Raw genomic sequence first — 115,343 nt, forward strand, 5'->3', positions numbered from 1 at the left:
GCGGGCCAGCTGGGCGGTCAGCGCGGCGGCCAGCCGCTCGCCGTCGCCCTCCGCGAGCCGGACCAGCAGCCGGGTCAGCGTCGGGGCGCCGGGACGGGCCTGCGGGGCGAGCCGGTCCAGCGCGGACTGCAGGTCGGCGGCCCGGGCGCGCCAGCCGGCGTCCACCACGTCGGCCGGGTAGTCGGCCCACTCCAGCTCGCGCCAGGCACCGGAGGCGGGCCGGCCGAAGAACAGCTCGGCGGCGAGCCGGGAGACCGCCGCGTCCACCGTGCCCGGCTCCTCCAGCAGGTCGCAGGCGGGCCGGTCGCCGAGCCTGCTGCCGTAGCCGTCGGCCAGCCGGTCGCGCCGGGACAGCTCGGTGAGTGCGGCGACCACGCCCGCGTTGAGGTGGGCGGGGTGCCGGCCGAGCCGCCAGGCGGGCAGGGCGACCCGGGTGAGCAGCCGGTCCCAGCCCGCGTAGGCGAGGCCGACCTGCTCCTGGGCGGCGATCCGCAGGCCGTAGTCGACGCCGCGGGCCTGCTCGGAGGCCCAGCCGGCGACGGCCCGCTCCAGCTCGGCGGCGTGGCCGCGGCAGGCGCCGAGCAGTCGGCGGGTGATCCGGTCGGTGAGCGCGGCCGGGCCGCGGCGGGCCGGGCGGGGGCCGTCCGGCACCGGGGCGCAGGCCGGGCCGGAGGCCGGAGCGGTGTCCAGGCTGGCGTCCAGGGCGCGCAGGAAGCGGCGGGCGGCGGCGATCTCGGGGTCGGCGGCGGGCGAGGTGCCGGCCACCACCGGGGCCAGCAGGGCGCGCAGCTCGCCGGCCCGCATCCACCAGAGGAACGGCGAGCCGATCACCAGGACCGGCGCGGGCTGCTCGTGGCCGGCCCGGCGGGACCGGCGGCCGCCCGGGCGGGGCGTCCGGACGTCCTCCAGCCAGCTGTCGCAGTCCGGGGTGAGCGCGATGGCGGAGGGCGCGGGGACCTCCAGCCGGTCGGCCAGCTCGTCGATCAGCCGGTACAGCTCGGGCGCCTGCCTCCGGTCGAGCGGGACGGCAGGGATCTGCGGCGGCACGGCCCTGCGGTAGGTCCGGGCGGCCAGCCCGGCCACCAGCAGGGTGAGCGCGGCGACCGCGCAGAGCACCCAGCGGGCGGCGTCCCAGCCGGCGGCGTCCGGGGACCCGGGGGCGCCTAGCCGGCCGGTGAACCGGCCCGCGAGCAGCACCGCCGCGACGGCGGCGGGCAGCGCGGCGGCCGCCAGGGCGAGACCTCGGATCCGCAGGACGGCCTGGGCGTGAGCGCGCGCGGTGTCGACAACGGCCATACGGTGCGGCACCCCCTTCGGAGTCCTCGGGTGCCCCGTGAACGGGAGCCCGAGCCGACTCGAAACGATCAGTTCCGACCGGGGCACGGTGACGTCCGATCCCCGGTAGTGCATGCTGCGTGGCGCTTCTGACATTCTCGACGCCCGTGTCCGGGTGGGTGTTCCGGATCCTCCCGGTTTCCACTCGTCCCGGTGACGCAGTCCGGATTCCGGACGGCGTCACCCGGGCGTCGTGCGAAGCGCCCCGGGCCTCGACCCGGCCGGACGCCGTCCAGCATCTCCCCGCGCGACCACCGCTACCCGGCGGCGACCAGGAGCGGTGCGGCCCGGGCGCTGCGATCCAGCGCACCATAAGGCCGGGCGCCCGGTTGCGTCAGCCGGATGCGGCCGCTGTCACTCGATGGGCTGGATTCCGGCCGCCGAACGGTGCGCCGGCCACCGGAACCACTCCGGCCCCTCCCACCCCCGAAACGCCGGTCGGTGCTGCGGCCATGGGGGTTGTCCGGCGGCCCTTCCCCCGGCCTTCCGGCCTCCCCCGGAGGCGCACCTCCCCCTGTCCCCCGCCGTCCCGCCGGGACCCGCCGGGACCGGGGAACGCCTGGGCCCCCGGCGGTCGCTCGCCGGGGGCCCAGGGGGGTGCGGAGGGGGGAAGGCGTCAGCCCGCGGCCTTCAGCGCGATGTCGGTCCGGTGCTGACCGCCCTTGAGCGAGATCCGGTCGAGCGCCCGGTACGCCCGGTCCCGCGCCTCGGCGAGGCCGGTACCGGTGGCGGTGACGGACAGGACCCGGCCGCCCGCGCTGAGCACGCGGCCGTCCTCGTCCAGCCTGGTCCCCGCGTGCAGCACGTACGCGGTGCCGTCGGCGGCCTCCGCCTCGGCCAGGCCCTCGATCGGGTCGCCGGTGCGCGGCGCCTCCGGGTAGCCCTCGGAGGCGATCACCACGGTGACCGCGGCGCCCTCGTCCCAGCGCAGCGGCTCCAGCTGGTCCAGCGTGCCGGTGGCCGAGGCGTGCAGGACGTCCGCCAGCGGGGTGCGGAGCCGGGCCAGCACGACCTGGGTCTCCGGGTCGCCGAAGCGGGCGTTGAACTCGATCACCCGGGTGCCGCGCGAGGTCAGCGCCAGGCCGGCGTAGAGCAGGCCGGAGAACGGGGTGCCCCGGCGGCGCAGCTCGTCCACGGTCGGCTGCAGGACGGTCTCCAGGACCTCCTCGACCAGGCCCTCGGGGGCCCACGGCAGCGGCGAGTAGGCACCCATGCCGCCGGTGTTGGGACCCTCGTCACCGTCCAGCGCGCGCTTGAAGTCCTGCGCCGGCTGGAGCGGCACGACGGTGGTGCCGTCGGTGATCGCGAAGAGCGAGACCTCGGGGCCGTCCAGGTACTCCTCGATGACCACCCGCTCGCAGGCGGCGGCGTGGACCAGCGCGGCCTCGCGGTCGGAGGTGACCACGACGCCCTTGCCGGCGGCCAGGCCGTCGTCCTTCACCACGTAGGGCGCGCCGAAGGCGTCCAGCGCCTCGGCCGCCTCCTCCGCGGTGGTGCAGACGTAGGAGCGGGCGGTGGGCACGCCGGCGCCGGCCATCACGTCCTTGGCGAAGGCCTTGGAGCCCTCCAGTCGGGCGGCCTCCGCGGACGGGCCGAAGACCGGGATGCCGGCCGCGCGCACGGCGTCGGAGACGCCCGCGACGAGCGGGGCCTCCGGGCCGACCACGACCAGGTCGGAGCCGAGCCGCCGGGCGAGCGCCGCGACCTGCGCGCCGTCCAGCTGGTCGACCGGGTGGACCGTCGCCACCTGCGCGATCCCGGCGTTGCCCGGGGCACAGTGCAGCTCGGTCACGGCGGGATCTTGGGACAGAGAGCGGCACAGGGCGTGTTCGCGGGCGCCGCCGCCGATGACGAGGACCTTCACGCTGCGCAAGGGTAGCCGGTGGCCGGTTCGGGCCGCTCTCCGGTCCCGTCCGAAGGCACGACCGGAGGGTGCCGGTACACGCACGGCCTCGGAGGATCCTCCAGGATCCGGCCCCGGTCATGAGCCCGGGGTGTCCGGGTCAGGACAGCGGGTCACCGGCGCCTCGCTCGGACGGGTGAAATCTCGCCGCCCGCCGCAACCCTCCCACCTCGGTATCAGGTGGCCGAATCCGGTAACGATCATTGGCGAAGCGCCCACACGGTCAGCCATTTGGCGGTAAGAAGTGCTGTTGGACCACCACCGGCAGCCGGCCGGTACCGCCGCTCCGGGGCACCCGATCCCGCCCCGGACCGACCCGTGTCCGACGCGTCGCCCGGTGTTCCACCGGCCGTCAGGCCGATGACACGTCAGGCGGCACACAGTCAGACCCAGCAGTCCGCCCGCCACAGGGAGCCCCACAGGTGAGCCAGCCGGAAATGCAGCCCGAGGAGAGTGCCTGGGGCAAGGAGATCGGCGAGGAGGACCCGCCGACCGCGACCGTCGCGCGCCACGCCTCCACGCGCCGCCGGTCCGATCTGAGCACCCGCCAGTTCCCCCTCGGGGACTGGGGCGAGCCCGCCGAGCGGCTGGAGGAGCTCTACCGCTGGTCCGAGGAGCGGGCGGTCGAGGCGATCGAGTGGTACCGCAAGGACCGCGTCTGGAAGCGCCGTTGGGCCCGGGTGCTGCGGTTCGGCACGGCCGGGTTCGCGATCGGCGGGGTGACCGCCCCGCTGGTCGACCTGACCGGGTCGGTCGCGCACGCCACCAGCTGGGGGTACGTCGGGCTGTCGCTGGCCGCCGCCTGCTACGGGGCCGACCGGGTGTTCGGCCTGACCTCCGGCTGGATGCGGGACGTGTCCACCGCCCAGGCGCTGCAGCGCCGCCTGGAGGCCTTCCAGTTCGACTGGGCGTCGGAGTGCGTGCGGGAGGTGCTCGGTCCGACCGAGGGCACCGCGGGCGAGGCCGCCGAGCGCTGCCTCGGCGTGCTGCGGCGGTTCTGCGAGGACATCTCGGACATGGTCCGCACCGAGACCTCGGAGTGGATGCTGGAGTTCCGGGCCGGGATGACCCAGCTCCCCACCCAGGCCGCCGGCAGCTGGGGCGGGCGCACCGAGCCGGGCATCGGCGCCCAGGTACGGGTGCTGCCGCCGCCGGGCACCCGGCCGACCATGCCGCGCCAGCGCCCGCCGGAGGGCCCGCTGCGGTGACGGACCCGTGGGCCGGTCGGCCGCGGGTCCGGCGGGCGGGACCGGACGGGACCTGACCGACGGGACCTGACGGGCTCCGGGGGGCAGTTCCCCGGGCTCCGGCGGCTCCACGGACCGGCGGGCCGGGCGGGCTCCGCCGAAGGGCGCCACGGGTCCGCCGCGGGCCACGGCCGCGCGCCGCGACCGGGAGGCCGGCGGGCGCCCCCGCAGCGTCCCGTCAGGCGAAGACGATCATCGAGCCCTGGTGCAGGCTGCGGGCCGCCGCCGCGTACAGGCCCGCCCAGGCGTGCCGTTCCCGGGCGAACGGGTGCAGGTCGTCCAGCGGCGGGCCGAACGGCTGCTCCAGGCCGGTCGGGCCGAGCGGCCGGGTCGGGGCCGGCGGGTCGAGCGGGTCGATGCCCAGCGCCGGGGCGACGGCCTGGAGCTCCCGCAGCAGCCCGTGGCTGGAGCCGAGCGGGCCCCCGGAGGCGAGCAGCGCCTCGTCCACCAGCGGGACGGCGAACTCGATCGGCACGTACGCGCCTGCGTGGTCGAAGTGCCAGACCAGGTGCGACTGCTCGGCGCTGCTCTCGAACATCTCCAGCAGCTGCTCGTAGTCGCCGCCGAGCTCGTCGACCGGCGTGATGTCCAGACCGGTCAGGCCCAGCAGGTAGGCCCGGCGCAGGAAGTGCAGCGAGTCGTAGTCGAAGGCGGCTATCGGCTCGACCGCTCCGCTGAGACCGGGCACGTACTGGTACACCGGCACCTCGGGCAGGCCGTACGAGGCCAGCACGTGGTTGTAGAGCGCGAGGTCGTCCCGGAAGGGGTTGTCGGGACTGTGGCTCAGCACGTCCACCAGCGGGACGAGCCAGAGGTCGCAGGCCATGGGCCGGCTCTTCCTCTCCGGGCGTCGGGAGCCGACCGCGCGGGGCGGCGGACGGCGGAAGGGCGGGTCGCCACCCGGGCGGTCGGTACGGGGACCGGCCGGGGCGAACGACCGCCCACCCTACCGGCCCGGCGCGCGATGCGGACCTGGCCGCCCCTCCGGCAGCTGGCCGGGCGGCGGTTCGGGCAGCCGGCGGCCGAAGCGGACGTACGGAACGGAGCGGGGCTGCGGCACCAGGCCGAGGCCCAGGCCGAGTTCGCGGCCCAGCTCCCGGCCCAGCTCGTGCTCCCGGCTCCGGGCGCCGCCGGCCGGCCGGGACGGGCCGGCGCCGCGGACCGCCTCGCCCGGACGGGCCGCGGCGCCGTCGTGCGCCACCCCGTCCGGCCCCGCCCCGCCGCCGGGCGGGAGCTCCGCCGGTACGGCGCCCCCGGGCCCGTCCGGGGCCCCCGGGAGGCCCGCGCCGACGCCGACGGGCGGGTCCCCGCCGGGACCGGCGGCACCGGGCGCGCGGCCGTCCGGCGGGCCGTCCCCGACCTCCCTCGGCCGCCCGGCCAGCAGGGCCAGCACGCCCACCGACTCGACCGGCTGCCCGGTCAGCCCGGCCAGCAGCCGGACGGTGAAGAGGTTGTACTCGCAGACGATCCGGTGCGCGCCCGCCAGGTCCCGGGCCTCGATCGCGTCCACCAGCTCGACGTGGCTGTCCCAGCAGACCCCGGCCAGCTCGGACGTCGCCCGCAGGTGCGGCGCGGCGAACATCCAGGACTGCACCCGCAGCCAGTCCAGGTAGTCGGCGATCCGGCGGTTGCCGAGCAGCCCGGAGACCTCCTGCCAGAACCGGCGGTCGCACCCCACCATCACGTCCAGGTTCCCGGCCCTGGCCGCCCGCACCGCCGCGTCCGCCCGGCGGCGCAGCGAGGGCAGCCGGCTCTCGTCCACCGGGCCGGGGCGCGCGGCCAGCTGGCGGAAGTAGCTGTCGGTGATCAGCACCCGGGACTCGAAGATCTCCAGGAAGTCGGCCCAGCCGAACTCGGGCACCGTGAAGCCGCGGTGGTGCTCGGCCCGGAGCAGCCCCTGCGCGGACAGGTCGACCAGCGCCTCCCTGGCCGGGGTGGCGGAGACCCCGTACAGCTCGGCGATCTCCTTGACGGTGAAGTTGCGCCCGGCCTCCAGCCGACCGGCCATCATCTCCTCGCGGAGCGCACCGGCGATCTGCTCGCGCAGGCTGTTCCGCTGGATCACGGTGCGGGCGTCGCCTGGGCCGGTGCCGAACACGCGCGCGACCTCCTCGGCGGGCTGGACGGCCTGACGGGGACAGACCGGCGGTGGAACAGCTGGTAACACGACGAAGGCTCATCTTCTCAAAAAGGACACCGACGTGTACAAGCCCCCCATACGCCGGGCGCGCCCCGTACGCGCCCCCGGCCCCCGGAAAGGGGCCGGGAGGCCGGTCCTACCGCTGGACGGGCGCCGGGATCCCGAGCAGCCGGTCCCGGTGCACCGGGAACTCGGCGCGCGCCTCGGCGACCTCCGCCGGGTCGAACTCCACGGTCAGCACCTCCTCCCCCGCCCCCGCCTCGGCCAGCACCCGGCCCCACGGGTCCACCACGATGCTGTGGCCCGCCTGCTCGACCCCGCCGTGCGTCCCCGCCGTGTTGCAGGCCAGCACGAACGTCTGCTCCTCCACCGCACGGGCCCGGTTCAGCAGCGTCCAGTGCTCCCGCCGCCGGGCCGGCCACGCCGCCGGGATCACCAGCAGCTGCGCACCCGCGTCCAGCAGCGCCCGGAACAGCTCCGGGAAGCGCAGGTCGTAGCAGGTCGCCAGGCCCAGCGTGCCGACGTCCGTCGCCGCGGTGACGATCTCCTGACCGGCCCCCATCACCACCGCCTCGCCGCTGTCGAAGCCGAAGCGGTGGATCTTGCGGTAGGTGTGCACCAGCTCGCCGTCCGGGGCGAACAGCAGCGAGGTGTTGTAGATCGGCCCGTCCGGATCGCGCTCGACGATCGAACCGGCGTGCAGCCAGACACCGGCCGCCTTCGCGGCCGCCGCCATCGCGTCCGAGGTCGGCCCGTCCAGGGCCTCCGCGCCGTCCGACCAGAGGTCGTAGGCGAAGCCGCCGAGCGGCCACAGCTCCGGCAGGACGACCAGGTCGGCCCCCTGCTGGGCCCGGACCAGCGCGGCCGCGCGGGCCCGCCGCTCGGCGGGCGGCTCGGCGTCGGTCACCGCGAGTTGGATCAATGAAGCGCGCACAGTACCACCGTCCACGGCAAGAGTCCTACGATCGTCACCCGAAAGCGCTGCCCTGCTCTCACCGGGCAGCGTAACGTGCGGTTAGCGTGTGCGCCCGGAAGCCGGACCTTCCCGGCCACCCGAACCCTGGGCGCGCGTGGCAAGGCAGCTGACGGAGGGCCGGAGATTCCCGTGACGGACAACCAGACCGTGCAGGCGTACACCGACGCGTGGACGCAGTCCATCGAGGCGATATCCGAGCTGGTGAGCCCGCTGCCGGAGGGATCCTGGAACCGGGCCACCGAATGCCCCGGCTGGTCCGTCCGCGACATCGTCTCGCACGTCATCGCCGTCGAGTCCGAGCTGCTCGGCGACCCCCGTCCGATCCACTCGCTCCCCCGTGACCTCCGCCACGTCACCACCGAGTACGCCCGCTACATCGAACTGCCGGTCGACAAGCGCCGCTGCCACACCGCGCTGGAGATGACCAGCGAGCTGGAGTACACGATCATCCGCCGCTCCCGCGCGCTGCGGAACGCCAGGCAGACCCCCACCGAGCGGGTCCGCCGGCCGGGCGGCCCGCACCGCGGCGAGGTGCCGTACCACGAGCTGCTCCGCCTGCGGGCCTTCGACGTCTGGGTGCACGAGCAGGACCTCCGGCGCGCCCTCGGCCTGCCCGGCGACCTGGACTCCCCCGCCGCGCTGATCGCCCGCGACGTCCTGCTGGAGGCCCTGCCGACGGCGGTCGCCCACCAGGCGGGCGCCCCGGCCGGCACCGCCCTGGTCGTCGACGTCACCGGCCGCGTCGAGTTCCTCCGCACCGTGCGGGTCGACTCCGCCGGCCGCGGCAGCGTCGACGAGTCCATCAGCCTGGCCCCGGACGTGCAGCTCACCCTCGACTGGGAGACCTACGTCCGCCTCGCCTGCGGCCGCGGCCGCCCCGGCCCGGTCGCCGTCGAGGGCGACAAGGAGCTCGCCGACCGCGTCCTCGCCAACTTCGCCGTCACCCCGTAGTCCCGCCGTCACCCGCCCGGCGTACACGCACCGTGTGCGCCGGGCCCGCGCGCCTCGTGCTCCCGTCCGTCACCTTGGCACCAGTACCGCGTGCGTTCGGCCTCGTTGTTCCGGTCAACCGACAACCGGAAGAAGGAGGGCGTCCGGATGGACGACGAACAGGCGGGGACCGGGATGGTGCTGGTGCGGTCGAGCTTCCCGGTCACGGGACAGCCGGTCAGGGTCGTGATGATCGACGGAGAGCCGTGGTTCGTCACGGCGGACGTGTGCCGGATCCTCGGACGGGGCAATCCGAGCGATGCCGTGAAGGTGCTGGAACCGCACCAGCACCGAACCATCGACCTGCGGACGGTAACCCTTGTTCGGAACAAGGGTTACCGCATTTCCGCAGGTCAGAAACCCTACAGGCAAGGAAATCCGCTCATCGGAGTCGTCAGTGAGGCCGGGCTCTACGGGCTTCTCATGAGGTCCGACAAGAGTTCGGCCCGTTCGTTCCGAGCCTGGGTCGCCGAAGACCTGCTCCCCTCCGTCCGCCGGGGGGACACCGACGTCCCCGCGCAGCAGCGGCGGATGGCGGAGACCCTGGGCGAGGCGATCGGGCGGCAGGTGTACGTGGTCGCCGAGATCGAGCACGAGGACTGGCCGGGACTGGTCGTCCGCTCGGACGGTACGGTCCACTGCCGGCACGGGGAGATGCTCCTCCGCCTGCCCGGCGCCGAGGACGACAGCGGGCCGCCCTTCGGCGCGCACTTCGCCTGCCCCGGAGGGGAGCGGGTCGGTATCCGGGGCAGCCGGGTGGTCCCGGGCTGTCCGAGGCTGGGGCTGGCGGACCTGATCCGCCTGCGGGGCCCGGTCCGGACGGAGCCCGTCATCGCACCGCAGCCTGATCAGGGACTCATGTACGCGGAGGTCGACCGCGGCCGGATCAACCGCGTCCACGGCTCACCCTCGCAGATAGCCGAGCTGATGCGCGAACACGGGCAGTGACCCGACCGGCATTCGGGTGCTGCCCCGGCCCAGTCGGGAGTAGCGCCCGAATACCCTTGCCCATGGCTGGGCCAATCGCGTTTCCGCAGGTCGGAAACCCTACGCCGCCGCTGTCGCCAGCTTCCGGCGGAGGCGCAGGATCATCAGCGTGCCGACCGCGAGGGGCACGTACTGCCAGCAGAACGCCCAGCGGAAGGCCGTCGCGGAGTAGGTGTCGGCGCCGGCGGGGCTGAGGGTGTCCAGCAGGACGCCGATGCCGAGGAGCGTGATCATCGTGCCGATGAAACCGCCCATGTTGACGATGCCGGAGGCGGTGCCGAGGCGTTCGACGGGGTTGCGGGCGCGGGCGTAGTCGAGACCGACCAGGGAGGCCGGTCCGTTGGTGCCCATCACCAGGATGACCGCGACCAGCAGCCAGAGCGGCGGGTGGCCGCCGGGCCAGGCGAGGACGGCGGCCCAGAGGACGGCGGTGGCACCGATGGCGGTGAAGACGATCGGCAGCCGGGCCCGGGCGGTGCGGGAGAGCAGCCGGCCGAAGAGGAAGGCGAAGCTCATGTTGGCGAGCACCAGCACGGTGAGCAGGCCGCCGGCCTCGGCGCGGGACATGCCCTGCGCCTCGACCAGGTAGGGCAGGCCCCAGAGCAGGCCGAAGGCGTTGCCGGGGAACTGGGTGGTGAAGTGGATCCAGAGCCCGAGCCGGGTGCCCGGCTCCTGCCAGGCCTCCCGGACCTGCCGCCGGACGCCTGGCCGGATCCCGGCGGACCCGGCCGGCGCAGCGGGAACAGCCGTCGGCCCGGCGGTGCCCGGCGCCTCCCGGAGGAAGAGCGCGACCAGCGCGAAGACCGCGATGCCGAGCAGGGCGATGGCGGTGAAGGTGGGCGTCCAGCCCCGGCTGTGCAGGGCCTGGGCGAGGACCACGGTGGTGACGAGGTTGCCGCCCATCCCGGCGAGGCCGGTCAGCTGGGCGACGAACGGGTTCTTGGCGGCCGGGAACCAGCGGGCGGCGATCCGCAGCACGCTGATGAAGGTCATCGCGTCGCCGCAGCCCAGCACCGCGCGGGAGGCGAGTGCGGGGGCGAAGGCGTCGGAGAAGGCGAAGGCGAGCTGTCCGGTGCTGAGCAGCAGGACGCCGAGCAGCAGCACCCGGCGCGGTCCGAACCGGTCGACCAGCAGGCCGACGGGTATCTGCATGGCCGCGTAGACCAGCACCTGGAGGATCGAGAAGGTGGAGAGCGCGGAGGCGCCGATGCCGAAGCGGTCGGCGGCGTCCAGTCCGGCCACGCCGAGGCTGGTGCGGTGGATGACGGCGAGGACGTAGACGCTGACGCCGATGGACCAGGCCAGCCAGGCGGCCCGGCCGCCCGGCGGGTGGGCGGCGGAGGCGGCCGGGAGCGCGGTCGCGGGTACGGCCGGGGCCGCTGCTGCGACCGGGGGCGCGGACGCGGCGGCGGTGGCGCGGGGAGCGGCGGTTGGCAGGGGGCGGGCTGAACTGGCGGGCTCCACGGTCATAGTGGGCCCAGCGTAGTCATCCCATCATTGGACGCCCAGACCGGGGTGATCGAGGACGGGCACGAACCATCCTGATCCGGCCACTCCCGTCCGGCCCTCCCGCCCGCCGCCCGCCCGGCACCGCGCCACCCTGCGGCGGCGGCCGTCACACCCGCCCGGCCGCCCTCACCCGACCACCGTCCAGGAGACCGACCGGGTCATGTACCGGTCCCGGAAGGCCTCGTCGCGGACCCAGTCGGTGGTGTCCCGGACGGTGGCGGTGACGGTGGCGCTGTGCCCGGGTTCCAGCGCGAGCGGCGCCGTGTCGAACCAGCTGCGGTCGGGCGACTGCGGCTCCACCGCCACGCCGTCCACCGTCCAGTCGACCCGCAGCTGCCTGGTCCCGGTCAGCGGCAGCGGCCTGACGTCCAGCCGGGGCCGGCCGGTGACGTCGCCGGGAGGCGGCACCGGGGCGTCCGTCGGCCGGATCCGGCGGTAGATCTCCTCGATGATCGCCTCCCGCGAGGGCAGGTTGTACGCGCCGCCGAGGGTCCGCATCACCGAGTCCGGCGTGGGCCGGTAGACGCCGTTGGCGCTGCGGTACGCCCCGATCGTGCCGGCGCCGTCCGGGGACTCGGCGCCGAGCCAGCGCCACCACTTGACCTGCTTGCGGCGCATCTCGTCGGCGTTCTCGGCGGAGAGGTTGGGGTAGTCGGCGTCGTCCGGCGCGCTGTCGTACTCGTCGCCGAGGTCGCCGACGGTGTGCCCTATCTCGTGCTGGATGATCCGGCCCGCGTCCGGGCTGCCGCCGGCCAGCGTGGTCACCCCGGTGCCGCCGGCGCCGCCGTACTCGCCGGAGTTGGCGAGCGCGATCAGGTACTGCGGGCCGTCGCCCCGGCCGGCGAGGCGGGCGGTGGCGTCCTCGTCGGCGCAGAGCAGCCGGGCGGTGCCCTCGCACCAGAAGTGCATGCCGAGCGGGGTCTCGGCCCGGCGGCCCCGGTTCTCGGTCTCGGCGATGCCGGAGACCGGGGAGACGACCTCGACCCGCCTTATGTTGAAGTACCCCTGGTAGCTGCGGAACGGCTCGATCTCCATCAGCGCGTGCCAGGCCCGGTCGGCCTGTTCGCGGAACAGCTCCTGTTCCTCCGTGGTGTAGCCGTCGCCGAGCAGGACGAGGGTGATCCGGTTGGCGGGGTCGCCGGTCCGCCGTATGTCGACGGTCGGCGCGGTGCCGGCGGCGCGCGCGTCGGCCCGGAGCGCGGTGTGCGGCGGTACCGCCCGGTCTGCGGGGGCGCCGGGCCCGATCACCCCGAACGGTGAGGGGCCGACGAGTTCCAGCGCGGCCGGGAGCACCGCGGTGGACACCAGCACGAGCGCGGCCAGACTCCGGACGATCCTGCCAGGGTTGCCAGGCGGCATACGGGTGCGTCCTCGACGTTCCGGTCACCCGGCGTCGCCCGGGTGGTGGACGCGAAGACGTACCCGGACCGGCGTGTCGGCCTCACCGATCGGCGAAAATGTCACCGAGCTGGCCGAACGACAAGGACCTCACCAGTCATACCTATGAGTCCTGTCAGGTGGATGATCACCACTGGCCGTGACCTCAGCGGCCCCGGCCCGGCCGCAGCTCCAGCACCAGGTGGGTGGCGAGGCCGAACAGCAGCCCCCAGAACGCCGAGCCGATGCCGTACAGGCTCATCCCGGAGGCGGTGGCCAGGAAGGTCACCACCGCCGCGTCCCGGCCCCGCTCCTCGGCGACCGCCGCGGCCAGGCTGCCCTGCAGCGAGGCCAGCAGCGCGACCCCGGCGATCACCGCGACCAGCTCCGTCGGCAGCCCGGTGAACAGACTCACCAGGACGCCGCCGAAGCTTCCCACCAACAGGTAGAGCACGCCCGCCGACATCCCGGCCACATAACGACGGCGGGGGTCGGGATGGCTCTCCGGGCCCGCGCAGACGGCGGCGGTGATCGCCGCCAGGTTGATGCCGGGTGAGCCGAACGGCGCCAGCAGGACGGAGACCCCACCGGTGGACCCGATCAGCAGCCGGTCGTCCGGCCGGTAGCCGAAGGCCCGCATCACCCCGAGGCCGGGCGCGTTCTGCGAGGCCAGCGCGACGATGGTGAGCGGCAGCGCCAGGCCCACCATCGCCGGGCCGGCGAACGCGGGCACGGTGAGGACCGGCCTGGTCGGCCCGCCCGGGCCGAGCTCCGGCGACAGCCCGACGGTGAGGGCCGCCAGCACCCCGCCGACCAGCAGCGCGGCCGGCACGGCGTACCGCGGGGCCAGCCGCTTGGCGAGCAGGAAGGCCGCGAAGCTGCCGAGCACCAGGGCGGGCGCGCCCTTCACCGCGCCGAAGATCCCGGCGCCGAAGGAGAAGAGGATGCCCGCCAGCATCGCGTTGACGATCCCGGCCGGGACGGCGGCGATCAGCCGGCCGAACAGCCCGGTGACCCCGAAGAGCGCCACCGCCACCCCGCTCACCAGGAACGCGCCGACCGCCTCCCGGTACGGGTAGTCGCCCAGGCTGGTCACCAGCAGGGCGGCGCCGGGGGTCGACCAGGCGGTGATCACCGGCGTCCTGGTCCACCAGCTGAGCAGCAGGCAGGTCAGACCGCTGCCGACGGCCACCGCCCAGATCCAGGAGGCGGTCTGCTCCTGGTCCAGCCGTCCGGCCGCGGCCGCCGCCAGCACCACGACCAGCGGCCCGGAGAACGACACCACGATGCACACCAGTCCGGCCAGCAGCGCGGGACCGGAGGCGTCCCGGCGCAGCGACCGGCGCTCCCCCGGAGGGTCGGTACGACCGTCGGCCGAACGGGCTATCAGCTCCTCTGCCATCCCGGCAGTATCCCGCCCGGGACCGCCCGGCGGGCAGGCCCGGGCGTCCCGGAGAAAACTTCCGCCCCGCCCGCAACCGTTCGCCGGAAGAAGCGTCCATACCTCGCCGCCACCGGCGCGGGCGTCCTGGTCGCCGTGCGCCGGCTGCGTCCCGGCCGGCGCTGACCGGCCGTGCCCGGTGCGCCGGGCACGGAAAGGGCCCTGCCCCCGCACCACGGTGCGGGGGCAGGGCCCTTCCACGTCGGTACCCGGGGCTCAGCCCCAGGTGATCAGGCGCTTCGGGTACTCCAGGATGCCCGCCACGTCGGCCAACACCTTGGAGCCCAGTTCCCCGTCCACCAGGCGGTGGTCGAAGGAGAGCGCCAGCGTGGTCACCTGCCGGGGGACCACCTTGCCCTTGTGCACCCAGGGCAGTTCCCGGACCGCGCCGAACGCGAGGATCGCCGCCTCCCCCGGGTTGAGGATCGGGGTGCCGGTGTCGACGCCGAAGACGCCGACGTTGGTGATCGTGACCGTGCCGCCCTGCATGTCGTTCGGCGAGGTCTTGCCCTGGCGGGCGGTGTCGACCAGCTCGCCGAGCGACACCGCCAGGCCCGCGAGCGTCTTGCCGCCCGCGTCCTTGATGTTGGGGACGATCAGGCCGCGCGGGGTGGCCGCGGCGATGCCGAGGTTCACCTGGCCCTTGATCACGATCTCCTGGGCCGCCTCGTCCCACTGGGCGTTGATCTCGGGATGGCGCTTGATCGCGGTGAGCAGCGCCCGGGCGACCAGCAGCAGCGGGCTGACCCGGACGTCCCGGCCCAGCTCGCCGCTCTCCTTGAGCCGGCGGACGAACTTCATCGTGCGGGTGACGTCGACCTGGACGAACTCGGTGACGTGCGGGGCGGTGAAGGCCGAGGCCACCATCGCCTGCGCGGTCGCCTTGCGGACGCCCTTGATCGGCACCCGGACGTCGCCCGCGGCCGCGGCGACCGGCTGTGCGGGGACGGCCGGCTCGGTGACCGCCGCCTCCACCGGGACCTCGGCCGGGGCCGCCGCCGGAGCGGTGGCGGCCGCCGCGTGGGCGTGCAGGTCCTCGCGGGTGATGACGCCGTCGGGGCCGGTCGGGGTGACGGCCCGCAGGTCGATCCCGAGGTCCTTGGCGAGCTTGCGCACCGGCGGCTTGGCCAGCGGGCGGTCGCCGGTGACGGCGGCGGACGGCTCGGGCACCGCCGCGGGCGCGGGGACCGCGACGGGCGCCGGTACCGCGACCGGTGCCGCGACGAGCGCCGGGACCGCGACGGCGGTCGCCACCACGGTGGTGCGACGGGCCCGCCGCTGGGCGACGCCGGTCCGCGGACCGTAGCCGACCAGCACCTCGCGGCGCTCGGGCTCGGCGTCGGAGGCCGGGGCCGGGGCCGCGGCGGCCGGGGCGGCGGCGGCCGGGGCGGCGGCGACGGGCGCGGGTGCCCCCACCTCCCCGGCCACCGCGACCGAGATGATCACGGTGCCGACGTCGACCGTCGCGCCCTCCGGGAAGAACAGCTGCTCGACGACCCCGTTGAACGGGATCGGCAGCTCCACGGCGGCCTTCGCGGTCTCCACCTCGCAGACGACCTGGCCGTCCGTCACGGTGTCACCGGGCTTGACGTACCAGCTGAGGATCTCGGCCTCGGTGAGGCCCTCGCCGACGTCGGGCATCTTGAACTCGCGGAGCGAGCGAACTTCGGTGGTCATCTTCGCTCCCCGCTCAGTAGGCGAACGCGCGGTCGACGGCGTCGAGCACGCGGTCCAGGTCGGGCAGGAACGCCTCCTCGACCCGGGACGGCGGATACGGCGCGTGGTAGCCGCCGACCCGCAGGATCGGCGCCTCCAGGTGGTAGAAGCAGCGCTCCGTGAGGCGGGCGGCCAGCTCGGCGCCCATGCCCAGGAAGACCGGCGCCTCGTGGACCACGATGCCGCGCCCGGTGCGCTTGACCGACTCCTCCAGGGCGGTGAAGTCCACCGGGGAGAGCGAGCGCAGGTCGATGACCTCCAGCCGGCGGCCGTCCTCCTCGGCGGCCGCGGCGGCCTCCAGGCAGACCTTGACCATCGGGCCGTAGGCGATCAGCGTGGCGTCGCTGCCGGGGCGGACGATCCGGGCGTCGTACAGCCCGAGGTCGGCGCTCACGCCGACCTCGCCCTTGTCCCAGTAGCGGCGCTTGGGCTCCAGGAAGATCACCGGGTCGTCCGACTCGATGGCCTGGCGCAGCATCCAGTGCGCGTCGTGCGCGTTGGAGGGGGAGACCACGCGCAGACCGGCGGTGTGCGCGAAGTAGGCCTCGTGCGACTCGCTGTGGTGCTCGACCGCGCCGATGCCGCCCGCGTACGGGATGCGGACGGTGACCGGCATCTTCACGTGTCCGAGCGCACGGGCGTGCATCTTGGCCAGCTGGGAGACGATCTGGTCGAAGGCCGGGTAGACGAAGCCGTCGAACTGGATCTCGACCACCGGGCGGTAGCCGCGCAGGGCCAGGCCGATCGCGGTGCCGACGATGCCGGACTCGGCGAGCGGGGTGTCGATCACCCGGTCCTCGCCGAAGTCCTTCTGCAGGCCGTCGGTGATCCGGAAGACGCCGCCGAGCTTGCCGATGTCCTCGCCCATCAGGACGGTCTTCGGGTCGCTCTCCAGCGACTTCCGCAGGGCGTCGTTGAGCGCCTTGGCGATGCTGAGCTGACCGGCCATCAGAGGTTCTCCCCCGCCTCGAAGGAGGCCGCGTACTCGACGTACCCGGCCCGTTCCTCATCGACCAGCGTGTGCGGCTCGGCGTAGACGTGGTCGAAGATCAGGGTGGGGTCCGGGTCCGGCATGCTGCGCACGCCCTCGCGCACCCGCAGCCCGAGCTGCTCGCTCTCGGCGTCGACCGAGGCGAAGAACTCCTCGTCGGCCAGGCCCTCCCGCTCCAGGTGGGCCTTGAGCCGGCTGATCGGGTCCTTGGCCTTCCAGGCCTCGGTCTCCTCGGTGGGCCGGTAGCGGGTCGGGTCGTCGGAGGTGGTGTGCGCGCCCATCCGGTAGGTGAACGCCTCGATCAGGACCGGGCCGTTGCCGCTGCGCGCGTGCTCCAGTGCCCAGCGGGTGACGGCCAGGCAGGCCAGCACGTCGTTGCCGTCGACCCGGACGCCCGGGAAGCCGAAGCCGGAGGCGCGGCGGTACAGCGGGATCTTGGTCTGGGTGGTGGTGGGCTCGGAGATCGCCCACTGGTTGTTCTGGCAGAAGAACACCACCGGCGAGTTGTAGACCGAGGCGAAGGTGAAGGCCTCGTTGACGTCGCCCTGGCTGGAGGCACCGTCGCCGAAGTACGCGATGACCGCGTCGTCGGAGCCGTCCTTGGTGATCCCCATCGCGTAGCCGGTGGCGTGCAGGGTCTGCGCGCCGATCACGATGGTGTAGAGGTGGAAGTTCTTCTCGTTCGGGTCCCAGCCGCCGTGGTTCACGCCGCGGAACATCCCGAGCAGGTTCAGCGGGTCGACGTCGCGGCACCAGGCGACGCCGTGCTCGCGGTAGGTCGGGAAGGCGTAGTCGCCCGGGCGCAGCGCGCGCCCGGAGCCGACCTGCGCGGCCTCCTGGCCGAGCAGCGAGGCCCACAGGCCGAGCTCGCCCTGGCGCTGCAGGGAGGTCGCCTCGGCGTCGAACCGGCGCACCAGCACCAGGTCGCGGTAGAGGGCGCGAAGCTCCTCCGGCTCCACGGTGAGCGGGTAGTCCGGGTGCTCGACCCGCTCGCCTTCCGGGGTGAGCAGCTGCACGAGCTCCGGCTGGGCGTCCGTACCCGTGGCGCGGAGGGTCTCAGGGACGCCGGGGGCCGCCTTCTTGCGGGCCCTCGCCGTGCTTTTGACGGTCACGTTCACTCCTCGGTCTGTCCGGCCGCCCGGGGTCGCCGGTGACCGGTCCGGTCACCGCTCCGCGGGGCGCGCGTGGGTGTGCGCACCTACTGCGGGGCAGGTGGTGTTCCTCTTCCGACGGCGCCCTCACGAGAACGTTACCCAGCGTCCGCCCCCGGCGCGTCTGCGCTAGGACGTCCTAGTTGTTGGGTGCCGACAACTGCGGGTGTGGCGCAGCTCTCAATTCGGTCGCCTTCAGGACACCTGCGCACGTTATCCGGGCAGGAGCTCCCGCGTAAGGGGGTTACCGGCATCGCTTTCTCCCGCTCTGGCCGGATCACGCCCCTGCCGTGGTGGGGGCGATAGGTCTTCCGTACGGTGATATGGGAGGCTTTGCGCGTGACTGATAACGGACAAATCAGGGTATTCCTGCTCGACGACCATGAGGTGGTCCGGCGGGGCGTCCACGAACTCCTCTCGGTCGAGGACGACATCGAGGTGGTCGGCGAGGCCGGCACCGCCGCCGAGGCGCTCACCCGGATCCCGGCCGTCCACCCCGACGTCGCGGTCCTCGACGTCCGCCTCCCGGACGGCAACGGCGTCGAGGTGTGCCGGGAGATCCGCTCCCGGATGCCGGAGATCAAGTGCCTGATGCTGACCTCCTTCTCCGACGACGAGGCGCTGTTCGACTCGATCATGGCCGGGGCCTCCGGCTACGTGCTGAAGGCGATCCGCGGCACCGACCTGATCACCGCCGTGCGGGACGTCGCGGCCGGGAAGTCGCTGCTCGACCCGGTGGCCACGAGCAGGGTGCTGGCCCGGCTCCGGGACGGCGGCGAGAAGGAGGACGAACGACTGGCCCAGCTCACCAAGCAGGAGCGCCGCATTCTGGACCTGATCGGCGAAGGGATGACCAATCGTCAGATCGGGAACGAGTTGCACCTCGCGGAAAAGACGGTCAAGAACTACGTCTCCAGTCTGCTCGCCAAGATGGGGATGGAGCGGCGGACCCAGGCGGCCGCCTTCGTCGCACGGCACCAGGCGGACCACCAGCACTGATCCGCCGAGTGCACATATCTGACGACTTGTCAAGGACCCCCGCCGGGGGGCCCTAACCTCTGGCTGTGACTTTCAGCCAGACCCTTGCCTGTGCACCAGCCCGCCCCGACCTCTCGGCCCCGCCGATAGGAACCCTCAGCCCGCCCGTACCGCACGCCGCCCTCGCCGAGGTCCTCCGCCGGTACCGGGTGGGCCGCCTGCTCACCGCCGAACCCGTCGCCGAAGGCCTGCTGAACCGGGGCTACCGCGTCACCACCGAAGCCGGCACCTACTTCCTGAAGTGCTACGTCGACGCCGCGACCGCCGGCCGCGAGGCGGTCACCGGCCACCACCGCGCCATGGCCGCGCTCGCCGCCCTGGGACTGCCCGTCATGCCCCCGCTGGCCCTCGCCGAACGGGCCTGCACGGTCGCCGCGTTCGGCGGCCGGCTGTTCGCGCTCTTCCCCTGGGTGGATGGCCGACACCGGCACGGTACGGAGCTCTCCGTACCGCAGTGCGACGACCTCGGCACGCTGCTCGGCCGACTGCACGGCGCCCTCGACGACGTCTGCGCCCCCACCGAGCAGCCCCTCGGCTACCGAAGCGCCGACCCCCTCGACAGCTCGACACTGGCCCGTGAACTCCGTTCGCACGCCGGCGACCACCGCCCCTACGACGAGCTGGACGCCCTGGTCGTACGCCGGCTCACCGAACGGCTGGAGCTGCTCGCCGAGCACGCGCACCGCCGGCCCGCCCCGCGGACCGCCCCGCCCACCGGCTGGACGCACGGCGACTTCCACGGGCTCAACCTGCTGCACGACGGCGACCGGATCTCAGCGGTCCTCGACTGGGACAAGCTCGGGCCTCAACCGCGCGCCGAGGAGGCCGTCCGCGCGGCCACCCTGGTCTTCAACGACCGGGCCACCGGGGTACTCGACCTCGTCCGCGTCCGGCACTACTCGCAGTCGTACCGGGCCACCGGGGCCGCCACCGCCGAGCACCTGGCCGCAGCCGTGCACCGGGTCTGGTGGGAGCGGCTGAACGACTTCTGGATGCTCCAGTGGCGCTACCAGCGGGGCGACCACCGGGCCGACCCGCTCTACCCCGCCTCCGCGGGTCAGTTGGCGTGGTGGTGCCAGGAGTACGAGCAGGTCCTGGACGCCTTCGCCAACTGACCCCGCGGGGCGGCGGCCGCCCTCACGGATCGGCCGCCGCCCCGGCGGATCAGCCGCCCGCCGGCGGGGTGGGGGGCTGAACCGGCGGCTTCGGCGTGGTGCCGCCCGCCGGCTGGGTGGCCGGCTGCGACGTCGGCACCGGCTGCTGGGTCGCCGGCGGGGCCGACGTCGGAGCGGTCGTCCCGCTGCCGCCCGTCCCGGTGGTCGGGGCGGTGGGCGGCGGGGTGGTCTCCGGCCCCGTCGGCGTCGTGGACGGCGTCGGCGGCTTGCTGCCGGGGACGCTCGGCGTCGGCGACATCGGGTGCTTGCCGCCCGAGGTCGCCGGCGGCTGGCTCTGGTTGCCGCTGTTGTTGCCGTTGCCGCCGCCGTTGCCGTTGTCGGTCGGCTGCTGCGGCCGCCTGCTGTTCGGGGTGGTCGGAGCCTGGGTCAGGCTGCCCCCCGTGGTGGGCGCGGTGGCCTCCGGCGCGGTCGACACCACGCTGGACGACGGGGTGGTCTCGCCGGGCTTGCCGCCCTCGCCGTCGTCCGAGCCGCTGAGCGCCAGTGCGATGCCGACGCCTGAGGCGACGATCACCGCCACGATGCCGGCGACCCAGCGCCACGGCCCGCGCCGGCCGGAGCCGCCGCGCCCGTGCCCGTGCCCGTCGCCGCCACCACCGCCACCGGACCCGTCGCCACCGCCGCCGTACGGTCCGCCGACCGCCGGGTAGGGCGAGGACGGGGTCTGCGGCCCGCCCGGCACCTGGTACGGCAGCACCGTCGTCGGGTCGCCGGGGATCCCGGCGCCGAGCACCGCGGTCTCGTCCGTGCCGGGCATCGGCACGCCGTGGCCCTGCCCGGCCGCGGCCAGCCCGGCGGCACCGGACCCGGCCGCCCAGGCACCCGTGCCGCCGTGCAGCTCGCGCAGCGCGTGCTCCAGGTGGGCGCGGAACTCGTCGGCGTCCTGGAAGCGGTCGTCCGGGTTCTTGGCCAGCGAGCGCAGCACCAGCGGGTCGAGCGCCGCCGGAACCCGCGGGTTCGCCTGCGAGGGCGGCACCGGCATGTCCTGGACGTGCTGGTAGACCACCGAGAGCGGGGTGTCGCCGGTGAACGGCGGGCGCAGCGTCAGCAGCTCGTAGAGCATGCAGCCGGCCGCGTACAGGTCGGAGCGGTGGTCGACGGGCTTGCCGAGCGCCTGCTCGGGCGAGAGGTACTGCGGGGTGCCCATGACCATGCCGGTCTGGGTCATGGTGGAGGCGGTGCCGGTGAGCGCGCGGGCGATGCCGAAGTCCATCACCTTGACCGCGCCGGTGGTCGTGATGATCACGTTGGCCGGCTTGATGTCACGGTGCACGATGCCGTGCCGGTGGCTGTAGGCGAGCGCCTCCAGCACCCCGGCGATGATGAGCAGCGCCTGGTCGATCGGCGGCTCCGCCTCGTCCACCAGGAGTTCGCGGACGGTCCGGCCCTCGACCAGCTCCATCACGATGTACGGCGTCGACTCCTCGCCGACGTACTCCTCGCCGGTGTCGTACACCGAGACGATCGCGTGGTGGTTGAGCGCGGCGACGGCGTGCGCCTCGCGGGTGAAGCGGAGCCTGGCGATCTCGTCCTGGGCCAGCTCGCCGCGGAGCAGCTTGACCGCCACGGTCCGGCCGAGCCTGACGTCCTGGGCGGCGAGCACCTCGGCCATGCCGCCGCGGCCGAGCCGGTGGGTCAGCCGGTAGCGGCCGTCGCCGACCGTCCCCAGCGGGGCGGCGGTGCCCCGGCCCGGCGTCTGCGGGCCGCCGAACGGCGGGAGGGCGGAGGTGGCGGCGTCGCTACCCGTGCCGGGCGTCATCGGAGCTCCGCCGGCCGCACCGGGCGCCCAGGCTCCCCCGTCGTCGTCCGGATGCTGCGTCTGTGCCATCGCTCCTCGCCCCGGGCCTTCGCTCGGATCGCGGTGCCCTGTCGCCTCGTGTCCCCGAACGCTACCGCTTCCGGCCTGCCCCCGTAGCACGCCCGATTCGGATGGAACGCGTCAGAGCAGGCCATTCCGGTCGGCCGGACCGTCCAGGTGGAGCACGGTCGCGGTCCGCCCGGCGCTGCGCGAGGTCGTCCCCGAGTCGGTCTCGTTGTTGGCCCGGTTGACCACGATGGCGATGATGATGACCGCCAGCACGATCACGCCGACGATGATGCCGACGATCACCAGGGCCGTCGAGCAGCCGCCGCTGTTCGACGCGGGGGCCGGCTGGAACGGCGGCGCCGGCATCGGCTGCGGCGGCGGGGTGTGCGCCTGCGGGAACGGCTGCGGGGTCTGGAACGCCGGCGGCGGGGTCTGGTAGGCCTGCGGCGGCGGGGTGTGCGCCTGCTGCGGGAACGGCGGCGGCGCGGTCTGGAAGGCCGGCGGCGGCGTCTGGTAGGCCTGCGGCTGGTGGAACGGCGGCGGCGTCTGCGGGGCCTGCGGAGCGTGCGGGGCCGGCGGGGCGGCGTGCACCGAACGCGGGCCGTCGGTGATCACCAGCGGCGAACTGGCCGCCAGCGGGCTGCCGCCGCCCTTGACCGCCGCGATCAGCCGCTCGGCCTCGTCCCGCATCGCGGCCGCGCTCGGGAACCGGTGCGCCGGGTCCTTCCGCAGCGCCGTGGCGACGAACTCGTCGACCGCCGGGTTGAGCGCCCGGTTGAGCGCGGACGGCGCCGGCGGCTCCTCCTGGACGTGCTTGTAGGCGATCGAGAAGGCCGAGTCGCCGTCGAAGACCAGCTGACCGGTGATCATCTCGAAGAGCATCACGCCGACCGAGTAGAGGTCGGAACGGGCGTCCACCGGCTTGCCGAGCGCCTGCTCGGGCGAGAGGTACTGCGGGGTGCCGACCACCATGCCGGTCTGCGTCATCGACGTGACGCCGCTCTCCAGCGCGCGGGCGATGCCGAAGTCCATGACCTTGACGACGCCCTTGCGGTCGAACATGACGTTGCCGGGCTTGATGTCACGGTGCACCAGGCCCTGGTCGTGCGAGGCCTCCAGCGCGTTCAGCACGCCGACGGTGACCCGCAGCGCCTCCTCGACCGGCATCGCACCGTGCTGGGCGACCGCCTCGTTGATCGCGTCGCGCAGGCCCTTGCCGTCGACCAGCTGCATCACGATGAACGGAGTGGTGGAGCCGTCGGGGGCGACGTCCTCACCCGTGTCGTAGACCCGGACGATGTTCTCGTGCTCCAGCCGGGCCACGGCCTGCGCCTCACGGCGGAACCGCTCCTTGAACGACTCGTCCCGACCGAGCTCGGCGTGCATGCTCTTCAGCGCCACCGACCGCTTCAGCACGTTGTCGTAGGCGAGGTGCACGGAGGCCATGCCGCCCTCGCCCAGCACCCGCTGCAGCACGTACCGGCCGTTGCCCAGGGAGTAGCCCTCGACCGCCGCGTTGCCGTGCTCGCTCATGGTCCTCTGCTCCCCCTCGGCGCGGCGGTGCCGCCGCGACCGTGACGTTCGGTCTCGTCCGTACGTGTCCGGGCCCGGCCCGCTGGCCTGCCCTGCCCCTGTCGCCGCGCTCGCCCGGCCTGCGACAGGGGCCCAGGGTATCGGCTCGCGGTGACGGTGATCGGCCCAGGGCCGACACTGTGTCCGGTCCGCGACCCGGTACCGGTCGGTAGTGCGTTCGGCACCGGGTCGTCGTGGTACGCCCGATGCCGTGGCGGCCGGGGCGGTGCCCCGGCCCGCCGGTCCCGCGGTGGTCCTGCGGTGCCCCGCCGCGGGTCGACGGGGCCTCCGGGCCTACAGGTACGGGCCGGAGCGGATGCCGCGGCCCTCGCCCGGCTCGTCACCCTCCGGATCGCCGCCGTGCAGACCGGGCGGCAGTGCCCGCCGCATCTGCTCCAGCTGCGCCCGCGCCGCCATCTGCTGTGCGAACAGGGCCGTCTGGATGCCGTGGAACAGGCCCTCCAGCCAGCCCACCAGCTGCGCCTGCGCGATCCGCAGCTCGGCCTCGGTCGGGATCGAGTCCTCGGTGAACGGCAGTGAGAGCCGTTCCAGCTCGGCGACCAGCTCGGGGGCCAGACCGAGCTCCAGCTCCTTGATCGAGCTGGCGTGGATGTCCTTCAGCCGGGCGCGGCTGGCCTCGTCGAGGGGAGCCGCCCGGACCTCCTCCAGCAGCTGCTTGATCATGCTGCCGATCCGCATGACCTTGGCCGGCTGCTCGACCATCTCGGTCACCGGCAGTTCACGCGGGCCGTCACCGTCGTCGTTCCCCGGCACGCCGGCCATCCCCTGGCCCACCGGCAGCCCGTCCGGTCCGACGATCAGCACCTTCTGGCCGTCCTGCGACTGCCCGCCCATGCCCTGGTAGAGCTCCTGCGACGAGCGCTCGTTCATCGGATTCGTCATGAACCACATTCTCCCTCACTGGGGTTGGTCGGGTGGAGGCCCCCGACCGCATCGCCCCCGGTCCGGCACCGGCCGCCGCGTCGGCGCCGCTGCCTTCCCGGACACGACGCTACGCCCCGCGGCCGGGGTGGCGGTATCCGTACGGATACTCAGTTCTCGGGGATCCGGGCCGCACCCCCGGGCCGCGCTGCCGGGCGGGCCGGGAGGGCACCGGGCCGTCCCGGTGCCCCCGGCGGTCGCCGCTCAGCCCCTGCGCAGCCGGAGGCCGATCAGGCCCAGCCCGCACCCGATCAGGCCGAGACCGGCCCCGAGCGGCAGCTGGAGCGTGGAGGCGTCGCGCCAGTGCGCGGGCAGCACGGCCGTCACCGCCGCGGCCTGCGGGTCGGGCCGGCCGAACGCCAGGGCCGAGCTCCCCGTGGTGTCGGCCGAGTCGGCGGGGCCCCCGGTCGCGTCGGGGGCCGCCGCGGGCCCGGTCGCCCCGGCCTCGACCGGCTGCTCCGGGACCGGCTCGACGGGCTGCTCCCGGCCGCGCTCCGGAGCCGACCGCACGCGTTCGGGCGCCGGGCCCGGACGGTGCCGGTACCAGCCCTGGTCGCGGTCGGCCCGGGGCCCGCCGGGGCCGGGCCGGGGGTGGACGCCCTGGGCCCGCGGCGGTGCGGCGGGGGCGAGGCCGGTGGCGACGGCGGAGGTGACGGCGGTGGTGACGGCGGTCGCGGACGCCGCAGGAGCGGGCGAGGTGCCCGGCACCGGCTTCGGTTCCGGTTGCACTTCGGGGAGCGCCGACGGTGCGGGCTCCGGGACGGCCGACCCGGGCTCCACCGCGGGCTCGGGCTCCGCCTCCACCGCGGGCTCGGGCTCGGCGGAGGCGCCGCCGGTGGCCGCAGGGGCGTCCGACGGGGTGGCGGCGGCGGTGGGTTCCGCGGCGGGTTCCGCGGCGGGTTCGGCGGACGGATCCGCCGGGGCCGGGGAGGGCGGTCCGGAGCGCACCACCCCACCCGCGTCCGGCCCGTCCGGCTCCGCGGGCCCGTCCGGCCCGGCCGGTGCGCCCGCCCCGTCCGGTGCCACGGCCGCGGGAGGCGTCACGGAGACGGCCGGGGCGAGGGGGACGGCGCGCACGGCGGAGGAGCCGGGCCCGGCGGGAACGGCGACCGCCACCGGGGCCGCCAGCGGCACGGCGAGGCCGAGTACCGCCAGCACCAGCAGCCGCCGCGAGCACCGCTCGGCGCGCCGGGCGCGGACACGCCCGGCGCGGCCGGATCGGCTGGAACGGCGGTGCGACAAGGCTGCGGGCAGCGGCCCGAGGAACGCGTACGAAGGTGCGGCCACGGTCGAGGTCCTTCCGCGACGGCCGACCGCGCAGGGCGGGATCGGCGGCGGGACAGCTCCCGACCAGACTCACACAATCCGACATTCAGGGCATTTCGAACGGCTGCCCACCAGGCGCGCCCGACTCCCGCCCCGACCGGCGCCCTGGCCGGCGTCCCGCCTCAGACCCGCAGCACCACCTTGCCGACCTGCTCGCCGGCCTCCACCACCCGGTGCGCGTCGGCCGCGTCGGCCAGCGGCAGCACCCGGTCGACCACCGGCTTCACCACCCCCGACTCCACCAGCGGCCAGACGTGCTCGCGCACCGCCGCCACGATCGCCGCCTTCTCGGCGAGCGGCCGGCCCCGCAGATTGGTCGCGATCACCGCGCCGCGCTTGCGCAGCAGCGTGTTGAGGTTGAGATCCCCCTGCACCCCGCCCTGCAGCCCGATGACCACCAGGCGCCCGTTGACCGCCAGGGCGTCCACGTTCCGCTGCAGGTACTTGGCGCCCATGATGTCCAGGATCACGTCCGCCCCGGCCCCGCCGGTGGCCTCCCGGAGCACCTCGACGAAGTCCTGCTCCCGGTAGTCGATCAGGATGTCGGCGCCCAGTTCCGCGCACCGGGCCAGCTTGGCGGCACTGCCCGCCGTCACCGCCACCCGCGCGCCGACCGCCTTGGCCAGCTGGATCGCCATCGTGCCGATGCCGCTGGCGCCGCCGTGCAGCAGCACCGTCTCGCCCGGCCGCAGATGGGCGGTGAGGAACACGTTGGACCAGACCGTGCAGACGACCTCCGGCAGCGCGGCGGCCTGTTCCGGGGTCAGGCCCTTCGGCACCGGCAGCAGCTGGCCGACCGGGACCGCCACCTTCTCCGCGTACCCGCCGCCGACCAGCAGCGCGCAGACCTCGTCGCCGACCGCCCAGCCGGCCACCCCGGGGCCCAGTGCGGTGATCCGTCCCGCGCACTCCAGGCCGGGGTGGGGCGAGCTGCCGGGCGGCGGACTGTAGAGGCCCTGCCGCTGGAGCAGGTCGGCGCGGTTGACGGCGGTCGCCGCCACCTCGACCAGGACCTCGCCCTCGCCGGGCACCGGATCCGGCACCTCGGCCCAGACCAGCGCGTCGGGCCCGCCGGGTTCAGGAATCGTCATCGCATGCATGATCCCGACGCTACTCCGCGCCACCCCGCCCCGACCGGCCCGGGACACGCCCCTATCCGGCCAGTTCCGGCAGCACCACGGCGCCCGGCAGCCCGGCCAGCACCCGGCCCGGCAGGATCAGCTTGCCCCGCCGGCGCCCGCTGCCCACCAGGACGTACGGCGTCGCGGCCACCGCCGCGTCGACCAGCAGCGGCCAGTCCGCGGGCAGGCCGACCGGGGTGATGCCGCCGTACTCCATGCCGCTCCCCGCGACGGCGGCGTCCATCGGCGCGAACGACGCCTTGCGGGCCTCCAGGTGCCTGCGGACGGCCCGGTTGACGTCGACCCGGGTGGTCGCCAGGGCCAGGCAGGCCGCCAGGGTGGTGTCGCCGCCGCGCTTGGCGGCGACCACCACGCAGTTCGCCGAGACCTCCAGCGGTACGCCGTAGGTCTCGCAGAAGACGGCGGTGTCGGCCTTCTCCGGGTCGGTGTCCACGTACAGCACGGACCGGGCGGCCTCCCGGTCGTCCCAGTTCTTCAGGGCGTCCGCCACCGGGCCGGCCAGCGACTCACCGGCCTCCAGCGCCGGCGTGCAGGACTCGAAGGTTCCGAAGGGGAGTTGCGGTCGATCGCTCATGCTGCCCGACCCTACGTGCCGGCCGGACCCTTGATGACGATCACCCGGTCGGTGAGCTGCAGCGTCCGCGCCTCCGGCTCGTTGTAGTTGATCACCCGGCGGCCGCGGACCACCGCCACCACCAGGTCCTCGCACTCGCGCGGGCTGTGCCCGGCCTCGGCCCGGGTGACCGGGCGCTCGTACACGTCCAGGCCGTTGCCGTAGGTCAGCAGGTCCTCCATGACCTCGCCGGCGTGCGGGCTGAGCATCGACATCCCGAGCAGCCGCCCGGCCGAACTGGAGCTGGTGACCACGACGTTCGCGCCGCTCTGGCGGAGCAGCGGCGCGTTCTCGTCCTCCCGGACGGCGGCGACGATGGTGGCCGACCTGGTGAGCTGGCGGGCCGTCAGGGTGACCAGGGCGGCGGTGTCGTCCCGCTCCGGCGCGACCACCACCCGGGCGGCCGTGGGCAGTCCGGCCCGGATCAGGGTGTCGGCCCGGGTGGCGTCCCCGACCACGCCGACCAGGCCGTGCTGGGCGGCCTGGTCGATCACCTTGCGCTGCGGGTCGACCACCACGATCTCGTCCTTGCGCACCCCCTGGCCGAGCAGCGTGTCGACCGCGCTGCGACCCTTGGTGCCGTAGCCGATCACGACGGTGTGCTCGCGCACGGTGGACCTCCAGCGGTTCAACCGCCACTGCTGACGGGTGCGTTCGGTGAGCACTTCGAGGGTGGTGCCGACCAGGATGATCAGGAAGACCACCCGGAGCGGCGTGATCACGAGGATGTTGGTGAGCCGGGCGCCCTCGCTGTACGGGGTGATGTCGCCGTACCCGGTGGTGGAGAGCGTCACGGTGGCGTAGTACGCCGCGTCGAGGAAGCTCAGCCCGCCGCCGGCGTTGTCGTTGTACCCGGCGCGGTCCAGCCAGACGATCACCGTGGTGGCCACCAGCACGGCGAGCGCGATCAGCAGCCGGAAGCCGACCTGCCGGACGGCGGGCGCCGTCCGGCGGGCCGGCAGCACGATCCCGGCGTCCGCCCAGGGCTCCGTCCCGGGGGTGAGCGGTCCGGGGTACCGCTCGCGCCTGCGTCGGGTGTTCACGGTGCCTCCAGCAGCTCGACCGGGTCGCCGGCCGCGGTGCCGCCGGGCGGCACCACCGCCAGCGCGTCGGCCCGCGCCAGGCCGCGGAGCATCGCCGGTCCGTCGTAGGGGAGTTGGACGACACCGTGCTCGGTTCGGCGGACCGGCAGCAGCCGGGTGTCCACCGGGTGCCCGGGCAGGGCGTCGACAGCGGCCGCCAGCACCGGGCGGGCGGTGGAACGCCCGGCCAGCCCGTGCAGCAGCGGCAGGGCGAGCGTGACCGTCCCCGCCACCGCGGCCAGCGGATTGCCGGGCAGGCCCACCAGGTGGCGGCCGCCGGGCAGTTCGGCGAGCAGCATCGGGTGGCCGGGCCGGACGGCGACCCCGTCCACCAGCAGCCGGGCGCCGACCTCGGCGAGCGCCCGGTGCAGGAAGTCCACCGGGCCGGCGGCCGTCCCGCCGGTGGTGACCACCACGTCGGCGGTGGAGTGCCGCAGGGCGTCCCGCAGCAGGCCGAAGTCGTCCCGGACGGCGCGCGGCGCACCGGTCTCGGCGCCGGCCGCGCGCAGCCACGGCGGCAGCAGCGGGCCGAGCGCGTCGCGGACCAGGCCGGGCCGGGGCAGGCCGGAGTCGAGCAGTTCGTCGCCGAGCACCAGCAGCTCGACCACCGGACGGCGACGGACGGCCAGCAGGTCGTGGCCGCAGGCGGCGGCCAGGCCCAGCGTGGCCGGGCCGACCGGGGTGCCGGCCGGGAGCAGCGGCTCGCCCAGCCGGCACTCCTGGCCGCGCGGGCGGACGTCCTGGCCGGTGGTCAGCGAGCCGGGGGTGCGGTCGTACAGCAGCGTTCCCGTCGGCTCGCCGTGCTCACGGCGGAGGACGGCGGTGGCACCGGGCGGCAGCTGGGCCCCGGTGGCGATCTCCACGGCGGCGCCGTCGGCCAGCGGGCCGGTGGCGGGCCGTCCGGCCAGCTGCCGGCCCGCCACCCGCCAGGGGCCGGGGCCGGCGACCGCCCAGCCGTCCATCGCCGAGGTGTCGAAGGCGGGCAGGTCGGTGAGCGCGGCGAGCGGCTCGGCGAGGGTGTGGCCGAGCGTCTCGGCGAGCGGCAGCCGGAGCGGCGCGAGCGCGGTCCGGCCGGCCCGCCGGGCGGTCTCCCGGGCCCGCGACCAGCCGGTCGGACGGGCGGGGGTCGGCGGCTGGTCGAGCACGGCGAGGTCCTCCACCGCGCTCACGGCTGCCCCGGCGCGGGGTCCTGCGCCGCCCAGCGCTCGGCGAGGGCGGCGGTCCGCCGCGACGCCTCGGCGACGGCCTCCCGGCCGCCGCCCCGCTGGGCCGCCGCGTAGCCGATCAGAAAGGCGGTCAGCGGCGCGGCGGGCCGGGCCACCCCGTGGGCGACCACCCGGGCCAGGTCGAGCAGTCCGTGGACGTCGACGTCCAGGTCGATGTCCAGCTCGGTCCGGACCTCGGCGATCCAGTCATCCAGCGTGCGCTCCATGCGCCCCATGCTGCCTGATCGGTGGTTTCCCCGGCATGTTTGCCCGGTGAGCGGCGCGCGTCGTTTGGCTCACGCCGAGGTGCGGGCGGCCGTGAGCGACGGCCGGGCCTGCCCGGCGGATCGGGCCGAACCCGGCCGGATCCGGCCGTACCGGGCCGGAACGGGGCCGCGGCGCCCGGGCGGGCGCGGCACGCGGCGACGGCCGGGGGCGCCTCCCGGCCGACGGCCGGGGAAGGGCCACGCACCCGGGCCGGTCCGCAGGACACGCCGCCGGGGCCTCTCCCCGGGACCTCGTCGGATCGGCGCGCGGCGTCGGGGTGCGTGCACCGGCGGTGCGGAGAGGGGCCCTGGATCCCGTCCGGCCCAAGATCCTCATCCGCGTTCTAGCGGGTGTCCCGCTCGCGGGCCCGGGCGAGGTCCTCCCAGGTGTCGCAGTCGTAGGTGACGTCGTCGGTGTCGGCCAGCCGGAGGGTCGCCAGTCCTCCGGTCAGGCGGCGCAGCGGCAGCCCGGCCGGGTCACCGGCGGCGGCCAGCGCGGCCTTCAGGGCGGCGGAGCGGTAGGCGGCGGCGAGCGGCTGGTCGCGGCCCCCGGCGTCGACCAGCACGACCGCCTCGGTGTCCGGTCCGGCGCCGTCGAGGGCGGCGGCCAGCCGGCGGACGGTCCGCTCGTCGAGGAAGGGCAGGTCGGCGGCGAACAGCAGCACCAGTTCGGCCGTCGTCTCGGCCAGGCCCGCGGCGACGGCGGCCACCGGCCCGCCGCCGGGCGGCCGCTCGCGGGTCCAGCGGACACCGGGGCGGGCGGTGGGCCGGGCCGGGCCGACCACCACGGTGGTGCGGGCCCCGGCACAGGCGGCGAGCACCCGGTCCAGCAGGGTGGTCTCCCCCACGGTCAGGCCGGGTTTGTCCGCCCCGCCGAGCCTGCGGGCGGCGCCGCCGGCCGGGACGATCACGTCGTACGGCGTCATGCCGCCAGTATCCGCCGGACGGGTCAGGCCTCGTCCACTCCGGTGCCCGGCTCCGTCCCGGGACGGTCCGGGCCGCCGTCGGGGTCACCGTCGGAGTCGCGGTCGGGGCCGCCCTCCGGAGGCGCGGCGGGGCCGCCCGGCTCCACCGGCACCGCGCGCTCCGCCGACCGCGCCGTGTTGGCGGCGGCGCTCAGCTCCAGCACGGCCGGCAGGGTCAGCTCCCCGTACCGCTCGTTCACCGCGGCGGCCAACGCCTCCGGGTCCTCCGGGTGCTCGGCCAGCAGCCGGTCGAAGTCCTGGAGGTACTCACCGGTGAAGGCGAGCACCCGGGCCGCGTCGTCGCCCTGCCCGGGCGCCCGGTGGCCGGCGATCACCCGCTCGGCACCGAGCTCGGCGATCCGGCCGAGGTTGCGCGTCCACTCGGTGCGCTGCTCCGGCGTGGTGTCGGCGGTCCAGACGTGGGTGCCGTTGTAGACGAAGTCCCCGCCGACCACGGTCCCGGCGCTCGGCACGTGGACCACCGTGGAGCCGTCGCAGTCGCCCTGGCCGAGCAGCAGCACCCGGATCACCTGCCGGTCGACCATCAGCGGCTGGGGCAGCAGCGGGGCCGGTACCAGCGGGTGGTCCGGGATGTCGTCCCCGAACACCGGCTTCCACTGGGCGACCTTGGCCGCGGCGGTGCGCAGGATGCCGGCCACCACCGGGGGCGCGGCCAGCAGCTGGGCCTCGGGGAAGAGCCGGAGCACCTCCTCGGCACCGAAGTAGTGGTCGGGGTGGTGGTGGGTGACCACGATGGCGAGCAGCCGGCGGCCCTTGCCGGCCACCCACTCGGCCAGCTCGCGGCCTGCGCTCCGGGTGAGCTGGGCGTCGACCAGGATCGCGGTGCGCTCGCCGAGGATCAGCGTGGAGGTGGCGAAGAAGGCCGACTCGGGGCCGGTGAAGACGGCGGTCTCCAGCGGCCGCACCGGCGGCTCGGCGGCGGCCCCGTCGGCCGCGCCCGCCGGGGCGGCGTTCTCCTCGGGCGGGGACGACGTCACTGGCTGCTCCCTCTGGTCGGCGGTCCTGCAGGCGGGTGGTGCGGTCGGTCGTGCGGGCGGGCGGTCCTGCGTCTGCGGCCCCGTCCGGTGGCCGGCGGGGGTCCCTGCGGGCGGTCCCGGCCCGGGACCGGTCCGCGGTCCCGGCCGACGGGTGGCGGCCACCCGGCCGACGGCCGCTCCCCGCGCCCTACAGCATGGGAGCACGGCGCGCCGAAAGCGCGGAAGGCGCGCCCGGCGGGGCGCGCCTTCCCGATCGCGTGTCCGGGCCGGGCCCGGCCCCTCGGCCCTCGCCCCCGGCTCAGGCCTTTCCGCCGGTCAGCCGGGACAGCCGGTCGGCGATGCCCCAGGAGGTGACCCGCCAGAGCGCCTCGACCACGATGTGCCGGCTCATCTTGGACGCGCCGAGCTCCCGCTCGACGAAGGTGATCGGCACCTCGGCCACCTTGTACCCGGCCTTCACCGTGCGCCATGCCAGGTCGACCTGGAAGCAGTACCCGGCGGAGGCGACCTCGTCCATGCCCAGGCCCAGCAGGGTCTCCCGGCGGAACGCCCGGTAGCCGCCGGTGACGTCCCGGATCGGCACGCCGAGCATCAGCCGCGAGTAGGTCGAGCCGCCGCGCGAGAGCAGCAGCCGGGACTTCGGCCAGTTCACCACCCGGCCGCCCGGGACCCAGCGCGAGCCCAGCACCAGGTCGGCCCCGCGCAGCGCGGTGAGCAGCCGGTCCAGCTCCTCGGGCCGGTGCGAGCCGTCGGCGTCCATCTCGACCAGCACGTCGTAGCCCTGGTCGATGCCCCAGCGGAAGCCGGCCAGGTAGGCGGCGCCGAGGCCCTCCTTGCCCTTGCGGTGCATGACGTGCACGTGCTGGTCCTCGGCGGCCAGCTTGTCGGCCAGCTCTCCGGTGCCGTCCGGACTGTTGTCGTCGGCGACCAGGACGTGGACCTCGGGAACGGCGGCACGGACCCTGCCGACGATCCGCTCGACGTTCTCCGCCTCGTTGAACGTCGGAATGATCACCAGCACCCTGCCGAGATCAGCAAAACGCTGCTGGTTGACGGTCACGTACTAACCTCTCGGCCGGTGGCGGGAAGTGCCAGTCACCGTTGCCCGCACTCATCAGAAGACGTGGCCCCCGGCGGCGTCCCGCCGACCTGGAGACCACTGTGGAAAACACTGGGTCCTGGCATCCTACTACCGGACCCCCGGACCACCCCTCCGTCCGCGGCACTCCCGGCTCCCACCCGCCGTTTCCCCTGGGGAGCTGCCGGTCGGCTAGGGTCGATGCCCGGCCTTTGCCCGGACCACCCGCCCGCCCGGTGACCGCCGCCCGGCGACTCGGCCACCAGCCACCGCAGCAAAGGAGCAGGACCGCGCCCATGGACAAGCTCGTCAACACCGTCCGCCCGTACGCCTGGGGATCGGTCAGCGCCCTGCCCGAGCTGCTCGGGCAGGAGCCGACCGGCGAACCGCAGGCCGAGCTCTGGATGGGTGCCCACCCCGGCGACCCCTCCCGGGCCGACCGTGGCGACGGGCCGCGCCGGCTGGACGAGCTGATCGCCGCCGACCCGGAGCGCGAGCTGGGCGCCGCCTCGGTGGCCCGGTTCGGGCCCACCCTGCCGTTCCTGCTCAAGGTCCTCGCGCCCGGCATCCCGATCTCCATCCAGGCCCACCCCTCGCTCGACCAGGCCCGGGCCGGGTACGCCGCCGAGAACGCCCTGAGCATTCCGTTGGACGCCCCGCACCGCAACTACCGGGACTCCAACCACAAGCCCGAACTGATCTGCGCGCTGGGCGAGTTCGACGGCCTCTGCGGCTTCCGCAGGCCGGCCGAGGCGGCTGCCCTGCTGGCCGGCCTCAAGGTGCCCGCGCTGGCGCCGCTGATCGACCTGCTGGGTGCCGGGGACGAGTCCGAGGCGCTCAGCGGCGCCCTGGCCGCCGCCCTCGGCCTGGACGGCCCGACCGCCGGGGCCACGGTCCGGGACACCGCCGAGGCGGTCGACAAGGCCGCCGCCGGGGACCCGCACGGCCCGTACGCGCCGTACACCCGGATCACCCGCGACTTCCCCGGGGACCGCGGGCTGATCGCCGGCCTGCTGCTCAACCACGTCCGGCTCCGGGCCGGCCAGGCGCTCTACCTCGGCGCCGGTGTGCCGCACGCCTATCTGCACGGCGTCTGCGTGGAGCTGCAGGCCAACTCGGACAACGTGCTGCGCGCGGGGCTCACGCCCAAGCACATCGACGTGCCGGAGCTACTCAGGGTGGTGGAGTTCGCCGCCTGCTCGCCGGAGCCGCTGCTGCCCGTCCCGGTCGACGGGACGCCCGGGGAGGAGCTCTACCCCGTCCCGATCGACGAGTTCCGGCTCTCCCGGTTCACCCTGGACGGCCGCGAGCGGGAGGTGGACGGCCGCGCCCCGCAGATCCTGCTCTGCACCGCCGGCACCGCCCGGCTGACCGCGGCCGACGGCGACGTCCTGGACCTCGCCCGCGGCGAGTCCGTCTTCCTCCCGGCCGACGGCGCCCCGACCCGGCTCAGCGGCACCGGCGCCACCGTCTTCCGCGCCACCGTCACGCTCTGAACCCGGGGCCCCGGCGGCCCCGGGCGGGGACGTCGCCGAGCGCGGCCGTCAGTCCCGGGTCATGTCGACGAAGCGGGAGTAGTGGCCCTGGAAGGCCACCGTGATGGTGGCGGTGGGGCCGTTTCGGTGCTTGGCGACGATCAGGTCGGCCTCGCCGGCGCGCGGGGACTCCTTCTCGTAGGCGTCCTCGCGGTGGAGCAGGATGACCATGTCGGCGTCCTGCTCGATGGAGCCGGACTCACGCAGGTCGGAGACCATCGGCCGCTTGTCGGTGCGCTGTTCGGGACCACGGTTCAGCTGGGAGAGCGCGATCACCGGGACCTCCAGCTCCTTGGCCAGCAGCTTCAGGTTTCGCGACATGTCGGAGACCTCCTGCTGGCGGTTCTCGGCCCGGCGGGAGCCTCCGGACTGCATCAGCTGGAGGTAGTCGATGACGACCAGCTTGATGTCGTTGCGCTGCTTGAGCCGGCGGCACTTGGCGCGGATCTCCATCATCGACAGATTCGGCGAGTCGTCGATGAACAGCGGCGCCTCGCTGACGTCGGGCATCCGGCGGGCGACCCGGGTCCAGTCGTCGTCCGTCATGGAGCCGGAGCGCATGTGGTGCAGCGCCACCCGGGCCTCGGCGGAGAGCAGGCGCATGGCGATCTCGTTGCGGCCCATTTCGAGCGAGAAGATCACGCTCGGCAGCTTGTGGTGGATCGAGCAGGCCCGGGCGAAGTCCAGCGCCAGGGTGGACTTTCCCATCGCGGGACGGGCCGCGATGACGATCATCTGGCCGGGGTGCAGGCCGTTGGTCAGGGCGTCGAAGTCGGCGAAGCCGGTCGGCACTCCGGACATCTGGCCGTTGCGGGAGCCGATCGACTCGATCTCGTCGAGGGCGCCCTCCATGATGTCGGCGAGCGGCGCGTAGTCCTCGTTGGTGCGCTGCTCGGTGACGGCGTAGATCTCCGCCTGGGCGGCGTTGACGATCTCGTCGACGTCGCCCTCGGCGGCGTACCCCATGCCGGCGATCCGGGTACCGGCCTCGACCAGCCGGCGCAGCACCGCGCGCTCGTGGACGATCTCGGCGTAGTACTCGGCGTTGGCGGCGGTCGGGACGGAGTTGACCAGGGTGTGCAGGTAGCCGGGGCCGCCGACCCGCTGGAGCTCGCCGCGCTTGGTGAGCTCCCCGGCCACGGTGATCGGGTCGGCCGGCTCGCCGCGGGCGTAGAGGTCGAGGATCGCGCCGTGGATCAGCTCGTGCGCGGGCCGGTAGTAGTCGGCCGGCTTGAGCACCTCGACCACGTCGGCGATGGCGTCCTTGGAGAGCAGCATGCCGCCGAGGACGGACTGCTCGGCGGCGAGGTCCTGCGGGGGGACCCGCTCGAAGCCGTCGAGGCCGCCCTCGGCACGCTCGTCCTCGCCGTTCTGCCGCCGCTTGCCGCCGTCGCGCTGGAAGCCGCCGGAACCCCCGGACCCGCCGCCCTTGCCGCCCTTCTGGAAGCCGCCGGAGCCGCCCTGGCCCTGTCCGTCGCCGCGCGCGCGGGAGACCGGCAGCCGGTCCCCGGGGCCGTCCGGGAACGGGGCGTCGGCGAAGGCGCCGACGGGGAAGGGATCGTCGGCGGTCTGCCAGTCGTCCTCCGGCGGCGGGGCGTCGTGGTCGTCGTACTGGGGGCCGGTCACGCGTGTTCCCCGATCAGCGAGTGGTGCGAGTTGGAGCGGTCCTTGCCGGTGGCCGGCTGCGGCGGAGCCCGGTTTCCGCGCCACCGCATTTCTACGCCACCGCACCGACAAATCGGACGCCGGAGCGGGTGGGAGTGTCGGGCGGAGGGCCCACGCTAAGGCGCCGGGAGCCCTTCAGCCAAGGCGGTTATCCACAGGGGGTGTGGACGAGCGGCCCACGACTGTGGAGAAGTGCCGCAAACCTGTGGACGCCCCTGTGGAAAGCCCTGTGGATAACCAGACCATCGATCCACCGTCAACCCGCTGACCTGCGATTCCCCCGTCCCGGGGCTGTGCATGAGAAATTCTTCACACACAGCCGGGTGGCGGTGGACACAGACGCGGACGCCCCGGTCGCTCACACTTCCGAGTAAGTGATGAATACCCCTGGCACCTCTTACCTGTGGATGAGTAGCCTTGACCCCATGACCCTCACCACCGACCGCCGCCGGCACGACCGGGAGATCCTCGCCCTGGCCGTCCCGGCCTTCGGCGCCCTGGTCGCCGAGCCGCTCTTCCTGATGGCCGACTCGGCCGTCGTGGGCCACCTCGGCACCGCGCAGCTGGCCGGTGTCGGCGTCGCCTCGGCCGCGCTCACCACCGCCACCGGGGTCTTCGTCTTCCTCGCCTACGCCACCACCGCCGCGGTCGCCCGCCGGATCGGCGCCGGGGACCGCCGGGCCGCGGTCCAGCAGGGCATCGACGGCATCTGGCTCGCGCTGCTGCTCTCCGCCGGGGTGGTCGTGCTGACCCTGCTGCTCGCCCCCTGGACGGCGGAGCTGCTGGGCGCCTCCCCGACGGCCGCCCCGTACGCGGTGACCTACCTGCGGATCAGTGCGCTGGGCATCCCGGCGGTCCTGATGGTGATGGCCGCCACCGGCGTGCTGCGCGGCCTCCAGGACACCCGGACGCCGCTGCTGGTGGCCGTCGTCGGGTTCACCGCCAACCTCGGCCTGAACGTCGGCCTGGTGTACGGCGCCGGGCTGGGGGTGGCCGGTTCCGCCTGGGGTACCGTCCTGGCGCAGACCGGGATGGCCGCCGCCTACCTGTACGTGGTGGTGCGCGGCGCCCGTCGCGAGCGGGCCTCGCTGCGGCCGGACGCGGCCGGGATCCGGGCGTGCGCGAAGGCCGGCGGGCCGCTGATGGTCCGCACCCTGAGCCTGCGCGCCATCCTGATGATCGCCACCGCGGTCGCCGCCGGGCTCGGCGACGACCAGATGGCGGCGCACCAGATCGCCATGACGGTCTTCCTCTTCATCGCCTTCGCGCTGGACGCGATCGCGATCGCCGGCCAGGCCATCATCGGCCGCTACCTGGGCGCCGGGGACGTCCCCGGCGCCAGGGCGGCCACCCGGCGGATGATCGAGTGGGGCGTCGGCGCCGGCGTGCTGCTCGGACTGCTGGTCGTGGTCGCCCGGCCGCTGTACGTCCCGCTGTTCACCCCGGACCCGCAGGTGCAGGCCCAGCTGGACACCGCACTGCTGCTGCTCGCGCTCTGCCAGCCCGTGGCCGGCCTGGTCTTCGTCCTGGACGGGGTGCTGATGGGCGCCGGCGACGGCCCCTACCTGGCCTGGGCGATGCTCGGCACGCTGGCGGTCTTCGCGCCGGCCGCCCTCGCGGTGCCGGCCTCCGGCACCGGCCTGGCCGGGCTCTGGTGGGCGATGAACCTGTTCATGCTGGTCCGCGGCGGCTTCCTCACCTGGCGGGCGCGGAGCGGCCGGTGGCTGGTCACCGGAGCGGTCCGGAGCTGAGGCCGGGCCGCCCCGCCACCGGGACCGCAACCGCCCACGACCGCAGCCGCAACCGCCCACGACCGGGACCGGGAGCACCCAGGGAAACGACCGAGGGCCGGTCCCCCGCACGGGGGGACCGGCCCTCAGGGCACTGCTACGGAGCTGTCGCTACCGGGTTCAGGCGGCGACGACGGCGACGTCGAGGTTGGCCTGGACGTCGGAGTGCAGCTTGACCGAGACCTTGTGGGTGCCCACGGTCTTGATCGGCGAGGCGATCGCGACGGCGCGCTTGTCCACCACCGGGCCGCCGGCGGCCTTGATGGCCTCGACGACGTCGGCCTGGGTCACCGAGCCGAACAGACGGCCGGCCTCGCCCGAGCGAACGGCCAGCTTGACCTGGACGCCCTCAAGCTTGCCCTTGACCTCGTTGGCGGCCTCAAGGGTCTGGATCTCGTGGATCTTGCGGGCGCGACGGATGGCGTCGACGTCCTTCTGGCCGCCCTTGGTCCAGCGGATGGCGTAGCCACGCGGGACCAGGTAGTTGCGGGCGTAGCCGTCCTTGACCTCGACGACCTCGCCGGCGGAGCCGAGACCCGGCACCTCGTGCGTGAGGATGATCTTCATTACTTGGTCACCCTCTCTTAGCGCGCGGTGCTGGTGTAGGGCAGCAGCGCCATCTCACGGCTGTTCTTCACGGCCGTGGCGACGTCACGCTGGTGCTGGGTGCAGTTGCCGGTGACCCGGCGGGCACGGATCTTGCCACGGTCGGAGATGAACTTCCGCAGCAGGTTCGTGTCCTTGTAGTCAACGTAGTTGACCTTGTCCTTGCAGAAGACGCAAACCTTCTTCTTCGGCTTGCGAGCAGGCGGCTTCGCCATTGTGTGCTCCATTTGGGGTTCACGGCCGGGCGGGCGTCCGAGGACGCCGGCGGCCCGGCCGCACGAAATCTGTCAGCTCTTAGAACGGGGGCTCTTCCGAGAAACCGCCACCGGCCGGGGCACCCCAGCCGCCGCCGCCACCCTGGTTGTTGCCACCAGAGGAGGGGGCGCTGGACGCCCACGGGTCGTCGGAGGGACCGGACTGACCGCCGCCGGAGTTTCCACCCCAGCCGCCGCCGCCCTGCTGGCCGCCACCGCCGCCCCAGTTGCCACCGCCCTGGCCGCCGCCCTGCGGGCCGCCGCCGAAGCCGCCGCCGCCGGGAGCACCGGACCGGTTGGCCCGGGTGACCTTCGCGGTCGCCGAGCGCAGGCTCGGACCGACCTCGTCGACCTCGACCTCGAAGACCGTCCGCTTCTCGCCTTCCTTGGTCTCGTAAGACCGCTGGCGCAGTCGGCCCTGCACGATGACGCGCATGCCGCGCTGCAGCGACTCGGCCACGTTCTCCGCCGGCTGCCGCCAGACGTTGCACGTGAGGAAGAGGCTCTCGCCGTCCTTCCACTCGTTCGTCTGACGGTCGAAGGTGCGGGGGGTGGACGCGATACGGAACTTCGCGACCGCCGCACCCGACGGGGTGAAGCGCAGCTCGGGGTCGTCGACGAGATTGCCGACGAGGGTGATGACGGTCTCGCCTGCCATGGTGGTGATGACCTCTCGGGAAGATGTCCGTTCACCGTTGTTTCACGTGAAACAACGGTCGCGAGCTACCCGAGACCCGAAGGCCTCAGAGGTGGCTCAGTGGGTGTCCGGGCGCAGGACCTTGGTCCGCAGAACCGACTCGCTCAGGCCAAGCTGGCGGTCGAGCTCCTTGACGACCGCAGGGGTGGCCTGCAGGTCGATGACCGAGTAGATGCCCTCGGACTGCTTGTTGATCTCGTAAGCCAGACGGCGGCGACCCCAGGTGTCGACCTTCTCGACCTTGCCACCGCCGTTGCGGACGACGGCGAGGAAGCTCTCGATCAGGGGGGAGACAGCGCGCTCCTCGACCGACGGGTCGAGGATGACCATCAGCTCGTAGTGACGCATGAGTAACCCACCTCCTTTGGACTCAGCGGCCACGGTCTCTCCGTGGCAGGAGGGTTGTGCAGCGTCGGCACCGGAGCAGTGACGACACCGGCTCACCGTAGCGGCCGGGTCCGACAGTGCCGCCCCGCTCACCCGCTGGAGGGCAGAGGAAGGCACAACTACACCAGTGCAGACGGCACAGCCTACCTGCACCCGGACGGCCGAACAAAATGCATAGGGGTTGTGAGACCCGCCCAACCGCCGCAATCTGGACGGAACGGGTTCCCTGCCCGTTCGTCCCCTCGCCAGGAGGTGGGACTCATGGCCCAGACCATCCACCGGATGCCCGCCCTCACCCTGAACACCGACGGCCACCCGCACCCGAGGGAGAACGCCCTGGTGGGCGTCACCGCCGTCCTCGGCGTCATCTCCTTCGTCACCTCGTTCTTCCACAACCTGCACCTGCTGACCTCGTGGACCGGCCTGTTCGGGATCGCCGCGGGCCTGCTGGGGGTGTTCATCTCCGTCACCACGGCGGAGCGGTTCATCCTCATGGTCGCGCTCGGCGCCTCGGCCGTCGGCTTCTACCTCGGAATGGCGCGCGGAGGCCTCTGGGGTTGACCGCCCCGCGCGAGGAACCCTCAGCGCCCCCGTCGCGTACCTACCTAAGGCGGACCGGTACGAGACGGGGGCGCCGCCGCGCCCGCAGCCCCGGGGGCCCCGGACGATAAGGTCACCCCGAGAAACCAGGGCCCACCGCAGCCCGACGACGAGGAGCACCGAGCATGAGCCTGCGCCTGAGGACGATCACCCGCGAGGAGCACCTCGCCTTCATCAGGAGCCGCGCCTCGGCCAGCCACATGCAGGTGCCGTCCTGGGGCGATGTGAAGGCCGAGTGGCGCTCCGAGTCGATCGGCTGGTTCGACCAGTCCAACCAGCTCGTCGGCGCCGGCCTGGTGCTCTACCGGCAGCTGCCCAAGGTCAAGCGCTACCTGGCCTACCTGCCCGAGGGCCCGGTGATCGACTGGTTCGACCGCGACCTCGACCGCTGGCTGCAGCCGATGCTGGCCCACCTGAAGTCGCAGGGCGCCTTCTCCGTGAAGATGGGCCCGCCGGTGGTCATCCGCCGCTGGAACGCGCCGACCATCAAGGAGGCCATCGCCGTCAAGGAGGCCAAGCGCCTGCGCGACGTCGAGGCCGACTGGTACGAACCGCGCGCCTTCGAGGTGGCCGACCGGCTGCGCAAGGCCGGCTGGCTCCAGGGCGAGGACGGCGGCGCCGGCTTCGGCGACGTCCAGCCGCGCTACGTCTTCCAGGTGCCGCTGGCCAACCGCTCGCTGGACGACATCCAGAAGGGCTTCAACCAGCTCTGGCGCCGCAACATCAAGAAGGCCGAGAAGAGCGGCGTCGAGGTGATCCAGGGCGGCTACGACGAGCTGCCGATCTTCCACCAGCTGTACCTGGTGACCGCCGAGCGCGACCGGTTCACCCCGCGCCCGCTGTCCTACTTCCAGCGGATGTGGAAGGCCCTCACCGCCGAGGACCCGAACCGCATGCGGCTCTACATCGCCTACCACGAGGGCGAGCCGCTGGCCGCCACCACGATGCTCGTGGTCGGCGAGCACGTCTGGTACTCCTACGGCGCCTCCGCCAACCACAAGCGCGAGGTCAAGCCGTCCAACGCCATCCAGTGGCGGATGATGCGCGACTCGTACGCGCTCGGCGGCGGGGTGTACGACCTGCGCGGCATCTCCGACACCCTGGACGAGAACGACCACCTGTTCGGCCTGATCCAGTTCAAGGTCGGCACCGGCGGCCAGGCCGCCGAGTACCTCGGCGAGTGGGACTACCCGCTCAACAAGCTGCTGCACAAGGCGCTCGACCTCTACATGTCGCGCCGCTGAGCGGCAGCGCCCCCGCCGCCGAGCCGCCCGTGCCCAACACCCTCTGGGAGATGACCCGATGACGCTGTCGCTCTACCTCGACACCGAACGCTGGCGCACCCACCAGCGCTCCGTCCTGGCCGAGTTCCCCGGCCTGGTGCCGGTGGCGAAGGGCAACGGCTACGGACTGGGCAACCACCGCCTCGCCGAGGAGGCGACCCTCCTCGGCACCGGCATGCTGGCGGTCGGCACCGCCTACGAGGCGGCGGACGCGGCCGACTGGTACGGCGGCGAGCTCCTGGTGCTCACCCCGTACCGGATCGGCGAGGAGGCGCTGCCGCTGCCGCACGCCCGGGTGATCCGGACGGTGGCCAGCGTCGACGGGGTGCGCGCGCTGCACGGCGCCCGGGTGGTCGTGGAGTGCATGACCACCATGCGCCGGCACGGCGTCTCGGCGGCCGACCTCCCGCTGGTCGCCGCCGAGCTGGACGGCGTCTCCTTCGAGGGCCTCGCCCTGCACCTGCCGATGGACCGGCCGGACGGCTCCAGCCCGGTCGAGGAGGTCGCGTACTGGGTGGACACCGCCCGGGCCGCCGGGGTGCCGGTGCACACCGTCTACGTCAGCCACCTCGGCGCGGCCGGCATGGAGCAGCTGGCCCAGCGCTACCCGGGCACCGTGTTCCGGGCCCGGATCGGCACCCGGCTCTGGCTGGGCGACCACGGTGCGCTGGAGGTCAGGGCGACGGTGCTGGACGTCACCCCGATCGGCAAGGGCGAGCGCTACGGCTACCGCCAGCACCCGGCGCCCGCCGACGGCCACCTCCTGGTGGTCGCCGGCGGCACCGCGCACGGCATCGGCCTGGAGGCGCCCAAGTACGTGCAGGGCATGTCCTCGCGGGCCAAGGGCATCGCCCGGGCCGGCCTGGCGACCGTCAACAAGACCAAGTCGCCCTACAACTGGGCGGGCAAGCAGCTCTGGTTCGCCGAGCCGCCGCACATGCAGGTCTCCCTGCTGCTCCTGGACGGCGAGACCAAGCCGCCGGCGGTCGGTGACGAGCTCGGCCTCCAGGTGCGGCACACCACCACGCACTTCGACCGCGTGGTGGACCGCTGAACGACACCGGCCCCCGGCGCCCGGACGGGCACCGGGGGCCGGGGGCCGGAAGCCGTGGCGGCTCCGCCGGTCAGACCTTCTCGGCCGGCTCCGGGGCGGGCGGCTCCTCGACGAGCCACCCCTCGGCGCCGGCCGGCGCGTACCCGGCGTAGGTCGCCTCCTCGCGCAGCTGCCGGGCGGCGCCGAGCACGAAGACGTCGGGGGCGTGGTCGAGCACCCCGCCGGAGGGGTCGTCGCTGCCGTCCCAGCGCACCGGGTCGCGGTCCGGCAGGAGGATGTCCCGGACCACCACGCCGACCAGGTACAGCGTGCCGAGCAGGTGCAGCACGATCGCGAAGTGGTACCAGGACTCGCCGATCCCGTGCTGCTTGGGCCCGGTGACGAAGCCCAGGTGGGACCAGATGCCCAGGGTGTAGAGCACCTCGCAGGCCTGCCAGATCAGGAAGTCCCGCCAGCGCGGGCGGGCCAGCACCGCGAGCGGCAGCAGCCAGAGCACGTACTGCGGCGAGTACACCTTGTTGAACACCACGAACGCGGCCACCACCAGGAAGGCCAGCTGCGCGACCCGCGGTCGGCGGGGCGCCGAGAGGCCCAGCCACGCTATCCCCGCGCAGCTCAGCACCATCAGGATCGCGATGAAGGTGTCGAGGTTCTCCAGCCCGACGCCGCGGCTCTGCATCACGATCAGCCAGAGCGAGCCGTAGTCCTCGGTGCGGTGCTTGCTGAAGACGTAGAAGGTCGACCAGCCCTGCCAGCTGGCCATCATGATCGGCAGGTTGACCAGGACCCAGGCCCCGACCGCGCCGCCGAGCAGGCCGCGGAGCTCACGCCAGCGACCGGCCCGCCAGCAGAGCACCACCAGCGGGCCGAGCAGCAGCAGCGGGTACAGCTTGGCGGCGGTGGCCAGACCGATGAACACCCCGGCCAGGACCGGCCGCGCACCGGCCCACCAGGCCAGCGCGACGGCGGCCAGCGCGACCGCCAGCAGGTCCCAGTTGACGGTGGCGTTGAGCAGCAGGACGGGGGCGAGCGCGAACATCAGGGCGTCCCAGGGGCGGCGCCGGTGGGTGCGCGAGAGCGCCACCACGGCGACCACCGCGCAGGCCATCAGCAGGCCCGCGTTGATCAGCCAGAACCACCGCTCCTGGTCCGGCAGCGCGCCGCCGCCGGGCGTCAGCCAGGCCGCGACCTGCATGAACAGACCGGTCAGCACCGGGTATTCGAGGAACTGCAGGTCCCCGGTGGTGCCCGGGATCCGGTCCACGTACGGGTGCAGGCCGGCCGCGAAGCCCCGCCCGGAGAACAGGTGCGGGATGTCGCTGTAGCAGGCGTGCACGTACTGCGGCGAACCCGGCTGGAACCAGGCGGCGTTGTAGCAGGGCAGCTTCTGCGCCATGCCGAGCACCGAGACCACGATGACCACCAGCGCCAGGAAGCGCGCCGGGATCCACCAGGAGACGCCGAGCAGCGCGCGCTTCCCGGGCGGGCCGCCGATCACCTCGCTGCCAGCCGCCGCCACCGGGTCCTCGTCCGCCGGCACGACCACGGTGTTGGCCACCACCCGGCCGGCCCCGGCCTCCGGTTCGGTGTCGGTCACGGCGTCGGTCACGGCCCCGGCGTCGGTCTCCGGCCCTGCGGCGGTGTCGGCCGCGGTGCCGGCCGCCGTCGCGGTCGGGGACCCGGCCCCGTTCTCCGGTGCCCCGGAGGCCGACCCGGCGGCCTCGATGGGCCCGGTCTGGCCGACGGATTCGTCACGAGCGCTGGACGTCATGGCGGACATCCTGCCGCACCTGCCCCGCCCGGACGAGGAGGCCCCCGCCGCGGCCCCGCCGCCGGGCCTCCGGGGCGTGACGAATCGCTCCGAATACGGCGAAACGGCGGCGGCGGCCCTCCGGGGAGGGCCGCCACCGCCGTTTCCGGTGCGGACGCGCTACGGCGCGACCGCGTTGCCGCTCGGCGGCGCCGACGGCGAGGTCGGCGGCCTGGTCGTCGGCGGCTTGGGACTGCTGCCGCCGGCGCCACCGCCCGCACCGCCGCCCGGGTCGGTGGTCGGGCTCGGCGGCGCCGTCGACGGCGTGGTGCAGCCGATGTTGCCGATGATGCAGGTCGGCGAGACGCCGCCGGCCCCGCCGGTGTTGCCGCCGCCACCGGTTCCGGCGCCTCCGCCGGTGTTGCCGCCACCGCCCGTACCGGCGCCTCCAGCGGTGTTGCCGCCACCGCCGCCGGTGGTCGCCGGGTTGGTCTTGGTCGGGGCCGGGGGCACCGGCACCGTGCCCGGGCAGTCCACGCCGGGGACGCAGGCGGGCTCCTGGGTGACCGGCGGCTGGGTCGGCTGCTGGGCGTTGGGGTCCGGCGGGACGGTCGGCATGGTCTCGGTCGGCGTCGGTGTGGCGGTCGCCGTGCTCGGCGCGCCCGAGGAGTCGACCTGCGAACCGACCGGCTGCGGGGTCGGGAAGTCCAGCTTCTTCTCGTTGGCCAGGGCCGCCTTCATGTACCGGGTGAAGACGTCGGTCGGGGTGTCACCACCGTGCACCGAGTCCTTGCCGCCGGTGCCGTTCAGCGAGAGCCGCTCGTGCTGGGTCGGGTCCTCGCGCCACATCGCCACGCTGGTGGACAGCTGCGGGGTGTAGCCGACCCACCAGGCCGACTTGTTCTGGTCGGTGGTACCGGTCTTGCCGGCCACCGGGCGGCCGAGCGCGTTGGAGTTCTTGCCGGTACCGTTCTTCGCCACGTTCACCAGCACGTCGGTGACGTTGTCGGCGACGGCCGGCTCCAGCCCCTGCTTGACCTCGTGCTTGCCGAAGCCCGGCCGCTCCTTGCCGTCCAGCAGGACCTTGGTCACCGAGTACGGGTCCGCCTGCTTGCCGCTGGCGGCGAGGGTCGCGTAGGCGTCGGCCATCCGGATCGGGCTGATCGTGGAGACGCCGAGCGGGAAGGTCGTGGTGTTGGCCTCGGCGGCCAGGTTCTCCTTGCGGACGCCCATCGCCTCGGCCACGGCGGCCACGTTCGGACCGCCGACGTCCTGGTTCAGCTGGACGAAGGGCACGTTCCACGACCACTGCATGGCGAGCCGCAGGGAGACGTAGCCGCGCTTGCCCTTCTCCTCGTTCTTCTGCCGGTAGGGCTTGCCCTTGTCGTCGAGCACCAGCGAGCCGTCCGGCCTGCGGATCTCGGACAGGTCGTCGGAGAGGTAGCGGCTGTCGGCGTTGATCCGCTTCGGCTTGCCCTTGTCGTCGGTCTGGGTCTGCACACCGGACTGCATGGCGGCGGCCAGCACGAAGGGCTTGAAGGTCGAGCCGACCTGGACGCCCTGGGCGTCGGCGTTGTTGTCGTGGTGCCCGTTCTCCACGCCGTCGCCGCCGTAGATGGCGACGAGCGCGCCGTCACCGGGCCGGACGCTGGCCGCACCGAACTGGACGAAGTTGTCGTTGTCGGGGCGCTTCTGCGGGTTCAGGGTCTCGGACTTGACGTCGTCCACGGCCTTCTTGAGGGCCTCGACCTTGTCCTTCTCGAAGGTCGTGTAGATCTTGAAGCCGCCCTTCTCGATCGCCCGCTGGTCGATCGTCGGGTCCTTGACCGTGACGAACTTGTTGGCGGTCTCGACCAGGTAGCTGATCTGCCCGTTCATGTTGGCCGGGGGCACCGGCTTGATCGGGTCCGGGAAGGCCGTGCACTTGGCCCGCTCCTCGGCGGTGGCGTTCTTGGTCTCCACCATCCGGTCGAGGATCCACTTCCAGCGCTCCTCGGCGCGGGCGCGGTTGTCCTTGATCGTCGGGTCGTAGTACGCGGCACCCTTGAGCAGACCGGCCAGCATCGCGCTCTGGCAGAGGTTCAGTTCCTTGGCGTTGACGCCGTAGTACGCCTGTGCCGCGGCCTGCGCGCCGGTCGCGCCGCGACCGAACCAGCTGGTGTTGAGATACCCCTTGAGGATCTCCTCCTTGGACTGGTCCTGGTTGATCTTCAGGGTGATGAAGAACTCCTTCACCTTCCGGGAGAGAGTCTGCTCCTGGGTCAGGTAGGCGTTCTTGACGTACTGCTGGGTGATCGTGGAGGCGCCCTGCGTCTGGCCGCCCTTGGCCATGTTGATCACCGCGCGCATCATGCCCTTGGGGTCGATGCCGCTGTCGGTGCGGAAGGTCTCGTTCTCCGCCGCGATGACCGCGTTCTGCAGGTTGGGCGAGATGTCGGTGAGCTCGACGATCTGCCGGTTGGTCTCGCCCCGGCGGACCATCTCGGTGCCGTCGGCCCAGTAGTAGATGTTGTTCTGATCGTTCACCAGGGCGTTGAGCGGCGGGATCTTCGTGGACTGGTAGATGACGAAGATGCCGCCCACGCAGGCCGCGAACGCGATCAGGAAGGCGCTGAGCCACAGCCGCCAGGAGGGCAGCCAGCGGCGGAAGCCCTGCTTGCCGAAGCGGGGGTAGTCGATGAACCGCTTCTTGCCCGGTGTGCCGCCGGGACCGCCCGCGGCCGGTCCGGGACCGCCCGCACCGCCGCGCCGGCCGCCCTTCTGGGAGGCCTTGCGCATCTCGGCCCGGGTCATCCGGGGCTGCTGGGCGGTCTCCCGCACACCGGGAGGGCGCCGGCGGCCGAGGCCTTCCGAGACGACCTCGTCGGGTCCGGCTCCGTCCGGGCGTCCGTTGCCGCCGCCCGGAGGCCGGTCGTCGCCACCGGACGACCTCCGCCGTCGTTCGCTCATGTTCCAGGTACTCCTCGCCAGGCCGGTCGAGCCTGAAGGCAGGGTTCACGTCCGATGCCCGCAACCGCCCTAACCCCGGAGGTGGTCCTCGTGCACACGCGACAGCGTACGCAGCACTGAATCCGAACTAATCGGGCATCAGTCGCCAATGCCTGCAAAACGACTGCAGATCATTACACGCCCGTTGCCAAGCACACCCGCGCGTCGCCTTGTGATCACATTCACGCGCGCCCCCCTTGCCCGTTCGGGGACCCAGGCTTACTGTTCTCGATATATCGAGCCGATACATCGGAGCGGCATACCGCCGGAGACGGCGGGTCGCGGACCAGCCGGGGAAGGGAGGACGACAGCTGTGGGCAGGCGCTCAGGAGTGCTGGAGTTCGCCGTCCTCGGCCTGCTCCACGACGCCCCGATGCACGGGTACGAGCTGCGCAAGCGGCTCAACGTCCTGCTCGGCTCGTTCCGCGCGTTCTCCTACGGGACGCTCTACCCCTGCCTGAAGAGCCTGGTGGCCCAGGGCTTCCTCGTCGAGGACAACCCGGACGTCGAGTACGTCCCGGCCACCGCACTCAACGGCAAGCGGTCCAAGATCGTCTACCGGCTCTCCCCCGAGGGCAAGGAGCGGTTCGAGGAACTGCTCGCCGAGTCCGGCCCGGACGCCTGGGAGGACGAGCACTTCGGCGTGCACTTCGCCTTCTTCGGCCAGACCGACCGGGCCGTGCGGATGCGCGTCCTGGAGGGCCGCCGCAGCCGGCTGGAGGAGCGCCTGGAGCGGATGCGCAACTCGCTGGCCCGCGCCCGCGAGCGGTTCGACGACTACACCGTCGAGCTGCAGCGGCACGGACTGGAGTCGGTGGAGCGAGAGGTCCGCTGGCTCAACGAGCTGATCGAGACCGAGCGGGCCAACCGCACCGGCCGGACCGGACCGTCCACCGACGGGACCGGCCCCGCAGTACCCAAGACTTCGGACGGCCGTGGCCACGACGACGGGTCCTCGGACCCGCCCGGGCCACCGTACGACCGCCCGGGGCGCTCCGAGCAGGAGCGCTGACACCGCGTCAGCCCTGTGCCGTGCGCGGCAGGAGTGGGCGCCTCGCGCCCGTCAACAGTCATCGAAGAAGCAGGACGAGCACCGCCGGTCTCCGGCGGCGCTCATGAGATCACAGGGAGCAACCGGAAATGGGTTCGGTTCGCGTAGCCATCGTGGGCGTCGGCAACTGCGCCGCGTCGCTGGTGCAGGGTGTCGAGTACTACAAGGACGCCGACCCGGCCGGCAAGGTCCCCGGGCTGATGCACGTCCAGTTCGGCGAGTACCACGTCCGTGACGTGGAGTTCGTCGCCGCCTTCGACGTCGACGCCAAGAAGGTCGGCTTCGACCTTGCCGACGCCATCGGCAGCAGTGAGAACAACACCATCAAGATCTGCGACGTGCCGCCGACCGGTGTCACCGTCCAGCGCGGCCACACCCACGACGGCCTGGGCAAGTACTACCGGGAGACCATCGAGGAGTCCGACGAGGCCCCGGTCGACGTCGTCCAGATCCTCAAGGACCGCCAGGTCGACGTCCTGGTCTGCTACCTGCCCGTCGGTTCCGAGGTCGCGGCGAAGTTCTACGCGCAGTGCGCCATCGACGCCAAGGTCGCCTTCGTGAACGCCCTCCCGGTGTTCATCGCGGGCACCAAGGAGTGGGCGGACAAGTTCACCGAGGCCGGCGTGCCGATCGTCGGTGACGACATCAAGTCCCAGGTCGGCGCGACCATCACGCACCGCGTGATGGCCAAGCTGTTCGAGGACCGCGGTGTCATCCTCGAACGCACCATGCAGCTGAACGTCGGCGGCAACATGGACTTCAAGAACATGCTGGAGCGCGAGCGCCTGGAGTCCAAGAAGATCTCCAAGACCCAGGCCGTCACCTCGCAGATCCGCGACCGCGAGCTGGGTGCCAAGAACGTCCACATCGGCCCGTCGGACTACGTGGCCTGGCTGGACGACCGCAAGTGGGCCTACGTCCGCCTTGAGGGCCGTGCGTTCGGCGACGTCCCGCTGAACCTGGAGTACAAGCTGGAGGTCTGGGACTCCCCGAACTCCGCCGGTGTCATCATCGACGCCGTCCGCGCCGCGAAGATCGCCAAGGACCGCGGCATCGGCGGCCCGATCCTCTCGGCCTCCTCGTACTTCATGAAGTCCCCGCCGGTCCAGTACTTCGACGACGAGGCCAAGGACAACGTCGAGAAGTTCATCCGCGGCGAGGTCGAGCGCTGAGCGGTGCGGGCTCCGCGGTGATCGGACGCTGAACCGATCGCCCGCCCGCACCGGAACGGGCCCACGGTCAACTACCGTGGGCCCGTTCACCTTTTCCCGGCCAATGTTTCACGTGAAACACAGACCGGTTCCATGGCACCCTGGGCAGGTGGCGATCACGGAGAACGGCAGCACCCACCAGACCGCGCACCGCGCCACGCTCCTCGACCTGCTCCGCGGCCGCGACTTCCGCCGGCTGCTGACCGCCCGTGTCCTCTCCCAGCTCTCCGACGGCGTCTTCCAGGTCTCGCTCGCCGCCTACGTGGTGTTCTCCCCGGAGAAGCAGTCCTCCCCCGCCGACATCGCCTCGGTACTGGCCGTGATGCTGCTGCCGTTCTCCGTGATCGGCCCGTTCGCCGGCGTGCTGCTGGACCGGTGGCGCCGCCGCCAGGTCCTGTACGTCGGCAACCTGGCCAGGTTCGGGCTCGGCCTGGTCACCGGCGCGCTGCTGCTGGTCCAGGCGCCGACCTGGCTCTTCTTCGCCTCCGCCCTGATGGTCACCGCGCTCAACCGGTTCATCCTGGCCGGCCTCTCCGCCGCGCTCCCCCGGGTGGTGGGCCCCGAGCAGCTGGTCACCGCCAACGCCCTCTCCCCCACCCTCGGCACGGTCGCCGCGGCCTGCGGCGGCGGGGTGGGCTTCCTGCTCCACCAGGTGCTGCCGCCCGGCCCCCGGGCCGACGCCGCCCTGGTCTGCGTCGCCGCCCTGCTCTACCTCTCGGCGGCGGTGGCGGCGCTCCGGATGGACAAGGACCTGCTCGGCCCCGAGCGCCACGCCGGCCGACCGGCGCTCGGCCGCGCGCTGGCCGAGGCCGCCCGTGAGCTGCGCGCGGCCGTCACCCACCTGGTGCGGGACTGCCGTCCGGCGGCGCACGCGCTGGCCGCGGTCACCGCGGCCCGGTTCTGCTACGGCGTGCTGATCGTCGTCGTGGTGATGCTCGCCCGGTACACCTTCAACGACCCCGCGGACAGCGCGGCCGGACTGGTCACCCTGGGCCAGGCGGTCGGCCTCTCGGCCGCCGGGTTCTTCATCGCGGCGGTGATCAGCCCCTGGTGCACCCGCCGACTCGGGCTGGCCGGCTGGATGACGCTCTGCCTGGTGGCCCCGGTGGTCTTCGTCCCGGCGCTGGGACTCAACTTCACCCTGGTGCCCTGCCTGATCGCCGCGCTGCTGCTCGGCGTGGTCACCCAGGGCACCAAGATCTGCGCCGACACCGTGGTCCAGGAGTCGGTGGAGGACGAGTACCGCGGCCGGGTCTTCGCCATCTACGACGTGCTCTTCAACGTCGCCTTCGTGGCCGCCGCGATGGTCACCGCCCTGGTGCTGCCGCTCTCCGGCCGCTCGGTCACGGTCGTCCTGGGGGTGTCCGCGGTGTACGCCCTGGCCGCCGTCCTCTACCTCCGCACGGCCCGGCGGACCGGCCCCGTCCCCGGTGACCAGGTGTCCTGAGCACCGCGGCCCCCTGCGGCCCGGGCCCGTCGGCGCGAGTCGCTAAGGTACGTCAGATCTGTCGGAGCGACAGCACTCTGCCTCGGGGGACAATCTGATGAGCACACCACAGGGCCCGTACGGGCCACCGCAGCAGTACGGCCATCCACCGGCGCCGCAGCCCTACGGGGCACCGGCTCCCCAGCCGTACGGACCGCCCCAGCCGGTGCCCGCCGGCTACGGCGCACCGCAGCCCGGCTACGGCTACCCGGCCGCCCCGCCGCCGGCCCAGCCCGCGCCCGGGTACCCGCAGGGCGGCTACCCGCCCGGTCCGCACGCCCAGCCGCCGTACCAGCAGCCCCCGCAGGCACAGGCTCCGTACCCGCAGGCGCAGGCTCCGTACCCGCAGGCCCCGTACCCGCAGGCGCAGCCGCCGTACCAGCAGGCCCCCTACGGCCAGGCGCCGCAGCACGGCTACCCGCCGGTCACGCCGCAGCCCGGCGAACCGGCCGGCAGGGGCCGCGGCAAGGCCCGGCTGAAGGCGGTCGGCGTCGTCCTGGGTGTGATCGCCCTGATCATCGGCTACTTCGTCACCGGCCCGAGCGTCAGCAGCGCCAAGGCCGGCGACTGCGTCAAGGCCAGCGGCTCCCGCGACGTCTCCGTGGTCAAGTGCACCGACGGCAAGGCGAACTACAAGGTGCTGGCCAAGTTCGACTCCACCACCGACACCGCACGGTGCCGGGAGACCGCCGGCACCACCAGCACCGTCTCGGGCAAGAGCGGCCGCCGCTGGAACAAGAAGCGGTACGTGCTCTGCCTCGGTCCGCTCACCGGCGTCCCGCCGGTCAAGAAGTCCTGACCGCTCGCCACCTCGACCTCCCGGGGGATCCCGTTGTCCGTTCCGCCCCAGATGCCGTACGGCGCGCCGCCGCCCGCCGACGGTTCCAACCCGTACGCCGGCAACCCGTACGCGGGCCAGCCGGCCCCCCAGCCCGCCGCCCCGCCCCCGCCGCCCGGCTACGGCTACCCGGCCGCGCCGCCCCCGGCTCCGGCCCAGCCCGGCTACGGCTACCCGGCCCCCGCGGCCGCGCAGGGCCCGTACGCCGGACAGGCCTACGGGTACGCGCCGCAGGGCGGCCCGGTCTGCCGGTTCTGCGGCGGCTTCCCGGCCGTGGAGACCACCGTCCGGGGCCACCAGGGCATCATCATCGTGATGCGGTTCCTGAAGCAGCCGGGGCCGTTCTGCCGCACCTGCGGCACCGCGGTGGTCCGCGACATGTCCGCCCGCACCCTGGTCCAGGGCTGGTGGAGCTACCTGTCCGGGCTCTTCACGGTGATCACCCTGCTGCGGAACCTGGCCGCCCACAACAAGATCAAGGACCTGCCGCCGCCGGTGCCCGGCACCCACGGCCCGCAGCTCGACCCGGGCGTCCCGCTGACCAAGCGGCCGCACATGCTGATGCTGCTGCTGCCGGTCATCTCGATCGGCACGATGATCGCCCTGATCGCCACGGGGGCCTTCCTCGGCAGCCGGCACGACCGCGACCCGTACCGACCGCTGGTGCTCCCCGAGCCGACCATCACCGTCCCGACGGTGCCGCCCCTCTCGCCGTCCTTCTCGCTGCCCCCGGCCATCCCGCTGTCCCCGACCCCGGTCCCGGCCCCCACCGTGACGATGCCGACGCCGACCAAGGAGGCCGGCGACATCGACTCGGCCAAGGCCGGCGACTGCCTGCGCAACGAGAACGGCACCTCGGCCACCCACGACTCCAACCCGCGGATCACCATGCTGCCGTGCACGGACCCGAAGGCCCAGTACAAGGTGCTCAAGAAGGTCTACGCCACCAGCGACGACGACAAGGCCTGCGAGAACGTCACCGGCGCGGAGAGCACCTACACCCGCGAGTCCACCACCCCGGCGCTCAGCTTCGTCCTCTGCCTGAAGAAGCTCTGACGCCACCGGTCACCGGGGGTGCCCCGGTCCTCCGGAGCGTCCGCCGGGCGATCGGCAGCGGCGCCGGCCCCCCGCCGGCGCCGCTGCCGTTTCCTGCCGTCCCTTGCCGCCCCGCAGTCCCGGCCGGGCGCCCGCTACCGCGCGGCGCCCGGCTGGTCGTCCCACCAGGTGCGCAGCGCGGCGACCGCCTCGTCGTACTCCATCGGCCCGTGCTCCAGCCGGAGCTCCAGCATGTGCTTGTACGCCTTGCCGACCGCCGGACCGGGCTTCAGGCCCAGCAGCTCCATGATCTGGTTGCCGTCCAGCGCGGGGCGGACGGCGTCCAGCTCCTCGCGGGCCTTCAGCTCCTCGATCCGCGTCTCCAGACCGTCGTAGGTGCGGGAGAGCGCCGCCGCCTTCTTCCGGTTCCGGGTGGTGCAGTCGGAGCGGGTCAGCTTGTGCAGCCGCTCCAGCAGCGGACCGGCGTCGGTGACGTAGCGGCGCACCGCCGAGTCGGTCCACTCGCCGCCGCCGTAGCCGTGGAACCGCAGGTGCAGCTCGACCAGGCGCGAGACGTCCTCGGTGAGCTCCTTCGAGTACTTCAGGTCGCGCATCCGCTTGCGGGTCATCTTGGCGCCCACCACCTCGTGGTGGTGGAAGGAGACCCGGCCGTCCGACTCGAAGCGGCGGGTGCGCGGCTTGCCGATGTCGTGCAGCAGCGCGGCCAGCCGCAGGGTGAGGTCCGGGCCGTCCTGCTCCAGGTCGACGGCCTGCTCCAGGACGGTCAGCGAGTGCTCGTAGACGTCCTTGTGCCGGTGGTGCTCGTCGCGCTCCAGCCGGAGCGCCGGAAGCTCGGGCAGCACGTGGTCGGCCAGCCCGGTGTCGACGAGCAGCCGCAGGCCCTTCACCGGGTTCGCGGCGAGCAGCAGCTTGTTCAGCTCGGCCTGGACCCGCTCGGCGGAGACGATGGTGATCCGCTCGGCCATCGCGGTCATCGCCGCGATCACCTCGGGGGCCGGCTCGAAGTCCAGCTGGGCGGCGAAGCGGGCGGCCCGCATCATCCGCAGCGGGTCGTCGGAGAAGGACTCCTCGGGGGTGGCCGGGGTGCGCAGCACCCGGGCCTCCAGGTCGTCCAGGCCGCGGTGCGGGTCGACGAAGCCGCGGCCGGGCAGGTCGACGGCCATCGCGTTGACCGTGAAGTCGCGGCGGACCAGGTCCTCCTCGATGGTGTCGCCGTAGGTCACCTCGGGCTTGCGGGAGGTGCGGTCGTACGCCTCGGAGCGGTACGTGGTGATCTCGATCAGGAAGGACCCCTCCGCGGTGTCCTTGCGCGCGCCGACCGTGCCGAAGGCGATGCCGACGTCCCAGACCGCGTCCGCCCAGCCCTTGACCAGCTTGAGGACCTGCTGCGGGCGGGCGTCGGTGGTGAAGTCGAGGTCGTTGCCGAGCCGGCCGAGCAGCGCGTCGCGCACCGAGCCGCCGACCAGCGCGAGCCGGTGACCGGCGGCCTGGAAACGGCGGGCGATCTCGTCGGCGACCGGGGACACCCGCAGCAGTTCCTGCAGACCGAGGGTCTGCGCCTCGCTCAGGCCGGGAACGGCCTGCACGGCGGTGCTGGAATGATGGGCGCCGGACTGGTGGGCAGTAGTGGGCTCATTGGCAGTGGACACGGCTCACAAGGGTACGTGGCCCGAAGGCCCCGCCGCCCGCGCGTTTCCGTCGCCTCACCCCATGGCCCGCAACACCGCACCCCTCGCCACATCGTTACCATGCCGGTGGAACGAGTCGCGGGCACCGGCAACGGGCCGCGGTGCGGCGTGCCGGCACGGCCGACCGGGCGACGGACGACCGCCATTTCTTCACGGCTGATCCTCATGGCTGACCCCTACGGCCGACGGGACAACCGCAGCAGCACGGCACGGCAAACGCACGGCACAGCAGGGCACGGCACGGCATCAAGCGGCGAGCGATCGAGAACGGCGAGGGCGGAGCACGTGAGCGAGCGAAGCGAGCGAGCCAGGAGTAGGGGCGCGTTTCGCGAAGCGACCGCCGAGCGCAGCGAGGTGGGCGCATGAGCGAGCGAAGCGAGCGAGCCAGGGATAGGGGCGCGTTTCGCGAAGCGACCGCCGAGCGCAGCGAGGTGGGCGCATGAGCGAGCGAGCCACCGGAACGCGCGCGTCCCGTCTGGCGGCGGCGGCCAGGCGGCTGGCCGCCGCCGCCGGCGCCGCGCTGGTGATCGTCCCGGTGCTGCCCGGCATCCCGGCCGCGACCGCGGCCCCGGCCGGCGGCGCGCACCCGGCCACCGAGTCGACGGTCTCCGCCGACTACCCGGTGATGCTGACCATCGAGTCGGTGAACAAGCCGGTGGCCGTCCAGAACGGCACCGTGACGATCGCCGGCCACGTCACCAACAGCGGTAAGTCGGTGCTCAAGTCGGCCCACGCCGCCGTCCGCAAGCCCTGGTCGAACAAGCCGCTGACCGTCCGCAACGACCTCGACGTGGTGGCCGCCCGGACCGGACCGGTCGGCGCGGACGGCATCTCCCTGGACAGTCCGCAGTACGCGCTGAACGAGCTCGGCCCGGGTCAGAGCCAGCCGTACACGCTGAGCGTCGCGGTGGCCGACCTGCAGTTCACCACCGAGGGCGTGTACGAGCTCGCGGTGGACGTCTGGGGCTCGACCGCCGACAACCAGCGCGACCGCCCGCTGGGCATCGCCCGGACCTTCCTGCCGTACGTCCCGGGGGCCTCCGAGGCCCAGCCGTCGAAGGTCACCACCCTGTGGCCGCTGGTGCACGCGCCGGTGCTGGCCGCGCAGACGTACTCCGAGAACGACCAGACCGTCCCGGTGCTGCGGGACGACAGCCTGGCCACCGAGTTCGCCCCGGGCGGGCGGCTGCACGCCATGGTGGAGACCGGTGCCACGCTCCCGGGGCTGACCTGGGTGGTGGACCCGGACCTGTTGGACACGGCGTTCGCGATGACCCGCCCCTACAAGGTCCAGAAGCCCGGGACGGCCGGCAACGCGGCCAAGGACGACAACACCGTCAACGGCACCGGCACCGCCGCGGCCACGGCCTGGCTGGAGAAGCTGCGGGCCGCCGTCGCCAAGCCCGGCAGCCAGGTGGTGGCGCTGCCGTACGCCGACCCGGACATCGCCTCGATCGCCCACAACGCCCCGGAGCTGGACGGCATCGACACGGCGCTCGGCAAGGCGGCCACGGCCGGCCGGCTGACCGTCGAGGGCAGGCTCTCGGTCGACACCCGCTCGGACGTCGCCTGGCCGTACCAGGGCTACCTGGACCAGCGGATCGCCTCCGTCACCCAGCAGACCGGTGCCAACCTGGTGCTGGTGAACGGCGCGAGCATGCCCGAGTCCGACGCCCTGAAGTACACGCCGTCGGCCGCCCGTCCGCTCGGCAACGGGCAGACCGCGCTGGTCGCCGACGAGGAGATCTCGGCGCTGTTCGAGAAGGACCTGGTCACCCCGCAGGCCCAGACCCAGGCGACCCAGCGGTTCCTCTCCGAGACCTTCGTGATCTCCCGGCAGGAGCCGCAGCACCCGCGGGGCCTCCTGGTGATGCCGCCGCGGGAGATGACCGCGACGACCGCCAAGGTGCTGGCCGACGCGCTCCTGGCGGCCCACGAGGGCAAGTGGGTGGAGCCGGTCAAGCTGGACGTGCTGGCCCAGCTCCCGCCGGACCCGAAGGCCAACACGAACGTCCCGGCCGCCTCCGACTACCCGGGCCGGACGCGCGACTCGGAGCTGCCCGCCGTCGACCTGACCGCCACCACCCGGATCCAGACGGACCTGGACACGCTGATGCGGGTGCTGACCCTGCCGCAGCGGGTGCGCGGGCCGTTCAGCGCGGCCATGGTCCGCTCGCTGTCGACCGAGTGGCGCTCGCAGGCCCCGGCCGGCAGCGTCTACCGGGACGGCGTGGCCGGCTACCTCAAGGAGCTGACCGCCGCCGTGAAGGTGCCGCCGAAGCGGGTCATCACCTTCGCCGGGGACACCGGCGTGCTGCAGGTCAGCGTCCGCAACGACCTGACCCAGACGGTCACCAACCTCAAGCTGGTGCTGGTCCCGGCCCAGCCCAACCGGCTCCGGGTCGAGGTGCCCGCCGAGGAGCTGGTGCTGCCGGCCTCGCAGAGCGTCACCCTGCGGTTCCCGGCCGAGGCGCACAACAACGGGCCGGTCAGCATGACCGCCCAGCTGTTCACCACCGGACCGAACCCGCAGCCGTACGGCGAGCCGGTGCGGTTCACCGTCGAGGTCACCTCGGTGACCAACGGCGTGCTGTACGTCTTCGGCGGCGGCCTGGTGCTGCTCCTGCTGGCCGCGCTGCGGTTCGTCCGCCAGCGCAAGCGCCGGACGCCGGGCGACGGCGACGAGCCGGTCGGGGACGCCCCGCTCGCCCCCGCCCCGGCGGACGGCGCCCCGGAGGCGGACCGCACGGGGGCGGACGGCGCGGAGGACGGCGCGGAGGACGGCGCGGAGGACGGCGCGGAGGACGGCTCCGGCCCCGCAGCCCCCTCGGAACGCCCGACCCGGTCGGACCGCCCGGAACACCGGGAGCAGCCGGAACGCGGAGGAGCGGTGCAGACACCGCGCGGCAGCACCGCAGATGGCCGGGATCAGGCCACCAGTGATGAGAAGGTTGGTCCTTGACACCGCCGATACCGCCCGACTCCGGGACGGCCTCCCCCACGAGAGCGAAGAGGTGACATGACCGGGCGCAGCGATGAGCGGCCTCCGGGCCGCGGAGAGGGCCGTCCGGGCGCCGAGTCGCCGTCCGGCGACTGGTACGTGGCCGACACCTACGCGCAGGACCCGTACGCGGCCGACGCCTACCAGGACCGGCCCGGTGATCAGGACCCGTACGGCCTGCGGGCCGCCCGGCCCGCCGCGCCGCAGCAGCCGGCCGCGGCGTACGACGTGCCGCCGCAGCTGCCGCCGCAGGGCGGCGACTACCCGACGCCGGTGCCGCCGGCCCCGTTCACCCCTCCCGTGCCGCCGGTGCAGCCCGGCTGGGACACCCCGGCCCGGGCGGGCTGGCAGGAGGGCCCGCAGGCCTGGGAGCAGCCCGCACCGGCCGCCCCCGCCGCCCCCGCCGCGCCCGCCCCGGGTGCGCCCGCTCCGGGCGCGTGGGACGGCCGGCAGCAGTGGCAGCCGGGCCCTGCGCACTCGTCCTGGGACTCCGAGTCCACCGAGTACGTCGGGGTGGACGCGCTGTTCGGCGGCGGCCAGGTGACCGCGGAGGCCCCCAGGCCGCCCGCCCAGCAGTCCCCGGCCCACCCGCAGCCCCCGCAGCCGCCGGCCCGGCAGGCGGCCGCACAGCCGCCCGCCGCGCCCGGTCCGTTCGCCCCGCCCGCGCCGTTCCCCCCGGCCGGCGCGTACCCGGGGCAGGCTCCGCAGGCACCGTACGGCCCCGGCCCCGGCCAGGGTCACGGCCAGGGTCACGGACACGGCCGCGGTCACGGGAACGGCCCGGACGGGCCGCGCCCCTTCGTGCCGCCGATCGAGTTCGACCCGCCGCTCTCCGAGGAGGAGGCCACCATGCAGGTGGCGGCGGTGCAGCTGCCGCCCGCGGTGGAGCCCCTGGCGGACATCGTCGCCGAGGAGCGGGCCGGCACCGCGCCGCCCGCCCCGGCACCCGCGGCCGGCGGCGGCAAGGTCGCCTCGCTGCTGAACTCCAGCGCGATCATGGCGGCCGGCACCCTGGTCTCCCGCGGCACCGGCTTCGTCCGCACCATGGTGATCACGGCGGCGATCGGCGTCGGCGTGATGGGTGACTCCTACAACGCCGCGTACACCCTGCCGACCCTGCTCTACATCCTGATCGGCGGCGGCGCGCTGAACGCGGTCTTCGTGCCGCAGCTGGTCCGCAGCATGAAGAACGACGCGGACGGCGGCACCGCCTACGCCAGCCGGCTGCTCACCCTGGTGATGGTCGGGCTCGGCGCGGTGGTCCTGCTGGCCGTGGCCGGCGCACCGCTGCTGGTCCAGGTCATCTCGCACCCGATGATGGCCAACCCGGCCCGCGCCGACACCACCGTGGCGATGGCCCGGTACTGCCTGCCGACCATCTTCTTCATGGGCATCCACGTGGTGATGGGCCAGATCCTCAACGCCCGCGGCCGGTTCGGCGCGATGATGTGGACACCGGTCCTCAACAACGTCGTGGTGATCTTCACCTTCGGTGCCTACATCTGGGTCTACGGCGGGTTCGGCACCACCCACGTCACCCCGGAGACGATCAGCCCCGAGGGCGTCCGGCTGCTCGGCATCGGCACCCTGGTCGGCCTGGTCGTCCAGGCGCTGGCGATGATCCCGTACCTGCGGGCGGCGGACTTCCGCTTCCGGCCGCGCTTCGACTGGCGCGGTCACGGCCTCGGCAAGGCGGCCCGGCTGGCCAAGTGGACGTTCTTCTTCGTCCTCGCCAACCAGGCCGGCTACCTGGTCATCACCCAGCTGGCCACCGCCGCCGGAAGCGCCGCGGAGAAGGGCGGCCACAACGGCGTCGGCCTCTCCGCGTTCTCCAACGCCCTGCTGATCTGGCAGCTCCCGCAGGCCGTCATCACCGTCTCGATCATGAGCGCGGTCCTCCCCCGGCTCTCCCGGGCGGCCGCCGACGAGGACGCCGGCGCCGTCCGCGACGACATCTCGTACGGGCTCCGCACCACGGCGGTGGCGGTCGTCCCCGGCGCCTTCCTCTTCCTCGCGCTGGGCCCGGCGATCGGCCGGGCGATCTACGCGGTGGGCGGCGGCGAGGCGGCGCTGGACAGCGCGACCAACGTCGGCCTGATGCTCTCCGCCTTCGCCCTCGGCCTGATCCCGTACTCGGCGCAGTACGTGATGCTGCGCGGCTTCTACGCCTACGAGGACACCCGCACGCCGTTCTCCAACACCGTCTGGGTGGCGGTCTGCCAGGCCGGCTTCTCGCTGGTCTGCTGGTTCGCCCTGCCCTCCGAATGGACGGTGGTCGGCATGGCGTTCGGCTACGGCCTCGCCTACGCCATCGGGGTGATGGTGGCGGTGCCCAAGTTGAAGAGGAAGATCGGCGGCCTGGACACCAAGCGGATCAGCCGGACGTACAGCCGCCTGACCGCGGCCTGTGTTCCGGGCGCCCTGGTCGGCATCGGGGTCAGTCTGGCGGTCCAGCAGGTGCTCGACGGCTGGGCTGGCAGTATTCTCACCGTCGTCCTGGCCGGCGGCCTCCAGCTGGCCGTCTTCGTGCTGATCGCGAAGCGGCTGCGGATCGAGGAGCTGAACGCCATGCTGGGCATGGTGCGCGGCCGGCTCGGCCGCTGACCAGCCGTACCGACCGGCCGCTCCGGGCGGCGCCCTGACCGGGCGTCAACCGGACGGTCCGGATCCTCCCGCCCCTCGGGGCGGGCGTCGGGCCGCTCTGCCGGCCCCGGGGCGTCCCGGGGCCGGCAGAGCGGCCCGACGCCGGATCTGCACCACATCTCTCCACCATCGCGCAACCGCGCGGACCTTTCAGCGGTCGTACCCGGTGGAGAAGAGTGGGCACAATTGTCCTGGCGCACCGCGACCTCTGGCCGCGGGCGCCAACGACTCTCTCTCAGGCCCGGGGCGACACAAGGGGAGGCAGGACCACGGTGGCTGATGGCACCAAGGCGGTCGTCGACACGTCAGCGGCAGACGGGGCGGCGGACGAGGCCGCGCTGGCCACGGCGATCGACGAGCTCGCCGAAGGCACGGCCCGGGCGACCACGGCCGACGACGACGGGCGGCGCACTCCGGAGGCCGGCTCCCCGGACGACCCGCCGACCGGCACCGGCTCCCCGGACGACGGCGGGTCCTCCACCGGCAGCGACTCCCCCGCCGGGAGCGGCTCCCCCGCCCCGGGCGAGGGGGTCTCGGAGACCACCGCGCCGCTGTCGGCCACCGAGATCGCCGCCGAACTGTCCGCCGGCGCCGCCCGGGCCGCCGAGGCGCGCCGCCGGGGCGACACCGCCGCGACCGGCGGCCGGCCCTCCGGACGCCCGCCCCAGGACCCGCAGCCGACCCACGACCCGCGGGACACCGGCACCCTGCCGCAGACCCTGCCCGCCCCGCTGCGGCACAGCGGCGACATGATCGGCCACCGGTACCGGCTGGAGGAGTGCATCTCCCAGACCGAGACCTTCAGCAGCTGGCGCGCGGTCGACGAGAAGCTGCGCCGCGCCGTCGGCGTCCACCTGATGGCCTCCGGCCACCAGCGGGCCCGCAAGGTGCTGGCCGCCGCCAAGTCGGCCGCACTGCTCGGCGACCCGCGCTTCGTCCAGGTCCTGGACGCGGTCCAGGAGGGCGAGCTGGTCTACGTCGTGCGCGAGTGGCTGCCGCACGCCTCCGACCTCGCCAAGCTGCTCGCCGACGGGCCGATGGAGCCGCACGAGGCGTACCAGATGGTCCGCCAGGTCACCGACGCCGTCGCGGCCGCCCACCGCCGGGGCCAGGCGCACCTGCGCCTCACCCCGCGCTGCGTGCTGCGGACCGACAGCGGCCAGTACCGGATCAACGGCATCGCGGTGGACGCGGCGCTGCGCGGTCTGCCGTCCGGCGGCGCCGACGGGGACGCCGAGCGCAGCGACACCCGCGCCATCGGCGCCCTGCTGTTCGCCGCGCTCACCCACCGCTGGCCGTACCCGGAGGACCGCTACGACCTCCAGGGCCTGCCGAGGAACCTCCGGGACGTGGCGCCGGACCAGGTCAGGGCCGGGGTCCACAAGGGCCTCTCCGAGCTGGCCGCCCGCGCCCTGTTCGACCAGCCGCCGCACCACGCCGAGCCGATCTCCACGCCCCAGGAGCTGGCCAAGGCGATCGCGCTGATGCCGCGCATCCGGCAGCCCGAGCCCGAGCTGCCGGCCTTCACCGCCCCGCCGCGGCACAACACCCACGCCCTGCCCACCGCGCCCAACCCGACCCGGGTGGTCGCCGCCCCCGGCACCGCGCCGGTCCCGATGGCGGCTCCGGTGCGCCGCCCCGGGCGGCGGCTGCGCCGGGTGGTCAAGGTGACCGCCTGGACGGTCGCGCTCAGCGCGATCGGCGTCGCCTCCTGGCAGCTGGTCGACCACCTGCGGTCCGGCAGCCCGGCCGTCGCCGCACCGCAGCCGAGCAGCTCCAGTGCCTCCCCGAGCACCCACGCGGTCCCCCGCACCCCGGTGCCGATCCCGGTCAGGGAGGCCTTCGACTACAACCCGCTGGGCAGCTCCCCCCAGGGCAAGGACTCCCTCCCCAACGCCATCGACGGCAAGACCGACACCGAGTGGACCACCGGCTGGTACAACGACCCGTTCGGTCCCAAGCCGCCGGCCAAGGAGGGCGTCGGCCTGCTGCTCGACCTCGGCTCGCCGCAGGCGGTGTCCACGGTGAACGTGCAGTTCGCCACCGCCACCACGGCCGAGCTGCGGATCCCCGGCGCGGGGATCGCGGGCGACCCGGTGAGCGCCAAGCTCGGCGACTTCACGGTCGCCGCCGCCAAGAAGACTGGCACCACGGTCGAGTACACCGTGGACAGCCCGGTCACCACCCGCTACCTCCTAATCTGGCTGACCGGCCTGTCGAAGGACCCGGACAGCAAGTACCGCGGCCACGTCTCCGAGGTCAGGGTCTCCGGCTGAGCCGCCCCGCCGCGGCCACAGCGGCAGCAGCCGCGGCAGCGGGGACGACGGGGACGACGGCAGCGGCACGGCACGAACGGCGAGGGGTGGCAGTGACGGACGACGGCGCGGACCTGGGCGGGGACGACGCGGCGCTCCTCGCCCGGCACGTCGGCGGCGACCGGGAGGCCTTCGGCCTGCTGGTCGACCGCCACCGCGACCGGCTCTGGGCGGTCGCCCTGCGCACCCTCGGCGACCGCGAGGAGGCCGCCGACGCCCTCCAGGACGCCCTGGTCTCCGCGTTCCGGGCCGCCCACACCTTCCAGGGCCGCTCGGCCGTCACCACCTGGCTGCACCGGATCGTGGTCAACGCCTGCCTCGACCGCGCCCGCCGGACGGCCACCCGCCGCACCAAGCCGCTCGACGACGACCCGCAGCGGCTGGACGCGCTGGTCGGCTCGTCCGAACCGGCCGACTCCCCGGTGGTCCGCGCCGAGGTGCACCGCGAGGTGACCGCGGCACTCGCCGAGCTGCCCGTCGAACAGCGGGCGGCACTGGTCCTGGTCGACATGCAGGGCTACCCGGTCGCCGAGGCGGCCGAACTGCTCGGGGTGCCGGTGGGGACGGTGAAGAGCCGCTGCGCCCGGGGCCGGGCCCGGCTGCTGCCGCTGGTCCGCCACCTCCGCGAGGAGGGCGCTGTTTCACGTGAAACAAGACCCGCCGACGCGCCCGCACCCGGCCCGGCCGCACCGTCGTCACCCGCCGGCCCGTCCTCACCCGCCGGCCCGGTGCCCCCGGCCGCGGCCGTGCCCCCGCGCCGGACGGCGCCGGAGCCGGGCACGGGCGGGCCCCCCGGGAACCCACCCGGCCCCCGCACCGTCACAGGGACAGCCCCGGACACCACCCGGCCGATTCTGGAAGGAGACGCGAGCACGCGATGACGGCCCCCCTCTCCTCCCCCGACCCCGCGCCCGCCTCCGGACCCCACCCCTCGGTCGACGAGCTGGCCGACCTCGCCGAGGGCCTGATCGAGGCCCGGGACGCGGCCGAGGCGCTCCGCCACCACCTCGCCGGCTGCCCCGAGTGCCGGGAGACCGCCGACGCGCTCGCCGAGGTGCGGACACTGCTCGGTGCGACCGAGCCGCCCGCCATGCCCGCCGACGTCGCCGCCCGGCTCGACGCCGCCCTCGCCGCGGCCGCCGCCGACCATGCCGCCACCGGCACCGGCTCCGCCCCCGCCTCCGGGGAACCCGGCTCCGCCCCGCAGACCCCCGGGAACGCGCCGCAGGCCCCCCGGGACGCCCCCGCGCCGCCCCGCCCGCCCCATGCCGCACCGACCCCGTCCGCGGCCCCCAGGACCCCGCCCGGCGCCCCGGCCGGCCGCCCCGCCGCGAGCACCGGACCGGGCCGGGCCCACAGCCGGCGGCGCCGCGCCGCCCTGCTGCTCGGTTCGGCCGCCGCACTGCTCGCGGTCGGCCTCGGCGGCACCTTCCTCGCCCTGTCCTCCGGCACCGACCGCTCGCTCCGAAGCGACGGCACCGTCGCGGTCGGCGGCCCCGCCGCGGCCAGCGCCCTCCCGGCCCGGCCCGGGAGCCCGGACGCCAAGACCGACGAGGCCGACCAGGCCGCCGGCGGCACCGCCTACCGCGACGACCTGCTCGCCGCGCAGGTCCGGCAGCTGCTCACCCGGAAGGGGGCCGGGAGCGCCTCCGGTCCCGCCGTCAAACCGTCCGGCCCCGGCGCCTCCGGCTCCACCGCCGCACCGCCCGCCGACGCCCAGGGACTGACCGGGGGCGGCCACTCCGCCCCGGCCTGCCCGCCGCCCGCCACCGGACCGCTGCTCGCCACCGACCTGGGCAGCTACCGGGGCGCCCCCGCCGAGGTGCTGGTCTTCGGGATCGCGGACCGGCCGGACCAGGTCGAGGTGTACCTCCGGTCGCCCGACTGCGGGCCGGTCCTGCAGCACCTCGTCGTCCCGTCCCGCTGACCGGCGGTTCCCGTGCGATCCACGCCGCCGCCGGTCCGACACTCCCACTGTGCGGGCGGCTGGTACTGATCCGCCTGGGAATGCGAGACACTGGTCAGTCGTTGTCCCGGGCGGCGGAGCAGGACCGCCCTCCCCGCAGCAAACGCGGGTCGCAGATGCGAACCAGGAGATGCAGTGAGCGACGTCCGTAACGTGATCATCATCGGTTCCGGCCCGGCCGGCTACACGGCTGCGCTCTACACGGCCCGGGCCTCCCTCAAGCCGCTGGTCTTCGAGGGCGCCGTCACCGCCGGTGGCGCCCTGATGAACACCACCGAGGTCGAGAACTTCCCCGGCTTCCGGGACGGCATCATGGGTCCCGAGCTGATGGACAACATGCGGGCGCAGGCCGAGCGGTTCGGCGCCGAGCTGATCCCGGACGACATCGTCGCGGTCGACCTCACCGGTGACGTCAAGACCGTCACCGACTCCGAGGGCAACGTCCACAAGGCCCGCGCGGTGATCGTCACCACCGGTTCCCAGCACCGCAAGCTGGGCCTGCCGAACGAGGACAAGCTCTCCGGGCGCGGCGTCTCCTGGTGCGCGACCTGCGACGGCTTCTTCTTCCGCGACCAGGACATCGCGGTGGTCGGCGGCGGTGACACCGCGCTGGAGGAGGCGACCTTCCTCTCCCGCTTCGCCCGCAGCGTCAAGGTCATCCACCGCCGGGACACCCTGCGCGCCTCCAAGGCGATGCAGGAGCGCGCCTTCGCCGACGAGAAGATCAGCTTCGAGTGGGACAGCGCGGTCGAGGCGATCCACGGCGACCCGAAGCTGACCGGTCTCACCCTGCGCGACACCACCACCGGCGAGACCCGCGAGCTGCCGGTCACCGGCCTCTTCATCGCGATCGGCCACGACCCCCGCACCGACCTCTTCAAGGGCCAGCTGGAGCTCGACGCCGAGGGCTACCTGAAGGTGGACGCCCCGTCGACCCGGACCAACGTCCCGGGCGTCTTCGCCGCCGGCGACGTCGTCGACCACACCTACCGCCAGGCCATCACCGCCTCCGGCACCGGCTGCTCGGCCGCGCTGGACGCCGAGCGCTACCTCGCCTCGCTGGCCGACCTGGAGTCCCAGGCCGCCGCCGTCGCGGTCTGAGCCCCGCACCCCGGACGACCCCCGCGGGGGTGTTTCACGTGAAACACCCCCGCTCCCAGAAGCCCCGCTCCGGCCAGGCAGAAACAGAACGGGCCCGCCCGTTGTTCTCCTGGCAGCAGCCCCCTCCGTTCGATCCAGAGGAGTTCCCGTGGCCGGCGCCACCACCACCGTCACCGATGCGACGTTCAAGGCCGAGGTCCTGGACAGCGACAAGCCCGTCCTGGTCGACTTCTGGGCCACCTGGTGCGGCCCGTGCCGCCAGGTCGCCCCGATCCTGGACGAGATCGCCGCAGAGAACGCCGACAAGCTGACCATCGCCAAGCTCGATGTCGACGCCAACCAGGAGACCGCCGCGCAGTACGGCGTCATCTCGATCCCGACCCTGATCCTCTACAAGGGCGGCGAGCCGGTGAAGCAGATCACCGGCGCCCGTCCGAAGGCCGCACTGCTGCGTGAGCTGGACGGCCTGATCTAGGTCCCGTCCCACCGGACGCCACGAGGGCGGGGCTCCCCACGGAGGGGAGCCCCGCCCTCGTCGTCCCCTCCCCCGCGCCGCAACCGGCACCGGACGGATCCGTCGGCCGGGCCCTCGGGCGAACCGCCGCGCCGCTCAGAACGGCCGCAGCGCCGGCTCCTTCCGCCCGCCCCCCAGCAGCCGCTCCAACGCGCCCTCGACGTCCCCCCGCCAGGAGAGCGTGGTCCGCGCCTCCAGCCGCAACCGCGGGTACCGGTGGTGCGGCCGGACCGTCTTGAAGCCCACCGCCAGCAGGTGCTCGGCCGGCAGCACGCAACTGGTCGGCTGCCGCCCCACCGCACCGAACGCCTCGATCGCCCGGAACCCCCGCCCCAGCAGGTCCTTGGCCACCGTCTGCACCAGCACCCGGCCCAGCCCCTGCCGCTGGTAGCCCGGCAGCACCCGGCTGACCATCAGCTGCACGGCGTCCGAGGCGACCGGACTGGTCGGGAAGGACTGCGAGCGCGGGACGTAGGCGGGCGGGGCGTAGAGCACGAACCCGGCGGGCTGGTCGTCCACGTAGACGACCCGACCGCAGGAGCCCCACTCCAGCAGCACGGCGGAGATCCACCCCTCCTTCTCCAGCTCCGGCTTGCCGGACTCGACCGCCGCCCGCCCGCTGACCGGGTCCAGCTCCCAGAACACGCAGGAGCGGCAGGTCGTCGGCAGGTCCGCGAGGTTGTCCAGTGTCAGCGGAACGATCCGGCGTCCCATGCCCCGCACCTCCTCGTCCACTCCACGGTCGAGCATCCCCCCGAACGCCGATGGGTGCATGTTTCACGTGAAACACCGCTCACGTGAACCATGCACCCATCGCGTGCCGCTCTCGACGCGGCTCAGCCCTGCGACAGCCGCAATCCGTCCTCGCCCGGCGCCAGGCTGTCCAGGATCCGGTTCAGGTCCTCGACCGAGCCGAACTCCAGGACGACCTTGCCCTTGCCCAGCTTGCCCCCGCGCTGCGAGACCTCGACCTTGACCCGGGTGTCGAAGCGGTCGGAGAGCCGGCTCGCCAGGTCGTTGAAGGCCGGCGAGAGCAGCCTGCCGGCCTTGGGCCCGGCCGAGCGCTTGGCCTTCGACTCCTCGCCGCCCATCAGCACGACGAGCTCCTCGGTGGTCCGCACCGAGAGCCCCTCCGCGATGATCCGCTTGGCCAGCTCCTCCTGCCGCTCGGCGTCCGCCACCCCGAGCAGCGCACGGGCGTGCCCCGCCGTCAGCGTCCCGGCCGCCACCCTCCGCTGGACCCCCGGCGAGAGCTTCAGCAGCCGCAGCGTGTTGGAGACGTGCGAGCGCGAGCGGCCGATCCGGTCCGCCAGCTCGTCGTGGGTGCAGGAGAAGTCCCGCAGCAGCTGGTCGTAGGCGGCCGCCTCCTCCAGCGCGTTCAGCTCGGCCCGGTGGAGGTTCTCCAGCAGGGCGTCCAGCAGCAGCTTGTCGTCCTCGGTGGCCCGGATGATCGCCGGGATCTGCTCCAGCCCGGCCTCCCGGGAGGCCCGCCAGCGCCGCTCGCCCATGATGAGCTCGAAGCGCTCCGGCCCCACCTGGCGCACCACCACCGGCTGGAGCAGGCCCACCTCCTTGATGGAGGCGACCAGCTCGACCAGCTTGTCCTCGTCGAAGACCTCGCGCGGCTGGCGCGGGTTGGGGGTGATCGCGTCCAGCGGCAGTTCCGCGAACCGGGCGCCGTTCACCTCCGCCAGCTCCGGCCCGGCGGGCGGGCGCTCCCGGTCGGTCTGCTCCCGCAGGCTCTCGGCGGCCGCCTTGGCCGCGACCGTGCCCCGGCCGGTCGGCAGCACCGGCACCGCGGCCGGCGAGACCGTCCCGGTGGGCACCACCGAGGTCGGCGCGGGCGCGGCCGCCACGGGCTGCGCCACTGCCCCGGCCGCCGGCGTGGCAGCCGGGATCAGCGCCCCGAGCCCTCGTCCCAGACCCCTGCGACCACTCACCGATTGCCCTCCGTCGTACTGTGCTGCGCCGGCGGGGCGACCTGCCCCGACCGGCCGTCCTGCTGCTGACCGTCCCGCTGCTGCCCCACCGACGAACCGGTGCCCGCTGCGGGCACCGCCCGCAGCGCGAGCTCCCGGGCCGCCTCCAGGTAGGAGAGCGCGCCGGTGGAACCCGGGTCGTAGGTGAGCACCGTCTGACCGTAGCTGGGTGCCTCCGAGATGCGCACCGAGCGCGGGATCGCGGTGTGCAGGACCTCCTGCGGGAAGTGCGTCCGGACCTCCTCCGCCACCTGGGCGGCCAGCCTGGTCCGGGCGTCGTACATGGTGAGCAGGATGGTGGAGACGTGCAGCACCGGGTTGAGGTGCGCCCGGACCAGCTCGACGTTGCGCAGCAGCTGGCCGAGGCCCTCCAGCGCGTAGTACTCGCACTGGATCGGGATCAGCACCTCCTGGCCGGCGACCATGGCGTTCACCGTCAGCAGGCCGAGCGAGGGCGGGCAGTCGATCAGGATGTAGTCGAGCGGCTGCTCGTACGCGGCGATGGCGCGCTGCAGCCGGCTCTCGCGGGCCACCAGCGAGACCAGTTCGATCTCCGCGCCGGCCAGGTCGATGGTGGCGGGGACGCAGAACAGCCCCTCGACCTCGACCACCGGCTGCACCACGTCGGCCAGCGGCTTGCCCTCCACCAGCACGTCGTAGATCGACGGCACCTCGGCGTGGTGGTCGATGCCGAGGGCGGTGGAGGCGTTGCCCTGCGGGTCGAGGTCGACCACCAGGACGCGCAGGCCGTGCATGGCCAGCGAGGCGGCGAGGTTGACCGTGGTGGTGGTCTTCCCGACCCCGCCCTTCTGGTTGGCCACCACCATCACCCGGGTGGCGGCGGGCCTGGGCAGCCCCTCCCCCGCCCGGCCGATGGCCTGGACCGCAGCCTGGGCAGCACGCGCGATGGGCGTGTCATCGATCTGGTCGATGGTCTCCGAGTCCTGCATGGGGGTCAGTGTTTCACGTGAAACCGGAGCGGCAACAGTCGCCGCCCGGCTGCGAGAGAGGATTCCCGAGAGGAGAGAGCGACGTTTCACGTGAAACACCATGCCCGCAATGTCGGAATTCTGACGGTGCGACACTCCGGTGATCCGACGGCCTCCTGCCGTCCGCCCGGCCGTCACCGGGGAGCAGAACGGGCGGGTGGTCCGAGGACCACCCGCCCGTGTCGAGCATCACTCCGGGTTCAGCGGCTCCGGCGCCGTCCGCCCCGGGGCCGCTCGCCGGTCCGCGCCGCGCCGGTGCCGGTGCGGCCTGCGCGGGCCGCCGCCTTGGCCCGCCGGGTCGCCGCCCGCACGCCGCCCGGGCTCTCCCCGGCCTTGACCTGGACCACCCGGGTCGAGGTCTCCAGGGTGCCCTCGCCCACCGAGATCACCGACCACTCGACCGCACCCAGCCGGGCCAGCCCGGCCCGCGAGTCCGCCAGCTCCTGCTCGGCACTGTCGCCCTTGAGCGCCAGCATCTGGCCGTGCGGCCGGAGCAGCGGAAGCCCCCAGCCGGCCAGCCGCTCCAGCGGCGCCACCGCACGGGCGGTCACCACGTCCACCGCGAGCTTCCCGACCATCTCCTCGGCCCGGCCGCGCAGCACGGTGACGTTCTCCAGGCCCAGCTCGCGGACGACCTCCTCCAGGAAGGTGGTCCGGCGGAGCAGCGGCTCCAGCAGCGTCACCGAGACGTCCGGACGGGCGAGCGCCACCGGGATGCCCGGCAGCCCGGCGCCGGACCCGACGTCGCAGAGCGTCGTCCCGCCCGGCAGCAGCTCGGCCAGGACGGCGCAGTTCAGCACGTGGCGGTCCCAGAGCCGGGGCACCTCACGCGGGCCGATCAGCCCACGGGTCACGCCCGCGGTGGCCAGCAGCTCGGTGTAGCGGACCGCGGCGTCGTACCGCTCGCCGAAGACCTCCCGGGCCACGGCGGGCGGCGCGGGGGGCGCCTCGGGCAGCGGACGCTCGCCGCCGACCGTGCCCCCGGCAGCCGGCGTACCGGCACCCGTCTCCGGCCCGTCGGCAGCCGCGCTCTCCGTGTCCATCTCGACCTCTCCGCTCCCCGGATCCACCGACCCGCTCTCCGCACTGTTTCACGTGAAACGTCTCTCGCCGGACCAGCGCCCCGCGAAGGGACGACGACCCCGTCCGCGCACCGCGGACGGGGTCGAGTCCTCTGCTGCCCTCCGGCCGCCGAGGCGGCCGGCCGTCGTGCTGCCGGTCAGACCGGCAGCACGACCACGCACCGCTGGGGCTCTTCGCCCTCGGACTCGCTCCGCAGACCGGCCGCGGCGACCGCGTCGTGGACGACCTTGCGCTCGAACGGCGTCATGGGGCGCAGCTTGACCTGCTCCCCCGAGCCCTTCACCTGCTCCGCGGCCTTGGCCCCGAGCTCGGCCAGCTCCTCGCGCTTGCGGGCGCGGAACCCGGCAATGTCCAGCATGAGACGGCTGCGCTCGCCGGTCTCCCGGTGGACAGCCAACCGGGTCAGCTCCTGGAGCGCCTCCAGCACCTCGCCGTCCTGGCCGACCAGGCGCTGCAGGGACCGGTCGTTGCCTTCGCCGACGATGGAGACCAGGGCGCGGTCGCCCTCGACGTCCATGTCGATGTCACCGTCGAGGTCGGCGATGTCGAGCAGACCCTCCAGGTAGTCCGCCGCGATGTCGCCCTCCTGCTCCAGCCGTGCGATGAGGCTCTCGTCGGTGCTGGCGACGGCCTCGGCCTCGACGGCGGAGGTGGTGCCTTCCGTCACTGATGGACTCCTTCGGAGATGGGCCCGGGTGGTGGGCCGGTAACGAGGTTCGGGGGGCCGCAGGGGCGGGCCGGGGCCGGACGGATCAGGACTTCTTCTTCGGCCGCTGCCCGCCGCCGCCGCGCTTCGGCTGCTGCCGGCCACCCTGCGGCCGGGCGGGGCCCGACTTGGTGCCGGCGGGCCGCGCCGCGGTCTGCTTGGCGGTACCGGTGGACTCGGCCGGGACGGCGTCCGCGGGCTCCTGGGCCGGCGTCTCGGCGGGGGTCTCCTTGGTCAGGCTGGTCGCCTGGGCGGTGCCGTGCTGGCGCTGCGACTTGGTCTGCTTCCGCGGCTGCTGGCGGCGCACCTGCACCGACTCCTCGACCACGGCCTCGGCGCTGGCGGCGGACTTCTTCGGCGGCAGCAGGCCCCACAGGGGACCGGTGATGACCGAGCCGTCCGGGTTCAGGCGGCCCGCCTTCTTGAGCCGGTCCTGGCGCTCGTCCCAGGCCTTGCTGCCCGGCGTCGGGTTGTTCCGGATGACGATCAGCTGCTGGCCCATCGACCAGACGTTGGTGGTCAGCCAGTAGACCAGGACACCGACGGGGAAGTTGATGCCCATCACGGCGAACATGATCGGGAAGACGTACATCAGCATCTTCTGCTGCTGCATGAACGGCGTCTTGACCGTGAGGTCCATGTTCTTCGTCATCAGCTGGCGCTGGGTGATGAACTGCGACAGCGACATCAGGATGATCATCACCGCGACGACGATCTTGACGCTGACGTCGGTGCTGCCGACGAAGGTGGCCGAGAGCGGGGCACCGAAGATGTGGGCCTGCTGGGCGCTGTCGAGCAGGGTGCCGTCGATGACCCCGATCGGCTTGCCGTCGGCGACCTTGGCGAGCACGCCGTAGAGCGCGGTGAAGAACGGCGCCTGCACGAGGATGGGAAGGCAGCTGGAGAACGGGTTGGTACCCGCCTCCTTGTACAGCTTCATCATCTCTTCGGACTGGCGCTGGCGGTCGTTCTTGTACCGCTCCTGGATGGCCTTCATCTTCGGCTGGATCGCCTGCATGGCCCGGGTCGCCTTGATCTGCTTCACGAAGAGCGGGATCAGGCAGATCCGGATGACGACCACCATCGAGGCGATGGCCAGACCCCAGGCCCAGCCACCGTTCGGGTCGAAGACGTGGCTGTACAGCGAGTGGAACTGGACGATGATCCAGGACACCGCTGTGTACAGGGGGTTGAGGAAGGAGAAGGTCACCGGTCAGGCTCCTTGGACATTGGGATTGGCCCCACGGGGCCAATGGTCGCCGGGCCCTCGGGGTCCGGACCGGCGGGGGGCATGATCACCGGCTGGTCTGCGGCGGACCGGCTCTTCAGCAGGTCGCGCAACCGGCGGTGCCATACCGGGTGCTTGCGCGGCGGAACATGGTCGACCCCACCGGGCGTCCACGGATTGCAACGCAGGATGCGCCACGCGGTCAGCCCGCCGCCCTTCACCGCCCCGTGCACCTTCACGGCCTCGAAGCCGTAGTGCGAGCAGGAGGGGTAGTAGCGGCAGACCGGACCGAGCAGTGGGCTGATGGTCCACTGGTAGACCCGGATCAAACCCATCAGCAGGTACTTCATCGCCCTGCTCCCGTCGGCGCCGCGGCGGCGTGCTCGGCCTTGAGCAGCCGCTTGAGCGCCGCGTCCAGGTCCCGTTCGAGGTCCTGGTACGAGGCGGACGCGGCCTGGGGCAGCGCACGCACCACTATCAGGCTACCGGCGGGCAGCCTGGAGAGACGATCACGGACTAGATGGCGCAGTCGGCGCTTGACCAGGTTGCGGATGACCGCCGGGCCAACGGCCTTGCTCACGACGAAACCCGCACGCGCCGAAGGTGTCCCCTCGGCGACGTGCGGGTGGGAGTCGCTGGCCCGGTCGGTGGGCCCCCCCGGGGCGTCCTCTCTCGCGAGGTGGACGACCAGAAGGGGCCTACCGGCCCGGCGACCGCGTTTGACCGCGGTCGCGAAGTCCTGGCGCCGCCGCAGCCGATTCTCGGAGGGCAGCACGGCAGACTCTGGTGCGGATCAGGCGGACAGGCTGGAACGGCCCTTGCCACGGCGGGCAGCCAGGATGGCGCGGCCGGCGCGGGTACGCATACGCAGCCGGAAGCCGTGGGTCTTGGCGCGACGACGGTTGTTCGGCTGGAAGGTGCGCTTGCTCACTCGGGGGCTCCTGAGGTGAATCGTAGGATGACGGGAGGTCGCTTGGCCGTCACCGTGCGTCCGCGTGATCTCCCCTGAATCGGAAATCCGGCCCCGTCACCCCAGTTCGGCTGGGGTTTGAGGCAATCCACGGCGCCCGTGCTGCGCGCCTTATGGAGCGGGCGGACCCGCGGACATGCGGCAGCGGCCATCGACAACTCGACCTGGTTACGGTACGCGGGACGGGGCACGAGGGTCAAACCAGCCGCTTGTCGGCGCCGCTCCGGGGACACCTGCCCCGCCCTTCGCCCACAGCCTGTGGACAACGACTTGATCCGGCTCTGTTCGCTGACTACCGTTGCAGGACTTGTCTGGTTTGTTCTTCGGTAACGGACCACGATCCACAGATTCTTGATCCACCACCCCTGCTGGAGCCGCGGGGAACCGAGAAAGCGTGCACCAGTGGCTGATGTCAACAGCGACCTCGTCCCTGTCTGGGCAAGGGTCGTCGAGCGGCTGGTCGGCGACCCGGACGTCGGGGAGATGGACAAGCAGTGGGTGCAGCGCACCCAGCCGATGTGGATGATGCACGACACCGCCCTGCTGGCGACCCCCAACGAGCGGGCCAAGCAGGTGCTGGAGGGCCGGCTGCTGCCGCAGCTGACCGAGGCCCTCAGCCGCGAGCTCAGCCGTCCGGTCCGGATCGCCGTGATGGTCGACGCCAACGCCGTGGCCCCCGGCCCCGCGCCGGCGGAGCCGCCGGCCGCCGAGCCCTACCCCCCGCAGAGCGGCGGTCCCGACTACGGGCAGCCCGCGTACGAGCGCCGCTACGAGTCGGAGCACGGCCGCGACCAGTACGGCCACGACCAGTACGGCGGCGGCTACCCCGAGCACCCGGCGCCCCAGTACGGCGGAGCGGGCGGGTACGGCCCGCCCGACCGGCAGCCGCCCTGGGACGAGGGCCCGGGCCGCTCCGGCTACGCCGAGCCGTCCCCGGAGTACCGCGACGAGTACCGGGACGACTACCGCGACCAGGACGCCCAGCGCCCCGCGCCCCGGCCCGCCGTCCCCGGCCCGCCCTCGACCACGCAGGGCGACCTCTTCGGCGGTGCGTACGGCCCCGGCCCCGGGGAGCACCCGCGGGCCGGCTCCGGGCGCCGCGCCCCGGCGGCCAGGCCGCCGGCCGGGCGGTCCGCGGAGAAGGCCCCGGCCGAGCGCGAGCGCGCCACCGACCGGCCGGCGGTGCCCGGGGTCCCGGCCCCGCCCGGCGCTCCCCCGGCCGGCGGCTCCCGCAAGGACGAGCCGGCCGCCCGGCTGAACCCCAAGTACCTCTTCGACACCTTCGTCATCGGCGCGAGCAACCGGTTCGCGCACGCGGCCGCGGTGGCCGTCGCCGAGGCCCCGGCCAAGGCGTACAACCCGCTCTTCATCTACGGCGAGTCCGGGCTGGGCAAGACCCACCTGCTGCACGCCATCGGGCACTACTCGCGCAGCCTCTTCCCGGGCACCCGGGTGCGCTACGTGTCCTCGGAGGAGTTCACCAACGAGTTCATCAACTCGATCCGGGACGGCAAGGCGGACACCTTCCGCAAGCGGTACCGGGACATGGACATTCTGCTCGTGGACGACGTGCAGTTCCTGGCGAGCAAGGAGTCCACGCAGGAGGAGTTCTTCCACACCTTCAACACCCTGCACAACGCCAACAAGCAGATCGTCCTCTCCTCCGACCGGCCGCCCAAGCTGCTGACCACGCTGGAGGACCGGCTGCGCAACCGCTTCGAGTGGGGACTGATCACCGACGTCACCCCGCCGGAGCTGGAGACCCGGATCGCGATCCTGCGCAAGAAGGCGATCCAGGAGCAACTGAACGCCCCCGCCGACGTGCTGGAGTTCATCGCGTCCCGGATCACCCGGAACATCCGGGAGTTGGAGGGCGCGCTGATCCGGGTCACCGCCTTCGCCAACCTCAACCGGGCGCCGGTGGACCTGGAGTTGGCCGGCATCGTCCTCAAGGACCTGATCCCGGGCGGCGACGAGGACGCGGGGCCGGAGATCACGGCGCAGGTCATCATGCAGCAGACCGCCGCCTACTTCGGGCTGGGCGTGGACGACCTCTGCGGATCCTCGCGCAGCCGAGTACTGGTGACGGCCCGTCAGATCGCGATGTACCTCTGCCGGGAGCTCACCGACCTCTCGCTGCCGAAGATCGGCGCGCAGTTCGGCGGCCGGGACCACACCACGGTGATGCACGCCGACCGCAAGATCCGGTCGCTGATGGCCGAGCGGCGCTCGATCTACAACCAGGTCACCGAACTCACCAACCGCATCAAGAGCTAGCCGGGACCGCACGGACGGCCCCGTGGGCGGCCGTCCGGCCCGCCCGGCGGGACGGGCGCCGGTCCGTGCGCGGGCCGGCCGCCGGTGGCCGGAAAAGGGCGTCAGGAGCGATCCTGACGCCCTTTCGCATGTCCACAGGTGTGCGGAGCCGCCCGGCGGGGCATGGATCCCTGCGACGGACGCCCCGCCAGTCCACAGCCCGCGCCGAACATCTGACCAGGGATTCGAACTCCCCGGGTGCGCAGGGCCGGAATCCACAGGCCGGGCCGGTTCACCGTCGTCCACAGGCCACCGGGCCGTGAGTTATCCAGAATTCCTCCACAGGGCCGTCGCCGCTACGCTCTTCGGCGCAGGTCAGGTGCCTGTGGACTTGTGCACAACCGTTATCCACAGGCTGTGGACAATTGGCGGCCCGTCAGTGGGCCATCCGGGTTGTCCACCGGTTGTCCCCAGGAGGCCCCCGGTTATCCCCAGGTTGTCCACAGCTGCGTCCACAGTTCGACAACCTTCCGCCACCGTTCATGCCCAGGTGTGAAAGGCGTCACGAAATGTTGACCGGCGCCCGTGGATAACCGGGCCCGGATCTGGGGACAGCGCTGGGGATAACCTGTGGATACTCAGCGTGCCCTGTGGGTAACGCTCCGCCGTCCACAGCCGGCCCTGCTCGTCCACAGCCCCCGTCCACATGTCCTGTGGACAAAAAACCGGGCCTGACCTGCGCAAACAGGGTTATCCACGGTTTCCACAGGCCCTACTACTACCACTACACCTATAGACCGTTCGATGAGCTCAAAAGCGGGTGGGGCCGAAATCTGTGGACAAGCGCCCACCGACATCCGTTCGACTTGCTTCCGCCCGTCTGCCCCGTCTGTCGGTGGAGTACGTCAGACTGTCCTCGGCGACTGGACACGGAGCGGCAGAGCTCGGCGGCCAGGCGGACCGACGACCAAGATCAGAAGAACCAGACGTGCGAGCGGGAGCGCTCGATCCAGGAGGCGGTTACCGGTGAAGTTCCGGGTGGAGCGTGACGTCCTCGCGGAGGCGGTGGCCTGGGCTGCCCGCAGCCTCCCGGCACGGCCGCCGGTGCCGGTGCTGGCGGGCCTGCTGCTGACGGCACAGGACGGCAGCCTGGCCCTGTCCGGCTTCGACTACGAGGTCTCGGCCCGGGTCGAGCTGGAGGCCGACATCGAGGAGGCCGGCACCGTGCTGGTCTCCGGCCGGCTGCTGAACGACATCTCGCGGAACCTTCCCAACAGGCCTGTGGAGATCTCCACCGACGGCCAGCGGGTCAGCGTGGTCTGCGGCAGCTCGCGGTTCACCCTCCCCACCCTCCCGGTGGACGAGTACCCCGCGCTGCCCCAGATGCCGACCGCGACCGGCACCGTCTCGGGCGACGTCTTCGCCTCCGCGGTCAGCCAGGCCGCCGTGGCCGCCGGCCGCGACGACACCCTCCCGGTGCTCACCGGTGTGCGGGTCGAGATCGAGGGCGACCGGATCACCCTGGCCGCCACCGACCGCTACCGCTTCGCCGTCCGCGAGCTGCTGTGGAAGCCCGAGCAGGCCGACATCTCCGCGGTCGCCCTGGTGCCCGCCAAGACGCTCCAGGACATCGCCAAGTCGCTGGGCAGCGGCGACACCGTCTCGATCGCGCTCTCCTCGGGCGGCGCCGGCGAGGGCCTGATCGGCTTCGAGGGTGCCGGCCGGCGGACCACGACCCGCCTGCTGGAGGGCGAGTTCCCGAAGTACCGCAGCCTCTTCCCCACCGAGTTCAACGCGATCGCGGCGATCCAGACGCAGCCGTTCCTGGAGGCGCTCAAGCGCGTCTCGCTGGTCGCCGAGCGCAACACCCCGGTGCGGCTCAACTTCGAGGAGGGCGTGCTCACCCTGGAGGCCGGTTCCGGCGACGACGCCCAGGCCACCGAGCGCATCGACGCCTCGCTGGAGGGCGACGCCATCTCGATCGCCTTCAACCCGGGCTACCTGGAGGAGGGCCTCAAGGCCATCGACTCCGCCTACGCCCAGCTGAGCTTCACCACGCCCACCAAGCCCGCGCTGCTCAGCGGCAAGGCCTCGGTGGACGCGGAGGCCGACGAGGCGTACCAGTACCTGATCATGCCGGTCCGCCTCTCCGGCTGACGCCCCGCACGGCGGGCCGTCACCCACAGCCTGTGAACAAACCTGTGGAAGTCTCCCCCGGTCGGCCCGACCGCGGGGAGGCCTCTCCGCTCCAGCACGTAGGCTCGGGTGAGCGCGGCAACGGCGCCGCCCGCAGGGACGTCACCACAGGTAAGGATTAGGTCATGGAGCTCGGCCTCATCGGTCTCGGCAAGATGGGCGGCAACATGCGCGAGCGGATCCGCCGCGCCGGCCACACCGTCATCGGCTACGACCGCAACCCCGACATCTCCGACGTCGAGAGCCTCCAGGAGCTGGTCTCCAGGCTCCAGGGCCCGCGCGTCGTCTGGGTCATGGTCCCGGCGGGTGCCGCGACCCAGGCCACCGTGGACGAGCTGGCCGAGCTGCTCTCCCCCGGCGACGTGGTGGTCGACGGCGGCAACTCGCGCTGGACCGACGACATCAAGCACGCCGAGGCGCTGGCGGCCAAGGGCATCGGGTTCGTCGACTGCGGCGTCTCCGGCGGTGTCTGGGGCCTGGAGAACGGCTACGCGCTGATGTACGGCGGCGAGGCCGAGTACGTCGCCAAGGTCCAGCCGGTCTTCGACGCGCTCAAGCCCGAGGGCGACTTCGGCTCCGTGCACGCGGGCGCGGTCGGCGCCGGGCACTTCGCCAAGATGGTCCACAACGGCATCGAGTACGCCATGATGCAGGCCTTCGCCGAGGGCTGGGAGCTGCTGGAGGCGGCCCCCGAGGTCACCGACGTCCGCGAGGTCTTCCGCAGCTGGCAGGAGGGCACCGTGATCCGCTCCTGGCTGCTGGACCTGGCCGTCCGCGCGCTCGACGACGACGAGCACCTGGCCAAGCTCAAGGGCTGGGCCGCCGACTCGGGCGAGGGCCGCTGGACCGTCGAGGCCGCGATCGACCACGCCGTGCCGCTGCCGGCCATCACCGCCTCGCTGTTCGCGCGCTTCGCCTCCCGTCAGGACGACTCGCCGCAGATGAAGATGATCGCCGCGCTGCGCAACCAGTTCGGCGGCCACGCGGTGGAGTCCAAGTAGTCCCGCAGTCCCCACCCGGGTAGTCCCACCGGGTTCTCCACAGAAGGCGAGCGCAGTCCACAGCCATGCACGTCGCGCACCTGTCGCTCGCCGACTTCCGTTCCTACGCCCGGGCCGAGGTTCCCCTCGACCCGGGCGTGACGGCGTTCGTCGGGCCCAACGGCCAGGGCAAGACCAACCTGGTCGAGGCGGTCGGGTACGTCGCCACCCTCGGCAGCCACCGGGTCGCCACCGACGCCCCGCTGGTCCGGCTGGGCGCCGAACGCGCGGTGGTCCGCGCCTCCGTGGTCGCCGGCACCCGCACCTCCCTGGTCGAGCTGGAGATCACCCCCGGCAAGGCCAACCGGGCCCGGATCAACCGCTCGGACAACGTCCGCCCGCGCGACGTGCTGGGCGTGCTGCGCACCGTGCTGTTCGCTCCCGAGGACCTCGCCCTGGTCAAGGGCGACCCCGGTGAGCGCCGGCGGTTCCTGGACGAGCTGCTGACCGCCCGGGCGCCCCGGCTGGCCGGGGTCCGGCAGGACTACGAGCGGGTGCTCAAGCAGCGCAACGCCCTGCTGAAGACCGCGGCGATGGCCCGTCGGGCCGGTGGCGGCAAGGGCGCCGACCTCTCCACCCTGGAGGTCTGGGACGGGCACCTGGCCCGGGCCGGCGCCGAGCTGACCGCCTTCCGGATCCAGCTGGTGGCGGCCCTCCAGCCGCTGGTGGCGGCCGCCTACGGGCAGCTCGCACCGGCCGCCGGCGACACCGTGCTGGAGTACCGCAGTTCCTTCGAGGGCGAGCTGCCGGGCAGCCGCGAGCAGGCCGAGGAGCAGCTGCTGCAGGCCCTCCAGGCGGTCCGCAAGCAGGAGATCGAGCGGGGGATCACCCTGGTCGGTCCGCACCGCGACGAGCTGGCGCTCCGGCTCGGTCCGCTGCCCGCCAAGGGCTACGCCAGTCACGGCGAGTCCTGGTCGTTCGCGCTGGCGCTGCGGCTGGCCTCGTACGAGCTGCTGCGCGCCGACGGCGGCGAGCCGGTGCTGATCCTGGACGACGTCTTCGCCGAGCTGGACGCCGCCCGCCGCGACCGGCTGGCCGAGCTGGTGGCAGGCGGCGAGCAGGTGCTGGTCACCGCGGCGGTCGCCGAGGACGTTCCGAAGGCGCTGGCCGGTGTCCGGTTCACGGTCGCCGACGGTGCGGTCCAGCGCGTCACCGGCTGAGCACCGGCACCGTTTCCCCACCCGATCCCCCCACCCGCCGCGGCCGGGGGCGCCGCGCGCACCCCTCCCGCTCCCGTACGCTGGACGGCTCACCGTTGTCCACAGGCTGGGGATAGGAGATCGCCGTGAGCGAGCCGGCGGAGGACTCCCCGCAGTCGGGCGGCGCCGAGCTGACCGGCGCCGATCTGGCCCGCTCGGCGCTGCGGGCGGCCCGGGCCCAGGCCCGCCAGCGCGGCGAGCAGGTCCGGGAGAAGCGCGAGGCGAAGCGGCACGGTCTGCGCAGCGGGGCCCGCTCGGACGGCCGTGACCCGGTGCCGCTGGGGGCGGCGCTGAACCGGCTGCTGACCGAGCGCGGCTGGGAGTCCTCGGCGGCGGTCGGCGGGGTGATGGGCCGCTGGCCGCAGATCGTCGGACCGGACATCGCCGCGCACTGCACCCCGACGTCCTACGACGACGAGGCCGCGGTGCTCACCGTGCAGTGCGACTCCACCGCCTGGGCGACCCAACTCCGCTGGCTGGCACGACAGTTGGTGGCCCGACTGAATCACGAGCTGGGCCACGGCACGGTCCGGACCATCAAGGTGCTGGGCCCGGCCGCCCCGGTCCGCGGCTACGGCCGGCTGCGCGCCCCGGGCAGCAAGGGGCCGGGCGACACCTGGGGCTGACCCCGGCCGGCCCGGCGCCGAGCGGACCCGGAGCTTCCGGAACCCCTGACGGCCCTTCCAGGCGCTCTGAGCCCCCGGGGCGAGTATCGGGACATGTGCAGAGGGGATTCAGGGCGGCGTATCTGCCCTCAGAGGCTGCCAAACGCCCATCTCTGTCAGTCGTACCGGTAGACTGAGAGCCAAACACTGTTGCTAGTGGCAACCGAGTCGAAACGCCGTGGTCGCACGCCCGCCCGCACGGGGCCGGGGATGCGGCCCGAGCTGTGCCAGAGAGGGCGCTTCGTGGCCGATTCCGGCAACCCCAGCCAGACCCAAGACCAGACCGACCAGGCCTCCTACACCGGTAGCAACATCCAGGTGCTGGAGGGCCTCGACGCCGTCCGCAAGCGTCCCGGCATGTACATCGGCTCGACCGGCGAGCGCGGCCTGCACCACCTGGTGCAGGAGGTCGTGGACAACTCCGTCGACGAGGCGATGGCCGGGTACGCCGACACCATCGACGTCACGCTCCTCGCCGACGGCGCGGTCCGGGTGGTCGACAACGGCCGGGGCATCCCGGTGGACATCGTCCCCGGGCAGGAGAAGCCGGCCGTCGAGGTCGTGCTCACCGTGCTGCACGCGGGCGGGAAGTTCGGCGGCGGCGGCTACGCGGTCTCCGGCGGTCTGCACGGCGTCGGCGTCTCCGTGGTGAACGCGCTCTCCACCCGGCTCGCGGTGGAGATCGACCGGGACGGCCACCGCTGGACCCAGGACTACAAGATGGGTGCCCCGACCGCCGCGCTGGTCAAGGGCGAGGCCACCGAGCGCACCGGCACCACGGTCACCTTCTGGGCGGACCCGGACATCTTCGAGACCACGGTCTACTCCTTCGAGACGCTCTCCCGGCGGTTCCAGGAGATGGCGTTCCTCAACAAGGGCCTGACCATCTCGCTCACCGACGAGCGCCCCGAGCACGTGGACGAGGAGGGCAAGCCGCTCTCCGTCACCTACAAGTACGACGGCGGCATCGCCGACTTCGTCGCCCACCTCAACTCCCGCAAGGGCGAGGTGATCCACCCCTCGGTGATCGACTTCGAGGCGGAGGACAAGGACAAGACGATCTCGGTGGAGATCGCCATGCAGTGGAACTCCTCGTACACCGAGGGGGTCTACTCCTTCGCCAACACGATCCACACCCACGGCGGCGGCACCCACGAGGAGGGCTTCCGCGCGGCGCTGACCGGCCTGGTCAACCGCTACGCGCGGGACAAGAAGCTGCTCCGCGAGAAGGACGACAACCTCTCCGGCGAGGACATCCGCGAGGGCCTGACCGCGATCATCTCGGTCAAGCTCGGCGAGCCGCAGTTCGAGGGCCAGACCAAGGACAAGCTCGGCAACACCGAGGCGAAGACCTTCGTCCAGAAGGTGGTCCACGAGCACCTCAACGACTGGCTGGACCGCAACCCCAACGAGGCCTCGGACATCATCCGGAAGTCCATCCAGGCCGCCACCGCGCGCGTCGCCGCCCGCAAGGCGCGCGACCTCACCCGGCGCAAGGGCCTGCTGGAGTCCGCCTCGCTGCCCGGCAAGCTGAGCGACTGCCAGTCCAAGGACCCGGCCGAGTGCGAGATCTTCATCGTCGAGGGCGACTCCGCCGGCGGCTCGGCCAAGCAGGGCCGCGACCCGCGGATCCAGGCCATCCTGCCGATCCGCGGCAAGATCCTGAACGTCGAGAAGGCCCGGATCGACAAGGTGCTGCAGAACACCGAGGTCCAGGCGCTGATCTCGGCCTTCGGCTGCGGCATCCAGGAGGACTACGACGAGTCCAAGCTCCGCTACCACAAGATCGTTCTGATGGCCGACGCCGACGTCGACGGTCAGCACATCCGGACGCTGCTGCTCACCCTGCTGTTCCGCTTCATGCGGCCGCTGGTCGAGTCCGGCTACGTCTACCTGGCGATGCCGCCGCTGTACAAGATCAAGTGGGGCAAGGACGACTTCGAGTACGTCTACTCCGACCGCGAGCGCGACGCCGTGATCGCCGCGGGCGTGGCCGCCGGCCGCCGCCTGCCGAAGGACGACGCGATCCAGCGGTTCAAGGGTCTCGGCGAGATGAACGCCGAGGAGCTCCGGGTCACCACCATGGACCAGGCCCACCGCCTGCTGCTCCAGGTGACCCTGGAGGACGCCGCCCGCGCCGACGAGCTGTTCTCCGTCCTGATGGGCGAGGACGTCGAGGCCCGCCGCTCCTTCATCCAGCGCAACGCCAAGGACGTCCGCTTCCTGGACGTGTGACGCCTGCACCCAGGCCCCGCACGTACCAGTCCGCGTGAAAGGAAACTGACCACCAGTGGTCGACGACAACCGTCCCGAAGGCGAGCAGCCCGAGACCCCCGAGGCCTCTTCGGGGATCACCCTGCGGATCGAGCCCGTCGAGCTCGAAACCGAGATGCAGCGCTCCTACCTCGACTACGCGATGAGCGTCATCGTGAGCCGCGCGCTGCCCGAGGTGCGCGACGGCCTCAAGCCGGTGCACCGCCGCGTGCTCTACGCGATGTACGACGGCGGCTACCGCCCCGAGAAGGGCTACTACAAGTGCGCCCGCGTCGTCGGCGACGTCATGGGCAACTACCACCCGCACGGTGACACGTCGATCTACGACACCGTGGTCCGCCTGGCCCAGCCGTGGTCGCTGCGGATGCCGCTGGTGGACGGCAACGGCAACTTCGGCTCGCCGGGCAACGACCCGGCCGCGGCCATGCGCTACACCGAGTGCAAGATGATGCCGCTGGCCATGGAGATGATGCGCGACATCGACGAGGAGACCGTCGACTTCGCCGCCAACTACGACGGCCGCTCGCAGGAGCCCACCGTCCTGCCCGCGCGCATCCCCAACCTGCTGGTCAACGGTGCCACCGGCATCGCGGTCGGCATGGCCACCAACATCCCGCCGCACAACCTCCGCGAGGTGGCCTCCGGCGCGCTCTGGGCGCTGGAGCACCCGGAGGCCTCCAGCGAGGAACTGCTGGAAGCGCTGATGGAGCGGATCAAGGGCCCGGACTTCCCGACCGGGGCCCTGATCGTCGGCCGCCGCGGGATCGAGGAGGCGCACCGCACCGGTCGCGGCTCGATCACCATGCGCGCCGTGGTCGAGGTCGAGGAGATCCAGGGCCGCCAGTGCCTGGTGATCACCGAGCTGCCGTACCAGGTCAACCCGGACAACCTCGCGCTGAAGATCGCCGACCTGGTCAAGGACGGCAGGGTCGCCGGCATCGCCGACGTCCGCGACGAGTCCTCCTCGCGCACCGGTCAGCGCCTGGTGGTCGTGCTCAAGCGCGACGCCGTCGCCAAGGTCGTGCTGAACAACCTCTACAAGCACACCGACCTGCAGACCAACTTCGGCGCCAACATGCTGGCCCTGGTCGACGGCGTGCCGCGCACGCTGTCGCTCGACGCCTTCATCCGGCACTGGGTCAACCACCAGGTCGACGTCATCGTCCGGCGCACCACCTTCCGGCTGCGCAAGGCCGAGGAGCGCGCGCACATCCTGCGCGCCCTGCTCAAGGCCCTGGACATGATCGACGAGGTCATCGCCCTCATCCGGGCCTCGGACAGCGCCGACGCCGCCCGCAGCGGCCTGATGGGCCTGCTCGACATCGACGAGCTCCAGGCCAACGCCATCCTGGAGATGCAGCTCCGCCGGCTGGCCGCCCTGGAGCGCCGCCGGATCATGGACGAGCACGACGAGCTGCAGCGCAAGATCGACGAGTACAACGCGATCCTGGCCTCGCCGACCCGTCAGCGCGAGATCATCTCGGAGGAGCTCACCGCGATCGTCGACAAGTACGGCGACGAGCGGCGCTCCACCCTCATCCCCTCCGACGGCGACCTCTCCATCGAGGACCTCATCGCCGAGGAGGACATCGTCGTCACGATCACCCGCGGCGGCTACGTCAAGCGGACCCGTTCCGACCTCTACCGCTCGCAGAAGCGCGGCGGCAAGGGCGTCCGCGGTGCCCAGCTGAAGCAGGACGACCTCGTCGACCACTTCTTCGTGACGACGACCCACAACTGGATCCTGTTCTTCACCAACAAGGGCCGGGTCTACCGTGCCAAGGGCTACGAGCTGCCGGACGCCGGGCGCGACGCCCGCGGCCAGCACGTGGCCAACCTGCTGGCCTTCCAGCCGGACGAGCAGATCGCCCAGGTGATGGCCGTCCGGACGTACGAGGACAAGCCGTACCTGGTCCTCGCCACCCGGGCCGGCCTGGTGAAGAAGACCCTGCTGAAGGACTACGACTCCCCGCGCTCCGGCGGCCTGATCGCGATCAACCTGCGCCAGGACGAGGAGGGCCGGGACGACGAGCTGATCGGCGCCGAGCTGGTCTCCGCCGAGGACGACCTGCTGCTGGTCTCCAAGAAGGCCCAGTCGATCCGGTTCACCGCGACCGACGACGCCCTGCGGTCCACCGGCCGCGCCACCTCCGGTGTCAAGGGCATGGCCTTCCGCGAGGACGACGAACTGCTCTCGATGAACGTCGTCCGGCCCGGGACCTACGTCTTCACCGCCACCGACGGCGGGTACGCCAAGCGGACCGCGGTGGACGAGTACCGTGTCCAGGGACGCGGCGGCTACGGCACCAAGGCGGCGAAGATCGTCGAGGGCCGGGGCTCGCTGGTCGGCGCCCTCGTGGTCGACGAGAGCGACGAGATCATGGCGATCACGCTGTCCGGTGGAGTGATCCGCACGAGGGTTTCCGAGGTTCGTGAAACCGGACGTGACACCATGGGCGTCCAACTGATCAACCTCGGAAAGCGCGACGCGGTGGTGGGCATGGCCCGCAACGCGGAAGCGGAGGCCGAGGACGACGAGTCGGCGGAGGACGAGGTGGCGGCCATCGAGTCCACCGAGGCAGCCGAGGGTACCGGGACGGAGCCGGGCGGGGAGACCGCCCAGGCCTGACCTCGTACCGTGTCGGCCGGTACCGTCGCGTCCGTACACGGCGCGGCGGCACCGGCCGCCGACCAGTACCGGGCAATCCCGCCGGGCGCTGGATGACGAGTGACGACGCAGGGCGGCGCCGCCGCCCTGGTGGGAAGTGCGGGAGGACCAGTGAGTGGAGCCACGGGTGCTGCGGGAGGAGCCACCGGCGGCCGTCCGGGCGCAGCACAGGGCGGCGGGGGCTACGGGGTGCCGCAGCCGCCGGCCGAACACCCGGCCGCGTCCACCTCGCTGATGCCCCCGGTCGGCGCGGCGGGACAGGGCGGGGCGACCTACGGCGGCCAGGCGACGCCCCCGCCGCCGCCGGGCGCCCCGGCGGCGGGCGGCGGGTTCTCGCAGCCGACCACCTACGCCAAGGGGCAGCCGACCCCGCCCCGGGGCACCCGGGTCGGCGGTCACACGCCGCCCGGCGGGACGCCCGCCGCGGGTCCCCGCCGGCCCGCCGCCCCGGCCACGCCGGCCGCGGGCCTGGGCCGGACCAGGAAGGCCCGGCTGCGGGTGACCAAGGCCGACCCGTGGTCGGTGATGAAGGTCAGCTTCCTGCTGTCGCTGGCGGTCGGGATCATCCTGATCGTGGCGGCGGCCGTGCTGTGGATGACGCTGGACTCGCTGGGCGTCTTCGAGTCGCTGGGCAAGACCCTCAAGGACATCACCGCCTCGGACACCAACGGCGGCGGCCTGATCCTGATGGACTACGTCGGCTTCGGCAAGGTGATGACCTTCACCTCGCTGATCGCCGTGGTCGACGTGGTGCTGCTGACCGCGCTGGCCACCCTCTCGGCGTTCATCTACAACGCGGCGGCCGGCTTCACCGGCGGCATCGAGCTGACCCTCGCCGAGGAGGACTGACCCTCCGGGCGTGATCCCGGGTCAGTTGCCCCCGCACGGACGGGTCTTCGTCCGCAGACGGAATGAACGGGCCCCGCAGGCTGTTGCAGCCTGCGGGGCCCGTCGGCATTCGGGTGACAGCCGGTCCCCGCGGCGTGCCGCCCGAACGGGCGTCCGCCGTGGTGGGCTTAGCTTGGTCCGCTCGTTCCGAGTCTCCGACCGCCACAGGCCTCCCCGGTCCCACCGGCCGGGTCCGGTACGGCTGCGCAGGTACGCAGGACGGAGGCAGACGATGGCGGAGCTCGCTCGGCGACTGGTCGGGGCCCTGGACGGGCTGCTGGGGGTTCCCGTGCCGCTGAGGATCCAGGCCTGGGACGGCAGCGTCGCGGGGCCGCCGGGGGCGCCCACGCTGGTGCTGCGCAACCGCCGTGCGCTGCGCCGCCTGCTCTGGCAGCCGGGGGAGCTGGGCCTGGCCCGCGCCTACGTCTCGGGGGACCTCGACGTCGCCCCCGGCACCGACCTGTACGACGTGCTGCGGGCCGTCGCGCACTTCGTCGAGCGCCCCGAGATCCGCGGGCTGCGGTTCGGGGCGGCGGACGTCCTGGGGGTCAGGGGCCGCCGGGTGGCCGGGGCCCTGCTGCGGGCCGGGGCGCTGGGCCCGCAGCCCGTCCCGCCGCCGGAGGAGGCCCGTCCGGACGGGCGGCTGCACAGCCGCAGCCGGGACCGGGCGGCGATCAGCCACCACTACGACGTCGGCAACGACTTCTACGCCCTGGTCCTGGGCCCGTCGATGGTGTACTCCTGCGCGTACTGGGAGCCCGCCGCCAGGAGCCTGGAGGCGGCCCAGGAGGCCAAGCTGGACCTCATCTGCCGCAAGCTCGGCCTGCGGCCCGGGATGCGGCTGCTGGACGTCGGCTGCGGCTGGGGCTCCCTGGTGCTCCACGCGGCCCGGCACTACGGCGTGACGGCGGTCGGCGTCTCGATCTCGGCCGAGCAGGTCGCGCTGGCCCGGAAGCGGGTCGAGGAGGCGGGGCTGGCCGACCGGGTGGAGATCCGGCTGCAGGACTACCGGGAGGTCCCGGACGGTCCGTTCGACGCGATCTCCAGTGTCGGGATGGCCGAGCACGTCGGCTCCGCGCAGTACCGGGTCTACGCCGAGAGCCTGTACCGGCTCCTGAAGCCGGGCGGGCGGCTGCTGAACCACCAGATCGCCCGGCGCCCCGACCTCCCGGGCGAGGAGTACCGTCCGAGCCCGTTCATCGACCGCTACGTGTTCCCCGACGGCGAGCTCTCCCCGGTCGGCTCCACGGTCTCCCGGCTGGAGGAGGCCGGGTTCGAGGTGCGCGACGTCGAGGCGCTGCGCGAGCACTACGGGCTGACCCTGCGTGAGTGGGTGGCCAACCTGGAGGCGCACTGGACGGAGGCGGTCCGGCTGGTGGGCCGGGGCCGGGCCCGGGTCTGGCGGCTCTACATGGCGGCCTCCGCGCTGGCCTTCGAGGAGAACCGGATCGGCGTCAACCAGGTCCTCGCCGTCCGTTCGACCGCCGACGGTGCCGCCGGCCTCGCGGCGACCCGTGAGGAGTGGCTGCGCGCTCCCGGCACCGCCCCCGACCAGCCCGTCCCGGGGACGCCCGCCGCCGCCCCGGGTGAATCGGATTTGGGGGATCGGCGATCGGTCCGCTAATCTTTCAGTGCGGCAAGGGGCTATAGCTCAGACGGTTAGAGCGCTTCCCTGATAAGGAAGAGGCCACAGGTTCAAGTCCTGTTAGCCCCACCACCGCGAAGGGCCCGGAGCAATGCTCCGGGCCCTTCGGCGTTTCCGTGGTCCGGGGGTGGAACCCCGGGCGCCGCCCGGGGGTTGTAGGGGTGGGCCGCCCGGCGGCGGGCGGCGTCCGGTGGAGGGACGGTGGCGTGGTGGCGGTGTTCTGGGCGATGAGCATCCCCGGCCTGGTATGCGCGCTGGTGGCGCTGGCCTTCTTCGACCAGCTGGCGCTGCGGGCGCGGAAGTCGCGTCTGGTGCCCTGGCGGGGGACGGGCCGCGAGGGGCAGATCTCGGCGACCGGCTTCGAGCAGCTGCACGCGCAGTTCGCGGCCGGAAAGCAGCACCAGCTGGACGAGCGGCAGAGTTCGCTGATGCTGCGCGACGAGGAGGGGGAGGGCGCTCCGCCCCGGACCAGGGTGGACCTGGCGGCCGGTGTGGCGGTGGTGGTGCCGCCCACGGCGCCGCCCGCGCGCGGGCAGGGCCTGTGACGGCCCTGAGGGGGCTCCACGGGGGCTTCGGGGGGTCTCTGCGGGGATTCGGGACCGGGCCGACCGTACGACAGGAGGTGTGGCGTCAATCCTCCGGCCGGACCGGTCGGTTGGAGGCAGCGGTGGCTGGTCACGATTGGGACACCGGTGTGTATCATCGGCCGCAAGGGCAGTCTGGCAACCCGACCGCCCGTTCGTGCTCGTAAGGAATCATGGACTCGTCGGCCCGGTCGAACCCGATCGGTGCACGGCTGCTGAGTCCGCCAACGCAAGAAGGACGAGGTCCCGCGGTGAAGAAGCTTCTCCTGGTCGCCCTGGTCGCCCTCGGCGGCTTCTTTGTCTACCGTCAGGTCCAGGCGGACCGCGCCGAGCAGGACCTGTGGACCGAGGCCACCGACCCGGTCCCGGCCGGCCGCTGAGGCCGCCGGCGATCTGACGATCGACGATCTTCGGAGGCGCCGGACGGCGCCTCCCGGGCCGGTCGTCCCGGTCGGCTGACCGGGACGACCGGATTCCCCGGGCCCCGTACGGCAGGATTGCCGGACCGGGCGTGGGATTCGCACCGCGACCGGGTACGCTAGTGCCCGGCGGTACGCACGGTGCCGCCCCGGGGCTTTAGCTCAGTTGGTAGAGCGCTGCCTTTGCAAGGCAGATGTCAGGAGTTCGAGTCTCCTAAGCTCCACAGTTCCGCCCACCGCGTGTGGGCAGCCGATCGGCCGCCGACCTGAATCCGGGTCAGCGGCCGATCTGCGTTCTCAGTGCGGTTTCCGCGGGTCGTGCGGCTTGGGCCGGTCGTGGTCCGGCCCTGATCCGGAGCCGTTCTCGGCCGGGGAGTCGGCCGGGGAGTCGGCCGGTGTCCCGGAGTGGTCGGGCCGGCCGGCCGCGGGGCCGGGGGAGGCGGTGCCGGTCCCGCCGTCGGCGCCCGGACCACCGGCCGCGTCGGCCGTGGAGCCGTTCACCGCGGCGGCCGTGCCGCTCCCCGAGGCGTGGGCTCCGGTGGGCTGCGCGGAGGACCGGGCGGCCGCGTCGGAGGCCGGGGTGGCCGGGGGTTCGACCAGCCACTCCGGGTTGCTGTGGTGGCGCCACCACTGCCAGGCCACGATGCCGCTGCCGATCGCCAGGGCGCCCGCCACCGCCAGGCCGGTGGCCCAGTCGTTCCGGTGGGCCTTCCTGACGTTCCGGGCGGCGAGGTCGCTGATCTCGGCGGAGGTGACGTTCCCGTGCAGGGCGGTCAGTGCGGCGGCGCCGCGGGTCTGGGCCTCCTGCGCCACCGGGGTGACGGTGGCGCGTGCCTCCTCGACCGCGTTGACCACCTTGGTGCCGACGGTGGTGCGGGCCTGGTCTGCGGCCTTCACGGCGGCCAGGCGGGTGGCCAGGGCGGCCTCCTGGGCCCGGTGGAAGGCCTTGAGGGCGTTCTGCTGGGCCTCCGGCGGCAGACTGGCGAAGGCGTGACCGATCTGCGGGGCGATGTGCCGGTCGTACTGGACGCGCGCGCTGTGGGCGGCCTGGGAGGCCTTCGGGCCCAGTGCGTCCAGGGTGGGGCCCAGGCGCTGCTTGGCGCTGTCCGCGAGGTTGCCGGCCGTCTCACGAGCTGAGTCCAAACGGGTCACGAGTCTCTCCTCCTGGTGGCGTCCTATATGCACATATCCACCTGAATGCTGATCATGCATCCTGATTTGCCCGGTGGCATTCCGGAGTGGGCCGTACGCGGGGTGTCACGGCGAGTCCGGCGGCGGGGCCGGGGGCGGCCGGAGCGCGGGAGGGTGCGCCGCGGCGGGCCGGAGTCCGGCGGGGCCGGGGCGCCGGGGCGGGCCGGGCGGGGCACGGCGGGCCGGGGGAGGGTGGGGCCGCGGGGTGACGGGTATGGCCGCAGTAGGCTGACCGTTCCGGCGGTCTCCGCCGGGACCGCGTTCGCGTCGTCGCGGCAGATCGCGGCAGACCGCAGGAAGTCGTGGCAGAAGGGGAAATCCGATGCTCCCGGACGAGCCGAGGCCGCCGACCGACCGGATCCCCGGGCCGGAGGGTGGGAACGGGCTGTCCCGCTGCTACCGGCACCCCGAGCAGGAGACCGGCATCGGCTGCTCCCGCTGCGGCCGGCCGATCTGCCCCCGGTGCATGGTGAACGCCTCGGTGGGCTTCCACTGCCCGGAGTGCGTCGGCGAGGGCGGCCGCCAGGTCCGCCGCGCGACGACCCGGTTCGGCGGACAGCCGGCCGGGGACGGCGCGCTGGTCACCAAGGCGCTGATGGGCCTCAACCTGGTGGTCTTCGTCCTGGCCGCCTACGTGCTCACGCCGTGGCTGGCCGACGACCTGATGCTGGTCAGCTTCGACCCGCGCTACACCGGCTTCCCGTACGGCGTCGCCGAGGGCCCTGAGCAGTGGTACCGGCTGCTCACCGCGGTCTTCCTGCACACCGCGCCCTGGCACATCGCCACCAACATGCTGATGCTCTGGGTGATGGGCCCCGCGCTGGAGACGGCGCTGGGCCGGCTCCGCTTCCTGACCCTCTACCTGCTCTCCGGTCTGGCCGGGAGCGCGTTCGCCTTCCTACTGGTCGGCGACGGGATGAAGTCGCTGGGCGCCTCGGGAGCGATCTTCGGCCTGCTCGGCGCGACCCTGGTGATGTACCGCCGGGTCCGGGCGCCGCTCGGCCCGGTGGCCGCGCTGCTGGTGTTCAACCTGATCGTCACCTTCTCGGTGCCCGGCATCGACTGGCGGGCGCACGTCGGCGGCCTGGTGGCGGGGACGCTGACCGCGACCGGCCTGATGTACGCCCCGCGGGAGAACCGGGCGGTCGTGCAGGGGCTGACGGTGGCGGGGGTGGCCGGTCTGGTGGTGCTGATGGTGGCGGTCGGTATGGCCAGCTACGGCGGGTGACGCCGCCCGCACGGTTGTCCACAGCGGGTGGGTGGTTGTGCACAGCCGGTGGGGGTGACCGGGTGTGGATACCTGTTCTACGCGTGTCCCGCTGTGCGTATTCGGCATTCGGGGGAGGGCGTGCGCGGGTGTGGAAAGCGCCCCCGGCGCGAGTTATCCACAGGCCTGCGCGACTTTTCCCCAGTGTGGATAACCATGTGGATAAACGCGATAAGCGGGATAACCGCCGGGGGATATGCCGCACACCCGGCAAGCCGGGCACGACGACGCCGCCCCGGGGACGAAGCCCGTCCCGGGGCGGCGGAATGCGCTCAGGGGTGGAGCCCCGGCGTCACTTCCACTGGGTGGAGACGCCGAACCCCGCCGCGATGAAGCCGAAGCCCACCAGGATGTTCCAGTTCCGCCAGCTCTCCACCGGCCAGGTACCGCTCGTCACGTAGTAGGTGACGATCCAGACCAGGCCGATCAGGAACAGCGCCAGCATCAGCGGTGCAACCCAGCTGCGGCCCGAACTGATCTTCACCGTGGCCGTGGTCGGCGGGGTGTAGTCGGACTTCTTGCGGAGTCGAGACTTCGGCACGAGGAGCTCTCCTGTCGATGCGCTGTGACCGCGCAGGGGTTCAGCGGGGGCGAGGCGGCCGGCGGTGGCGTTGGGGAGAACGTTAAGGGGACCGACCCCACACATGCCACCGGCGTCCGTTAGCGTAGTGGCTCGGCGGGTCTGAAGGAGATAAGGGTACGGTGCCTAATTTGTCGATTCCCCCTCGGCCGCCCCGCACCGGCTCCGCGGGCACCCGAATTGTCGGACGTGCCCTGACCTGCGCCGTCTTCGCGCTCGCCGGACTGCTGTTCTACATCAGCGCGCAGACCGCCCGCGGCACCGATCTGCGGACCGACAACTCGCTGCTCAGCCTCTCCGACGTGATACGGCAGCGCAGCGCCCAGAACCAGCAGTCCCAGACCCAGCTCGCCGACCTCCAGGAACGGGCCCGGCAGCTCACCGACCAGCAGGGCCGCAGCCCCGCCGACGCGGCCCGGCTGACCGCCCTGGAACAGGCGGCCGCACTGGACCCGCTCCAGGGCCCGGGCCTCACCGTCACCCTCAACGACGCCCCGCCGAACGCGACCGCACGCATCCCCGGAGTGCCCGAGCCGGGCGTCAACGACCTGGTGATCCACCAGCAGGACATCCAGGCCGTGGTCAACGCGCTCTGGCGGGGCGGCGCCGAGGGCGTCCAGGTGATGGACCAGCGGCTGATCTCCACCAGCGCCGTCCGCTGCGTCGGCAACACCCTGCTGCTCCAGGGCCGGGTCTACTCGCCGCCGTACGTGGTCAAGGCGGTCGGGAAGACCGACGCGCTGCGCACCGCGGTCGAGGCGGACCCGACGATCCGCAACTACCTGCAGTACGTCCAGGCCTACGGGCTGGGCTGGAAGGTGCAGGAGAGCGGGGACCTCGGCCTGCCCGGCTACACGGGGACGGCGGACCTCCGCTCGGCGACCGGGCAGTAGGAGGGCGGGTCTACTCTTGACCCCAGTCTGATACGTCGAGGGAGCACCATGTACGGCTGGTTCTGGCGTCACCTCCCGGGGCCCACCCTGGTCAAGGCCGTCATCTCGCTCCTCCTCGCCCTGGGAGTGGTCTACCTCCTCTTCACGTACGTCTTCCCGTGGGCGGAACCGCTCCTCCCCTTCGGTGACGTCACAGTGGACGGAGCCGACGACGGTGCCGTCGGCTGACCCGGCGCCACCGCTCCTCGTCCCAGTCCCCGCACCCCACGGAGAACGCGCGCGCATGACCACCCAGCCGAACCCGCCCCGCATCCTGGTCGTGGACAACTACGACAGCTTCGTCTTCAACCTGGTCCAGTACCTCTACCAGCTCGGCGCCACCTGCGAGGTGGTCCGCAACGACGAGGTGACGGTCGGGCACGCGGTGCACCGCGACGGGGACGCCGGCTTCGACGGGGTGCTGCTCTCCCCCGGCCCGGGCTCCCCCGAGGAGGCCGGCGTCTGCATCGAGATGGTGCACCACTGCGCGCGGATCGGGCTGCCGGTGTTCGGCGTCTGCCTGGGCCTGCAGTCGATCGCGGTGGCGTACGGCGCGGTGGTCGACCGGGCGCCCGAGCTGCTGCACGGCAAGACCTCGCCGGTCGAGCACGAGGACGGCGGGGTGTTCGCGGGGCTGCCCTCGCCGCTCACCGCGACCCGGTACCACTCGCTGGCGGTCGAGCCGGCCACCGTGCCGGACGAACTGGTGGTCACCGCACGGACCGCGAGCGGTGTGATCATGGGGCTGCGCCACCGGGAGCTGCCGGTCGAGGGGGTGCAGTTCCACCCCGAGTCGGTGCTCACCGAGGGCGGCCACCGGATGCTCGCCAACTGGCTGGCCGAGTGCGGCGACCCGCTGGCCGTGGACCGTTCGGCCGGGCTCGCCCCGGTGATCGGCCGGGGCTGAGCGGCGTGACCGCGGTGCGTCCGGAGGGGCGCCACCAGTCGGACGCGGATCCGCAGGGCGGCTCCGCGTACCCGGGCGGTGGCCCGTACCCGCAGCACGACGACCCGTACCGGCAGCAGTACCCGCAGGAGCAGTACCCGCAGGAGCAGTACCCCCAGGGGCAGTACCAGCCGGAGCAGTACGCGCAGGAGCAGTACGCCGCGCAGCAGTACGCGCAGGGGCCGTACCCGCAGACCGGGTACCAGGAGCAGTACCCGCAGGCCCAGCAGTACCCGCAGCAGGCGCCGTACGGGCAGGCGCCCTACCCGCAGAACGGCCAGCCGCAGAACGCCCCGTACCAGAACGCCCCGTACCAGAACGGCCAGTACCAGAACGGCCAGTACCGGCCGTACGAACCCCGGCAGGCCGGGCCCGGCCACGGCCAGGGCGGCCACCCGGCGCAGAACGCGGCCGAGGACGGCTGGGGCGTCTACGAGCAGGCCGCGGCGCCCGCGGCGCCCGAGGAGACCCTCCGGCTGCGCCTGGACGCCGAGGACGCCCCCGGGAGCCCCGGCACGGCGATCGCGGCGGCCGAGACGGTCACCATGGCCGCGGTGGCCGGCACCGACGGGCCGCCGCCCGGCGGCGGCCGGGCCGAGCGCCGCCGCGCCGCGCAGGGCCGCACCTCGGTCCGCTCGGGCCACGGACGCCGACGGGCGGGGGACCGGGCCGTCGGCGGACCCCGGCCCAAGGAGTCGCCCGCGGTGCTCGCCGCCCGCTTCCTCGGCGAGCTCTGCATCACCCTCGGCCTGGTGATGCTGCTCTTCGTCTCGTACCAGCTCTGGTGGACCAACGTGCAGGCCGACGCGGCCGCCGACGGGGCCCGCAGCCAGCTGGAGGAGCAGTTCGACGCCGGGCAGCCGGCCCCCGCGGCCCCCGGGCAGCCGGCGCCGGACCCGGCCAAGCCGGAGACCTTCGAGCCCGGCAAGGGCTTCGCGATCATCCACCTGCCGAAGCTGGGCCAGAAGTTCCCGATCGCCGAGGGCACCGCCAAGGGCGCCGTGCTGGACAAGGGCCTGGTCGGCCACTACACCGGCACCGGCATGCCCGCCGACAAGGAGGGCAACTTCGCGCTGGCCGCGCACCGCAACACGCACGGCGAGCCGTTCCGGCGGATCAACCAGCTCGGCAAGGGCGACAAGATCGTGGTGGAGACCGCGACCGCCTACTACACGTACGAGGTGACCGGCGGGATCCCGGAGACCCCGCCGTCCAACGTGAGCGTGATCAAGCCGGTCCCGAACGGCGCCGGCTACGCCCAGAAGGGCCGCTACATCACGCTGACCACCTGTACGCCGGAGTTCAGCTCGAAGTACCGGCTGATCGTCTTTGGCAAGATGATCGACGAACGGCCGCGCAGCCAGGGCAAGCCGGCCGCCCTCACGGCGGGCTGACGACGGCCCCGGGGCGGCCCGAGGGCGGCCCGGGAAGGGGAGAGACGTGACCCAGGGGACCGAGGCGGTGGCCGAGGAGGCCTTCCCGCCGCCCGAACCCGAGCGCGGGCGCGAACCGGCCGCCCGGCGGCGCCGGGGCCGGGCGCTGGCCGTGCTCGGCGTCTTCGGCGAGCTGCTGATCACCCTGGGCCTGGTGCTGGGCCTCTTCGTCGCCTACTCGCTCTGGTGGACCGACGTGCTGGCGGACCGCTCCGCCGCCGCGGCCTCCGACCAGCTGCGCGAGGCCTGGGCGGCCGGCCCGGCCGCTCCCCCGTCGGGCTCCCCCGCCGCCCCGGGCGTCCCGGGCGTCCCGGGCGTCCCGGGCGCCCCCGCGCCCTCCGGCACGCCGGGGCCCGCCGGGCCCTCCTTCGCGGCGGGCGACGGGATCGGCTTCCTGCACGTCCCGGCGATGGGCCGGGGCCAGGTGCTGATCCGGATGGGCACCGACCCGGACACCCTGTCCGAGGGCGTCGCCGGGGTGTACGAGCAGCCGTACCGCTCGGCGATGCCCTGGGACGCCACCGGAAACTTCACACTGGCCGCGCACCGGGACGGCCACGGGGCCAAGTTCCACGACCTGGACGCCGTCGGCAAGGGCGCCGCGATAGTCGTCGAGACGCGGGACAAGTGGTACGTCTACCGGGTCGACAGCACCCTGCCGGAGACGTCCAAGTACGACACCGGCATCGTCGCCCCCGTGCCGAAGGGCTCCGGCTACACCGGTCCCGGCCGGTACATCACGCTGACCACCTGCACGCCGGTCTACACCTCGCGCCACCGGATGGCGGTCTGGGGGAGCCTGGTGCGGGTGGACGACATGGACGCCAAGCGCACCCCGCCGCCGGAGCTGCGGACGCCCTGACGCCGCCCCGCGGGCCCGCCCCCGGGCGGCCCGCCGGCGGCCTGCGGGGCCGGACGGCGCAACGAAGCCCGAGGGCCCGTCGACGGAGCTTGGGTTCAAGGGGTCGTCGCAACACCACTTGGTTTTAGGTGGTGAGTAGATCACGTAGACGCTCGGCTGGGGTATCCCAGCCGAGCGTCTTGCGTGGGCGGCCGTTGAGTTCTTGGGCGACGTGTTCGAGGTCTTCGGGGCTGTGCGGGCTGAGGTCGGTTCCCTTCGGGAAGTACTGCCGCAGGAGCCCGTTCGTGTTCTCGTTCGAACCGCGTTGCCAGGGTGAGGCGGGGTCGCAGAAGTAGACGGGCATGCCGGTGGCCATGGTGAACTGCCTGTGGCGTGCCATCTCGCTGCCCTGGTCCCAGGTGAGGGAGCCGCGCAGGTGGGCGGGCAGGGTCTGGATGGTGCGGACGAGGCCGTCGCGGACGGTCTCGGCGTCGTGGGCACCGCCCGGCAGGTGGACCAGCATGGTGTAACGGGTGCTGCGCTCGACCAGGGTGGCGATCGCGGAGCGGCCGCCCGCGCCGATGATCAGGTCCCCTTCCCAGTGACCGGGCACGGCCCGGTCCTCGACGTCGGCGGGTCGGTCGCTGATCATCACCATCGGGTCGATGAACCGCGGGGTGCGCCGCTCGGGGTCGCGGCGGGGTTTGCGGCGGGTCCGGCCGGAGCGGACGGCTGCCTGTACTTCCCGTTTCAGGCCGCCACGGGCCTGGAAGTACAGCGCCTGGTAGATCGTTTCCACGCTCACCCGCATGCTCTCGTCGTCGGGATGCTCCGTCGGTAGAGCGTGGCAGATCTGTTCCGGTGACCACCGGACGCGCAGTCTGTCCTGCACGAAGCCGCGCAGTCGTCCCTCGCGCAGCAGCTTGCGCTCCTTGGGCCGGGGCCTGCGTGCGGCGGCCGCCCGGTGGGCCGCGTAGGGCTGGTATCCCTTGCTGCCCGAGTTCGCGTCGATCTCCCGCTTGACCGTGCTCGCCGGCCGCCCCAGGGCACGTCCGATCGCCCGCAACGACTGACCGAGTGCCTGGAGATCCCGTATCCGTTCGCGCTCGGCCAGTGTCAGGAACCTCGGGTGCAGTTGCTGTTCCAGGGCCGTCAGGCCCACTGGTGCCGTGGTCACACCGCACATCGTGACGGTCCCGGTGGCGTAGTCGACACGGCGGCCGTCGGGATAGGTCCGCGTCATGGCACTCTTCTTGACGCCCTGGTCCCAGTCCCTGGCCGTGCGCTCGCTCACACCGACCCGCCGGGCCGCCTCCTGACGCGCGACACCCCCGGCCCGGAGCCGCTCGTACTCGTCGCGCCCGGGGTGCCGCCGTGGCAGGCGCACCGAGCTCTGTCCGGCCTTCCGGGCCCAGCCGAAGGCGGTGTTCCGGTTCATCCCCAGCTCACGCGCCACCACGGTCACGTTCCCCACGGCATCCAGCCGCGCAAGGAAACGCTCCCTCAACCCCGAAAGATCATCGCGTCCAACGCCCACGGTCCCCGCAACTCCCATCGATCACGGGTGTTGCGAGGACCGTTAGAACCCAAGGAGTGTCGACGGGCCCTCGGGCGTTCGCGTGCACGTCCCGGAGACGACTCAGCCGGTCGGCCCGGTGTCAGAACCAGGGGAACCAGGGCTTGGTCGTCGGGTCACCCTTTGGTGTTGGAGGGCGTGGGGAGTCCGGGGATCCCGGGGACGGTGGGTGTGTCGCCCCCTTTGGGCGGGTCGGCCGCCTTGGTCATCAGGCCGACCGAGCTGTTCGGGTCGACCTGGGTCCCGGCCTGCGGGTTCGAGAGGATCACCGTCGAGTTGGGGTCCTGCGGGCCCGACACCACGGTGAACTGCAGGCCGAGGGTCTGGAGCTGCTTGATGGCGTCCTTGAGCAGGACGTTCTGCAGCGGCGGGACGCTGACCTTCTCCGGGGCCTTGTAGATGGTCAGCTGCACCTTGGTGTTGGCCGCCACCTTGCTGTTGGCCGCCGGCGTCTGCGAGGCGACCGTGTTGACCTTGGCCGGGTCGTTGGTCTGGGTGCTCTTCGAGGCGTCGACCTGGAACCCGGCGCCCTCCAGGGCGGCCTGCGCGGCCTCCTTCTGCTGGCCGACCACGTTGGGCACCGGGACCTTGGCCTTGCCCTGCGACACCGTGAGCTTGATCGGGGCGGTCGGGTCGGCACCCGCGTTGGCCGCCGGGTCCTGGCCGATGACCTGCTCCAGCGGAGCGTTGTCGTCGTCCTTGTAGTCGGCGGAGACGTTGGTGAACCCGGCGTCGTTCAGGGCCTTGGTCGCCTGCTCCTTCGTCTTGCCGACCACGTTCGGCACGGTGGCCTTGGCCGGGCCGGAGGAGAGCTGCACCGTGATCGTGCCGGCCTCGGCGAGCTGCTCGCCGGCCGCCGGGGTCTGGGTGCAGACCTGGTCCTTCTTCACGTTGGTGTCCGGGCAGGCGACCTTCTCGCCCTCGGTGACCACCAGCTTGGGACCGGCCTGGGCGGCGAGCGTCTTGGCCTCGGTCAGGCTCCTGCCGACCAGGCTCGGCGCCGTGACCTTCGGCGCCTCCCTCGGGGTGTCGGTCCTCTTGTTGCTGAACATCGCCTGGGCGACGAAGAAGGTGCCGACCAGGACCAGGACGGCGGCGACCGCCAGCACGATCCAGGAGGTGTTGCTCTTCTTCGGCGGCTCCTCGCCGCGCCGGCCCGCGCGGCCGTACCCGTCGTCGTAGCCGTCGTTGCCGCCACCGGGCGGACCGGCGTGGGTCTGGCCGTAGCCGTCGTCGTAGCCGGGGGCCTGGTGCTGCGGGTAGCCGCCCGGGGCGGCCTGCGGGAGCACCGTGGTCGGGCCGCCCGCGGTCTGCTGCGGCAGCATGTTGGTCTGGCCGTACGGGTCGTGCTGCGGGTACCCGTTCTGGTCGTAGCCGTACCCGGCGCCCATGCCGTAGGCGGCGGCCTGCTGGGCGGCGGCCACCGGCAGGCCGTCGAGGAAGCGCTCGATGTCGTCGCGCATCTCGTCGGCGCTCTGGTAGCGGTAGTCGCGGTCCTTGGCGAGCGCCTTGAGCACGATCGCGTCGACCTCGGGGCGGACCTCGGGGTCGAAGACGGACGGCGGCTGCGCCTCCTCCCGGACGTGCTGGTACGCGACCGCGACCGGGGAGTCGCCGACGAACGGGGGGCGGACGGTCAGCAGCTCGTAGAGCAGGCAGCCGGTGGAGTAGAGGTCGGAGCGGGCGTCCACCTGCTCGCCCTTGGCCTGCTCCGGGGAGAGGTACTGGGCGGTGCCGATGACGGCGGAGGTCTGCGTCATCGTCATGCCGGCGTCGCCCATCGCACGGGCGATGCCGAAGTCCATGACCTTGACGTTGCCCTGCCGGGTCAGCATGACGTTGGCGGGCTTGATGTCACGGTGCACGATGCCGGCGCGGTGCGAGTACTCCAGGGCCTGGAGGATGCCGATGGTCATCTCCAGCGCCCGCTCCGGCAGCAGCCGGCGCCCGGAGTGCAGCAGCTCGCGCAGCGTGGACCCCTCGACGTACTCCATCACGATGTACGGGATGGAGATCCCGTCGATGTAGTCCTCGCCGGTGTCGTAGACGGCGACGATGGCGGGGTGGTTGAGTGACGCCGCAGACTGTGCCTCACGACGGAAGCGGGCCTGGAACGACGGATCCCGGGCCATGTCGGCCCGGAGCGTCTTCACTGCGACGGAACGGCCGAGCCTGGTGTCATGGGCGAGGTACACCTCGGCCATGCCGCCGCGTCCCAGGACGCCGCCGAGCTCGTACCTGCCGCCTAGGCGACGAGGCTCTTCCATAGTTCCGACCCTCTCCCTCACCCGCCGGTGAGGTTGTGACGTAGGTGTCCCCGCACGCTCCGTGTGACGCCGCCCGGGCCCCGGATGGTTCTGCGTTCAGGACCGTGCGGCGCCTCGCGGGCGGCAACGGGTACACCCGCTGCTGCGGATACGCTACCGGTCGCGCCGTGCCGGACCCGCGTCGACCGCAGGCCGATACCAGACCGGTATCCGGACAGGGGTGCCGATCGTGACATTTCACTCACCCGCGGAACCTCCCCTCCCGTGCTCCCGGACGGCCCGGGAGAACCCCGTCGCCGGGCCCCGGCGCGTCGGACTACTTGCCGAGCACCGCCTGCATCACCGACTTCGCGATGGGCGCGGCCAGCCGGCCGCCGCTGATGCCGTCACGGTTGTTGGAGCCGTCCTCGACCACCACCGCGACCGCGACCGAGCGGCCGTCCGCCGTCTTGGCGTAGGAGGTGAACCAGGCGAACGGCAGGCCCGCGTTGTCCTCGCCGTGCTGGGCGGTACCGGTCTTGCCGCCGACCGTCAGGCCGGGGATCCGGGCGTTCTTGCCGGTGCCGTTCTCGACCACCGAGACCATCATCTCCTGCAGCTTGGCCGCGGTGGCCGGGCTGATCGGCTGCGAGAACTGCTTCTCGCTGTGCTGGGAGATGGCGGTCAGCGAGGCGGAGCGCTCCTGCTGGACGAGGTAGGGCTGCATCAGCGAGCCGTTGTTGGCGATCGCCGCCGACACCATGGCCATCTGGAGCGGGGTGGCCCGGGTGTCGTGCTGGCCGATGGAGTCCAGGGCCGTGCCGTCCGGGGTGGAGCCGGTCGGGAAGACGCTCTTCTCGGAGCGGATCGGGGTGTCGACGGTGCTGTTGAAGCCGAACTTCTCGGCCTGCGCCCGCATCTTGTCCTTGCCCAGGTCCGCGCCGAGCTTGCCGTAGACCGTGTTGCAGGACTGGTCCATGCCGGACTTCAGCGTGGCGTTCGCGCACTTCTCGAACTCGGACTCGTTCTTCAGCTCGGTCTTGGTGCCGGGCAGGATGTACGGGTCCGGGGTGTCGGTGGTGTCGTCGATGTTCTGGTACAGGCCGTTCTCGAACGCCGCCGCCGCGGTGACCAGCTTGAACGTCGAGCCGGGCGGGTAGGTCTCGCGCAGCGCGCGGTTGAGCATCGGCTTGTTCGGGTCGGCGTTGAGGTCGGTCCAGGCCTTGCTGTCGGCGGGCTCGTTGCCGGCGAACACACCCGGGTCGTAGGACGGGGTGGAGACCAGGGACAGGATCGCGCCGGTCCGCGGGTCGAGCGCGACCACGGCGCCCTTCTTGTTGCCGAGCCCCTCGAACGCGGCCTTCTGGGCCTTGGCGTTGATGGTGGTGACGACGTCGCCGCCCTTCTTCGGCTCCCCGGTCAGCATGTCCAGGGTGTTGCGGAAGAAGAGCCGGTCGTCGCTGCCGGAGAGGATGCCGTCCTCCAGCTGCTCCAACTGGCTGGCCCCGAAGGCCTGCGAGGAGTAGCCGGTCACCGGCGCGTACATCGGGCCGTCGACCCAGGACCGCTTGTACTTGTAGCGCAGGCCGTTGACGAAGGCGGACTGGGTGACCGGCTGGCCGTCCACGATGATGTTGCCGCGCGGGTGGGCGTACCGGTCGTAGACCTGGCGCTTGTTGTTCTTGTTGGTGGCCCAGGCCTCGGCCTGGACGCCCTGCACCCAGTTGGTGCGCACCATGAGGGCCAGGATCAGGACGAGGCAGAAGATCGAGACCCGGCGGATCGGCTTGTTCACGCGGCTGCTCCCCCCTGGAGCTCGGTGGCGGGAGCGGGTTCCACGCCCGGTCGGCGGGCACTGTCGCTGATCTTCAGGAGGATCGCGACCAGCGCCCAGTTGGCGACCACCGAGGACCCGCCCTGGGCGAGGAACGGCATGGTCATACCGGTCAGCGGGATCAGGCCGGTGACGCCGCCGGCCACCACGAAGACCTGGAGCGCCATCGCCGAGGAGAGGCCGACGGCGAAGAGCTTGCCGAACGGGTCGCGGGCGGCGATCGCGGTGCGCAGGCCGCGCTGGATCAGCAGGGCGTAGAGCATGAAGATCGCCATCATGCCGGTGAGGCCCAGTTCCTCGCCGAAGGAGCCGAGGATGAAGTCGCTCTTGGCGGCGAAGTCGATCAGCCAGGAACGCCCCTGGCCGAGGCCGGAGCCGGTCACGCCGCCGGAGCCGAGCGCCATCAGCGACTGGCCGATCTGCTCGGTCGCGCCGTCCGGGGGCTTGGGGGCGAACGCGGCCATCGGGTCGAGCCAGGCGTCGATGCGGGTCTTGACGTGGCTGGTGGTGGAGGCGACCGCGACGGCGCCGCCGACCGACATCAGCAGGCCGAAGATGATCCAGCTGGTGCGCTCGGTGGCGACGTACAGCATCACCACGAAGAGGCCGAAGTACAGGAACGACGAGCCGAGGTCGTTCTCGAAGACCAGGATCAGCAGGCTGAGCAGCCAGATCACGATGATCGGGCCGAGGTCGCGGCCGCGCGGCAGGTAGAGGCCCATGAAGCGGCGGCTGGCCAGGGCCAGGGCGTCCCGCTTGACCATCAGGTAGCCGGCGAAGAAGACGGTCAGGATGATCTTGGCGAACTCGCCCGGCTGGATCGAGAAGGCACCCATCCGGATCCAGATCTTGGCCCCGAAGTCCTCCTTGCGCGCCGGGAAGAAGGCGGGCGCGGCGAGCAGCACCAGGGCCACCGCCATCGAGATGTAGGTGTAGCGCTGGAGGACGCGGTGGTCCTTCAGGAACACCATCACCACGATGAAGAGCGCGATCCCGAGGCCCGACCACATGAGCTGGTTGGGCGCCGCCGCGAAGTTCTTGTGCAGCAGCGGCCCGGCCTTGTCGAGCCGCCAGATCATCACCAGGCCGAGCCCGTTGAGCAGGGTGGCGATGGGCAGCATCAGCGGGTCCGCGTACGGCGCGAACTTCCGCATCAGCAGGTGGGCGATCAGGGCGAGCGCCCCCATGCCGAGGCCGTAGCCGAGCATGCCGGTGGGCAGCTTGTCGTCCATCGCCAGGCCCACGTTGGCGTAGGCCAGGACCGGCAGCACCACCGCGAAGGCGAGCAGCGCCAGCTCGGTGTTGCGCCGGTTCGGTGTGCCCTGCGGCGAGATCGTGGTGTTGCCCCGGCGCCGCGAGGACGCGCGGTCGGCGGGTACGCCGCCGGCCTGGCGTCCGTCGGACCGGTTGTTCGCATCACTGCTCAGGTCGAAGGTGCTCATGCTCCCGCCTCGGTCCACTCGGCGGGGGCGGTCACCCGGGCACGTCTCTCGATGGTCTGCTCGCTCACGTGGTGGCCGCTCCCAGCCGGCCGGCGGGCCCGCGCGGGGCGGGCCTATGTCGGGTCGCGGCCGTCACGGCTTCGGGCAGGAGTCGGCCCGCTGCCGCTCCTCGTCGCTCAGGCCGGGCAGCTCGCCCTGCGGGGCGGCCGGGGCGGCGGCGCTCTGGCTGGGCACGGCCGCGGACGGCGTGCCGGGTGCCGGAGCGCTCGGGGTCGGGGTGCTCGGGGTCGGGGTCGTCGTGGGTACGCCCGCGGCGGGGGCCCGGCCGGTCGCGGACGGGCTCGGCGGCGTGGTGGCCGTCACGAACCCGGCCTGCAGGGCCGTCCCGGCGGCTCCGCCGGCGGCCGAGGCGGGGACCGTCGGCGGAGCGGCCGGCGCGGTCTGCCCGGACGCGGCGGCGGTCCGGGCGTCGGCGACCTTGCGGCAGAGCGCGGCCTGCTCGCCCAGCTTCTTCACCTTGTCGTCGGCGTCGCCGAGGCTGCTCGCCGAGATGGTGTTGGTGACGTGGGTCTGCTGGTCCTGCGGCAGGTACTTGAGCTCGATCTCCTTGTACGGGGTGTGCACCGAGGAGAGGCTCAGTCCGGCCAGGCTCTGGTTGACGCCCCGGTAGACCGCGACGTGGTCCCCCTCGGCGCCGACGTAGTACTGGCTCTGGGTCCACTGGTAGCCGAAGAAGCCGCCCGCGCCGAGCAGGCCCAGGGTGACCAGGCCGATCAGCGAGAAGGTCAGCGCCCGGTTCCTGCGCTTGGCCGGCGGCTCGCCGTCGTCGAAGCCCTCGGCGCCGTAGGCGGCGGGTTCGCCGGGGGCGTAGCCCTCCGGGTAGCCCTCGGCCGGGCCGAAGCCGCCCGGCCCGCCGCCCGGGTGGCCGGCGTCGTAACCGGCGGCCGGGCCGAACGCGCCCTGCGGGCCGCGGCCGAGCCCGGCGGCGCGGCCGGCCGGGGTGTCGCGGATCGACTGGTCGGCGGCGGTCGAGGACGGCGGGGTCTCGGCGACCGCGCCGACGACCACCGGGACGTCGGTGAACTGGCCGCTCATGGTGTCCGTGGCACCCACGTCGAGGACGTCCGCCACGATGCAGGTGATGTTGTCCGGGCCGCCGCCGCGCAGGGCGAGCTGGATCAGCTCCTGCACGGTCTGCTCGGGCGAGTAGTAGCTGCCGAGGGTGTCCTGGAGGGTCTGGTGGCTGACCGGACCGGAGAGGCCGTCGGAGCAGATCAGGTAGCGGTCGCCGGCCCGGACCTCGCGGATCGACAGGTCCGGCTCGACCTGGCCGCGGCCGTCCAGCGCCCGCATCAGCAGCGACCGCTGCGGGTGGGTCTCGGCCTCCTCGGGGGTGATCCGGCCCTCGTCGACCAGCCGCTGCACCCAGGTGTGGTCCTGGGTGATCTGCACCAGCGAACCGTCGCGCAGCAGGTAGGCGCGGGAGTCGCCGACGTGGACCAGGCCCATCCGCTGCCCGGTCCAGAGCATCGCGGTGAGGGTGCAGCCCATGCCTTCGAGCTGCGGGTCCTCCTCGACCATCTGGCGGAGCCGGTCGTTGGCGCCCTGGACCGCGTCACCGAGCAGGGTCAGCAGGTCGGCGCCGGGCACGTCCTCGTCCAGCCGGACGATCGAGCCGAGCACCTCGGAGGAAGCGACCTCGCCGGCCGCCGCGCCGCCCATGCCGTCGGCCACGGCCAGCAGCCGCGGGCCGGCATAGCCGGAGTCCTCGTTCCCCTCCCGGATCAGTCCCTTGTGGGAGCCGGCGGCGAAGCGCAGCACCAGGGTCATGCGACCTGTGCCCCCCTCTGGGTCATGGACGGGATGCTGTCCCTCATGCGCTACTACTTCCGCAGTTCGATGACGGTCCTGCCGATACGGATCGGCATGCCAGGCTGGAGCGGGGTCGGCGCGGTCAGGCGCTGACGGTCCAGATAGGTGCCGTTGGTGGAGCCTAGATCCTCGACCGTCCACTGCCCAGTCTGGTCGGGATAGATCCTGGCATGCCGGGAGGACGCGTAGTCGTCGTCCAGCACGATGGTGGAGTCATGGGCCCGGCCCAGGGTGATGGTCTGGCCCTGGAGCGCGACGGTGGTCCCGGCCAGTGAGCCCTGGACCACGACGAGCTGGGTCGGTGCGCCGCGACGGCGCCCGCCGCCCTGGGTCTGCGGACCGCCGGAGGGCTGGGCCTGCGCGGGGCGTCCGGGCGCGGGGGTCGTGGTGCCGGCCGCGGGGGCGGCGGCGCCCCGGCGGGACGCGCGGGGGTTCACCCTGGTCCCGAACAGGTCGCTGCGGATCACCTGGACCGCGACGATCACGAACAGCCACAGCACGGCCAGGAAGCCCAGCCGCATGACCGTCAGGGTCAGTTCTGACATGGCCGGCCCGCCCGTGAGTGAGCGAAGCGAGCGAACAAATCGGACACTACCCTTCGACCTGTCGGTAGACGATGGTGGTGGAGCCCACGACGATTCGAGAGCCGTCGCGGAGCGTAGCGCGCTGGGTGTGCTGTCCGTCCACCACGATGCCGTTGGTGGAGCCCAGGTCGAGCACCATCGAGGGGGTACCGGGCCGGATCTCGGCGTGCTTCCGGGAGACCCCGGGGTCGTCGATGCGGACGTCCGCCTCCGTGGAGCGGCCGAGCACGCAGGCGTTCCCGGTGATCTGGTGCCGGGCACCGTTCACCTCGATCCAGCGGCGCACCGACGTGCCGTGGCCGGCGCCCGGGAACGGGCGCACGTTGCCTCCGGCCGGGGCGGGCGGCCCGGAAGGCGAGGCCGGGGGCGCGGCGGGCGGCGGCGGCGCGCCGTACGGGGCGCCGCCCTGCTGTTGCTGCTGCCAGGGTGCGCCGGGCGCCGGGGCGGCCGGCGGCCGCCCGTAGCCGCCGCCCTGGGTGGGCTGCGCGGGCGCCTGCTGCTGCTGGGGCGGCGGCGGGAGCTCCTCGGCCGCGAGGGTGCGGCTGCGCACCCGGTACAGGCCGGTGTCCAGGTCGTCGGCCTTCTCCAGGTTCACCTGGAGCGGTCCCATGAAGCTGTACCGCTGGGCCTCGGCGTACTCGCGGACCATGCCGGACAGCTCGGTGCCCAGCTGCCCGGAGTAGGGGCTCAGCCGTTCGAAGTCGTGCGGGCTCAGCTCGACGATGAAGTCGTTGGGCACGACGGTGCGCTCGCGGTTCCAGATGCTCGCGTTGTTGTCGCACTCGCGCTGCAGCGCTCCGGCGATCTCCACGGGCTGGACCTCGGATTTGAACACCTTGGCGAAGGTGCCGTTGACGAGACCCTCGAGTCGCTGCTCGAACTTCTTCAGCACTCCCATGGGGCACCCCCTTCCAGGGTTCGTTCGCCTGCCTGCCGACCGGATCCGGGGGAGCCGGTCGCGCCTACTTGCGGTACTTCCGTACTGATCGTATCCACGCCGGGGCCATCCGTACGGTTCCCGGAGCACGTGGTGCCCGGGGGTGGGCTCGGACACACAGGGTGACGCATGCGGGCGGCAGCATGCCAGGGCTACCCGCCCGAGGGGGCCGCCATCCCTCGCTCGCCTGTTCGCCGGGCATCCGTTCGGATGCGCCCGGCCTCCCGGGGGAACGGATTCGGAGGCGGCCCGCAGGTCGTGCTACTGTTTTCCACGTCGGAAGGGGCACCCGCAAGGGGGCCGGATCGAAGAACCGCAAGGGCCACATGGTACCGAGTGGGTCGGCTGATCGGCTGGCAACCACGACAAACACCCATGCGCGGGTGGCGGAATAGGCAGACGCGCTGGATTCAGGTTCCAGTGCCCGAAAGGGCGTGGGGGTTCAACTCCCCCCTCGCGCACAGCGAAGCCCCGCAGATCTTCGGATCTGCGGGGCTTTCTCGTTCTCCCCCCTCGCTCCCCTCGTGCCTCCCGGCCTCCGCGACCCGGCCCCGACGGTCGGCACTCCGGGGCCCCTCCGGCCCGGACCCCCGCCCGCGGGGGCACGGGGCCGAGGACGTCCGGGGCAGGTCAGTTCCGGCTGGCCGGGAGGTCGGCGCGGACCTCGAAGCCGCCGTCCGTGGTGGGGCCGGCGGCGAGCGAGCCGCCGAGCAGCTGGGCGCGCTCGCGCAGGCCGACCAGGCCGTGGCCGCCGCCCGGCAGGGTCTGGGCGGGCCGGACCGGCGGGGCGTCGTTGCGGACCTCCACCCGCAGCCTGCGGCCCCGGGCCCTGACCCGCACGTGCACCGCGGCGTCCGGCGCGTACTTGGTGATGTTGGTGAGCGCCTCCTGGACGGTTCGGTACGCGGCCCGCTCGACCGCCTCCGGCCAGGGGCGGTCGCCGGGGGCCAGCTCGGCGTCGGCGGCCAGCCCGCTCTCCTCGATCAGCCGGGGCAGGTCGGCCAGCCGGGGCTGCGGGGCCAGCGGGGTGTCGATCCGCGGTCCGCCGGCCCGCAGCACCCCGACCATCTGCCGCAGCTCCTCCAGGGTGCGGACGGAGAGCTCGCGGATGGTGCGGGCGGTGGTCACCGCGGCCGGGTCGGGGGTGGAGACCTGGAGCGCGCCGGCCTGGATGCTGATCAGGCTGACCTGGTGCGAGACCACGTCGTGCATCTCCCGGGCCAGCCGGCCCCGCTCGTCGCTCAGCACCCGCTCGGCGAGCAGCCGGCTCTCCCGCTCCTGGCCCCGGGTCAGCTCGTCCAGTCGGCCCGCCAGCTCGCGCCTGGTCCGGGAGAGCAGGCCGGTGGCGGCCGGTCCGGCCGCCAGCATCACGCACTGGATCGCGTAGAGGGCGGTGTCCCGGCTGAGCTCGAAGGTCTGCTCGTACACCGGCCAGTGGAAGAACTCGACCAGGGTGAACAGGGTGGCGCAGGGCACCACCACCCGGGGGCTGGGGCGCTCGGCCGCCACCGTGTAGACGGCCGTGATCGGGGCGAGCCAGATGTCGTCGAGGTAGCTGCCCGGCATGACCAGCAGCAGGACGGTGACCGGGAAGCGCCGCCGCCAGAGGAGGGCGACGGCGGCCAGCACCGAGAGCAGGGTCTGCCACAGGGGGGCGCCCCGGGCGACCAGGGCGGCGTCGACGAGGGAGTAGAGCGCCGGCAGCAGCAGCATCAGCCAGGGGGCGGTGAACCGGTCCGGGAGCCGTCTGCCGGGAGAGGGGTCGCTCATGCCCCGTTGCTCGGCCTGGGCCGGACCAGGCCGGCCCGGTGGGCGATCACCGCGGCCTGGACCCGGTTGGAGGCGCTGAGCTTGCCGAGGATCGCGCTGATGTGGTCCTTCACGGTGCCGGTCCCGAGGAAGAGCCGGTCGGCGATCTCGGCGTTGGACAGGCCCTCGCCGAGCAGGGCCAGCACGTCCAGCTCCCGGCTGGTCAGGGTGCGGGCCAGGGTCGCCGCCTCGGCGTCCGGGCCGCCGCCGTCGACGTAGCCGCCGATCACCGTCCGGGTCACGGTCGGCGAGAGGATGTTGCCGCCGGCCGCGAGCACCCGGACGGCGTGCACCAGCTGGTCCGGGGCGGTGTCCTTGAGCAGGAACCCGGACGCGCCGGCCCGCAGCGCGGTGCCGATGTACTCGTCGGTGTCGAAGGTGGTGAGCATCGCCACGGCCGGCGGGTCGGGCAGCGCCCGCAGCCGGCGGAGCACCGAGATGCCGTCCAGGTCGGGCATCCGGATGTCGAGCAGCACCACGTGCGGGCGCAGCCGGTGGACGTACTCCTCGGCCTGTCCGCCGGAGCAGTCGCCGACCACCTCCAGGTCGGGGGCGGATCCGACGATCAGGCCGAGGCCGGACCTGACCAGGATCTCGTCGTCCACGATCAGCACGCGGGTGGTGGTGATGGTCCCTCCTCGGTTCGGCGGACGGGACCGGGCCGGTCCGCATGACTGGATTCGAGGGTAGGGCCTGAGGGGGCCCGGACGGCGGTTCGGCCTGGTCGGGACCCCCGCCGTTCGGCGGGGGTGTGAATCGCCTGCCTGGTTCACGCGATTCTCAGCTGCGGTGGGGAACCATTGAGTTGGCTGCCGCTCAATCGGCCTGCCGGCCGGAGGCGGGCGGCCGGCGAGTCCGTCGGGCCTGTGCGGGTGCCCGGCGTCGGGCCGCGTGCGGATGCGCCCCACCACCTGATCGTTTGGAATTGAGCTGTGTCGTCCACTGTGAAACCGGAGCCGTCCACGTCCGCCTCCGGGTCCCGGCCCGGTCCGCTGGAGCGCTGGCGCCCGCGGGCCGCCGCGGCGACGGTCTGGTACCTGCGCCTGCTGGCCCTGCTGAACCTGGTCACCGTACTGCTGGTGCCGTTCCGGGACCAGGTCGAGACGCACAACGAGGGCGAGTACTTCACTCCGTACCTGATGACGGCCGGCCTGAGCAGCGCGGTGCTGTCGGTCTTCCTGGCGATCGCGATGCGGCGGCGCAAGCGGGCCGCGTGGATCTTCAACACCGCGCTCGCCGGACTGTTCGCGCTGCTCTACCTGGCCGCCATGGCACTGCCCGGCGAGGGGTTCGACGAGCACCCGCTGAACTACGTCTCCACCGTCCTGACCTGCCTGTTCGTGCTGGCGCTGCTGGTCGGCCGGAAGGAGTTCACCTCCAAGGGCGACCGCTCCAACCCGAAGACGGCGGCGGCCACCTTCGTGGCCGGCCTGGGCTTCGGCGGGGTGGTCGGCGCGGCGCTGGTCGCCCTGACCAACGACCTCGACGGCGCCGGCTTCTGGGACATGTTCCGGTACTCGGTCGGCCGGATGGTCACCGTCACGCCGTCCGAGCACCTGCGCTCCGTGATCGACGCCCCGACCTGGGTGAACGCGGTCATCAACGCGATGGGCGCGCTGCTCTTCCTGCTGGTGCTCTACGTCGCCTTCCGCAGCCCGCGGGACAAGGAGCTGCTGACGGCGGAGGACGAGGAGCGGCTGCGGGGGCTGCTGGACCGGCAGGGCGACCGGGACTCGCTGGGCTACTTCGCGCTGCGCCGCGACAAGGCGGTGGTGTTCTCGCCCAGCGGCAAGGCGGCGGTCACCTACCGGGTGGTCGGCGGGGTCTCGCTGGCCTCCGGCGACCCGATCGGCGACCCCGAGGCCTGGCCGGGGGCGATCGACGCCTGGCTGTCCGAGGCCCGTGAGCACGCCTGGGCCCCCGCCGTGATGGGGGCCTCCGAGGAGGCCGGGGTGATCTACGCCCGGCACGGGCTGGACGCGCTGGAGCTGGGCGACGAGGCGATCGTCGAGCTGGACGAGTTCTCGCTGGACGGCCGCGCGATGCGGGTGGTGCGGCAGGCGTACAACCGGGTCAAGCGGGCCGGGTACACCGTCCGGATCCGGCGGCACGAGGAGATCCCCGAGTCCGAGATGGCCGAGCTGGTCGCCAAGGCCGACCAGTGGCGGGACGGCGCGACCGAGCGCGGCTTCTCGATGGCGCTGGGCCGGCTGGGGGACCCGGGCGACGGCCGCTGCGTGATGCTGGAGTGCCACGACGGCGACGGTGAGCTGAAGGCGCTGCTGAGCTTCGTGCCGTGGGGTGCGGACGGGCTCTCGCTGGACCTCATGCGCCGGGCCCGGGACACCGAGAACGGCCTGATGGAGTTCATGGTGATCGAACTCCTGCAGCGTGCCCGAGAGGTGAACCTGGCCCGGGTCTCGCTGAACTTCGCGATGTTCCGCTCGGTTTTCGAGCGGGGATCCAAGCTCGGCGCCGGTCCGGTGCTGCGGCTCTGGCGCTCCGTTCTGGGCTTCTTCTCGCGCTGGTGGCAGATCGAATCCCTGTACCGGGCCAACGCCAAGTACCGGCCGATCTGGGAGCCGCGTTATCTGCTGTTCGAGAAGAGCAGCGAGATTCCGCGGATCGGCATCGCCAGTGCCCGGGCCGAGGGCTTCATCACCGCGCCGAGTCTGCCCGCCCTGTTCCGTCGCCGGCACGTGGGGACCGCCGTCGCGGAGCCCCGGGAGCCGGTGGCGGCGCGGGACGGGAAGGGGTAGTCCCTCCGCCGGGGGGCGGAGGGGGCCGGACGTCCGGATGGGGGGATTTCGGGGTGAGCTCTCCCCCCTGAGGATGACCTCGATCCACATTCATGCCGATGTGGATTCCCTGACCGGCTTCTAATGTTGGGGTAGCCGGGAAAGAGCTCGCGGCTACGGGGATTTGGAGAGACGGCTGTGAATCAGAGGACCCACGCGGGGGGCGTGCGAAAGGGGCCGGTGGCTATTGCCAGAGAGGCCGCTGTCGCCGAGTGGGGAACGCTGTTCCGGATTGTCCGGGAACGGGTGGCGCGCAGGAAGTTCGCAGCCGTTCCGCTGGCCACCGCGGCGACCTGCCTGATCCTGCTGTTCAGCATCGTCCAGCACCTGCCGGGCGGGGAGCGGATCGTCACCCAGATCGGGGTGGTGAAGGCCGCGCTGCCGCTGGAGGTCTCGCTGCTGCGCACGCCGCTGTCGCTGTACGTGCCGGCCCTGGACCTGCCGGTCTGGGGGGCGCTGGCGCAGGTCTTCGTGGTCTTCGGCATCGCCGAGATCGTGCTCGGGCGGCGGCTGACCCTGGTGGTGGCCTACACCTGCACCCTGGCCGGGACGCTGTTCGCCCGGGTCGGGGTGGCGATCGGACCGGACCACGTCTTCGGCTTCCCGAAGTGGGTCGCGCACGTGCGGGACACCGGTCCGTCGGCGGCCGTGGTGGCGCTGGCGATCTGCATCGCCTTCCGCAGCCGGGCCTGGTTCACCGCCGGGCTGGTGGTGACGCTGATGGTCGGCGAGGCGGTCGTCCTGCCGAACCTGGCGGGTCTGGAGCACGTGGTCGCGGTGATCGCGGCGCTGCTGATCGCCGTCTCGGTGGAGGTGTTCGGGGACTTCTGGCCGCGGGTGCTGGCCGGGGTCGGGGCGGCGGCCGCGGTGGCCGCGGCCGCCTCGATCGAGGTCGCCTCGGAGGCCCGCCGCCGGGCGCCGGTCCGGGCCGTCCCCTAGGGGACGGTCTCAGAAGGACGGCGGCAGCGGGAGCTCGAACCAGACGACCTTGCCGACCGCCTTGCGGGCGGTGCCCCAGCGTTCGGCGAGCTTGGTGACCAGGGTCAGGCCGCGGCCGGTCTCGCCGAGCTGTTCGGCGGGCTCCAGCGACGGCAGGTTGTGGTTGTCGTCGCTGACCTCGACCAGCAGCTTGTCCACCCGGATCAGCTGGAGCTGGACGCGGTCCCGGGCGACCCGGACGGCGTTCGTCACCAGTTCGCTGACCAGCAGCTCGGTGGTGTCGCTGAGCGCCTCCAGGTGCCAGCCGGCCAGCTGCTCGCGGACCAGGGCGCGGGCCCGGCGGACCTCGCGGTCGTCGACGGTGAGGTCCCAGGTGGCGACCTCGGTCGGGGCCACCCCGTCGAAGCGGGCGACCAGCAGGGCGACGTCGTCCTTGCGGTCGTCCGAGTGCAGTCGGTCCAGCACCACGTCGCAGGCCTGTTCGGGGCTCTGCCGGGGGTCGATCAGGTTGCCGCAGAGCGCGGCCAGCCCGGCCCCTATGTCGCCGCCCCTGACCTCGACCAGGCCGTCGGTGCAGAGCACCAGCATGGAGCCGTCCGAGACGTCGATGGTCTTGGCGACGAAGGGCACGCCGCCGACCCCGATCGGGGCGCCGGCCGGGATCTCCAGCAGCTCGCCGGTGCCGTCCGGGTGCACCAGGACGGGCGGGACGTGGCCGGCGCTGGCCAGCTCGCAGGTCCGGTTGATCGGGTCGTAGACCGCGTACAGGCAGGTGGCGAGGTGGTCGTCGCCGAGCTTGTGGGCGAGGTTGTCCAGGTGCCGCAGCAGCTGGCCGGGCGGCAGGTCGAGGGCGGCCAGGGTCTGCATCGCGGTGCGGAAGCGGCCCATCGCGGCGGCCGAGTGCAGGCCGTGGCCCATCACGTCGCCGACCACCAGGGCGACCCGGCTGCCGGGCAGCTGGATCGCGTCGAACCAGTCGCCGCCGACCTCGGCCCGGGAGTCGCCGGGCAGGTAGCGGTGGGCGATCTGGACACCGGGGATCTGCGGTGGCCGGGTCGGGATCATCGAGCGTTGGAGGGTGGTGGCGACCCGGGACTCGGCGCGGTGCAGCCGGGCGTTGTCGAGGGAGAGCGCGGCCCGGGCGGCCAGCTCCTTGAGGGTGGCGGCGTCCCCCTCGTCGAAGGGGTCGCGGTCGGGCAGCCGGAGCAGCTTGAGGATGCCGAGCACGGTGCCGCGGGCGGAGAGCGGGACCACCAGCATGGAGCGGCCGGAGACCACCGAGGCGAGCCTGGGGCCGCCGAGCGCGGCGGCGTAGTCGACCGCGACGTCCCGGGTGACCACCGGGACCAGCACCGGCTGGTTGAGCTGGAGGGCCATGCCGGGCGGGGTGCGGCGGGGCATGGCGACCAGTGAGCCCTCGGCGAGCACGTGGTCCCACTGGCCGACCGACTCGTTGCAGGCCAGCGCGACCCTGCGGAGCATCGTGTCGTCGTCCGGACGGGCCGCGGGCAGTTCGGAGTCGGAGATCAGCCCGTCGACCAGGTCGACGCAGGCGAAGTCGGCGACCCGGGGGACGAGCACCTGGCAGAGCTCGTGGGCGGTGAAGCCGAGGTCGAGGGTGGTGCCGACCTTGCCGCCGACCTCGTTGAGCAGGGCCAGCTGCTCGCCCGCGTGGCCGTTGGTGAGGAACGGGCCGAACCGGCCGGCCGGGGCCGCGGGGGCCGGGCCGGCGGAGGGGACCGGGGTGGGTGCGGCGGGCGGTGCGGCGGGCTCGCCCGGGTGGAGCCGGCGTCCGTGGGCGGTCGACTCGACGGTGCTCTGCTCGATGGCGGTGCCTCCTCTCGGCGGTGCCGGGACGGTGGTGCCGGTGGCCGGCACGGCGGTGGTCTGTGCGGTGCCGGCCTGTGCGGTGCCGGCCTGGGCCGGGCCGGCCGGTGCGCCGGCGGCCGTGGCGGCGGCCTCGCGCTGGCCGGGCAGCGGGCCGGCCGGGCGGCGGCCCCGGGTGGACTGTTCGGGCTGCGGCGGCGGGCCGAGCCGGGTGGCCCGCTGCTGGGCGGTCGGGTAGCGCCGTCCGATCCCGGCGGCGGCGTGCGCGGTGCCGGCCGCCGGGTCGGCGGGACGGACCGGCAGCACGCTGGTCGGGTCGGGCCGCAGGGCCGGCAGGCCGCCCCGGGACAGCGCGTCCAGCAGCGCCGCGCGCCGCTCGGACGATCCGGGCAGCAGCGCGGCGAACGGTTCGGGGACCGGCCGGCCGGGGGCGGTCAGCGCGGCGGAGAGCCGGTGGAACCCGCCGCGGGCGCCGGGGGCGGCGGCGAACGGCAGCAGCCGCTCACCGAGCGCCAGCCGCGGGCCCGCCGAGCGCAGCGGGCGGGCGTCGGCGGCGAGGGCCAGCAGTCCGCCGGCCGGTCCGTCGACCGGGTAGGCCCACCAGAGCACGTCGCGGAGCCGCTCCTCGCGGTCGACCACGGGCAGCTGTCCGGCCCAGGCGGCTCCGGCGGAGGTGAGCTCGGCGAGGGTGTCGAAGGCGTCCCGGCGGCGGACCGCGGGGGCGCCGGACCCGGCCGGAGCGGGGACGCTGCGGGGTTCGGCGGCGGGCAGCAGGCCGGCGGCCGGACGGTCGTGGACGACCTCCGCGCGGTGTCCGAAGAGCTCTTCGGCGGCCCGGTTCCACTGGGCGACCCGGCCGGTCCGGTCGACCAGCACGAGGGCGAGCCGGACCAGGGCGACCACGCCTGACGGCTGGTCACCCGGTGCGGTGCCGGGCTCCGTTCCGGTGCCCGCCGGACGCGATGTGGAGTTGGGCTCGTCCACCATGGATTCGGTCTGCTCCCGCCTGGCCGCCACGCCTGGAGACGGCCGATTCTCCGGAGGAAGGC

92 protein-coding genes, 3 tRNA genes and 1 pseudogene (1 of these 96 only partly in view) are annotated in these 115,343 nt (G+C 73.2%); 44 read left to right on the plus strand and 52 right to left on the minus strand.

Translation table 11 applies throughout. The features are described 5' to 3' along the window. Together OG550_RS18505 and purD are read right to left on the minus strand one after the other, a co-directional pair. Positions 1 to 1,296, minus strand: the 5' portion of a protein-coding gene (locus tag OG550_RS18505) for a hypothetical protein (protein WP_327678954.1). 276 nt of this gene lie to the left of the window's left edge; the window shows 1,296 of its 1,572 coding nt (coding positions 1–1,296); its start codon is at positions 1,294 to 1,296; its stop codon lies beyond the left edge, outside the window. A 655-nt stretch (positions 1,297 to 1,951) separates the two neighbouring features. After that, the gene (gene purD, locus OG550_RS18510; RefSeq protein ID WP_327678956.1) at positions 1,952 to 3,199 is read right to left on the minus strand and encodes a phosphoribosylamine--glycine ligase; all 1,248 of its coding nucleotides are present in this window, start codon (positions 3,197 to 3,199) and stop codon (positions 1,952 to 1,954) included. Between the two features lie 461 nt (positions 3,200 to 3,660). On the opposite strand from purD, the gene OG550_RS18515 reads away from it, so the two are divergent. Next, complete coding sequence (locus tag OG550_RS18515; RefSeq protein ID WP_327678958.1) at positions 3,661 to 4,446, plus strand: SLATT domain-containing protein; 786 nt, start codon at positions 3,661 to 3,663, stop codon at positions 4,444 to 4,446. Between the two features lie 217 nt (positions 4,447 to 4,663). Here OG550_RS18515 and OG550_RS18520 read toward each other — a convergent pair whose 3' ends face one another. The 3 genes from OG550_RS18520 to OG550_RS18530 all read right to left on the minus strand — a co-directional run bounded on the left by OG550_RS18520 (position 4,664) and on the right by OG550_RS18530 (position 7,559). Beyond that, positions 4,664 to 5,311, minus strand: coding sequence for a hypothetical protein (locus tag OG550_RS18520; protein ID WP_327678959.1), 648 nt, complete (start codon positions 5,309 to 5,311; stop codon positions 4,664 to 4,666). 120 nt (positions 5,312 to 5,431) lie between these two features. Further along, the gene (locus OG550_RS18525) at positions 5,432 to 6,583 is read right to left on the minus strand and encodes a GntR family transcriptional regulator (RefSeq protein WP_327678961.1); all 1,152 of its coding nucleotides are present in this window, start codon (positions 6,581 to 6,583) and stop codon (positions 5,432 to 5,434) included. Between the two features lie 178 nt (positions 6,584 to 6,761). Continuing rightward, positions 6,762 to 7,559, minus strand: coding sequence for a carbon-nitrogen family hydrolase (locus OG550_RS18530; RefSeq protein WP_327678963.1), 798 nt, complete (start codon positions 7,557 to 7,559; stop codon positions 6,762 to 6,764). Positions 7,560 to 7,730: 171 nt separating this feature from the next. Between OG550_RS18530 and OG550_RS18535 the strand changes: the two genes are divergently transcribed. After that, complete coding sequence (locus tag OG550_RS18535; protein WP_327678965.1) at positions 7,731 to 8,552, plus strand: maleylpyruvate isomerase family mycothiol-dependent enzyme; 822 nt, start codon at positions 7,731 to 7,733, stop codon at positions 8,550 to 8,552. A gap of 147 nt (positions 8,553 to 8,699) precedes the next feature. Further along, positions 8,700 to 9,539, plus strand: coding sequence for a BRO-N domain-containing protein (locus OG550_RS18540; protein ID WP_327678967.1), 840 nt, complete (start codon positions 8,700 to 8,702; stop codon positions 9,537 to 9,539). A gap of 99 nt (positions 9,540 to 9,638) precedes the next feature. On the opposite strand, the gene OG550_RS18545 is transcribed toward OG550_RS18540, so the two are convergent. From OG550_RS18545 to pdhA, 6 genes are all read right to left on the minus strand, one after another. Then, positions 9,639 to 11,048: an MFS transporter gene (locus OG550_RS18545; RefSeq protein ID WP_327678969.1), complete on the minus strand. Its 1,410-nt coding sequence runs from the start codon at positions 11,046 to 11,048 to the stop codon at positions 9,639 to 9,641. A 165-nt stretch (positions 11,049 to 11,213) separates the two neighbouring features. After that, positions 11,214 to 12,446 (minus strand): M64 family metallopeptidase, encoded by a 1,233-nt coding sequence (locus tag OG550_RS18550; RefSeq protein ID WP_327678971.1) that lies wholly within the window; start codon positions 12,444 to 12,446, stop codon positions 11,214 to 11,216. A 184-nt stretch (positions 12,447 to 12,630) separates the two neighbouring features. Continuing rightward, positions 12,631 to 13,866: a benzoate/H(+) symporter BenE family transporter gene (locus OG550_RS18555; RefSeq protein ID WP_327678973.1), complete on the minus strand. Its 1,236-nt coding sequence runs from the start codon at positions 13,864 to 13,866 to the stop codon at positions 12,631 to 12,633. Between the two features lie 255 nt (positions 13,867 to 14,121). After that, positions 14,122 to 15,582: a dihydrolipoamide acetyltransferase family protein gene (locus tag OG550_RS18560; RefSeq protein WP_327678975.1), complete on the minus strand. Its 1,461-nt coding sequence runs from the start codon at positions 15,580 to 15,582 to the stop codon at positions 14,122 to 14,124. Positions 15,583 to 15,595: 13 nt separating this feature from the next. Next, the gene (locus OG550_RS18565) at positions 15,596 to 16,570 is read right to left on the minus strand and encodes an alpha-ketoacid dehydrogenase subunit beta (protein ID WP_442906015.1); all 975 of its coding nucleotides are present in this window, start codon (positions 16,568 to 16,570) and stop codon (positions 15,596 to 15,598) included. Next, a complete protein-coding gene (gene pdhA, locus OG550_RS18570) occupies positions 16,570 to 17,724 on the minus strand; it encodes a pyruvate dehydrogenase (acetyl-transferring) E1 component subunit alpha (protein WP_442906016.1) in 1,155 nt (384 codons plus the stop codon). The genes OG550_RS18565 and pdhA overlap by 1 nt, the downstream gene beginning before the upstream one ends. A gap of 378 nt (positions 17,725 to 18,102) precedes the next feature. Here pdhA and OG550_RS18575 point away from each other — a divergent pair, with 378 nt between their 5' ends. Both OG550_RS18575 and OG550_RS18580 read left to right on the plus strand, forming a co-directional pair. Beyond that, complete coding sequence (locus OG550_RS18575; RefSeq protein WP_327678979.1) at positions 18,103 to 18,762, plus strand: response regulator transcription factor; 660 nt, start codon at positions 18,103 to 18,105, stop codon at positions 18,760 to 18,762. Positions 18,763 to 18,827: 65 nt separating this feature from the next. Next, complete coding sequence (locus OG550_RS18580) at positions 18,828 to 19,916, plus strand: phosphotransferase (RefSeq protein WP_327678981.1); 1,089 nt, start codon at positions 18,828 to 18,830, stop codon at positions 19,914 to 19,916. Between the two features lie 49 nt (positions 19,917 to 19,965). On the opposite strand, the gene OG550_RS18585 is transcribed toward OG550_RS18580, so the two are convergent. The 12 genes and pseudogenes from OG550_RS18585 to OG550_RS18640 all read right to left on the minus strand — a co-directional run bounded on the left by OG550_RS18585 (position 19,966) and on the right by OG550_RS18640 (position 32,954). Further along, on the minus strand, positions 19,966 to 21,804 hold the full coding sequence (locus OG550_RS18585) for a protein kinase domain-containing protein (RefSeq protein WP_327678983.1): 1,839 nt from the start codon (positions 21,802 to 21,804) through the stop codon (positions 19,966 to 19,968). Positions 21,805 to 21,915: 111 nt separating this feature from the next. Further along, positions 21,916 to 23,316 (minus strand): protein kinase domain-containing protein, encoded by a 1,401-nt coding sequence (locus OG550_RS18590; RefSeq protein WP_327678985.1) that lies wholly within the window; start codon positions 23,314 to 23,316, stop codon positions 21,916 to 21,918. A gap of 333 nt (positions 23,317 to 23,649) precedes the next feature. Then, entirely contained in the window at positions 23,650 to 24,258 is a 609-nt protein-coding gene (locus OG550_RS18595; protein WP_442906017.1) for a bacterial proteasome activator family protein, read from the minus strand. Positions 24,259 to 24,501: 243 nt separating this feature from the next. Beyond that, positions 24,502 to 25,584 carry a hypothetical protein gene (locus OG550_RS18600; protein ID WP_327678987.1) on the minus strand — a complete coding sequence of 361 codons (1,083 nt, stop codon included), beginning with the start codon at positions 25,582 to 25,584 and terminating at the stop codon, positions 24,502 to 24,504. Positions 25,585 to 25,745: 161 nt separating this feature from the next. Continuing rightward, positions 25,746 to 26,723 carry an NAD(P)H-quinone oxidoreductase gene (locus OG550_RS18605; protein WP_327678989.1) on the minus strand — a complete coding sequence of 326 codons (978 nt, stop codon included), beginning with the start codon at positions 26,721 to 26,723 and terminating at the stop codon, positions 25,746 to 25,748. Between the two features lie 52 nt (positions 26,724 to 26,775). Further along, complete coding sequence (locus tag OG550_RS18610) at positions 26,776 to 27,339, minus strand: YbaK/EbsC family protein (RefSeq protein ID WP_327678991.1); 564 nt, start codon at positions 27,337 to 27,339, stop codon at positions 26,776 to 26,778. A gap of 11 nt (positions 27,340 to 27,350) precedes the next feature. Beyond that, on the minus strand, positions 27,351 to 28,346 hold the full coding sequence (locus OG550_RS18615) for a potassium channel family protein (RefSeq protein WP_327683960.1): 996 nt from the start codon (positions 28,344 to 28,346) through the stop codon (positions 27,351 to 27,353). A gap of 71 nt (positions 28,347 to 28,417) precedes the next feature. Further along, positions 28,418 to 29,620, minus strand: a complete 1,203-nt coding sequence (locus tag OG550_RS18620; protein ID WP_327683962.1) for a molybdopterin molybdotransferase MoeA — start codon at positions 29,618 to 29,620, stop codon at positions 28,418 to 28,420. Positions 29,621 to 29,625: 5 nt separating this feature from the next. Then, positions 29,626 to 29,892 (minus strand): DUF6457 domain-containing protein, encoded by a 267-nt coding sequence (locus tag OG550_RS18625; RefSeq protein ID WP_327678993.1) that lies wholly within the window; start codon positions 29,890 to 29,892, stop codon positions 29,626 to 29,628. Between the two features lie 395 nt (positions 29,893 to 30,287). Further along, a pseudogene (gene mobA, locus OG550_RS18630) lies at positions 30,288 to 30,857 on the minus strand (molybdenum cofactor guanylyltransferase); the annotation flags it as partial. 23 nt (positions 30,858 to 30,880) lie between these two features. Then, entirely contained in the window at positions 30,881 to 31,894 is a 1,014-nt protein-coding gene (locus OG550_RS18635; RefSeq protein ID WP_327678995.1) for an MBL fold metallo-hydrolase, read from the minus strand. Positions 31,895 to 32,192: 298 nt separating this feature from the next. Further along, entirely contained in the window at positions 32,193 to 32,954 is a 762-nt protein-coding gene (locus OG550_RS18640; protein WP_327678998.1) for a polyprenol monophosphomannose synthase, read from the minus strand. 314 nt (positions 32,955 to 33,268) lie between these two features. Here OG550_RS18640 and manA point away from each other — a divergent pair, with 314 nt between their 5' ends. Further along, positions 33,269 to 34,468 carry a mannose-6-phosphate isomerase, class I gene (gene manA, locus OG550_RS18645; protein ID WP_327679000.1) on the plus strand — a complete coding sequence of 400 codons (1,200 nt, stop codon included), beginning with the start codon at positions 33,269 to 33,271 and terminating at the stop codon, positions 34,466 to 34,468. 48 nt (positions 34,469 to 34,516) lie between these two features. On the opposite strand, the gene dnaB is transcribed toward manA, so the two are convergent. Further along, positions 34,517 to 36,007 (minus strand): replicative DNA helicase, encoded by a 1,491-nt coding sequence (dnaB, locus tag OG550_RS18650; RefSeq protein ID WP_327683964.1) that lies wholly within the window; start codon positions 36,005 to 36,007, stop codon positions 34,517 to 34,519. A gap of 590 nt (positions 36,008 to 36,597) precedes the next feature. Here dnaB and OG550_RS18655 point away from each other — a divergent pair. Further along, entirely contained in the window at positions 36,598 to 37,923 is a 1,326-nt protein-coding gene (locus OG550_RS18655) for an MATE family efflux transporter (protein ID WP_327679002.1), read from the plus strand. Positions 37,924 to 38,082: 159 nt separating this feature from the next. Here the strand turns inward: OG550_RS18655 and rplI are convergent, their stop codons facing one another. The 4 genes from rplI to rpsF all read right to left on the minus strand — a co-directional run bounded on the left by rplI (position 38,083) and on the right by rpsF (position 39,867). After that, positions 38,083 to 38,529 carry a 50S ribosomal protein L9 gene (gene rplI / locus OG550_RS18660; protein ID WP_327679004.1) on the minus strand — a complete coding sequence of 149 codons (447 nt, stop codon included), beginning with the start codon at positions 38,527 to 38,529 and terminating at the stop codon, positions 38,083 to 38,085. A 17-nt stretch (positions 38,530 to 38,546) separates the two neighbouring features. Then, complete coding sequence (gene rpsR, locus OG550_RS18665) at positions 38,547 to 38,783, minus strand: 30S ribosomal protein S18 (RefSeq protein ID WP_030304537.1); 237 nt, start codon at positions 38,781 to 38,783, stop codon at positions 38,547 to 38,549. A gap of 79 nt (positions 38,784 to 38,862) precedes the next feature. Then, entirely contained in the window at positions 38,863 to 39,480 is a 618-nt protein-coding gene (locus OG550_RS18670; RefSeq protein ID WP_327679006.1) for a single-stranded DNA-binding protein, read from the minus strand. Positions 39,481 to 39,576: 96 nt separating this feature from the next. Further along, the gene (rpsF, locus tag OG550_RS18675) at positions 39,577 to 39,867 is read right to left on the minus strand and encodes a 30S ribosomal protein S6 (protein WP_327679008.1); all 291 of its coding nucleotides are present in this window, start codon (positions 39,865 to 39,867) and stop codon (positions 39,577 to 39,579) included. Positions 39,868 to 40,167: 300 nt separating this feature from the next. On the opposite strand from rpsF, the gene OG550_RS18680 reads away from it, so the two are divergent. From OG550_RS18680 to OG550_RS18690, 3 genes are all read left to right on the plus strand, one after another. After that, positions 40,168 to 40,467, plus strand: a complete 300-nt coding sequence (locus OG550_RS18680) for a hypothetical protein (RefSeq protein WP_327679010.1) — start codon at positions 40,168 to 40,170, stop codon at positions 40,465 to 40,467. Between the two features lie 164 nt (positions 40,468 to 40,631). Continuing rightward, positions 40,632 to 41,750 (plus strand): lipid II:glycine glycyltransferase FemX, encoded by a 1,119-nt coding sequence (locus OG550_RS18685; protein ID WP_327679012.1) that lies wholly within the window; start codon positions 40,632 to 40,634, stop codon positions 41,748 to 41,750. 58 nt (positions 41,751 to 41,808) lie between these two features. Then, positions 41,809 to 42,843, plus strand: coding sequence for an alanine racemase (locus OG550_RS18690; RefSeq protein WP_327679014.1), 1,035 nt, complete (start codon positions 41,809 to 41,811; stop codon positions 42,841 to 42,843). A gap of 70 nt (positions 42,844 to 42,913) precedes the next feature. On the opposite strand, the gene OG550_RS18695 is transcribed toward OG550_RS18690, so the two are convergent. Then, positions 42,914 to 44,614, minus strand: coding sequence for a glycosyltransferase family 87 protein (locus OG550_RS18695; protein WP_327679016.1), 1,701 nt, complete (start codon positions 44,612 to 44,614; stop codon positions 42,914 to 42,916). Positions 44,615 to 44,773: 159 nt separating this feature from the next. Beyond that, positions 44,774 to 47,542, minus strand: coding sequence for a transglycosylase domain-containing protein (locus OG550_RS18700; RefSeq protein ID WP_327679017.1), 2,769 nt, complete (start codon positions 47,540 to 47,542; stop codon positions 44,774 to 44,776). Positions 47,543 to 47,894: 352 nt separating this feature from the next. On the opposite strand from OG550_RS18700, the gene OG550_RS18705 reads away from it, so the two are divergent. The 5 genes from OG550_RS18705 (at position 47,895) to OG550_RS18725 (ending at position 53,223) form a co-directional block, all read left to right on the plus strand. Then, positions 47,895 to 48,593, plus strand: coding sequence for a PadR family transcriptional regulator (locus OG550_RS18705; protein WP_327679019.1), 699 nt, complete (start codon positions 47,895 to 47,897; stop codon positions 48,591 to 48,593). A 128-nt stretch (positions 48,594 to 48,721) separates the two neighbouring features. Further along, on the plus strand, positions 48,722 to 49,804 hold the full coding sequence (locus OG550_RS18710) for an inositol-3-phosphate synthase (protein WP_327679021.1): 1,083 nt from the start codon (positions 48,722 to 48,724) through the stop codon (positions 49,802 to 49,804). A 148-nt stretch (positions 49,805 to 49,952) separates the two neighbouring features. Then, entirely contained in the window at positions 49,953 to 51,290 is a 1,338-nt protein-coding gene (locus OG550_RS18715; RefSeq protein ID WP_327679023.1) for an MFS transporter, read from the plus strand. 97 nt (positions 51,291 to 51,387) lie between these two features. After that, positions 51,388 to 52,128: an LppU/SCO3897 family protein gene (locus tag OG550_RS18720; protein ID WP_327679025.1), complete on the plus strand. Its 741-nt coding sequence runs from the start codon at positions 51,388 to 51,390 to the stop codon at positions 52,126 to 52,128. Between the two features lie 33 nt (positions 52,129 to 52,161). Next, entirely contained in the window at positions 52,162 to 53,223 is a 1,062-nt protein-coding gene (locus tag OG550_RS18725; protein WP_327679027.1) for an LppU/SCO3897 family protein, read from the plus strand. A 134-nt stretch (positions 53,224 to 53,357) separates the two neighbouring features. Here OG550_RS18725 and OG550_RS18730 read toward each other — a convergent pair whose 3' ends face one another. Next, positions 53,358 to 54,809 (minus strand): CCA tRNA nucleotidyltransferase, encoded by a 1,452-nt coding sequence (locus OG550_RS18730; RefSeq protein ID WP_442906158.1) that lies wholly within the window; start codon positions 54,807 to 54,809, stop codon positions 53,358 to 53,360. 541 nt (positions 54,810 to 55,350) lie between these two features. On the opposite strand from OG550_RS18730, the gene OG550_RS18735 reads away from it, so the two are divergent. The 7 genes from OG550_RS18735 to trxA all read left to right on the plus strand — a co-directional run bounded on the left by OG550_RS18735 (position 55,351) and on the right by trxA (position 66,412). Beyond that, positions 55,351 to 57,873, plus strand: a complete 2,523-nt coding sequence (locus OG550_RS18735; RefSeq protein WP_327679028.1) for a DUF6049 family protein — start codon at positions 55,351 to 55,353, stop codon at positions 57,871 to 57,873. Between the two features lie 57 nt (positions 57,874 to 57,930). Further along, positions 57,931 to 60,516, plus strand: coding sequence for a murein biosynthesis integral membrane protein MurJ (murJ, locus tag OG550_RS18740; RefSeq protein WP_327679030.1), 2,586 nt, complete (start codon positions 57,931 to 57,933; stop codon positions 60,514 to 60,516). 311 nt (positions 60,517 to 60,827) lie between these two features. Further along, on the plus strand, positions 60,828 to 62,831 hold the full coding sequence (locus OG550_RS18745) for a protein kinase family protein (protein ID WP_327679032.1): 2,004 nt from the start codon (positions 60,828 to 60,830) through the stop codon (positions 62,829 to 62,831). Between the two features lie 92 nt (positions 62,832 to 62,923). After that, complete coding sequence (gene sigM, locus OG550_RS18750; protein WP_442906019.1) at positions 62,924 to 63,751, plus strand: RNA polymerase sigma factor SigM; 828 nt, start codon at positions 62,924 to 62,926, stop codon at positions 63,749 to 63,751. Beyond that, entirely contained in the window at positions 63,748 to 64,797 is a 1,050-nt protein-coding gene (locus OG550_RS18755) for a zf-HC2 domain-containing protein (protein WP_327679034.1), read from the plus strand. Before sigM ends, OG550_RS18755 begins: the two co-directional genes overlap by 4 nt. 174 nt (positions 64,798 to 64,971) lie before the next feature. Beyond that, complete coding sequence (trxB, locus tag OG550_RS18760) at positions 64,972 to 65,937, plus strand: thioredoxin-disulfide reductase (RefSeq protein WP_327679036.1); 966 nt, start codon at positions 64,972 to 64,974, stop codon at positions 65,935 to 65,937. Positions 65,938 to 66,085: 148 nt separating this feature from the next. Next, entirely contained in the window at positions 66,086 to 66,412 is a 327-nt protein-coding gene (trxA, locus tag OG550_RS18765; protein ID WP_327679037.1) for a thioredoxin, read from the plus strand. Positions 66,413 to 66,547: 135 nt separating this feature from the next. On the opposite strand, the gene OG550_RS18770 is transcribed toward trxA, so the two are convergent. The 9 genes from OG550_RS18770 to rpmH form a co-directional block, all read right to left on the minus strand. Next, positions 66,548 to 67,165: a GNAT family N-acetyltransferase gene (locus OG550_RS18770; RefSeq protein ID WP_327679038.1), complete on the minus strand. Its 618-nt coding sequence runs from the start codon at positions 67,163 to 67,165 to the stop codon at positions 66,548 to 66,550. Between the two features lie 122 nt (positions 67,166 to 67,287). Continuing rightward, a complete protein-coding gene (locus tag OG550_RS18775; protein WP_327679040.1) occupies positions 67,288 to 68,391 on the minus strand; it encodes a ParB/RepB/Spo0J family partition protein in 1,104 nt (367 codons plus the stop codon). Next, positions 68,388 to 69,482 (minus strand): ParA family protein, encoded by a 1,095-nt coding sequence (locus OG550_RS18780; RefSeq protein WP_442906020.1) that lies wholly within the window; start codon positions 69,480 to 69,482, stop codon positions 68,388 to 68,390. Before OG550_RS18780 ends, OG550_RS18775 begins: the two co-directional genes overlap by 4 nt. A gap of 137 nt (positions 69,483 to 69,619) precedes the next feature. Further along, on the minus strand, positions 69,620 to 70,462 hold the full coding sequence (gene rsmG, locus OG550_RS18785) for a 16S rRNA (guanine(527)-N(7))-methyltransferase RsmG (RefSeq protein ID WP_327679044.1): 843 nt from the start codon (positions 70,460 to 70,462) through the stop codon (positions 69,620 to 69,622). 176 nt (positions 70,463 to 70,638) lie between these two features. Further along, complete coding sequence (locus OG550_RS18790; RefSeq protein WP_442906021.1) at positions 70,639 to 71,169, minus strand: Jag family protein; 531 nt, start codon at positions 71,167 to 71,169, stop codon at positions 70,639 to 70,641. Between the two features lie 85 nt (positions 71,170 to 71,254). After that, on the minus strand, positions 71,255 to 72,418 hold the full coding sequence (yidC, locus tag OG550_RS18795) for a membrane protein insertase YidC (RefSeq protein ID WP_327679046.1): 1,164 nt from the start codon (positions 72,416 to 72,418) through the stop codon (positions 71,255 to 71,257). After that, positions 72,415 to 72,786 (minus strand): membrane protein insertion efficiency factor YidD, encoded by a 372-nt coding sequence (gene yidD, locus OG550_RS18800; protein WP_327679048.1) that lies wholly within the window; start codon positions 72,784 to 72,786, stop codon positions 72,415 to 72,417. The genes yidC and yidD overlap by 4 nt, the downstream gene beginning before the upstream one ends. Next, on the minus strand, positions 72,783 to 73,211 hold the full coding sequence (rnpA, locus tag OG550_RS18805; RefSeq protein WP_327679050.1) for a ribonuclease P protein component: 429 nt from the start codon (positions 73,209 to 73,211) through the stop codon (positions 72,783 to 72,785). Before rnpA ends, yidD begins: the two co-directional genes overlap by 4 nt. 18 nt (positions 73,212 to 73,229) lie before the next feature. Further along, positions 73,230 to 73,367: a 50S ribosomal protein L34 gene (gene rpmH / locus OG550_RS18810; RefSeq protein WP_030305394.1), complete on the minus strand. Its 138-nt coding sequence runs from the start codon at positions 73,365 to 73,367 to the stop codon at positions 73,230 to 73,232. A gap of 441 nt (positions 73,368 to 73,808) precedes the next feature. On the opposite strand from rpmH, the gene dnaA reads away from it, so the two are divergent. The 13 genes from dnaA (at position 73,809) to OG550_RS18875 (ending at position 89,464) form a co-directional block, all read left to right on the plus strand. Beyond that, entirely contained in the window at positions 73,809 to 75,683 is a 1,875-nt protein-coding gene (dnaA, locus tag OG550_RS18815) for a chromosomal replication initiator protein DnaA (RefSeq protein WP_327679055.1), read from the plus strand. Between the two features lie 1,005 nt (positions 75,684 to 76,688). Continuing rightward, positions 76,689 to 77,819: a DNA polymerase III subunit beta gene (gene dnaN / locus OG550_RS18820; RefSeq protein ID WP_327679057.1), complete on the plus strand. Its 1,131-nt coding sequence runs from the start codon at positions 76,689 to 76,691 to the stop codon at positions 77,817 to 77,819. Between the two features lie 164 nt (positions 77,820 to 77,983). Beyond that, on the plus strand, positions 77,984 to 78,859 hold the full coding sequence (gnd, locus tag OG550_RS18825) for a phosphogluconate dehydrogenase (NAD(+)-dependent, decarboxylating) (RefSeq protein ID WP_327679059.1): 876 nt from the start codon (positions 77,984 to 77,986) through the stop codon (positions 78,857 to 78,859). A 65-nt stretch (positions 78,860 to 78,924) separates the two neighbouring features. Next, on the plus strand, positions 78,925 to 80,058 hold the full coding sequence (recF, locus tag OG550_RS18830) for a DNA replication/repair protein RecF (RefSeq protein WP_327679061.1): 1,134 nt from the start codon (positions 78,925 to 78,927) through the stop codon (positions 80,056 to 80,058). Between the two features lie 125 nt (positions 80,059 to 80,183). Continuing rightward, complete coding sequence (locus tag OG550_RS18835) at positions 80,184 to 80,723, plus strand: DUF721 domain-containing protein (protein WP_327679063.1); 540 nt, start codon at positions 80,184 to 80,186, stop codon at positions 80,721 to 80,723. A 249-nt stretch (positions 80,724 to 80,972) separates the two neighbouring features. Further along, complete coding sequence (gyrB, locus tag OG550_RS18840; RefSeq protein WP_327679065.1) at positions 80,973 to 82,997, plus strand: DNA topoisomerase (ATP-hydrolyzing) subunit B; 2,025 nt, start codon at positions 80,973 to 80,975, stop codon at positions 82,995 to 82,997. Between the two features lie 55 nt (positions 82,998 to 83,052). Further along, a complete protein-coding gene (gyrA, locus tag OG550_RS18845; RefSeq protein WP_327679067.1) occupies positions 83,053 to 85,665 on the plus strand; it encodes a DNA gyrase subunit A in 2,613 nt (870 codons plus the stop codon). A gap of 150 nt (positions 85,666 to 85,815) precedes the next feature. Beyond that, positions 85,816 to 86,553, plus strand: a complete 738-nt coding sequence (locus OG550_RS18850) for a DUF3566 domain-containing protein (RefSeq protein ID WP_327679069.1) — start codon at positions 85,816 to 85,818, stop codon at positions 86,551 to 86,553. Positions 86,554 to 86,824: 271 nt separating this feature from the next. After that, entirely contained in the window at positions 86,825 to 88,216 is a 1,392-nt protein-coding gene (locus tag OG550_RS18855) for a cyclopropane-fatty-acyl-phospholipid synthase family protein (RefSeq protein ID WP_327679071.1), read from the plus strand. Between the two features lie 16 nt (positions 88,217 to 88,232). Beyond that, a tRNA-Ile gene (locus OG550_RS18860) sits at positions 88,233 to 88,309 on the plus strand. A gap of 155 nt (positions 88,310 to 88,464) precedes the next feature. Beyond that, positions 88,465 to 88,782, plus strand: coding sequence for a DUF6191 domain-containing protein (locus tag OG550_RS18865; protein ID WP_327683972.1), 318 nt, complete (start codon positions 88,465 to 88,467; stop codon positions 88,780 to 88,782). 290 nt (positions 88,783 to 89,072) lie between these two features. Beyond that, complete coding sequence (locus tag OG550_RS18870) at positions 89,073 to 89,201, plus strand: DLW-39 family protein (protein ID WP_014137031.1); 129 nt, start codon at positions 89,073 to 89,075, stop codon at positions 89,199 to 89,201. 190 nt (positions 89,202 to 89,391) lie between these two features. Further along, positions 89,392 to 89,464 (plus strand) — tRNA-Ala (locus OG550_RS18875). 73 nt (positions 89,465 to 89,537) lie between these two features. Here the strand turns inward: OG550_RS18875 and OG550_RS18880 are convergent. Further along, positions 89,538 to 90,392, minus strand: a complete 855-nt coding sequence (locus OG550_RS18880) for a DUF5324 family protein (protein ID WP_442906022.1) — start codon at positions 90,390 to 90,392, stop codon at positions 89,538 to 89,540. Positions 90,393 to 90,753: 361 nt separating this feature from the next. Between OG550_RS18880 and OG550_RS18885 the strand changes: the two genes are divergently transcribed. Then, positions 90,754 to 91,659 carry a rhomboid family intramembrane serine protease gene (locus OG550_RS18885; protein ID WP_327679074.1) on the plus strand — a complete coding sequence of 302 codons (906 nt, stop codon included), beginning with the start codon at positions 90,754 to 90,756 and terminating at the stop codon, positions 91,657 to 91,659. Between the two features lie 331 nt (positions 91,660 to 91,990). On the opposite strand, the gene crgA is transcribed toward OG550_RS18885, so the two are convergent. Continuing rightward, a complete protein-coding gene (gene crgA / locus OG550_RS18890; RefSeq protein ID WP_327679076.1) occupies positions 91,991 to 92,239 on the minus strand; it encodes a cell division protein CrgA in 249 nt (82 codons plus the stop codon). Positions 92,240 to 92,415: 176 nt separating this feature from the next. Between crgA and OG550_RS18895 the strand changes: the two genes are divergently transcribed. Genes OG550_RS18895 through OG550_RS18915 form a run of 5 tightly spaced genes read left to right on the plus strand, consistent with a single transcriptional unit; the run spans position 92,416 to position 96,451 of the window. Further along, positions 92,416 to 93,171, plus strand: a complete 756-nt coding sequence (locus OG550_RS18895) for a DUF881 domain-containing protein (protein WP_327683974.1) — start codon at positions 92,416 to 92,418, stop codon at positions 93,169 to 93,171. A gap of 48 nt (positions 93,172 to 93,219) precedes the next feature. Further along, a complete protein-coding gene (locus OG550_RS18900; RefSeq protein WP_327679077.1) occupies positions 93,220 to 93,399 on the plus strand; it encodes a hypothetical protein in 180 nt (59 codons plus the stop codon). A 55-nt stretch (positions 93,400 to 93,454) separates the two neighbouring features. After that, positions 93,455 to 94,117, plus strand: coding sequence for an aminodeoxychorismate/anthranilate synthase component II (locus OG550_RS18905; protein WP_327679078.1), 663 nt, complete (start codon positions 93,455 to 93,457; stop codon positions 94,115 to 94,117). A gap of 5 nt (positions 94,118 to 94,122) precedes the next feature. After that, positions 94,123 to 95,550: a class E sortase gene (locus OG550_RS18910; protein ID WP_327679080.1), complete on the plus strand. Its 1,428-nt coding sequence runs from the start codon at positions 94,123 to 94,125 to the stop codon at positions 95,548 to 95,550. A gap of 46 nt (positions 95,551 to 95,596) precedes the next feature. Then, on the plus strand, positions 95,597 to 96,451 hold the full coding sequence (locus OG550_RS18915; RefSeq protein ID WP_442906023.1) for a class E sortase: 855 nt from the start codon (positions 95,597 to 95,599) through the stop codon (positions 96,449 to 96,451). A gap of 124 nt (positions 96,452 to 96,575) precedes the next feature. Here the strand turns inward: OG550_RS18915 and OG550_RS18920 are convergent, their stop codons facing one another. The 7 genes from OG550_RS18920 to OG550_RS18950 all read right to left on the minus strand — a co-directional run bounded on the left by OG550_RS18920 (position 96,576) and on the right by OG550_RS18950 (position 106,882). Further along, complete coding sequence (locus OG550_RS18920; protein ID WP_442906122.1) at positions 96,576 to 97,811, minus strand: IS30 family transposase; 1,236 nt, start codon at positions 97,809 to 97,811, stop codon at positions 96,576 to 96,578. A gap of 311 nt (positions 97,812 to 98,122) precedes the next feature. Further along, positions 98,123 to 100,273: a Stk1 family PASTA domain-containing Ser/Thr kinase gene (gene pknB / locus OG550_RS18925; protein ID WP_327679082.1), complete on the minus strand. Its 2,151-nt coding sequence runs from the start codon at positions 100,271 to 100,273 to the stop codon at positions 98,123 to 98,125. Positions 100,274 to 100,589: 316 nt separating this feature from the next. Beyond that, the gene (locus OG550_RS18930) at positions 100,590 to 102,047 is read right to left on the minus strand and encodes a peptidoglycan D,D-transpeptidase FtsI family protein (protein WP_327679084.1); all 1,458 of its coding nucleotides are present in this window, start codon (positions 102,045 to 102,047) and stop codon (positions 100,590 to 100,592) included. Then, positions 102,044 to 103,528 (minus strand): FtsW/RodA/SpoVE family cell cycle protein, encoded by a 1,485-nt coding sequence (locus OG550_RS18935; RefSeq protein WP_327679086.1) that lies wholly within the window; start codon positions 103,526 to 103,528, stop codon positions 102,044 to 102,046. The genes OG550_RS18930 and OG550_RS18935 overlap by 4 nt, the downstream gene beginning before the upstream one ends. Positions 103,529 to 103,660: 132 nt before the next feature. Then, positions 103,661 to 105,358: a PP2C family protein-serine/threonine phosphatase gene (locus tag OG550_RS18940; protein WP_327679088.1), complete on the minus strand. Its 1,698-nt coding sequence runs from the start codon at positions 105,356 to 105,358 to the stop codon at positions 103,661 to 103,663. Between the two features lie 53 nt (positions 105,359 to 105,411). Beyond that, on the minus strand, positions 105,412 to 105,945 hold the full coding sequence (locus tag OG550_RS18945; RefSeq protein ID WP_327679090.1) for an FHA domain-containing protein FhaB/FipA: 534 nt from the start codon (positions 105,943 to 105,945) through the stop codon (positions 105,412 to 105,414). A gap of 46 nt (positions 105,946 to 105,991) precedes the next feature. Then, positions 105,992 to 106,882, minus strand: a complete 891-nt coding sequence (locus OG550_RS18950; RefSeq protein ID WP_327679091.1) for a DUF3662 and FHA domain-containing protein — start codon at positions 106,880 to 106,882, stop codon at positions 105,992 to 105,994. Positions 106,883 to 107,298: 416 nt separating this feature from the next. Between OG550_RS18950 and OG550_RS18955 the strand changes: the two genes are divergently transcribed. Then, positions 107,299 to 107,382 (plus strand) — tRNA-Leu (locus tag OG550_RS18955). A gap of 169 nt (positions 107,383 to 107,551) precedes the next feature. Here OG550_RS18955 and OG550_RS18960 read toward each other — a convergent pair. Together OG550_RS18960 and OG550_RS18965 are read right to left on the minus strand one after the other, a co-directional pair. Further along, positions 107,552 to 108,691, minus strand: coding sequence for a sensor histidine kinase (locus OG550_RS18960; protein WP_327679093.1), 1,140 nt, complete (start codon positions 108,689 to 108,691; stop codon positions 107,552 to 107,554). After that, positions 108,688 to 109,338 carry a response regulator transcription factor gene (locus tag OG550_RS18965; RefSeq protein WP_327683978.1) on the minus strand — a complete coding sequence of 217 codons (651 nt, stop codon included), beginning with the start codon at positions 109,336 to 109,338 and terminating at the stop codon, positions 108,688 to 108,690. The genes OG550_RS18960 and OG550_RS18965 overlap by 4 nt, the downstream gene beginning before the upstream one ends. A 324-nt stretch (positions 109,339 to 109,662) precedes the next feature. Between OG550_RS18965 and OG550_RS18970 the strand changes: the two genes are divergently transcribed. Continuing rightward, on the plus strand, positions 109,663 to 111,489 hold the full coding sequence (locus OG550_RS18970) for a phosphatidylglycerol lysyltransferase domain-containing protein (RefSeq protein ID WP_442906024.1): 1,827 nt from the start codon (positions 109,663 to 109,665) through the stop codon (positions 111,487 to 111,489). A 285-nt stretch (positions 111,490 to 111,774) separates the two neighbouring features. Next, positions 111,775 to 112,467, plus strand: a complete 693-nt coding sequence (locus OG550_RS18975; protein ID WP_327679095.1) for a hypothetical protein — start codon at positions 111,775 to 111,777, stop codon at positions 112,465 to 112,467. A 9-nt stretch (positions 112,468 to 112,476) separates the two neighbouring features. On the opposite strand, the gene OG550_RS18980 is transcribed toward OG550_RS18975, so the two are convergent. After that, positions 112,477 to 115,281: a SpoIIE family protein phosphatase gene (locus OG550_RS18980; RefSeq protein WP_327679097.1), complete on the minus strand. Its 2,805-nt coding sequence runs from the start codon at positions 115,279 to 115,281 to the stop codon at positions 112,477 to 112,479. Positions 115,282 to 115,343 lie beyond the last annotated feature (62 nt).

It is taken from the genome of Kitasatospora sp. NBC_00458 (assembly GCF_036013975.1).
In the GTDB taxonomy this organism is placed as follows: domain Bacteria; phylum Actinomycetota; class Actinomycetes; order Streptomycetales; family Streptomycetaceae; genus Kitasatospora.

What these genes read in the sequence shown, in the direction of transcription:
- OG550_RS18520 (WP_327678959.1), bottom strand. Translation starts at nt 5,311, where the DNA reads ATGGCCTGCGACCTCTGGCTCGTCCCGCTGGTGGACGTGCTGAGCCAC.
- OG550_RS18540 (WP_327678967.1), top strand. Translation starts at nt 8,700, where the DNA reads ATGGACGACGAACAGGCGGGGACCGGGATGGTGCTGGTGCGGTCGAGC.
- OG550_RS18545 (WP_327678969.1), bottom strand. Translation starts at nt 11,048, where the DNA reads ATGACCGTGGAGCCCGCCAGTTCAGCCCGCCCCCTGCCAACCGCCGCT.
- OG550_RS18550 (WP_327678971.1), bottom strand. Translation starts at nt 12,446, where the DNA reads ATGCCGCCTGGCAACCCTGGCAGGATCGTCCGGAGTCTGGCCGCGCTC.
- OG550_RS18555 (WP_327678973.1), bottom strand. Translation starts at nt 13,866, where the DNA reads ATGGCAGAGGAGCTGATAGCCCGTTCGGCCGACGGTCGTACCGACCCT.
- OG550_RS18560 (WP_327678975.1), bottom strand. Translation starts at nt 15,582, where the DNA reads ATGACCACCGAAGTTCGCTCGCTCCGCGAGTTCAAGATGCCCGACGTC.
- OG550_RS18565 (WP_442906015.1), bottom strand. Translation starts at nt 16,570, where the DNA reads ATGGCCGGTCAGCTCAGCATCGCCAAGGCGCTCAACGACGCCCTGCGG.
- OG550_RS18585 (WP_327678983.1), bottom strand. Translation starts at nt 21,804, where the DNA reads ATGGCACAGACGCAGCATCCGGACGACGACGGGGGAGCCTGGGCGCCC.
- OG550_RS18590 (WP_327678985.1), bottom strand. Translation starts at nt 23,316, where the DNA reads ATGAGCGAGCACGGCAACGCGGCGGTCGAGGGCTACTCCCTGGGCAAC.
- OG550_RS18595 (WP_442906017.1), bottom strand. Translation starts at nt 24,258, where the DNA reads ATGACGAATCCGATGAACGAGCGCTCGTCGCAGGAGCTCTACCAGGGC.
- OG550_RS18605 (WP_327678989.1), bottom strand. Translation starts at nt 26,723, where the DNA reads ATGCATGCGATGACGATTCCTGAACCCGGCGGGCCCGACGCGCTGGTC.
- OG550_RS18610 (WP_327678991.1), bottom strand. Translation starts at nt 27,339, where the DNA reads ATGAGCGATCGACCGCAACTCCCCTTCGGAACCTTCGAGTCCTGCACG.
- OG550_RS18625 (WP_327678993.1), bottom strand. Translation starts at nt 29,892, where the DNA reads ATGGAGCGCACGCTGGATGACTGGATCGCCGAGGTCCGGACCGAGCTG.
- manA (WP_327679000.1), top strand. Translation starts at nt 33,269, where the DNA reads ATGGACAAGCTCGTCAACACCGTCCGCCCGTACGCCTGGGGATCGGTC.
- OG550_RS18655 (WP_327679002.1), top strand. Translation starts at nt 36,598, where the DNA reads ATGACCCTCACCACCGACCGCCGCCGGCACGACCGGGAGATCCTCGCC.
- rplI (WP_327679004.1), bottom strand. Translation starts at nt 38,529, where the DNA reads ATGAAGATCATCCTCACGCACGAGGTGCCGGGTCTCGGCTCCGCCGGC.
- rpsR (WP_030304537.1), bottom strand. Translation starts at nt 38,783, where the DNA reads ATGGCGAAGCCGCCTGCTCGCAAGCCGAAGAAGAAGGTTTGCGTCTTC.
- OG550_RS18670 (WP_327679006.1), bottom strand. Translation starts at nt 39,480, where the DNA reads ATGGCAGGCGAGACCGTCATCACCCTCGTCGGCAATCTCGTCGACGAC.
- rpsF (WP_327679008.1), bottom strand. Translation starts at nt 39,867, where the DNA reads ATGCGTCACTACGAGCTGATGGTCATCCTCGACCCGTCGGTCGAGGAG.
- OG550_RS18680 (WP_327679010.1), top strand. Translation starts at nt 40,168, where the DNA reads ATGGCCCAGACCATCCACCGGATGCCCGCCCTCACCCTGAACACCGAC.
- OG550_RS18685 (WP_327679012.1), top strand. Translation starts at nt 40,632, where the DNA reads ATGAGCCTGCGCCTGAGGACGATCACCCGCGAGGAGCACCTCGCCTTC.
- OG550_RS18690 (WP_327679014.1), top strand. Translation starts at nt 41,809, where the DNA reads ATGACGCTGTCGCTCTACCTCGACACCGAACGCTGGCGCACCCACCAG.
- OG550_RS18695 (WP_327679016.1), bottom strand. Translation starts at nt 44,614, where the DNA reads ATGACGTCCAGCGCTCGTGACGAATCCGTCGGCCAGACCGGGCCCATC.
- OG550_RS18700 (WP_327679017.1), bottom strand. Translation starts at nt 47,542, where the DNA reads ATGAGCGAACGACGGCGGAGGTCGTCCGGTGGCGACGACCGGCCTCCG.
- OG550_RS18710 (WP_327679021.1), top strand. Translation starts at nt 48,722, where the DNA reads ATGGGTTCGGTTCGCGTAGCCATCGTGGGCGTCGGCAACTGCGCCGCG.
- OG550_RS18720 (WP_327679025.1), top strand. Translation starts at nt 51,388, where the DNA reads ATGAGCACACCACAGGGCCCGTACGGGCCACCGCAGCAGTACGGCCAT.
- OG550_RS18735 (WP_327679028.1), top strand. Translation starts at nt 55,351, where the DNA reads ATGAGCGAGCGAGCCACCGGAACGCGCGCGTCCCGTCTGGCGGCGGCG.
- murJ (WP_327679030.1), top strand. Translation starts at nt 57,931, where the DNA reads ATGACCGGGCGCAGCGATGAGCGGCCTCCGGGCCGCGGAGAGGGCCGT.
- OG550_RS18755 (WP_327679034.1), top strand. Translation starts at nt 63,748, where the DNA reads ATGACGGCCCCCCTCTCCTCCCCCGACCCCGCGCCCGCCTCCGGACCC.
- OG550_RS18770 (WP_327679038.1), bottom strand. Translation starts at nt 67,165, where the DNA reads ATGGGACGCCGGATCGTTCCGCTGACACTGGACAACCTCGCGGACCTG.
- OG550_RS18780 (WP_442906020.1), bottom strand. Translation starts at nt 69,482, where the DNA reads ATGGTGTTTCACGTGAAACGTCGCTCTCTCCTCTCGGGAATCCTCTCT.
- rsmG (WP_327679044.1), bottom strand. Translation starts at nt 70,462, where the DNA reads ATGGACACGGAGAGCGCGGCTGCCGACGGGCCGGAGACGGGTGCCGGT.
- yidD (WP_327679048.1), bottom strand. Translation starts at nt 72,786, where the DNA reads ATGAAGTACCTGCTGATGGGTTTGATCCGGGTCTACCAGTGGACCATC.
- gnd (WP_327679059.1), top strand. Translation starts at nt 77,984, where the DNA reads ATGGAGCTCGGCCTCATCGGTCTCGGCAAGATGGGCGGCAACATGCGC.
- recF (WP_327679061.1), top strand. Translation starts at nt 78,925, where the DNA reads ATGCACGTCGCGCACCTGTCGCTCGCCGACTTCCGTTCCTACGCCCGG.
- gyrB (WP_327679065.1), top strand. Translation starts at nt 80,973, where the DNA reads ATGCGGCCCGAGCTGTGCCAGAGAGGGCGCTTCGTGGCCGATTCCGGC.
- OG550_RS18855 (WP_327679071.1), top strand. Translation starts at nt 86,825, where the DNA reads ATGGCGGAGCTCGCTCGGCGACTGGTCGGGGCCCTGGACGGGCTGCTG.
- OG550_RS18865 (WP_327683972.1), top strand. Translation starts at nt 88,465, where the DNA reads ATGAGCATCCCCGGCCTGGTATGCGCGCTGGTGGCGCTGGCCTTCTTC.
- OG550_RS18885 (WP_327679074.1), top strand. Translation starts at nt 90,754, where the DNA reads ATGCTCCCGGACGAGCCGAGGCCGCCGACCGACCGGATCCCCGGGCCG.
- OG550_RS18900 (WP_327679077.1), top strand. Translation starts at nt 93,220, where the DNA reads ATGTACGGCTGGTTCTGGCGTCACCTCCCGGGGCCCACCCTGGTCAAG.
- OG550_RS18905 (WP_327679078.1), top strand. Translation starts at nt 93,455, where the DNA reads ATGACCACCCAGCCGAACCCGCCCCGCATCCTGGTCGTGGACAACTAC.
- pknB (WP_327679082.1), bottom strand. Translation starts at nt 100,273, where the DNA reads ATGGAAGAGCCTCGTCGCCTAGGCGGCAGGTACGAGCTCGGCGGCGTC.
- OG550_RS18935 (WP_327679086.1), bottom strand. Translation starts at nt 103,528, where the DNA reads ATGAGCACCTTCGACCTGAGCAGTGATGCGAACAACCGGTCCGACGGA.
- OG550_RS18940 (WP_327679088.1), bottom strand. Translation starts at nt 105,358, where the DNA reads ATGACCCTGGTGCTGCGCTTCGCCGCCGGCTCCCACAAGGGACTGATC.
- OG550_RS18945 (WP_327679090.1), bottom strand. Translation starts at nt 105,945, where the DNA reads ATGTCAGAACTGACCCTGACGGTCATGCGGCTGGGCTTCCTGGCCGTG.
- OG550_RS18950 (WP_327679091.1), bottom strand. Translation starts at nt 106,882, where the DNA reads ATGGGAGTGCTGAAGAAGTTCGAGCAGCGACTCGAGGGTCTCGTCAAC.
- OG550_RS18960 (WP_327679093.1), bottom strand. Translation starts at nt 108,691, where the DNA reads ATGAGCGACCCCTCTCCCGGCAGACGGCTCCCGGACCGGTTCACCGCC.
- OG550_RS18980 (WP_327679097.1), bottom strand. Translation starts at nt 115,281, where the DNA reads ATGGTGGACGAGCCCAACTCCACATCGCGTCCGGCGGGCACCGGAACG.